The organism is Halomonas shantousis, from assembly GCF_054654615.1.
On record NZ_BAAIER010000002.1, the window covers coordinates 2,736,149 to 2,851,491 of the forward strand.

Annotated in this window: 103 protein-coding genes and 1 tRNA gene (2 of these 104 running past the window's edge); 46 read left to right on the forward strand and 58 right to left on the reverse strand. The window is 61.7% G+C overall.

Annotation, left to right across the window (positions count from 1 at the left end; all coding sequences use genetic code 11):
- Nucleotides 1–613 carry the 5' portion of an NUDIX domain-containing protein gene (locus ACYQ12_RS13125; protein ID WP_459872496.1) on the reverse strand. It extends 17 nt beyond the left edge of the window, so the window shows 613 of its 630 coding nt (coding positions 1–613); the start codon lies at nt 611–613; its stop codon lies beyond the left edge, outside the window.
- Nucleotides 614–725: 112 nt separating this feature from the next.
- A complete protein-coding gene (locus tag ACYQ12_RS13130) occupies nt 726–1,355 on the reverse strand; it encodes a hypothetical protein (RefSeq protein WP_459872499.1) in 630 nt (209 codons plus the stop codon).
- A gap of 189 nt (nt 1,356–1,544) precedes the next feature.
- On the opposite strand from ACYQ12_RS13130, the gene greB reads away from it, so the two are divergent.
- The gene (gene greB / locus ACYQ12_RS13135; protein ID WP_459872502.1) at nt 1,545–2,075 is read left to right on the forward strand and encodes a transcription elongation factor GreB; all 531 of its coding nucleotides are present in this window, start codon (nt 1,545–1,547) and stop codon (nt 2,073–2,075) included.
- Nucleotides 2,076–2,083: 8 nt separating this feature from the next.
- Here greB and ACYQ12_RS13140 read toward each other — a convergent pair whose 3' ends face one another.
- A complete protein-coding gene (locus ACYQ12_RS13140; protein ID WP_459872504.1) occupies nt 2,084–3,073 on the reverse strand; it encodes a methyltransferase in 990 nt (329 codons plus the stop codon).
- Nucleotides 3,074–3,245: 172 nt separating this feature from the next.
- On the opposite strand from ACYQ12_RS13140, the gene ACYQ12_RS13145 reads away from it, so the two are divergent.
- Complete coding sequence (locus tag ACYQ12_RS13145) at nt 3,246–5,021, forward strand: putative bifunctional diguanylate cyclase/phosphodiesterase (protein ID WP_459872507.1); 1,776 nt, start codon at nt 3,246–3,248, stop codon at nt 5,019–5,021.
- A gap of 7 nt (nt 5,022–5,028) precedes the next feature.
- Here ACYQ12_RS13145 and ACYQ12_RS13150 read toward each other — a convergent pair whose 3' ends face one another.
- The gene (locus ACYQ12_RS13150) at nt 5,029–5,802 is read right to left on the reverse strand and encodes a methyltransferase domain-containing protein (RefSeq protein ID WP_459872510.1); all 774 of its coding nucleotides are present in this window, start codon (nt 5,800–5,802) and stop codon (nt 5,029–5,031) included.
- A 189-nt stretch (nt 5,803–5,991) separates the two neighbouring features.
- On the opposite strand from ACYQ12_RS13150, the gene ACYQ12_RS13155 reads away from it, so the two are divergent.
- The 10 genes from ACYQ12_RS13155 to ACYQ12_RS13200 all read left to right on the forward strand — a co-directional run bounded on the left by ACYQ12_RS13155 (nt 5,992) and on the right by ACYQ12_RS13200 (nt 17,583).
- Nucleotides 5,992–6,068, forward strand: a tRNA-Arg gene (locus tag ACYQ12_RS13155).
- A gap of 780 nt (nt 6,069–6,848) precedes the next feature.
- Nucleotides 6,849–8,636 (forward strand): hypothetical protein, encoded by a 1,788-nt coding sequence (locus ACYQ12_RS13160; protein WP_459872512.1) that lies wholly within the window; start codon nt 6,849–6,851, stop codon nt 8,634–8,636.
- Nucleotides 8,637–8,951: 315 nt separating this feature from the next.
- Nucleotides 8,952–9,272 carry a toprim domain-containing protein gene (locus tag ACYQ12_RS13165; RefSeq protein WP_459872515.1) on the forward strand — a complete coding sequence of 107 codons (321 nt, stop codon included), beginning with the start codon at nt 8,952–8,954 and terminating at the stop codon, nt 9,270–9,272.
- A 169-nt stretch (nt 9,273–9,441) separates the two neighbouring features.
- A complete protein-coding gene (locus tag ACYQ12_RS13170; RefSeq protein ID WP_459872518.1) occupies nt 9,442–10,134 on the forward strand; it encodes a hypothetical protein in 693 nt (230 codons plus the stop codon).
- Nucleotides 10,135–11,138: 1,004 nt separating this feature from the next.
- Nucleotides 11,139–11,540 (forward strand): antitoxin Xre/MbcA/ParS toxin-binding domain-containing protein, encoded by a 402-nt coding sequence (locus tag ACYQ12_RS13175; protein ID WP_459872521.1) that lies wholly within the window; start codon nt 11,139–11,141, stop codon nt 11,538–11,540.
- Complete coding sequence (locus ACYQ12_RS13180) at nt 11,537–12,214, forward strand: RES family NAD+ phosphorylase (RefSeq protein ID WP_459872524.1); 678 nt, start codon at nt 11,537–11,539, stop codon at nt 12,212–12,214. Before ACYQ12_RS13175 ends, ACYQ12_RS13180 begins: the two co-directional genes overlap by 4 nt.
- Nucleotides 12,215–13,198: 984 nt before the next feature.
- Nucleotides 13,199–13,867, forward strand: coding sequence for a hypothetical protein (locus ACYQ12_RS13185; protein ID WP_459872527.1), 669 nt, complete (start codon nt 13,199–13,201; stop codon nt 13,865–13,867).
- Between the two features lie 182 nt (nt 13,868–14,049).
- Nucleotides 14,050–15,114, forward strand: coding sequence for a hypothetical protein (locus ACYQ12_RS13190; protein WP_459872529.1), 1,065 nt, complete (start codon nt 14,050–14,052; stop codon nt 15,112–15,114).
- Between the two features lie 175 nt (nt 15,115–15,289).
- A complete protein-coding gene (locus ACYQ12_RS13195; RefSeq protein ID WP_459872532.1) occupies nt 15,290–16,084 on the forward strand; it encodes a hypothetical protein in 795 nt (264 codons plus the stop codon).
- A 638-nt stretch (nt 16,085–16,722) separates the two neighbouring features.
- Entirely contained in the window at nt 16,723–17,583 is an 861-nt protein-coding gene (locus ACYQ12_RS13200) for an alpha/beta fold hydrolase (RefSeq protein WP_459872535.1), read from the forward strand.
- Nucleotides 17,584–17,672: 89 nt separating this feature from the next.
- Here the strand turns inward: ACYQ12_RS13200 and ACYQ12_RS13205 are convergent, their stop codons facing one another.
- From ACYQ12_RS13205 to ACYQ12_RS13225, 5 genes are all read right to left on the reverse strand, one after another.
- The gene (locus tag ACYQ12_RS13205; RefSeq protein WP_459874526.1) at nt 17,673–19,226 is read right to left on the reverse strand and encodes a diguanylate cyclase; all 1,554 of its coding nucleotides are present in this window, start codon (nt 19,224–19,226) and stop codon (nt 17,673–17,675) included.
- On the reverse strand, nt 19,187–21,076 hold the full coding sequence (locus tag ACYQ12_RS13210) for a heavy metal translocating P-type ATPase (protein WP_459872538.1): 1,890 nt from the start codon (nt 21,074–21,076) through the stop codon (nt 19,187–19,189). The genes ACYQ12_RS13205 and ACYQ12_RS13210 overlap by 40 nt, the downstream gene beginning before the upstream one ends.
- 132 nt (nt 21,077–21,208) lie before the next feature.
- The gene (locus ACYQ12_RS13215) at nt 21,209–22,318 is read right to left on the reverse strand and encodes a histone deacetylase family protein (RefSeq protein ID WP_459872541.1); all 1,110 of its coding nucleotides are present in this window, start codon (nt 22,316–22,318) and stop codon (nt 21,209–21,211) included.
- Between the two features lie 267 nt (nt 22,319–22,585).
- Nucleotides 22,586–23,542: a c-type cytochrome gene (locus ACYQ12_RS13220; RefSeq protein WP_459872544.1), complete on the reverse strand. Its 957-nt coding sequence runs from the start codon at nt 23,540–23,542 to the stop codon at nt 22,586–22,588.
- On the reverse strand, nt 23,542–24,234 hold the full coding sequence (locus tag ACYQ12_RS13225; protein ID WP_459872547.1) for a c-type cytochrome: 693 nt from the start codon (nt 24,232–24,234) through the stop codon (nt 23,542–23,544). The genes ACYQ12_RS13220 and ACYQ12_RS13225 overlap by 1 nt, the downstream gene beginning before the upstream one ends.
- 85 nt (nt 24,235–24,319) lie before the next feature.
- Here ACYQ12_RS13225 and ACYQ12_RS13230 point away from each other — a divergent pair, with 85 nt between their 5' ends.
- Nucleotides 24,320–24,667 (forward strand): hypothetical protein, encoded by a 348-nt coding sequence (locus tag ACYQ12_RS13230; protein ID WP_459872550.1) that lies wholly within the window; start codon nt 24,320–24,322, stop codon nt 24,665–24,667.
- Nucleotides 24,668–24,720: 53 nt separating this feature from the next.
- Here ACYQ12_RS13230 and ACYQ12_RS13235 read toward each other — a convergent pair whose 3' ends face one another.
- The 4 genes from ACYQ12_RS13235 to ACYQ12_RS13250 all read right to left on the reverse strand — a co-directional run bounded on the left by ACYQ12_RS13235 (nt 24,721) and on the right by ACYQ12_RS13250 (nt 28,654).
- Nucleotides 24,721–25,395: a Spy/CpxP family protein refolding chaperone gene (locus ACYQ12_RS13235; RefSeq protein WP_459872553.1), complete on the reverse strand. Its 675-nt coding sequence runs from the start codon at nt 25,393–25,395 to the stop codon at nt 24,721–24,723.
- A gap of 94 nt (nt 25,396–25,489) precedes the next feature.
- Complete coding sequence (locus ACYQ12_RS13240; RefSeq protein WP_459872556.1) at nt 25,490–25,933, reverse strand: protein tyrosine phosphatase family protein; 444 nt, start codon at nt 25,931–25,933, stop codon at nt 25,490–25,492.
- 53 nt (nt 25,934–25,986) lie between these two features.
- Nucleotides 25,987–26,886: an MBL fold metallo-hydrolase gene (locus ACYQ12_RS13245; RefSeq protein WP_459872560.1), complete on the reverse strand. Its 900-nt coding sequence runs from the start codon at nt 26,884–26,886 to the stop codon at nt 25,987–25,989.
- 295 nt (nt 26,887–27,181) lie between these two features.
- A complete protein-coding gene (locus ACYQ12_RS13250; RefSeq protein ID WP_459872562.1) occupies nt 27,182–28,654 on the reverse strand; it encodes a carbon starvation CstA family protein in 1,473 nt (490 codons plus the stop codon).
- 394 nt (nt 28,655–29,048) lie between these two features.
- Here ACYQ12_RS13250 and ACYQ12_RS13255 point away from each other — a divergent pair, with 394 nt between their 5' ends.
- The 3 genes from ACYQ12_RS13255 to ACYQ12_RS13265 all read left to right on the forward strand — a co-directional run bounded on the left by ACYQ12_RS13255 (nt 29,049) and on the right by ACYQ12_RS13265 (nt 31,336).
- Nucleotides 29,049–29,723: a DUF1007 family protein gene (locus ACYQ12_RS13255; RefSeq protein WP_459872565.1), complete on the forward strand. Its 675-nt coding sequence runs from the start codon at nt 29,049–29,051 to the stop codon at nt 29,721–29,723.
- The gene (locus tag ACYQ12_RS13260) at nt 29,708–30,763 is read left to right on the forward strand and encodes a nickel/cobalt transporter (protein ID WP_459872568.1); all 1,056 of its coding nucleotides are present in this window, start codon (nt 29,708–29,710) and stop codon (nt 30,761–30,763) included. The genes ACYQ12_RS13255 and ACYQ12_RS13260 overlap by 16 nt, the downstream gene beginning before the upstream one ends.
- A 114-nt stretch (nt 30,764–30,877) precedes the next feature.
- On the forward strand, nt 30,878–31,336 hold the full coding sequence (locus ACYQ12_RS13265) for a hypothetical protein (RefSeq protein ID WP_459872571.1): 459 nt from the start codon (nt 30,878–30,880) through the stop codon (nt 31,334–31,336).
- Between the two features lie 32 nt (nt 31,337–31,368).
- On the opposite strand, the gene ACYQ12_RS13270 is transcribed toward ACYQ12_RS13265, so the two are convergent.
- On the reverse strand, nt 31,369–32,268 hold the full coding sequence (locus ACYQ12_RS13270; protein WP_459872574.1) for a LysR substrate-binding domain-containing protein: 900 nt from the start codon (nt 32,266–32,268) through the stop codon (nt 31,369–31,371).
- Between the two features lie 152 nt (nt 32,269–32,420).
- On the opposite strand from ACYQ12_RS13270, the gene ACYQ12_RS13275 reads away from it, so the two are divergent.
- The 5 genes from ACYQ12_RS13275 to ACYQ12_RS13295 all read left to right on the forward strand — a co-directional run bounded on the left by ACYQ12_RS13275 (nt 32,421) and on the right by ACYQ12_RS13295 (nt 35,612).
- Complete coding sequence (locus tag ACYQ12_RS13275; protein WP_459872577.1) at nt 32,421–32,771, forward strand: hypothetical protein; 351 nt, start codon at nt 32,421–32,423, stop codon at nt 32,769–32,771.
- The gene (locus ACYQ12_RS13280) at nt 32,768–33,943 is read left to right on the forward strand and encodes an MFS transporter (protein WP_459872580.1); all 1,176 of its coding nucleotides are present in this window, start codon (nt 32,768–32,770) and stop codon (nt 33,941–33,943) included. The genes ACYQ12_RS13275 and ACYQ12_RS13280 overlap by 4 nt, the downstream gene beginning before the upstream one ends.
- Before the next feature lie 105 nt (nt 33,944–34,048).
- Nucleotides 34,049–34,591, forward strand: coding sequence for a helix-turn-helix domain-containing protein (locus ACYQ12_RS13285; RefSeq protein ID WP_459872582.1), 543 nt, complete (start codon nt 34,049–34,051; stop codon nt 34,589–34,591).
- Entirely contained in the window at nt 34,588–35,289 is a 702-nt protein-coding gene (locus ACYQ12_RS13290) for an AzlC family ABC transporter permease (protein WP_459872585.1), read from the forward strand. The genes ACYQ12_RS13285 and ACYQ12_RS13290 overlap by 4 nt, the downstream gene beginning before the upstream one ends.
- Entirely contained in the window at nt 35,286–35,612 is a 327-nt protein-coding gene (locus ACYQ12_RS13295) for an AzlD domain-containing protein (RefSeq protein WP_459872588.1), read from the forward strand. The genes ACYQ12_RS13290 and ACYQ12_RS13295 overlap by 4 nt, the downstream gene beginning before the upstream one ends.
- A 35-nt stretch (nt 35,613–35,647) precedes the next feature.
- Here the strand turns inward: ACYQ12_RS13295 and ACYQ12_RS13300 are convergent, their stop codons facing one another.
- The 5 genes from ACYQ12_RS13300 to ACYQ12_RS13320 all read right to left on the reverse strand — a co-directional run bounded on the left by ACYQ12_RS13300 (nt 35,648) and on the right by ACYQ12_RS13320 (nt 40,826).
- The gene (locus ACYQ12_RS13300; RefSeq protein WP_459872591.1) at nt 35,648–36,556 is read right to left on the reverse strand and encodes an oxidoreductase; all 909 of its coding nucleotides are present in this window, start codon (nt 36,554–36,556) and stop codon (nt 35,648–35,650) included.
- Nucleotides 36,549–36,872, reverse strand: a complete 324-nt coding sequence (hmuQ, locus tag ACYQ12_RS13305; RefSeq protein ID WP_459872594.1) for a heme-degrading protein HmuQ — start codon at nt 36,870–36,872, stop codon at nt 36,549–36,551. Before hmuQ ends, ACYQ12_RS13300 begins: the two co-directional genes overlap by 8 nt.
- Before the next feature lie 347 nt (nt 36,873–37,219).
- The gene (locus ACYQ12_RS13310; protein WP_459872597.1) at nt 37,220–37,852 is read right to left on the reverse strand and encodes an MAE_28990/MAE_18760 family HEPN-like nuclease; all 633 of its coding nucleotides are present in this window, start codon (nt 37,850–37,852) and stop codon (nt 37,220–37,222) included.
- Between the two features lies 1 nt (nt 37,853).
- Entirely contained in the window at nt 37,854–38,948 is a 1,095-nt protein-coding gene (locus ACYQ12_RS13315; protein WP_459872600.1) for a GmrSD restriction endonuclease domain-containing protein, read from the reverse strand.
- Nucleotides 38,949–39,383: 435 nt separating this feature from the next.
- A complete protein-coding gene (locus ACYQ12_RS13320; RefSeq protein ID WP_459872603.1) occupies nt 39,384–40,826 on the reverse strand; it encodes an aminotransferase-like domain-containing protein in 1,443 nt (480 codons plus the stop codon).
- Nucleotides 40,827–40,992: 166 nt separating this feature from the next.
- On the opposite strand from ACYQ12_RS13320, the gene ACYQ12_RS13325 reads away from it, so the two are divergent.
- Entirely contained in the window at nt 40,993–41,160 is a 168-nt protein-coding gene (locus ACYQ12_RS13325; protein ID WP_459872606.1) for a DUF1127 domain-containing protein, read from the forward strand.
- A 37-nt stretch (nt 41,161–41,197) separates the two neighbouring features.
- On the opposite strand, the gene ACYQ12_RS13330 is transcribed toward ACYQ12_RS13325, so the two are convergent.
- A complete protein-coding gene (locus tag ACYQ12_RS13330) occupies nt 41,198–42,130 on the reverse strand; it encodes a LysR substrate-binding domain-containing protein (RefSeq protein WP_459872609.1) in 933 nt (310 codons plus the stop codon).
- Nucleotides 42,131–42,226: 96 nt separating this feature from the next.
- On the opposite strand from ACYQ12_RS13330, the gene ACYQ12_RS13335 reads away from it, so the two are divergent.
- The 4 genes from ACYQ12_RS13335 (at nt 42,227) to ACYQ12_RS13350 (ending at nt 46,202) form a co-directional block, all read left to right on the forward strand.
- Nucleotides 42,227–43,162 carry a DMT family transporter gene (locus tag ACYQ12_RS13335; protein ID WP_459872612.1) on the forward strand — a complete coding sequence of 312 codons (936 nt, stop codon included), beginning with the start codon at nt 42,227–42,229 and terminating at the stop codon, nt 43,160–43,162.
- Nucleotides 43,163–43,372: 210 nt separating this feature from the next.
- Nucleotides 43,373–44,596, forward strand: coding sequence for a DUF1835 domain-containing protein (locus tag ACYQ12_RS13340; RefSeq protein WP_459872615.1), 1,224 nt, complete (start codon nt 43,373–43,375; stop codon nt 44,594–44,596).
- A 148-nt stretch (nt 44,597–44,744) separates the two neighbouring features.
- Entirely contained in the window at nt 44,745–45,578 is an 834-nt protein-coding gene (locus tag ACYQ12_RS13345; RefSeq protein WP_459872617.1) for an AraC family transcriptional regulator, read from the forward strand.
- Nucleotides 45,579–45,593: 15 nt separating this feature from the next.
- Nucleotides 45,594–46,202, forward strand: coding sequence for a LysE family translocator (locus tag ACYQ12_RS13350; RefSeq protein WP_459872619.1), 609 nt, complete (start codon nt 45,594–45,596; stop codon nt 46,200–46,202).
- A 173-nt stretch (nt 46,203–46,375) separates the two neighbouring features.
- On the opposite strand, the gene ACYQ12_RS13355 is transcribed toward ACYQ12_RS13350, so the two are convergent.
- Complete coding sequence (locus tag ACYQ12_RS13355; protein WP_459872621.1) at nt 46,376–48,082, reverse strand: methyl-accepting chemotaxis protein; 1,707 nt, start codon at nt 48,080–48,082, stop codon at nt 46,376–46,378.
- 328 nt (nt 48,083–48,410) lie between these two features.
- On the opposite strand from ACYQ12_RS13355, the gene ACYQ12_RS13360 reads away from it, so the two are divergent.
- Both ACYQ12_RS13360 and ACYQ12_RS13365 read left to right on the forward strand, forming a co-directional pair.
- A complete protein-coding gene (locus tag ACYQ12_RS13360; protein WP_459872623.1) occupies nt 48,411–48,614 on the forward strand; it encodes a hypothetical protein in 204 nt (67 codons plus the stop codon).
- 460 nt (nt 48,615–49,074) lie between these two features.
- A complete protein-coding gene (locus tag ACYQ12_RS13365) occupies nt 49,075–49,374 on the forward strand; it encodes a carboxymuconolactone decarboxylase family protein (protein ID WP_459872625.1) in 300 nt (99 codons plus the stop codon).
- 100 nt (nt 49,375–49,474) lie between these two features.
- Here ACYQ12_RS13365 and gfa read toward each other — a convergent pair whose 3' ends face one another.
- From gfa to pqqA, 9 genes are all read right to left on the reverse strand, one after another.
- Complete coding sequence (gfa, locus tag ACYQ12_RS13370; protein ID WP_459872627.1) at nt 49,475–50,137, reverse strand: S-(hydroxymethyl)glutathione synthase; 663 nt, start codon at nt 50,135–50,137, stop codon at nt 49,475–49,477.
- A gap of 12 nt (nt 50,138–50,149) precedes the next feature.
- Nucleotides 50,150–51,259, reverse strand: coding sequence for an S-(hydroxymethyl)glutathione dehydrogenase/class III alcohol dehydrogenase (locus ACYQ12_RS13375; RefSeq protein ID WP_459872629.1), 1,110 nt, complete (start codon nt 51,257–51,259; stop codon nt 50,150–50,152).
- Nucleotides 51,260–51,450: 191 nt separating this feature from the next.
- Nucleotides 51,451–54,018 carry an insulinase family protein gene (locus ACYQ12_RS13380; protein ID WP_459872631.1) on the reverse strand — a complete coding sequence of 856 codons (2,568 nt, stop codon included), beginning with the start codon at nt 54,016–54,018 and terminating at the stop codon, nt 51,451–51,453.
- A 47-nt stretch (nt 54,019–54,065) separates the two neighbouring features.
- Entirely contained in the window at nt 54,066–55,877 is a 1,812-nt protein-coding gene (locus tag ACYQ12_RS13385) for a S9 family peptidase (RefSeq protein WP_459872633.1), read from the reverse strand.
- A complete protein-coding gene (gene pqqE, locus ACYQ12_RS13390) occupies nt 55,870–57,018 on the reverse strand; it encodes a pyrroloquinoline quinone biosynthesis protein PqqE (RefSeq protein WP_459872635.1) in 1,149 nt (382 codons plus the stop codon). The genes ACYQ12_RS13385 and pqqE overlap by 8 nt, the downstream gene beginning before the upstream one ends.
- On the reverse strand, nt 57,011–57,280 hold the full coding sequence (gene pqqD / locus ACYQ12_RS13395; RefSeq protein WP_459872637.1) for a pyrroloquinoline quinone biosynthesis peptide chaperone PqqD: 270 nt from the start codon (nt 57,278–57,280) through the stop codon (nt 57,011–57,013). The genes pqqE and pqqD overlap by 8 nt, the downstream gene beginning before the upstream one ends.
- Nucleotides 57,277–58,077 carry a pyrroloquinoline-quinone synthase PqqC gene (gene pqqC, locus ACYQ12_RS13400; RefSeq protein WP_459872639.1) on the reverse strand — a complete coding sequence of 267 codons (801 nt, stop codon included), beginning with the start codon at nt 58,075–58,077 and terminating at the stop codon, nt 57,277–57,279. Before pqqC ends, pqqD begins: the two co-directional genes overlap by 4 nt.
- Nucleotides 58,078–58,163: 86 nt before the next feature.
- Nucleotides 58,164–59,090, reverse strand: coding sequence for a pyrroloquinoline quinone biosynthesis protein PqqB (pqqB, locus tag ACYQ12_RS13405; RefSeq protein WP_459872641.1), 927 nt, complete (start codon nt 59,088–59,090; stop codon nt 58,164–58,166).
- A gap of 119 nt (nt 59,091–59,209) precedes the next feature.
- Nucleotides 59,210–59,281, reverse strand: coding sequence for a pyrroloquinoline quinone precursor peptide PqqA (gene pqqA / locus ACYQ12_RS13410; protein ID WP_092569372.1), 72 nt, complete (start codon nt 59,279–59,281; stop codon nt 59,210–59,212).
- 270 nt (nt 59,282–59,551) lie between these two features.
- On the opposite strand from pqqA, the gene ACYQ12_RS13415 reads away from it, so the two are divergent.
- From ACYQ12_RS13415 to ACYQ12_RS13440, 6 genes are all read left to right on the forward strand, one after another.
- Nucleotides 59,552–59,923: a hypothetical protein gene (locus ACYQ12_RS13415; RefSeq protein ID WP_459872643.1), complete on the forward strand. Its 372-nt coding sequence runs from the start codon at nt 59,552–59,554 to the stop codon at nt 59,921–59,923.
- A gap of 551 nt (nt 59,924–60,474) precedes the next feature.
- Complete coding sequence (locus ACYQ12_RS13420) at nt 60,475–62,361, forward strand: methanol/ethanol family PQQ-dependent dehydrogenase (protein ID WP_459872645.1); 1,887 nt, start codon at nt 60,475–60,477, stop codon at nt 62,359–62,361.
- A 122-nt stretch (nt 62,362–62,483) separates the two neighbouring features.
- Nucleotides 62,484–63,158, forward strand: a complete 675-nt coding sequence (locus ACYQ12_RS13425) for a c-type cytochrome (RefSeq protein ID WP_459872647.1) — start codon at nt 62,484–62,486, stop codon at nt 63,156–63,158.
- A 211-nt stretch (nt 63,159–63,369) separates the two neighbouring features.
- Nucleotides 63,370–64,269 carry a quinoprotein dehydrogenase-associated putative ABC transporter substrate-binding protein gene (locus ACYQ12_RS13430; protein WP_459872649.1) on the forward strand — a complete coding sequence of 300 codons (900 nt, stop codon included), beginning with the start codon at nt 63,370–63,372 and terminating at the stop codon, nt 64,267–64,269.
- Nucleotides 64,262–65,011 (forward strand): hypothetical protein, encoded by a 750-nt coding sequence (locus ACYQ12_RS13435; protein WP_459872651.1) that lies wholly within the window; start codon nt 64,262–64,264, stop codon nt 65,009–65,011. Before ACYQ12_RS13430 ends, ACYQ12_RS13435 begins: the two co-directional genes overlap by 8 nt.
- 29 nt (nt 65,012–65,040) lie before the next feature.
- Nucleotides 65,041–65,673 carry a DUF3280 domain-containing protein gene (locus ACYQ12_RS13440; RefSeq protein ID WP_459872653.1) on the forward strand — a complete coding sequence of 211 codons (633 nt, stop codon included), beginning with the start codon at nt 65,041–65,043 and terminating at the stop codon, nt 65,671–65,673.
- A gap of 32 nt (nt 65,674–65,705) precedes the next feature.
- Here ACYQ12_RS13440 and ACYQ12_RS13445 read toward each other — a convergent pair whose 3' ends face one another.
- The 8 genes from ACYQ12_RS13445 to ACYQ12_RS13480 form a co-directional block, all read right to left on the reverse strand.
- Nucleotides 65,706–66,512, reverse strand: a complete 807-nt coding sequence (locus ACYQ12_RS13445) for an ABC transporter permease (RefSeq protein WP_459872655.1) — start codon at nt 66,510–66,512, stop codon at nt 65,706–65,708.
- Between the two features lie 15 nt (nt 66,513–66,527).
- Nucleotides 66,528–67,721 (reverse strand): ABC transporter substrate-binding protein, encoded by a 1,194-nt coding sequence (locus ACYQ12_RS13450; protein WP_459872657.1) that lies wholly within the window; start codon nt 67,719–67,721, stop codon nt 66,528–66,530.
- A gap of 2 nt (nt 67,722–67,723) precedes the next feature.
- On the reverse strand, nt 67,724–68,710 hold the full coding sequence (locus ACYQ12_RS13455) for a PQQ-dependent catabolism-associated beta-propeller protein (protein ID WP_459872659.1): 987 nt from the start codon (nt 68,708–68,710) through the stop codon (nt 67,724–67,726).
- A gap of 38 nt (nt 68,711–68,748) precedes the next feature.
- Nucleotides 68,749–69,501 carry an ABC transporter ATP-binding protein gene (locus ACYQ12_RS13460; RefSeq protein WP_459872661.1) on the reverse strand — a complete coding sequence of 251 codons (753 nt, stop codon included), beginning with the start codon at nt 69,499–69,501 and terminating at the stop codon, nt 68,749–68,751.
- 4 nt (nt 69,502–69,505) lie between these two features.
- The gene (locus ACYQ12_RS13465; RefSeq protein ID WP_459872663.1) at nt 69,506–70,279 is read right to left on the reverse strand and encodes an ABC transporter ATP-binding protein; all 774 of its coding nucleotides are present in this window, start codon (nt 70,277–70,279) and stop codon (nt 69,506–69,508) included.
- On the reverse strand, nt 70,276–71,022 hold the full coding sequence (locus ACYQ12_RS13470; protein ID WP_459872665.1) for an ABC transporter permease: 747 nt from the start codon (nt 71,020–71,022) through the stop codon (nt 70,276–70,278). The genes ACYQ12_RS13465 and ACYQ12_RS13470 overlap by 4 nt, the downstream gene beginning before the upstream one ends.
- Entirely contained in the window at nt 71,019–72,107 is a 1,089-nt protein-coding gene (locus ACYQ12_RS13475) for an ABC transporter substrate-binding protein (RefSeq protein WP_459872667.1), read from the reverse strand. Before ACYQ12_RS13475 ends, ACYQ12_RS13470 begins: the two co-directional genes overlap by 4 nt.
- 219 nt (nt 72,108–72,326) lie before the next feature.
- A complete protein-coding gene (locus ACYQ12_RS13480) occupies nt 72,327–73,418 on the reverse strand; it encodes a substrate-binding domain-containing protein (protein WP_459872669.1) in 1,092 nt (363 codons plus the stop codon).
- Nucleotides 73,419–73,526: 108 nt separating this feature from the next.
- On the opposite strand from ACYQ12_RS13480, the gene ACYQ12_RS13485 reads away from it, so the two are divergent.
- From ACYQ12_RS13485 to ACYQ12_RS13500, 4 genes are read left to right on the forward strand one after another with little or no spacing between them, the layout of a single operon-like run.
- Nucleotides 73,527–73,979 (forward strand): NAD(P)H-dependent oxidoreductase subunit E, encoded by a 453-nt coding sequence (locus ACYQ12_RS13485; protein WP_459872671.1) that lies wholly within the window; start codon nt 73,527–73,529, stop codon nt 73,977–73,979.
- Entirely contained in the window at nt 73,976–75,550 is a 1,575-nt protein-coding gene (locus ACYQ12_RS13490; protein WP_459872673.1) for a formate dehydrogenase beta subunit, read from the forward strand. Before ACYQ12_RS13485 ends, ACYQ12_RS13490 begins: the two co-directional genes overlap by 4 nt.
- Nucleotides 75,551–75,563: 13 nt before the next feature.
- Complete coding sequence (fdhF, locus tag ACYQ12_RS13495) at nt 75,564–78,431, forward strand: formate dehydrogenase subunit alpha (RefSeq protein ID WP_459872675.1); 2,868 nt, start codon at nt 75,564–75,566, stop codon at nt 78,429–78,431.
- Nucleotides 78,428–78,730: a formate dehydrogenase subunit delta gene (locus ACYQ12_RS13500; RefSeq protein ID WP_459872677.1), complete on the forward strand. Its 303-nt coding sequence runs from the start codon at nt 78,428–78,430 to the stop codon at nt 78,728–78,730. Before fdhF ends, ACYQ12_RS13500 begins: the two co-directional genes overlap by 4 nt.
- A gap of 76 nt (nt 78,731–78,806) precedes the next feature.
- On the opposite strand, the gene ACYQ12_RS13505 is transcribed toward ACYQ12_RS13500, so the two are convergent.
- The 6 genes from ACYQ12_RS13505 to ACYQ12_RS13530 all read right to left on the reverse strand — a co-directional run bounded on the left by ACYQ12_RS13505 (nt 78,807) and on the right by ACYQ12_RS13530 (nt 88,961).
- Nucleotides 78,807–79,730 (reverse strand): bestrophin family protein, encoded by a 924-nt coding sequence (locus ACYQ12_RS13505; RefSeq protein WP_459872679.1) that lies wholly within the window; start codon nt 79,728–79,730, stop codon nt 78,807–78,809.
- Between the two features lie 3 nt (nt 79,731–79,733).
- The gene (locus tag ACYQ12_RS13510; RefSeq protein WP_459872681.1) at nt 79,734–80,291 is read right to left on the reverse strand and encodes a YqhA family protein; all 558 of its coding nucleotides are present in this window, start codon (nt 80,289–80,291) and stop codon (nt 79,734–79,736) included.
- A 430-nt stretch (nt 80,292–80,721) separates the two neighbouring features.
- A complete protein-coding gene (locus ACYQ12_RS13515; RefSeq protein ID WP_459872683.1) occupies nt 80,722–81,999 on the reverse strand; it encodes a GGDEF domain-containing protein in 1,278 nt (425 codons plus the stop codon).
- A 55-nt stretch (nt 82,000–82,054) separates the two neighbouring features.
- Nucleotides 82,055–82,951 (reverse strand): transglutaminase family protein, encoded by an 897-nt coding sequence (locus ACYQ12_RS13520; protein WP_459872685.1) that lies wholly within the window; start codon nt 82,949–82,951, stop codon nt 82,055–82,057.
- The gene (locus tag ACYQ12_RS13525) at nt 82,948–85,506 is read right to left on the reverse strand and encodes a circularly permuted type 2 ATP-grasp protein (protein ID WP_459872687.1); all 2,559 of its coding nucleotides are present in this window, start codon (nt 85,504–85,506) and stop codon (nt 82,948–82,950) included. Before ACYQ12_RS13525 ends, ACYQ12_RS13520 begins: the two co-directional genes overlap by 4 nt.
- Before the next feature lie 170 nt (nt 85,507–85,676).
- Nucleotides 85,677–88,961 (reverse strand): transglutaminase family protein, encoded by a 3,285-nt coding sequence (locus ACYQ12_RS13530; protein ID WP_459872689.1) that lies wholly within the window; start codon nt 88,959–88,961, stop codon nt 85,677–85,679.
- A 209-nt stretch (nt 88,962–89,170) separates the two neighbouring features.
- On the opposite strand from ACYQ12_RS13530, the gene ACYQ12_RS13535 reads away from it, so the two are divergent.
- Entirely contained in the window at nt 89,171–90,625 is a 1,455-nt protein-coding gene (locus ACYQ12_RS13535; protein ID WP_459872691.1) for a circularly permuted type 2 ATP-grasp protein, read from the forward strand.
- Nucleotides 90,626–90,629: 4 nt separating this feature from the next.
- Nucleotides 90,630–91,625, forward strand: coding sequence for an alpha-E domain-containing protein (locus ACYQ12_RS13540; RefSeq protein ID WP_459872693.1), 996 nt, complete (start codon nt 90,630–90,632; stop codon nt 91,623–91,625).
- A 79-nt stretch (nt 91,626–91,704) separates the two neighbouring features.
- Here the strand turns inward: ACYQ12_RS13540 and ACYQ12_RS13545 are convergent, their stop codons facing one another.
- The 3 genes from ACYQ12_RS13545 to ACYQ12_RS13555 all read right to left on the reverse strand — a co-directional run bounded on the left by ACYQ12_RS13545 (nt 91,705) and on the right by ACYQ12_RS13555 (nt 94,427).
- Complete coding sequence (locus ACYQ12_RS13545) at nt 91,705–92,766, reverse strand: zinc-binding metallopeptidase family protein (RefSeq protein WP_459872695.1); 1,062 nt, start codon at nt 92,764–92,766, stop codon at nt 91,705–91,707.
- Nucleotides 92,767–92,970: 204 nt separating this feature from the next.
- Entirely contained in the window at nt 92,971–93,774 is an 804-nt protein-coding gene (locus ACYQ12_RS13550; RefSeq protein WP_459872697.1) for an SHOCT domain-containing protein, read from the reverse strand.
- 140 nt (nt 93,775–93,914) lie between these two features.
- On the reverse strand, nt 93,915–94,427 hold the full coding sequence (locus ACYQ12_RS13555; RefSeq protein WP_459872699.1) for a ferritin-like domain-containing protein: 513 nt from the start codon (nt 94,425–94,427) through the stop codon (nt 93,915–93,917).
- Nucleotides 94,428–94,943: 516 nt separating this feature from the next.
- Between ACYQ12_RS13555 and ACYQ12_RS13560 the strand changes: the two genes are divergently transcribed.
- The gene (locus tag ACYQ12_RS13560) at nt 94,944–96,416 is read left to right on the forward strand and encodes a catalase (protein ID WP_459872701.1); all 1,473 of its coding nucleotides are present in this window, start codon (nt 94,944–94,946) and stop codon (nt 96,414–96,416) included.
- A 1,002-nt stretch (nt 96,417–97,418) separates the two neighbouring features.
- Here ACYQ12_RS13560 and ACYQ12_RS13565 read toward each other — a convergent pair.
- The 6 genes from ACYQ12_RS13565 to lgt form a co-directional block, all read right to left on the reverse strand.
- Nucleotides 97,419–97,556 carry a hypothetical protein gene (locus ACYQ12_RS13565; RefSeq protein WP_459872703.1) on the reverse strand — a complete coding sequence of 46 codons (138 nt, stop codon included), beginning with the start codon at nt 97,554–97,556 and terminating at the stop codon, nt 97,419–97,421.
- 426 nt (nt 97,557–97,982) lie between these two features.
- Nucleotides 97,983–99,131 carry a porin gene (locus ACYQ12_RS13570; protein WP_459872705.1) on the reverse strand — a complete coding sequence of 383 codons (1,149 nt, stop codon included), beginning with the start codon at nt 99,129–99,131 and terminating at the stop codon, nt 97,983–97,985.
- A 476-nt stretch (nt 99,132–99,607) separates the two neighbouring features.
- The gene (locus ACYQ12_RS13575; protein WP_459872707.1) at nt 99,608–100,369 is read right to left on the reverse strand and encodes a ProQ/FINO family protein; all 762 of its coding nucleotides are present in this window, start codon (nt 100,367–100,369) and stop codon (nt 99,608–99,610) included.
- A 56-nt stretch (nt 100,370–100,425) separates the two neighbouring features.
- Complete coding sequence (locus tag ACYQ12_RS13580) at nt 100,426–101,004, reverse strand: dihydrofolate reductase (RefSeq protein ID WP_459872709.1); 579 nt, start codon at nt 101,002–101,004, stop codon at nt 100,426–100,428.
- Nucleotides 101,001–101,795 carry a thymidylate synthase gene (locus tag ACYQ12_RS13585; protein WP_459872711.1) on the reverse strand — a complete coding sequence of 265 codons (795 nt, stop codon included), beginning with the start codon at nt 101,793–101,795 and terminating at the stop codon, nt 101,001–101,003. Before ACYQ12_RS13585 ends, ACYQ12_RS13580 begins: the two co-directional genes overlap by 4 nt.
- A gap of 59 nt (nt 101,796–101,854) precedes the next feature.
- A complete protein-coding gene (gene lgt, locus ACYQ12_RS13590) occupies nt 101,855–102,658 on the reverse strand; it encodes a prolipoprotein diacylglyceryl transferase (RefSeq protein ID WP_459872713.1) in 804 nt (267 codons plus the stop codon).
- A 212-nt stretch (nt 102,659–102,870) separates the two neighbouring features.
- On the opposite strand from lgt, the gene ACYQ12_RS13595 reads away from it, so the two are divergent.
- Nucleotides 102,871–103,635, forward strand: a complete 765-nt coding sequence (locus tag ACYQ12_RS13595; RefSeq protein ID WP_459872715.1) for an NRDE family protein — start codon at nt 102,871–102,873, stop codon at nt 103,633–103,635.
- Nucleotides 103,636–103,680: 45 nt separating this feature from the next.
- On the opposite strand, the gene ptsP is transcribed toward ACYQ12_RS13595, so the two are convergent.
- Nucleotides 103,681–105,942 carry a phosphoenolpyruvate--protein phosphotransferase gene (gene ptsP, locus ACYQ12_RS13600; protein WP_459872717.1) on the reverse strand — a complete coding sequence of 754 codons (2,262 nt, stop codon included), beginning with the start codon at nt 105,940–105,942 and terminating at the stop codon, nt 103,681–103,683.
- A gap of 84 nt (nt 105,943–106,026) precedes the next feature.
- Complete coding sequence (locus ACYQ12_RS13605; protein WP_459872719.1) at nt 106,027–106,521, reverse strand: RNA pyrophosphohydrolase; 495 nt, start codon at nt 106,519–106,521, stop codon at nt 106,027–106,029.
- A 212-nt stretch (nt 106,522–106,733) separates the two neighbouring features.
- On the opposite strand from ACYQ12_RS13605, the gene ACYQ12_RS13610 reads away from it, so the two are divergent.
- The 4 genes from ACYQ12_RS13610 to ACYQ12_RS13625 all read left to right on the forward strand — a co-directional run bounded on the left by ACYQ12_RS13610 (nt 106,734) and on the right by ACYQ12_RS13625 (nt 113,865).
- Nucleotides 106,734–107,390, forward strand: a complete 657-nt coding sequence (locus ACYQ12_RS13610) for a histidinol-phosphatase (protein ID WP_459872721.1) — start codon at nt 106,734–106,736, stop codon at nt 107,388–107,390.
- A 527-nt stretch (nt 107,391–107,917) separates the two neighbouring features.
- Nucleotides 107,918–109,411: a malate dehydrogenase (quinone) gene (gene mqo, locus ACYQ12_RS13615; protein ID WP_459872723.1), complete on the forward strand. Its 1,494-nt coding sequence runs from the start codon at nt 107,918–107,920 to the stop codon at nt 109,409–109,411.
- 204 nt (nt 109,412–109,615) lie between these two features.
- Nucleotides 109,616–110,785, forward strand: a complete 1,170-nt coding sequence (locus ACYQ12_RS13620; RefSeq protein WP_459872725.1) for an efflux RND transporter periplasmic adaptor subunit — start codon at nt 109,616–109,618, stop codon at nt 110,783–110,785.
- The gene (locus ACYQ12_RS13625) at nt 110,785–113,865 is read left to right on the forward strand and encodes an efflux RND transporter permease subunit (RefSeq protein WP_459872727.1); all 3,081 of its coding nucleotides are present in this window, start codon (nt 110,785–110,787) and stop codon (nt 113,863–113,865) included. The genes ACYQ12_RS13620 and ACYQ12_RS13625 overlap by 1 nt, the downstream gene beginning before the upstream one ends.
- A gap of 72 nt (nt 113,866–113,937) precedes the next feature.
- Here the strand turns inward: ACYQ12_RS13625 and rsd are convergent, their stop codons facing one another.
- The 3 genes from rsd to gshA form a co-directional block, all read right to left on the reverse strand.
- The gene (gene rsd / locus ACYQ12_RS13630) at nt 113,938–114,450 is read right to left on the reverse strand and encodes a sigma D regulator (RefSeq protein ID WP_459872729.1); all 513 of its coding nucleotides are present in this window, start codon (nt 114,448–114,450) and stop codon (nt 113,938–113,940) included.
- Nucleotides 114,451–114,548: 98 nt separating this feature from the next.
- The gene (locus ACYQ12_RS13635; RefSeq protein ID WP_459872731.1) at nt 114,549–115,067 is read right to left on the reverse strand and encodes a disulfide bond formation protein B; all 519 of its coding nucleotides are present in this window, start codon (nt 115,065–115,067) and stop codon (nt 114,549–114,551) included.
- Between the two features lie 58 nt (nt 115,068–115,125).
- Nucleotides 115,126–115,343, reverse strand: the 3' portion of a protein-coding gene (gene gshA / locus ACYQ12_RS13640) for a glutamate--cysteine ligase (RefSeq protein ID WP_459872733.1). 1,378 nt of this gene lie beyond the right edge of the window; 218 of the gene's 1,596 nt are visible here — the last part of the coding sequence; its start codon lies off the right edge, out of view — the gene reads right to left on this strand; it ends in the stop codon at nt 115,126–115,128.

Consider the following 115,343-nt stretch of genomic DNA (forward strand, 5'->3'; position numbering starts at 1 on the left):
GTGAGGCCCGTTCACGGGCCAGCCAAAGAAACCCGATCAGGGCCATGGCATTGTCGAGTCTCCCTGCTTCCAGGAGTTCCCAGGCGGCATGATACGGCATGACATGTACCAGGATGTCTTCCTGTTCCTCTTCCACCCCGTACACGCCACCCAGCCCCCGACTGTCGATCAGTCCGCAGAACAGCGTGACCTGCTCGTCGCAGGCGCCGGGGCTGGGGTAGTAACGATGCAGCTCGATCAACTCGTGAATCTTGCAACCTGCCTCCTCCATGGCCTCGCGATGCGCCACGTCGGCAGGCGATTCACCCGGCTCGATCAACCCGGCCACCAGCTCCAGCTTCCAAGGCCCGCGCGGATCGTCGAGCGCACCGGCGCGGATCTGCTCGATCAATACCACCGCGTCCCGCTCGGGGTCGTAAAGCAGTACGCCCACGGCATCGTGACGCACATGCACCTCGCGCACCAGCGGCTCGCTCCAGCCACCGTTGAACAGGCGATGGCGCAGGTGACGCTTCTCCAGGCGGAAAAATCCCGTGTAAGGTGTCTCGGTCTCGAGGCGCTCGATATCCTTCACCCCAAAACGGGGCTGATGAGGCGCGCTATCCTGATCCATGGAGCCTCCTGATCGGTCCGGTTCGACAACACGATACGTCCTATTATCCCGGCACCGACGGGTAATTCCAACCGCAGCCCGACAGCAGCTCCGGCTGGATCGCTCCCTGGGGTTACTGCAGCTCGCCGAGCAGTGCGCGCGCCTGTTCGCGCAGCGCTTCATCGGAGCGACGCCCGGGACGCGCCGTCCCGTTCACGGCCTGTTGCGCATGCTGGCGTGCCTCATCGGTGCGCCCTTCGGATTCCAGATAAGTGGCATAATAGTAGTTGGTATCGATCCCGTCGGGACGAATCGCCATCGCCTGACGGAACAGTTCACCGGCCTTGTCATCATCGCCAAAGCCCACCGGCCATCCCGGTGCGCGGTCATAAAGCGCCGCCAGGGTCACATAGGCCGACCCGTTGTCGCCCTGAGGATCGAGCTCGATGGCATGCTCCAGCGCATCTCGGGCCTGCTTGGCGAGATCGAGTGCCCCCAGCCCGCCCTTGGCCTTGGCATAGGAGGCCAGCACGACGCCCTCCGCGGTCAGTGCCTGGGCATTGTCGGGGTAGGTCGCAGCCAATTGCCTGGCTTCCTCGGCCAGACTGGCGAAGGCCTTCTCCTGGGCGTCGCCCTGCATCTGATATTCGACGTTGCCCCAGCGCTGCATCAGCGGATAGACCTCGTCCTGTGCCGATTGGGCCAGGACGGAACTGCTCAATGCCAGGCTGAGCCCGGCGACCAGCAAGGTACGACGGAACATTTCGATCTCCTTGACGCTTGTCGTTTACTCGCGGCAGTGCCGCACCTGCCAGAATGTAACGAACGTTTGAATCATTCTCCATGTGGCTTTCGGCGAAGAGCGGAGCGCCGCCGTCTTGGCGACAAGCTCCCGCTTGCGTAGGGTATCGCCATGATCAATCGCCATGACCGTGCGCGACAGGAGATTCACATGAAAGGCCGCAACATGACCCGCTGGCGCGACCCGGCCAAGGATCCGCGCCAGGAAAAGAAGAGCCATCTGATCACACCCGAGGGCTACGCCCGGCTCAAGGGCATTCACGACCACCTGGCGCGCGTGCGTCGTCCGGAACTTTCGGCCAAGGTCGGCGAAGCTGCCGCCCTGGGCGATCGCAGCGAGAATGCCGACTACACCTACAACAAGAAGGAGCTCAACCGGGTCATCGCGCGTATCCGCTACCTGGGCAAGCGCCTCGACGAACTGCAGGTCGTCGATCGCCTGCCGGCGGATCGGGATCGGGTCTACTTCGGCGCCTTCGTGACACTCGAAGACGAGAACGGCGAAGAGATGGCCATCCGTATCGTCGGCCACGACGAAACCGATACCGCCAAGCGCTGGATCAGCGTCGACGCTCCGCTGGCCCGCGCCCTGCTGGGCAAGGCGCTCGACGACGATGTCACCGTCTCCGCCCCCGGCGGCGAGACAAGCTATATCATCACCGAGATCGCTTACCGCGACTGAGGCCGGTCTCAGCGCTTGACGGCATGATAGACCCGGAAGCGACGATTGTCGGCGAGGATGCGAAACCCGCCGAAAGCCGCCTCGAGCAGGTCGGGATAGGGCAGGAAGGCGTTGGCAACCAGCGTCAGGCTGCCGCCGGACTCGAGATGTGCCGGCGCCTCACGGATCAGGCGTCCCGCCGGGCCATAATCGATGGCCCGCTCCTGATGAAACGGCGGGTTGCTGACGATGGCATCGAAGACAGCGGACGTGGCGGAGTAGACGTCCCCCTGGCAGACCGTTCCCGCCAGCCCATTGAGCGCCAGGCTGCGCCGGGTGGCTTCGCAGGCGAAGGCGCTGACGTCGGTGGCGGTCATCTGCTGACCGCGCAGCGCCAGATTCACGCTGATGACACCATCGCCGCAGCCCACGTCGAGCACCGACCTCGGCGCTCCCCCCAACACGTCCGGCAACTGCTCGAGCAGCAGTCGTGTGCCTTCATCGAGCTTACCGTGTCCGAACACACCGGGATGGCTGGCGAGCGTCACGCCCGCGGCCTCGAAATGCGTCCAGGATGACTCCGGCTGTGTCGCTACCGGCCGGGTCCGGGTCTCGAATAGCGTGCAGCGCCGGGCACTGTCGAGCTTGCAAGCCTCGAGCCCCAATGATGCCAGGGTCTTCGGCGCCCGCTTGATGCCGCCCTGATTCTCGCCCACCACCTGCAGCCGGGTCCCCTCGGGAAGATGGGTACATAGCGCCAGTAACCACCACTCGCCCAGGGCGTGACTCTTGGGCCAGAACAGCACGGCACCTGGCGGTGCGCCCAACTCGGGAGCCAGTGAACCATGCACCGGCTGATTGCGTAGCCGCCAGGCCTCGCATACGCCAAAGTCGGCACTCCACACGCGCCCCTGCGCGGATTCCAGCCAGGCATCGCGCGGCGGCGCGACCCATAGCCAGTCGCGATAGTCCGCAGCCTGGCGTTCGAGCAACTGACAAGGGGGCGTGACGGTGGTCATGATAAAACTCTCGCAACCTATGTTAATAGCGGATGATACAGGTCAAACTCCCCGGACCCATCGGGGATAACATTGTTGGTTACCCTCTGACAGGCGATGACTCCCGTTCGGAAAAAGCAGCAGCCAAGACAATAATTTCAACGCCCTCAGACAGCGCGCAAGGAATTCCACAGTGACCACGCCTCCTCCCTCGCCTCCCGATCTGATGGAGGACATCTTCCGCAGTGGCGCCGAGCTCACCGACCTGCAGCGTTACTGGCTGGCCCGTTCGGTCTTCGAGCACTGCCAGGAGGGTATTCTGATCACCAATGTCGACAAGGTGATCATCGACATCAACCCCGCCTTCACCGGTATCACCGGCTATTGCCGCGAGGAAGTGCTGGGCAAGAAGCCGTACATCCTCTCCTCCGGCAAGCACGGGTCACAATTCTATCAGCACATGTTCGCCGACATCGCCGAAACGGGATACTGGACCGGCAACATCAAGAACCGCCACAAGCAGGGGCGGAAGTACGTCAGCCAGACCTCCATTACCGCGGTTCACGACGCGCACGGCACGCTCACCCATTACATCGCCATCTTCCGCGACGTGACCCAATCGCGTCTCACCCAGGCGCGGCTGGAACGTCTGGCGATCTACGATCCCCTCACCCGACTGTTCAATCGGGAGCACTTCGGCAACGCTCTGGACAACCTGCTCGAGGGGCTCAAGTACACCGAGTCCGGGCTCGCCCTGCTGTTTCTGGATCTCGACGACTTCAAGCCGATCAACGACAGCTTCGGCCATGCCGCCGGGGATGAGCTGCTCATCGAGATCAGCCGGCGCTTGAGACGCCTGATGCGTCATACCGACATGATCGCCCGCTTCGGTGGCGACGAATTCATGGTGGCCCTGCCCGGCATGGCCCATCCCGACATGGCGGGCCTGGTCGCCGACAAGGTGCTCAGGGAGACCGTACGCCCCTTCACGCTGAGCAATGGCCAGGGTGTCCGGGTCTCGGCATCGATCGGCATCGCCTTCACTGCCAGTCACAAGAATACCGCCGAGTCGCTGATCGACACCGCGGATAGCGCCATGTACGAGGCCAAACAGGCCGGCAAGAACCGTATCGTCACCGCCCGAGCGACGCCGGTGCAACACCGAGACGATGTCTTTACCCGGATCCGTCACGCCTTCGATAACGGCGAACTCGAACTCTTCTATCAGCCGATCATCAGTCTGGCGGACCTGACCACCGTAGGGTTCGAGGCTCTGGCCCGCTGGCGTCACCCGCAACGCGGCGTGCTTGGCCCTCAGCACTTCATCGACATGGTCACCGGCTCGTCGCTCAGTCTTCCCTTCGGCTGCTGGCTGATCCATGAAGCCGGACGTGTCGTGAAGCAACTGCAGGATCAGGGCACCACGGCCACAGTCAGCATCAACCTGACGCAGGAGCAGATCGAGGCCGGCGGATTCCTGCAGACCCTGGCTGAAACTCGCGACAAGCTGGGCCTGGTGACGCCCTTTTTGACCATCGAGATTCTCGAATCGAGCCACTTCCATGACGTCGAGCTCGTCAGCAGCCAGCTTCAGGAAGCCCATCAGTTGGGCGCCATGGTGGCTCTCGATGACTTCGGTGCCGGCATCTCCTCGGTGACCTACGTTACCGCACTGCCCATCGATACGCTCAAGATCGACCGCAGCATGATCAAGCGGATTGCCGACCGGAACGATCAGCGCGAACTCGTGAGAGGCGTCACGCTGATGGCGCAAGCCACGCATCGGCAGGTGCTGGCGGAAGGCGTCGAGAGCGAAGCGCAGTTTCAGCTGATCCGCGAGATCGGCTGCGACCTGGCGCAAGGCTATTATCTCGGTTACCCCATGCCGGAACACGAACTCTACGAGCGTTACCTGACGCCCCTCACTTGCCCCACCTATCCGCTCAGGCGTCGCGAGGCGAGTCTCTGACGGATCGTCACCGGGGCTTATGAACGCTGTAGAGCAGGTAACGGCCCAGACGCCAGTGCGGGTCGACGTCGCAATAGCGCCGCTCCAGTTCGAAAAGCCGACTCATCGTCTCCCCTTCCGGTTCGCGTTCACGCAGATAGTCGTGAAAGACGCGGATACCCGCGACATGCTCGATACGCAGCCCCTCCTCACGCAGCCAGTCACTTATCTGCCCATGAGTCAGCGGCGAGATCGGCGTCAGGCGCTGGCGCTTGCCGGTGCCTTCGAGACGGTCATCGAGCGCCTTGTTCAGGTTGCCCTTGACGACGTTGGAAAAGCGCAGGGCATCGCGATTGAACACCATCAGCGATAAATGACCGCCGGGCGCCAGCAGCGACGCCAGTACGGAGACGGCTGCACGCGGATCGGCCAGCCACTCGAGCACGGCGTGGCAGACGATCAACGGCCAGGGGCCCGGCGCACATTCGGGCAGCGCCTGCAGCGGCGACTGCAAAAAACGCACCCTGCTCTCCAGCGACTCCTTGGCCAGGGCCTCGCGGGCGCGCGTCAGCATGTCGCCGGAAGGCTCGGCCAGCGTCACCTCATGGCCGCGCCCCGCCAGCCAGGCGCTCATCTGCCCCAGGCCTCCGCCCACGTCGAGAGCCGGCTGCCCGGCAAGCGGCAGCGTGCGCGGCAGGAGATGCTCCAGCAGCGCCAGACGCAGCTCGCCCCGGGAAGCCCCGTACAGACTGGCCGCGAACTTCTCCGCCAGCCCATCGAAGACGCGATCGGGATGATTCAAGGCACCGCCTCCCACCGACAAAGCGTGCCAGTCTAGCGCCCTCCTCCCCGCCACTCCAGCCTGGCAGGGCCGACGCCAGCCACACACCACTGCCCGTGGGCGCAGAACGGCTCCCCACATGCAATGCACCCTGCCGTACGGGTTTATCTTGATGCATCAGCGCTTTATACTGTCCGCCATCCGCTACAAGCCCCCATAGCTCAGCTGGATAGAGCGGCCCCCTCCTAAGGGGCAGGTCTCAGGTTCGAATCCTGATGGGGGCACCAATAAAATCAATATGTTACGATTAACAATAAAGCCCTGATTTGCAAGAAACTCCGGCTCGCCCCCACATCCGCCCCCACACTCGACATACTATAGCCTGACCCCACCGGTACCAACCGATATCTGGTAACACTCTAGATGCAAGCTGATTCACTGCGTCTTCTCCGGTCTAACGCTTATAGGAGGCATGGCTTTCCCAAAGCCCGCCCCTTCCTCTAGACGAAAGGTTCCGTCCCAGTCCGGACCCGATTTATTGATCCCCTCTGTCTCAAATCACCATATTCGGGCAATTAGGGCACTTCCTCACGTTGGCAGGAAGGCTACGCTAGCCCTACCAAATGAATGATGGAGACGCGCTTCATGTTCCTGAAAGATGTACAAGTGGCAAAACGCTATGGCGTGTCGAGGCCAACTATGTGGCGCTGGGCCTCAACCAGAAAGATCCCTCAGCCGATACGTTTCAGCCGAGGGTGCACATGCTGGCGAATGGATCAACTGGAGGCATTTGAAGCGAAGATGATGGAAGAAGCTAAAGTAAACTGAAGCAGAGCTAGTTGATGCTCGGCAAATTCCGCTGCGCCCTTTAGTCAAAAAAAGTTAAAAAAATAGATTCTATATTACCAAATATAACAAAAATATCATAATTTAAAATTTAGCTTGTTACGCTTCTCCATTCTCCTCAACTTGATCTATAGTCATTTAATGTAAGAAAAACGAAGCCAAGCCATTTGTGAAAACCAAAGACAACAAGACCGCGCTTAAGGTTTAGCTTGGAGGTAGTTATGGCTAACTACAAAGCAGACATCAGTATTGAAAGTTATAATTCGCAAGGAACCATAGCTTTCAAAATCAAAACTGGTAAGTGCGCTGATAGCGCCGGCGAGTTTGAATTCGATTTTATTTATAGCGACAGTCAGGGGATTAATTACAGAGACAGGAAGTCAGAAGTGTGGATAAGGACCCATGGAAAAAAAGCATTTATTATATATTACGACCTGCTCTTGCCAAATGACCTTGAATTACTTGATGTAACGGTAGACAAAAGCACCATTCGTTGCAAGTGTTACGATGGGACTGCTAACAGCCATGAACACCCCCCCTTGAGCGCTGCAAAAATAATTAGTTATCGAGAAGGGTCGCTACATGATGAAGAAATAGAGAGCAACTCCATAGAGTTTGATAGTAAAACCGAGGAGTGGTATAGAAGCCCATTTTTTTTCTATGATGATGGAGCACCTATAGTAGAAGATTTTGGCAGCCTGGGATTCGGCTCTCTATCCATCACTGGGGAAAGGATGGCTGAGGGGGTGGAACGTAGGGAAATGGCAAATGTTTCTGAAAAAGGAACTTTGGCTGATATTAGTTTAATAGAAAGCGAAAAAGATTTATACAATAAACTTAGAGTGGACATTAAAGCTAGTTTTTCAGGCTTTGTAGGCGAGGCGTCTGCAAAATATCAGTTTGCAAGAGAAATAAGCTATAACTCATACAACTCTTATATGATGGTACGAGTGCATCATGAGCTTAGAAAGCTTAGCTTGATTAATCCAGCGTTAACCACCAACGCACAAGAGTTACTAGAAGGGAAGCATTACAAGCAGTTTTTACAAACTTACGGGGATATGTTTTGCAAAGAGGTTACTTTCGGTGGCGACCTTTTCGCTGTGGCTGAATTCTCGTCAATAAACCGAGAGGAAAGAGAATACGTAAGCGCACAGATAAAGGCTATATCCGGACCTGCGAGCTTGGAATCAAATTTTGAAGAAAAAATTAATAGCATTAGCAGAAACTCAACCTTAGTTATTAGGATCTATCGATCAGGATCATCCGGAACATTACCAGACCACCAGGACCTTATACAGTACGCAAAAGCTTTTCCCAATGAAATAAAGGAGAGTGGTGGAAGCGAGATACATAGACTTTATAGTTCCTACTTGCGCGTTCCACGCCCCCCTAATATAAATGTGCCGACTCTTCAGACTCAGATTATGGCTCTGCAAGAGCTTGCAGAGCATAAAGCTGATGCAGTGAGCTTACTTGAAAAGTGGCTTTTTGCTAAAAGCCATCCTGAGGATTTTTTCATTCCCAACGCTCATATTACTTCGCACAGCTTTGGATTCCGAAAAGAACCGAATACCAGCTTGATAAAAGAAGCAGAGCATCATTGTGAAGAGCTTGAAAAAATTATTTTGAATTTAGCGAATATAGCCGCTTCTATTCAGCGCGATTTCTATGAATCGCCCCCCACAGTTACGCCTCATGATTTATCCCCTCACATGAATTCGCCTATCTTTATAAACCGCCCCTTACCTTTAAATATTATATTGAGAAGTGCTGGAAGAATAGTCGTGGGGGATGAGGGAGAAAGGGTTCGCCTGCCAAGCGGGTGGACGTTGCATAGCATACAAGCACAAGCTGATAGACCTTTTCCTGACTTAAAAATTGAGTATCAAATAAATTATTTGAAAGTGTATTCAGGCGGAGGGTTTCAACCTCCCCCCAAGGTAGACATACAAACTGGATGCAAGCTAACGATGGCGGAAGATATGGTAATGGAATTAAAGGCATAAGATTTCGTCTTTCAGGAACAAGAGCAAACTCCTATGATATAAAATATTATGCTTACGTAGGCGATAAAGAATATGAAGGAAAGAATGGCGCATGGGCCGGTTTCGGGGATATAGGCCACTCTAACAGCCATACCCTTATTAACGGAATAAGGGTAGAAGTCGTGCCTAGATAGTGGAGCGGCTCGCCGCCGAGAAGAAGATCGCTCGCCAGGAAGCGGCGGCCCGGGCCCGGTCGGTATAGGACGCCGCCAGGGCGGCCAGCGCTACCCATCCTTACCTGATGAGTCGGGGTGTCTCGGCCTATGGCCTGCGCCAGTGTCAGCGGGGCTGGCTGCCGGTCCCCTTTACGCCGGTGGCGAGCTGGTCAATCTGCAATGGATCCTGCCCAACGGCAAAAAGCGCTTTCTCAAGGGCGGCCAAGTCCAGGGCGCCTATTCGCCCCTGGGCGAACCCGTTGCCGAGGGGCGACTGTTCGTCTGCGAAGGCTGGGCTACCGGAGCGACGCTTTACCGGCTTACCGGCGAGCCGGTGGTGTGCGCCATGCATGCCGACAACCTGCGCGCCGTCGCGGAAACCATGCGAGCCAGCCTGAACGGTTCGCTGGATCTGGTGATTGCCGGCGACGATGACCGCTAAGCGACGGGCAATCCGGGGCGGCAGGCAGCCAACGGTGCCGCCCAGGCCGTGGGCGCGATGGTGCTCTATCCCAAGTGGCCCGAGGGCTGCCCGGACGACCTCACTGACTTCAACGACCTGTGCCGTTGGCACCGGTCGAGATTCGAGGCCGAACAGGCGCGAGGTAGCCATGAGTGAATCGCAGCCCCACCTGACCGTGGTCGGCGAGCCGGTCGCGCCGAAACGCCTAAACATCGACCGGCCGGGCTACGAGGTCTACGCCAGCCCTGCCCTGGTGGAAGCGCTACTCAAGGCTGAGATCGCCGATGGCCTGACATGGCGCTTCGGCGAGATCCGCAAGGCATTCAACGTCTCGAGCTCCCAGGCCGGGCGCGTGGCGGATCGCTTCGCTGTGATGGCGCTTGCCGGAGAGTTGGCCAGCGAACGGGGCATCCTGCCTTGGTCGGCGGGCGCCACCACCCAGGCGTGCCGGACGCTGTTTGCTGATTGGCTGGCCACCATCGGTGACGGCAACGCCGAGGATCGGCAGATCCTTACTGCCCTGTCCGACTTCATCGCCCTGCACGGCGATAGCCGGTTCTCGAGCATTCATGCCCAGCTTGCCGACACCACCGTTCGCCAACGTGCCGGCTATTTCGAGATCGAGGGTGACAAGCGCCTGTACCTGTTCAACCGCGCCGCGCTCACCGAGGCGGCCGAGGGCTACAGCCGCGCCCGCATCCTGCGCACGCTGGGTATGCACGACGTGCTGGCCAAGATGGACGAGGGACGCAAGCAGAAAAAGTATCGCCTGCCAGGGGGCGGCATGGGGCGCTTCTTCGTCGTCGATCCCGACCGGCTCGACCCGGAGGGAGGCACCTGATGCGACCCGAACAGACCACATACGCCCACGATGCGCACCACTCGACAGACCCGAGCCAACCACGACCGGGCGGCAACCCCGCCGCCCGGCCAATCGCAACCGCCATGCCCCGGAGCCAACCCGCATGACCACGCCAACCGAGAACCGTCAGGACACTACCTTACAGACCGGAGAGACCGACGCCATGACGACAACCGAGCAAACTCCGCACGCCACCCAGGAAACCAAGACCTGCGAGAGTCCGTCTGAGTGCAACACAATGGGTCGAACTCGAAGGCGAAGTGCACAAGCGCTACTGCGCCGCGCTCGGCGAGATGGTGTTAGGTGCTATTCCCAAAGGCATTAAGCCGGCACGCATTGAGTCTCTGGAAAGCATCGAGCCGTTGCCATGCGAGGATGGCTGCAATGTATACAGTGGCCAACTGGGACGGGCCAGGAGAGTCAAGAAGCTACAGGCGCAGCTTGGCATTGCCGAGCACTGATATCCGCTTGCTCACGAGGAAGGACGGCCCCGCCCAGCGCGGGGCCGTTTCCGTGCGTGTCTATCGGCCACCGAAGGAACCGGCGAGGCCGCGCCGTTCCACCCCACCCCCAATCGCTCGCCAGGAGAGAATGGATTTGCCTAATCCTATGATCGCTGTAGATCGACACGCTCAAGGGTAAATTCAGGAATAGACAAGCAATGTCTCACGTAAACCTGAAAAATAGTGGGAACATCGGGAACAGTGGGAACAGTGGGAACAGTGGGAACAGTGGGAACACCGCGCTGTAACCCGCATGGTTGAGCCTTGTTCCCGGTGTTCCCACTGTTCTCACTCAAAATCACGTGTGTAATAACGCATTTGATAGATGAGAAAAGTTATCAATTCTCACACATCGCCGATTTGCCCAATCGAGCGCCGATCAATCCCCCCCTGGCGAGCGAAAGGGGTTTATCCAGCAAGTGACAAGACCAACCATTTGGCGGATAATTTCAATAAACCGCCATCTGGCCGGGAGGTAATATGACTATCGCCACGATGTCACACGATCAGCGTCAGGATATGAGCGCCGCTGCCATGCGCTCCTACCCCAACATTGCCAGAGACTGGCAGTTGAAGGAGCAGGAAGCCGCCCTACTCCTCGGCGTGCCCGGCTCCACCTATCGCCGTTGGCAGAAGAATCCCGACAAGGCCGTGCTGGATATCAACCAGTTGGAGCGCATGTCCTTGATCTTGGGGATCTACAAGGCGTTGCAGATACTGTTACCGCGCAGTGATGCGGCGGACAGTTGGTTGCGCCGGCCAAACCGCAACCCCTTGTTCTCAGGGCAAGCGCCTCTGGAGCGGCTGCGTAGCGGGCTGGTTTCCGATCTTTATGTGGTACGCCAGTACCTCGATGCCGCCCGGGGCGGCGGCCACGCGTGACCTTCCCGCTTTCGCCCGTCCAGTGGCGGCCCAGCTATCGGGTCGTGCCCTCCCGGTTTCCGCCCATTGACCTGTTCGAACGGGTAGCCACGTCCAACGATTGGGATCTTCTCAACCAGCTCGAGGGCGAGACTTCCGCCCGCCTGCGCGAAGAGGCCGGTGCCATCCACATGGTCAGGGAAGAGGATCGCCGCTACGGTCCCGGCTGGACACCCGTCATGGCGGCCTTCTGCCATTTCAACGGCCAGGGCTCGCGCTTCAGTGATGGTACCTTCGGGGTCTACTACTGCGCCTTGAATGAGGCCACGGCCATTGCCGAAACGTGCTATCACGCCGAGAGATTCATGCGCGACTCCAGCGAGCCGCCCATGCAGCTACAGCAGCGCGTTTACCTGTCCGATCTGGCCGGTGACCTGCTCGACCTACGGGATAACCCTGACGCCGCTCCGCTGTTGTTTCCCGACGACTGGAAGGCTGGGCAGGCGTTTGGTCGGCAAGCCCGGGACTCCCTCTCAGACGGCATCGTCTACCCCAGCGTGAGGGATCCTGATGGTGAGTGCGCGGCGGTACTGCGCCCGCCGGTAATGTCCGCTACCCGGCAGGGCCGCCACCTGGGCTATGACTGGGATGGCGAGCGAATCCGCCACGTCCTCGAACTTAGTCTGGTGCTCTAAGCCCCTGCCCCGTTACAGCTCGCTGCTGCTGGCAACGCCATTGGCTAGCTTGGAGCGTTCGAATGCTCCAAGGAAGGTACCGAGTGAGCGGCTGTGGCCACTTCAGCGCAACGCCCCCGCCCGGCTGCGGCCAACACCCCCGGCGCGCTGTCGACACCCCGCCCCGCCCGCGCACTAAATGGGTCGGTTTTTAGGCACTCATGCACCGGGCTCCAGGCCGCGCCACTACTGGGCGCGAGCGGGCTTTTCAGGTTGCAAAACTTCATGCGGAATCATGCAGTTTTATGCGCTCTCGACCGGCCGATCAGGCGAGAAAAGTTCAAGCGAGACCATGCCCGAGCCGATAGACGAATTAGGCATTCCTGAATGATCCGGTATGGTCCAGAGTGTTCTCGAAGGCATCAAACAGGGGTGGCTGTGGCCGCTCCTGGGGCCGAAACGCCCCGGCTACGCCCTTGGGCGCCGGCGCGCTGTCGACTCCCCGCCCCGCCTGCGGGCTAAAGGGGTCGGTTTTGATGCAACGTTGCAGGGGATGCCAGGGCCCGCCGTTGCTGGGCTGCGGAGCGGTTCAGGGGGCAGAAAAATGATGCGGAATGATGCGTTTTGCTGCCCCCGACAAAAGACGCGGGGGCTGTATAGAGCCACGAGGTGGGGGCGGCAAGTCGATGCACAAGATTTTCCGGCAGGCTTTGAAAAAGCTGAGCGCTCCCGACCCAGGGCGGATAGTCCGAGGACAGGCGCATGCGCGTTCAAGAGTGTTATGCAGCAAGCACTGTTATTGGTGTTATGTTGCCGAGCCATAATTAATGACGAGCAATTTCAAAAAATTAATGTCCAGTCACTATGCGCAATGACATTGTTGAACGCGCGTGCGCGTTCAAGTAAATAAACGAGCGCGCTGTCTAATACCTGTTATGCGTATTCAAATTGATCTCCCGTGAATAGAAAAGCTCGAGGCCGGAATTGTTAATCGAGGAGAACCCCTTGGAATTGGCTGCCACTGTAAGTTTGGCGAAAGATGTGGTGTTGGCTGCTGCAGCGATTGCTGGAATGTCCATCGCAATATTTGGGATTAATGCATGGCATCGCGAATTAGAAGGTAAGAATCGCTACGATCTGGCTAAGCGCTTGCTTCAAAATACTTACAAATATCAGGATGCCATGGATAATCTATATAGAGAAGCAACGGTTCTAGACCTTGAGGAAAGTATATTCAAGTTTTTCATCTTGCCTTACGAAAAACGCAAAGAACTCGGAGTTTACTCGAATACCAAATCCTATGAAGAACATCGAGAGTTTGCCTCAATTTATGAAAGTCGCTGGGTTGAAGTGCGGAGGATCAAGTCTGAGCTATATTCAGATATTGTTGAAGCTAAAATCCATTTTAGCGATTCCGCTCAGGAATTGTTTGATAAGCTCTTTTCCCATGAAATTGCCTGCTCTTTGTATGTCAATGACCACATTAAGATTTCATATCTCCATTCGTTGAGTGACGAGATGCTCCAGGAAGCAGAACAGCGAGAGCTAACAGTGTTGTATGAAAAGGCGAAAAGAGATATTGAGGCATTTCCAGTAGAAATGCATAAGAATTCTTTGAGAGAAGATGTTGAGAATGTCGTGAGTTTTTTGAAACCTAAATTAAAACGTAGTTGAGCTAATGGTAAATGGAGCGAGTATCTCGTTAGGGATGTGTCGTGCGCATAACAATCGCAAGCACAGGGACAATTTTCCGTTACGTTTTTTGGCATGGCTCCGCCATCTTATGCCAAAAATCTCCACTACAAATTGCCCGTGTTGCGGGCGTTAGCCATACGAGATGGAACTGATCTAACACAATGAAAAAACTAAAAAGGAACGCCGAAAAATTTGATGTTCTGGAGCTGTTTGCAGATATGGCTACGGAACATGGGTATGATCTCAACGATCCTCTTGACCAAGAAGATTTTGTAATCCGTGTTAGATCTTCCATTGAAGAAAGTAAAAAAAGTAAAAACGCAATATTTGGCAAAAGAATTGAATCTTTATTTGCTTATGTTGCTGGTGCTCTTGGCAAGGTAATACTTTTAAAGCAAGAAGATTCTGGTGACATTTATTTCTCCGGAGAGGAGATGCTAGCACCGGACTACCGGATTACTTTCCATGACAACGAGCAGCTTTTGGTAGAGGTTAAAAACTGCCACCATAAAAATCCTGCCAACAAGTATTCCATCAAGAAAGATTATTTTAATAAGTTAAAAAAATATGCAGATTTAAACGGGCTGGACCTTAAGCTTGCCATTTATTTTTCTTCATGGAATTTTTGGGCATTGCTAAGTATTGAATCGTTTGAGGAGAATAAAAATTCATACACGATTGACCTTGCTCGAGCGATGGCATGCTCAGAAATGGCTCACTTAGGTGATTGTATGGTTGGGACAGCGCCTGACCTTGAGCTACACCTACTAGCCGATGCTGCAGAGGCTGCAGAGGCTGGTGAAATTGATGATTCTGGACGGGCTCTATTTATTACTCGAGATGTAAAAATATATTGTACGGGCAATGAAGTTACCGATGAAGAAGAAAAGAAAATTGCATTTTACCTAATTCGATTCGGTACGTGGTTAGAGAGCGAGACAGAAGCAATTGTAAGTGACAACAAACTTTTAGGCATTAAGTTCGTGTATTCACCTGAAAGTCAAGAGGAGTCTAACTTTGCTATTATTGGGCATCTCAGTACGATGATCACAAATGGATTTAGAAATCACACGGTTAAGAATGGTGATGTTTTTGCTCTGAAGCTTGGATTGGACCCGTCGGTATTTAAGGTTCTAATACCCCAAGAGTACAAAGGGAAAAACCTCCCCTTGTGGCGCTTTGTCATTCAATCTAACCCAGATTTCAAAGGGTTAGTTGGTGCATAAAATGACTAACAAGGCGCTGTTGTCGGAAAAATCTACGCTGCGCTCCAAATTTGCCACAGAGCGCGGCGTTAGCTGTTGAGCAAAAGGAAACTCTGTGCATAGAAAATCGTTGTTCTTTGGGCTACACGGCCTCCAGCTACCCGAGTCGAGCCTTGAGCTGGGGAAGGGAATTGTGGTGCGTGAAACTTATGCACACATCTTTGCCCCCTTTATGGTAGCATTTGCCCCGCCCGACACGCCTACCAAACACCATCCAGGTCCTTGGTCTGCTGCGTCAGGTGGCATATCGTACGATATTTCAGCAGAACTAGTTGTCCCAATTGAGAACGAGGGTGGAACGGAAAAGACCCTTCAAACAGCGCGTGTAATACTTTTTTTACTTCGACTTGGTGTTAACCCTGCCATTACGCTACCAGTCTTCTCGAATTTAGCTTTCTCCCAAGAAAATGCCAACGGAAAACATCAGACCCTCCATCTGCTTGAGATTCAAAACCGTTCCTTTGCCCTTGCAGTAGACGAAGAGAGCGCCAGCGTTGATTCTCTCAAGTGGGTGCGAGACCACTGGCAGGTTACTGAAAAGTTGGTGAATGGCAGTTCAGAGTTCACGCTCGCTACAGAAGCAATTGATCAGGGGCAATTCATCCATAACACAGCACTGACACTCGTATCTTTGTGGGGTGCTCTGGAAGCATTATTTTCACCGAGCACTTCAGAGTTGAGGTTTAGAGTTTCCGCATTGGTTGCCTCTTTTTTGGAAGTACCGGGGCCAAGCCGACGAGAACGGCAAAAGAAAATCGCAAAACTCTATGACAAGCGGTCTGCTGCGGCGCATGGAAGACCCAAACACGACCAACAGCACTTGCTGGACACTTTCAATCTACTCAGAGAGGTACTGATGAAGATTATTGAGAATGGCTCTGTGCCCAGCAGCGACCAGTTAGATTCCATGTTGTTTGGTGTAGATGCATAGCTATAAGCTAACAAGGCCAGGCACGGCGAGTCGACTACATTGCGGCTTCGCCTCCATTCCGTAGCCGCGCGTGCTGAGCAGCTTTATATCTACTCTGGCTTAATGTCTGCTCCTCGCCGTAAGCGGCCAGCCCCTTGAGCTGTCATATTTCGGGTCGCCCCATGAAAAGCTCATTAGGTTTCATGGTATATCGATTGGTATAAGCAGCCTCATATTCCATATATTACCTTTTAAAAATCAACGACTTACCTTGAATAAGAGAATCCTGATGGCACCAGATGAAGCCATTCTAGAGCCTCTCAAGCTTTTCCGACCTTCGCCTCGCCTCAACTCGAAACCCCACCTATTCGTTCGCCAAGAGACAAGGAACTTGCCTGCTCCTAAGAGAGATGGCGATTCTGTTCCCAAAAGCCAAAACGATGTACCCACGCTGTAACCCGCATGGTTGAGCCTTGTTCCCGGTGTCCCACTAAAAAATCACGTGTGTAATAACGCATTGGATAGATGAGAACAATTTTCGACTCTCACACGGCACCAATTTGCGCAACCACATGACAATCACCCATCCCCTGGCGAGCGGATGGGTTTCGGGGCGTGTACTCTGAGTTCAGTCAGCTACGAGAACGAGGGGGGCATCGATGTTCGACGGATTCCGGTTGGAAATGATTGCACTTTCGGAAGCAACGTTAAGGGTACGGCACGGCGGGTCCGGTCCACCTGTCCTTCTATTGCATGGTCATCCCCGAACTCACACGACGTGGCACCGCGTCGCACCGATCCTGGCCATTCATCACACCGTGGTGTGCCCCGACCTGAGAGGCTTCGGGGAATCTTCCAAGCCTGTCGACACACCCGATCACAACGGATCGTCCAAACGTGCCAAGGCTCAGGATTGTGTCGAGCTGATGCACTACCTCGGTTTCGACCGCTTCATCGTTGTCGGTCATGACCGAGGCAGCTACACCGCTTTCCGAATGGCGATGGATCACCCCCAAGCCGTCGAACGGGCCGTCATGCTCGATGGTGTGCCGATTCTCGAGGCGCTGGAACGCTGCGATGCACGCTTTGCCACCGAGTGGTGGCACTGGTTTTTCTTTGCGCAGCCTGAGAAGCCAGAACGTGCCATCTTGGCCGATCCCGATGCCTGGTACGGTGGCGATGTCGAAGCGATTGGAGAGGCATCGTTTGCTGACTTCCGGCGCGCGATTCACGACCCGGCGACTGTACACGGCATGGTCGAAGACTACCGCGCCGGCCTAAGCATTGATCATCTCCACGACAGAGAAGACCGCAAGCATGGCAGGCGAATTCAGTGCCCGGCCATGGTGCTATGGTCATTGAGGGATGATCTAGAACGGCTGTATGGCGACGTGCTGGAGGTCTGGCGTCCATGGACGACGACGTTGGAAGGGTACGGTCTCGACTGTGGTCATCATATGGCAGAGGAAGCGCCAGAGACGCTGGCGAGTACACTTCTCGATTTCTTCTCTAAGCAGTAACACCCTTCTCGTGCTCTTTGCACCCAGGGTGACGACACAGTCACGTGGAACAGGCTAGCTCGCGCTGACATCGTTATGGCCGCTCCCGGTCATGCCTCTTCCACTCCCTCACGACACATCACTACCCGGTTCCGGCCATCGCGTTTGCCAACGTAAAGCGCCCGATCCGCGCGCGCGATCAGGGACTCGAGGTCGACCTCTTCAATGTGCGCAACAGCGATACCAACGGTGACGCTCAGGCACAACTCGCTCATTTCTTCCTTTAACGGCAGCTCGGCTACCTTCTTCTTCAAGCGCTCAGCCAAGATTCGAGCGTCGTCGGGGCTGGTATCCGGTAGGGCCACCATGAACTCTTCACCTCCGAAACGCCCTGTCACATCCGTGGGGCGAAGAGACTGCACACAAGCCTCCGCGACTTTGGTCAGAACCCAATCGCCGTGACTGTGGCCCCAGGTATCGTTGATGCTCTTGAAATGATCCACATCGATCATGAAAAGGCTGAACGGCATCTTTTCCAATCGCGAGCGCTGCAGTAGTGCCTTGGCCCGCTTCATGAAATGACTACGACTATTGAGTCCCGTCAGAGCATCCCGCTCGGCGATCATGCGCAACTGTGCTTCCAGTGATTTTCGGTGAGCGATTTCCTTGAGCAATTGGCGATTGTGATCGCGCTCTTCGTGAAGCAGCGCGAATTGCTTGCGTTGCAGACTCTCCAAACGCAACAAGGCACAGAAGCCCACGACATTGGTCATGATTAACAACAGCGCTATGCGAAGCGTCACCACCAGTGCGATATCTGCAAACAGCACTGCAGCGGCCAGAAAGCCAACACTCAAATAGAGACTGGCAAACGTTACCACTGTCAGCAGGTTAGGGATCAGGAGATAGAACGCCATGGTGGCTACTACCACCGCTGTTATCTGAGAGGAGAGGCTCTCGGGGCGCAAGGGAACGATCAAAATGATTCCCGTCGCCAGTATCCAGAGCGGCAAAGCGTGCAGCCAGACTTTACGGGAATAGCTGCCCCAGCGTCCGATAATGAATGCCAAGAGAAGACAGAGACTAACCACTACAATACGTATGGTGATCAGCAAATAATACTCTCTGCTCAAGCCGAGCAGGTAATAGTCCGTAATGGCAAACATGCCAAAGACCAAGGCTGCCAGAGTCAAAGACAGACAGGACTCAAACCGCAACCTCGTCTTGACGAAGCTGCGATACATCGCTTCCCTGCTATCTTCGCAAAACTGCCCCGTCAACCAGTGCACCTGATATTGTGTTTTTAGTGATGACAAAGCCCCACACTCCCTACAGGAAAAACCCACGAGTACCGCCAGCGTTCGGTAAACAGCCACCATGGTGCCGTCATCAGGATGGCCAAAGGCTTCTCCAATTTTCTCACGCTTCGCTGTTATAGGCTTGTCCACCATGATATACGACCGTTGCCGTGGGCCATCCTCTGAAGCAGTTAGTTTCACATCCAGACGGACCAAAGGCACATCGACCAGCGTGCAGGATAACAGGAGTACCGTGACAGCAGCGGTTCCGGCAGACTGATCTGACTGGATGACAAGAGCCTGACGCAGCTTCCCGGAATCCTCCGCTAACCCAATGCATAGTCGGAAAGCTGACGAGGCGTGAATGCGGCCCTCAAGGCATTCATTACCGCCAGCACATCGATGACTTCCTGGAGAATCGCCCCATTGACGGGAGGGAGGTAGCCCATGGCGGCTATGCCGACCGCCACCAGACTCAGGCCCATGCCACCGATGGCACTCTGCAGTGCGATGGTCCGCATGCGTCGTCCGATATGCAGTAGTTCGTCGACACGGCCCAGGGTGCTGTCGAGCACGACGGCGTCGGCGGCTTCCGAGGCGACTTCACTCCCTTGACCGAAAGCGACCCCGACAGTGGCTGCCGTGAGCGCAGGTGCATCGTTGGTACCGTCGCCCATGAACAGGGTCGATGCCTGCCGAGTCGCCTCGCGTACGAGATCGAGCTTCTGTTCCGGGCTCTGGCCGGCGTGGATCTCATGGATGCCGATCCTGTCGGCCAGGTAACGCACCTCGCTCTCGCGATCGCCCGAGACGATCATCACCCGCTCGAAGCCGTGCAAGGGCGACAGATGGTGGATGAAGTCACGTCCTTCCAGGCGCGGTTCGTCACGCAACCGGAACAAGGCCGCGTAGGCGTCGTCCACCAGGACGATACATTCCAGCCCACCGCCAGGCGGAGGCAGGCGTGACGCCATGTCAGGCTGGCGGGCCAGAAGCTTGCTACGTCCCGTGACCTCGATGCGTTTTCCCGCCACCCTGCCCTGTAATCCCTCTCCGGGACGTTCGCTGACTTCATCGGCATCGCGCAGCAGCAGGTTTTCCTCTCGGGCCGCTGCTAGAATCGCGGACGCCAGGGGATGTCGGGAATATCGCTCGAGACTGGCGACCCAGGCCAGGACCTCATCACGCATCATGCCGGGCGCCGTCAGGATGTCCGTGACGGTCGGGCGACCATACGTCAACGTGCCGGTCTTATCGAAGATCGCCACCCGACAGGTGGCGATCTGCTCGAGCACGCCGGGATTACGAATGATGATCCCGCGGCGTGCCGCCAGCGAGACCGAGCCAATCACTGCTACCGGAATGGCGAGCAGCAACGGGCAAGGCGTTGCCACCACGAGAACGCTCAAGAAACGTATGGACTCGCCGCTGATCGCCCAGGCCAGCAGGGCGATGCCCAGTGCCAGCGGCGTGTACAAGGCACCGATACGATCGCCGAGCCGACGAAGCCGGGGCCGCCGTTGCTCCGACTCGCGCATGACTTGCATGATCTTGGCATAGCGCGAGTCGACGGCACGCGATGTCGCCTGGATCGTCAGCTTACCTTCCCCATTGATCGCACCGGAGATCACGGCTGCGCCGACGGCCTTGGGCAGCAGATAGGGCTCCCCCGTCAGATAGGCTTCGTTCATGGTGCTCTGCCCCTCGAGAACGACACCGTCGACGGGGCATGTCTCGTGCGGATAGACCGAGACCGTGTCACCGACGGCGATTACCTCCAGAGCGACATCCTCGATCCGTCCATCCCGGTAACGATGCGCCACGCTGGGCATGCGACTCGCCAGTGCCTCGAGCGCGAACGAGGCCCGGCGTACCGCCCAACCTTCGAGCGCCTGCCCTCCCGACAGCATCAGCACGATCAGTGCTCCTGCCAGATACTCTTCGAGCAGCACGGCGGTAAGGATCGACAGCCCGGCCAGCAGGTCGGCACCAAACTCGCGTTGTGCCAGCTTCTTCGCCAAGTCGACCAAAAGGGGAACGCCGGCAGCCAGGGCCACCAGCAGGGGAAGATCGGCTATGCCGACGCCAGGTTGCTCGACCCGAACCCCGAGCGCGAAGCGCAACATCAGATGGGTGACGATGGCCAGCAGGGCCACCAGAGCAATCAAGGACTCCCGGTTGCCGACAAGCCGGCCAAGCCAAGGAGGAATATGCATTATCGCGACCTCATGACTGGCGGGGAAACGGTTCAGCGTACCTAAGTTCTATCTGAAAGATGCCTGCGCTCGCTCGCCGATTTTTCAGGCAGAACGTAGCGTTATGCGTCGTGTTCAGGAAGGCCGGGGCGTTCAGCCGTTGTCTTCCGGCGGCGTGAATGCATCCCGATGGAAGGCGATGGCATTGTCGACTTCCTTGAGGCCGATGACTCCCGGTACGGGTGGCTCGCCTCCCGCCAGTACCTCGAGCACGCTTCTGACCCCTTGCGCCAGGGACGTGAGGTTGTATCCGCCTTCCAGCACGAAGGCTAGGCGTCCGTCGCAGTGACGTCGGGCCAGCTCCTGTAGAATGCCGGCCATGGCGCCGAAGCCTTCATAGGAGACGCTGAGTGCCAGGTCGTTCCAGTGCGGATCGAATCCCGCCGAGACGAGAATCAGATCGGGCTGGAACCACTCGGCGGCGGGAACGAGGATCTCATGGAAGGCCTTGAGGTAAGCCGTGTCTCCGGCACCGGCCGGCATCGGCACGTTGACCGTCATGCCCTCCCCCAGACCGCCTCCGATGTCCTCCAGGTTGCCCGAGCCGGGGAAGAACGGAGAGGCCCGATGAATGTCGACAAACAGTACATTGGGGTCGGCCCAGAATATCTCCTGCGTCCCGTTGCCATGATGAGCGTCCCAGTCGACGATCATCACGCGAGCGCAGCCCAGCACGGCCCTCGCATGCGCAGCCGCCACGGCCACGTTGTTGAACAGACAGAAGCCCCGGGCACGCACCGACTCGGCATGGTGTCCCGGTGGACGCACCAGAGCAAAAGCCGACTCCGCCCGTCCGGACATGACCGCTTCCACCGCAGCCATGGCGGTGCCGGCGGCCACTTCTGCCGCCTCGACACTGCCGGGCGATACGGCAGTCGTGTCGACATCCAGCCAGGCCTTCTGGCCACGTAGCTGGTAGATGGACTCCAGGTAACCCGTCGTATGCACCCGGCTCAACTGCTCGTGGGTGGCCTGAGTTCCCGCTTCGAAGCGCACGCCGGCGACAGGCTCACGCTCGAGCAGTTCCACGATCGCGGTGAGGCGGCCGGGATGCTCCGGGTATTTCCAGGCCACTCCCAGCCCTGCCAGGATCTCGCTCAGGTGCTTGTCCATGCGACGGGAAAGAAAGGCACCGTGGCTGTCAGGCTGATGCGCCAGGACACGGTCATCGTAAAGAACCAGGACACTGTTCCTGTCAGCCACTTCGCCTCCTTGGAGAGCTTGCTCCCGCCGAACCCACGTTTACGAATTCCACGCCACGTTAATAGTTTAGCCAACGAGCCCAACCTGGCGTTTCGAAAAAGCAAATAGCGTTGCCTTTTCCCGAGGCCTGAATGTCGGCGAGCGATGGCAGGACCGGGGCACGGGGCCAAGCTCAACCCCATGGAAGCACGGACCGGGCTCGCCGACATCTGACCGATGACAGGCAGCCGGACGCCTGCCCGGCTGCCAATGCACGAAGGTTGCTGGCTATTCACCCGGTCCCGGATTGGCACCGTAGTTGTCATGGTCGCCAAGGCGCTGGCCGTCGACGACATCGCCGTAATAGCCGGAGTGCTGGTGAAAGGTGCGGTCGGTGGCTTCCAGAGATTCCATGTCACGACGGCGGGGATCCTGAGGACGTTCGTGACTGTTGATGAAGGCGGCGACATCCCAGGCGTCCTCGTCGCTCAGCGAGTAGGGCTTGCTCAAGGGCATGTTGGCCTTGATGAAGGCAGCCGCCGTATTGACTCGGTGCATACCGGCGCCCCAGTTATAGGCACCATCGCCCCACAGCGGCGGGAATACCTGACGGTCGCCAACCTTCTGTCCGGCGCCGTCGGGACCGTGACAGATGGCGCATTGTTCAGCATAGATCCGGGCACCTCGCTGCGGGTCGTAGCCGCCCTGGGGAGTTTCCAGCTTGGCATAGCCGCGGCCGGGCATGGCCTGGTTGACGGGAGCGCCGGTGGCCAGCCAGTGAAAATAGGTTTCCAGCGCCACCAGGGGCTCACTGCCGGTCTCGGGAGGAATGCCGTTCATGGAGTAGGTGAAACACCCCTGGATACGCTCAGCCAGAGTATTCACCTTGTCGTTCTTGCCTCGGTAGGCCGGATACATGCCGAAGGCGGCCCACATGGGCGCCGAGTGGGCAAGACGCCCGGCGTCCAGATGGCAATTGCTGCAATTCTGGTCATTGAAGACGTACGTGCCCCGCAATTGCTGGGTATCGACGAAGAGATCGCGCCCCTTGCGCACCATGTCGCCATATTGGTTGTCGGGTATCGCCCGCTCCAACGGCGGTTGAAAGACGGCGTCACCGGCCGGAGCAGGCGGAAGCGGAACCTGGAAGTCCCGTTCGGGCTGCGTGTCCTGGGCTATCGCTGCCAGTGTGACGCTGGCCAATACGAGACTTGTGGCCAGTCGGCAAAAATTGGGCACGTTCATTAGGGTGCCTCCTTCTGACCGGCGGCGGTCTGCATAGGCAGATGCTCGGGCAATGTCGCGTAATAGGCAGCAATCAGCTCTATCTGTTTCTCACTGAGACGTTCGGCGATACCTTGCATCAGGCCATTGGGGTCATTGCGTCGGGTACCGTTGCGCCAGGCATTGAGCTGGGACGCCAGATAACTGGCATGCTGGCCGGCCAAAGGAGGGAAGTTATTGCCTACGCCTTGCCCGTTGGGGCCATGGCACTGGTTGCAAGCGGGAATGGTGTTCCCCCAGCCGCCACGCTCGGCTAGCCACTCGGCCGCATCTTCGGGGTCAGCCGCATGATAGGCCGTCGGCAGGTTCGGCCCTTCCAGACTGGCGTAGTAAGCGGACACTGACTGAATATCCTCGTCACTCAGTGCCAGGGCGAACGGTTGCATGATCGGGCTCTGACGCGTGCCGTCACGGTAGCTGCGTAGCTGATGGCCAAGATAGTCGGCCGGCAGCCCCGCCAGCCGAGGAAACCCGCCGGCGGCGTTGCCTTCGCCCCGTGGACCATGACAACTCATGCAGGCAACCGCCCCCTGGCCATTGCCCTGTTGTGTAATGGTTTCGCCTTGTTGAAGGCTGTCTGCCCAAGAGAGGGGCATGCCACACCCTCCCCACAATGCGAGCAGACCGGCAACCTGTCTTGTCATGTTGTTCATCGCCATGCTCCGGTCATTGCCCCGTCGTACTGCCTCTGCAGTCTGGGACGTTATTGTTGTCGTTGGATGTTGTCATTGATGGAGGATGACTACCTCCGTATATCTCTTTCCCCTTTCAAGGTGGAACCTGGGCGCCCCATTAATGAGGGTGGGCGGCACACACCAGAAAAAGCGGATAGTGACGGACGCTACCATCATCGCCCTGCTTTTCCATGACGTCCGGCGTGGTGAAACGTACATACTCGTGGCTGGCGTCCTGCAGTCGATGCTCCAGTTCGCTGTGCTCGATACCATGGTGGGCAACATCGGGCTTGTCGCCATAAAACGAGCCATCTTCATGTTATCGAGGGTTCTCAAGATTCTTGCGCATCTGCACATAGACAGCCTTGCCGATTTCGCCTTGGATGTAGCGCTGGCTTTCCTGTACACGTGATGCCGCGTCCCGCCCTTCTGAGCCCCCGCCTGACAGCGGGGGCTCATGATGGATCATTCCTGCGGATTGACTACTTGTTGCATCCGTTCCTGCGCTTCGCGCATGTTACGTGCCATTTGCTGACGCAATTCGAATAGCTGGGCGTACTTGTCGCCAACTGCCTCCGCGTCAGCATCCGGCTGGGCAGTGAGATTGTTGAATTCCCACATGTACTGATGCATCTGTTGCATCAGCGGCCATTGCTGCTGGCGAAGCTGGTCATGGATCTGAGTCAGCTGTTGGCGCTGCTGCTCGTCAAGATCGCTAAACGGACCGTTACCCGGACCGCAGTTATAGTCACCCATCATGCCCGGGCCACCACCCATCATGCCTTGACCGCCACCCATCATGCCTTGACCGCCACCCATCATGCCTTGACCACCACCCATCATGCCTTGGCCGCCGCCCATCATGCCTTGGCCGCCGCCCATCATGCCCGGGCCGCCACCCATCATGCCTGGGCCGCCACCCATCATGCCTTGGCCGCCACCCATCATGCCTTGGCCGCCACCCATCATGCCTTGGCCGCCACCCATCATGCCTTGGCCGCCACCCATCATCGGCTGGTGCGCCTGGGCGGTACTGACAGCGAGGCCAAGAGAAGAAGCGAGTAGCAGCGAACGCCATAGGATATTCATGATCTGCCTCCGTCCATTTCGAGATATTGAGTCAGGCAACGGTTCTGTCATGCAGGTAATGCCTTTCTCAAGCTAGGACCGCTACGAGATGCTCGCCGTGATCCATGTCAGGCGAGCGCCGTTTGAATGTTGCGGACCATGCCGCTTACCGCTCTCGATCACCTGCCCGACCTGCCATCTGCTCGAGACGCTCGTGCAAGGGCTCCAGGTCATATCCGGCCGACCGGGCCGTCTCTTCGAGTTCCGATACTGGGCGATAAGGGGCTTGCGACAAGGCCCAGAGATGCGTGACGCGCTTGCCCGTGCGGCAGAATGCGAGAACGGGACCAGGTGACATGTTCAGGATGCGGACAAAGTCGTCGATATCCGCCTGGGAATATTCTCCCGGCTTGACCGGAACCTCGTGCCAGGCCATGCCCAGGGATTCCGCCTTGTCTTTCATGGCATTATGATCCGGCTGATCCTCGCTTTCGCCCCGGGGACGATTGGAAAGCAGGGTTCTGAAGCCCTGTTCGGCAAGCTGATCAAGCTCTTCGAGCCGGGGCTGGGCGGTGACATGCAGACACTCATCAAGGGGACGGATATCCATACGGCTCTCTTCCTCCTGTTCAGTTGGCGTTCTCATCTCGTTCAGTTACGTGCTCAATCCCAGGCGGCCCCGGGCAGTGCGTCGAGAGGGATCTTGAGATAGCGCCGGCCATTTGCCTCCGGCTCCGGAAGAGCCCCGCCTCGAATATTGATCTGCAGGGAAGGCAGGAGCAGCTTCGGCATGGACAGTCCGGCATCCCGATCGTTGCGCATGGCGACATAGTCTTCGAGGGTCTGTCCGTTACGCAGATGGATGTTCTCTTCGCGCTGGCGCTGTACCGTGCTTTCCCACTCCGGTTCCCGGTCACCGGGCATGTAGTCATGTCCGGTAAAGAGCCGGGTATCATCCGGCAGCGTCAGGATGGCCTGGATGGATTCCCAGAGCTGATGGGCACTGCCTCCGGGAAAGTCGGCACGCGCCGTTCCGCCATCGGGCTGGAACAGCGTGTCGTGAACGAAGGCCGCGTCACCAATGACATAGGTGACCGAGGCTGGCGTATGCCCCGGCGACCACATGACACGGCCTGCAATTTCACCGACCCGGAACGTGTCCCCAGCGCTGAACAGGCGATCCCACTGACGGCCATCGGCAGGAAAGTCGGGCCAGTGGTAGATATCCCGCCATAACGCTTGAACCTGCGTGACATGGCTGCCGATGGCCTTCGGTGCCCCGGTTTTCTCCTTGAGATACTGGGCTGCCGAAAAATGGTCGGCATGAGGATGAGTATCGAGGATCCACTCCACCTCGAGTCCTTGATCCGCGACGTACTCGATGAGCTTGTCGGCATGGTCCGTCGCGGTGGCCCCGGATTTTTCATCGAAGTCCAACACCGGATCGATGATCGCACAGCGTCGAGACATCGGATCACTCACCACGTATTGAACGCTGGATGTCCTGGAATCATAGAAGCCAGCCACCTCTGGCCTGCCGGCTGAAAGCTGAAAGGTCCTCATGGTCTTCCTCGGCAACCTGATATTTGGTTACCAGAATAGTTCAAAAACGAATAAGGTGAAGCATATCATCGTCAGGGAAAACGGTTTGACCACCGCGACAATGGCCTCGCCTCGAGGCCCTGGCGTCCTGATGGACTGTCTTTTCTGGACACGAGCGTGAACCGACCACCAAGACACCCATGCCGGGTTTGCGGGTACCAAACGCAAACTGCCCACCAGGCACCTGGTGGGCAGCGGGTCAGTCAAGATGTGGAACACGGCCTGATGACAGGGCGCCATCAAGCGTAGTGTGCGCTCACCCCATCGCGACAGCGTCCTCGTCTCGCTGCGTCGTGCTTACCGGCACGGCAGGCTCGTCGACGGCGAACAGTCCGCCCGAAAGCCGGCGGACACGCTTCATGAACAGCGCGATGCATACCAGCGTTGCCAGCACGGCGACGACATAGCTCATCTGCAGCGACAGGCCGAAACCGATCGGCGCGTAGGCCAGGTAGGTGAAGGTCGCCAGAGTCATGAACACCGCCGGGATCGACGTGATCCAGTACGGCTTGCGCGCCAGCACCAGATACATGGTGGCAACCCACAGTGCGATGACCGCAGTGGTCTGGTTGGCCCAGGAGAAGTAGCGCCACAGCAGAGTGAAGTCGATCTTGGTCAGCGCGAACGAAGCCACGAACAGCGGCGCGGCGATGTACAGACGCTTGCTGAGCGCCTTCTGGTCGATCTTCAGATAGTCGGCGATGATCATGCGCGCGCTGCGGAAGGCGGTATCGCCGGAAGTGATCGGCAGCACGATGACCCCAAGCACCGCCAGCGTGCCGCCGATGGCACCGAGCATCTGCGTGGACACGGCGCTGACCACCGCGGCCGGGCCGCCCTCGGCGAGCACGGCGGACAGGCTGTTGTCGCCATGGAACAGACTCATGGCGGCCGCCGCCCAGACCATCGCGATCACACCCTCGGCAATCATCATGCCGTAGAAGATCTGGCGCCCGTTGGTCTCGTTCTCGGTGGTCCGCGAGATGATCGGCGTCTGGGTGGCGTGGAAACCCGACAGCGCGCCACAGGAAATGGTCAGGAACAGCAGCGGGAAGATCGGCGCCCCCTGGGGATGCATGTTCTCGAACGACAGTTCAGGAATCGGCGCGCCGGTCACCACCAGGCCGATGCCGATGCCCGCCGCACTGAACAGCAGCAGCGCACCGAAATAGGGATAGATGCGTCCGATGATCTTGTCGATCGGCAATAGCGTCGCCAGCAGATAGTAAGCGAAGATCGCGGTAATGATCAGCGTCATCGAGAACGGCGAGATGTTGGCCAGCAGCGTCGCCGGGGAGGTCACGAATACCGTGCCGACCAGCAGCAGCAACAGGATCGCGAAACCGTTGACCACGTGCTTCATGGTCTTGCCCAGAAACTTGCCCGCCAGTTGCGGCAGGTGAGCGCCATGGTTGCGGATCGAGATCATGCCGGTGAGGTAGTCGTGCACGGCACCGGCGAAGATGCAGCCGATGACGATCCACAAGAAGGCCACCGGGCCGTACAGGGCACCGAGGATGGGTCCGAAGATCGGCCCGACACCGGCGATGTTGAGCAATTGAATCAATGAATTGCGGCGCGTGTTCATCGGCACGTAGTCGATGTCGTCACGCATCGTGAACGCTGGCGTACGCCGCTTGCGATCGGTGACGAACACGCGTTCCACGAACTTGCCGTAGGTGAAGTACCCCACCACCAACAGCGCGATAGCAGCGATAAAGGTGAACATCGAAATCCTCTGGAGTCGTTTGAAGCTGCGACCGGCATCGGGTCGGCGCGATCTCGTGCCGACGGGCACCGGTAAGGGAAAGCCAACAACGGAAAGCCGCCCCATGGGGCGACCGGGTGGACGACATTCTAAGAACCGAGCCGCGTCACGCCATTACGACTTTAGTGGCAACATGCGTAAATTTACCGGCGTACTCCAGGGAAGTGAGCGTTTCCCTCACCGGTTCGCCGCGACGATGCTTGCCTGGCTCGTTATCCGACGTCATACCGTAAGCGTTTTAAGCACTTACGACCGTAGCCTTGCCAACACGATTGAAGGCATAGTATTGCCCTGTCCTGGCCCAACTCCATGCGTCGTTCCATGATTCTCGATCTCCCGCTCCCGAGGAAGTCCCATGCTGTCTCGCCTCTTCCAGCGCCGTCATGTCATCCGTGGCGGACTTTGTCTCCTGACGGCCCTTTTCTTCACCACGTCGGCCCTGGCGCATCCCCATGGCTGGGTGGATTATCGCGTGACGCTGCACTTCGATGACCAGGCACGCCTGGTTGCCCTGGAGCAGGACTGGAAGATGGATCCCTTCTACAGCCTGACCCTCACGGAGGAACTGGCCCGGGCCGAAGGCGAGGAAAGCATGGAAGAGCGCCTGGATCTGCTCGGTGGAGAGATCGCCGCCAACCTGCGCCGCGAGCATTACCTGACCCACGTGTTCCATGATGGCCACGAGGTCGCCCTGGGCGAACTGAGCGATTACACCACACGACTGAACGATCAGCGCCTGGAGTATGCTTTCAGGGTCTCGCTGGCCGAACCGCTGGCACTCGATGACACGCCCGTCACGTGGAAGATCTATGACGACACCTACTATGTGGAATTTCTGTACGATACGGACATTGACGAGCCGATTGCCTTGCGCAACGCTCCCGACGGCTGCACGAGCCGCGTCATCAAGGCCCACCCCGACCCGCAGAAAGTGGTCGAAGCCTCCGCACTGGACAGCAATGGCGACGCCCCGGTCGGCCTGGGGCGATTCTTCGCCGAGACGGGAGAAGTGACATGTCCCGAACGCTAGGATTACTGACCGCCCTGTTGCCCCTGCTGGGGCTTTCCCTGCTCGCCATGACCGATTGGGGTCAGTCCATAGCGCAATCCCTCATGGCCCAGACGCATGACTGGCAGCGCTCCCTGCAGCGCGGCCTGACCCTGTCGACGATGGCTCTGTCACGTCAGCCCACGCTGGATAACAGCCTGCAGTTGATGGTCTTGAGCCTCGGCTACGGCATCTTTCACGCCCTGGGGCCGGGGCACGGCAAGGCCGTCATCTCCGCCTATCTGCTGTCACACCCCACCGCCTTGCGCCGGGGGCTCTTGCTGACCGTCGCCGCCGCCCTGCTCCAGGGCATGGTCGCCATTCTTCTCGTGGGCGGGCTCGTATGGGGGATGGGCCTGCTGACACGCGACGCCATGGCACAGACGGGATATCTCGAGCGGCTCAGCTTTCTCGTCCTCGCCGGGCTCGGCGGCTGGTTGACCCTGCGCGCGCTGAATCGGATCCGCCGGAGCCTGAACCGGATACCCCGCCAGGCCGTCGCCACCGAGGCCAGCACGCCCTTCGCCTTCACCCCCATGGCCTTCGACGCCTCAGCGAGTCGGCAGGCCATGTCGACGCTTTCACCGCCGCCCACGGCGGGACTCGTCGGTGCACGCACCGACACGGCATGCGACTGTTGCGGAGGCCAGCATCATATCGCTCCCGGTACTGATACCCGGGAAAGCCTGGGCGCAGTGCTGGCGATCGGTTTGCGCCCCTGCAGCGGCGCCGTCATGGTGTTGGGAGTCGCCAGCTTGCTGGGCTACTGGTGGGCCGGTGTACTGGCGGTATTGGCCATGTCTGTCGGCACGGCAATCACCACCTCCTGCCTGGCCATCTTCGCCGTTTTCGCCCGGCAACGCGCCATGCACCTGATGTCGCGCAACACGCCTCACTGGCGACAGCTGGCCGCTCACGGCCTGGCCCTTTGTGGCGGCGTACTGATTCTGGCGCTGGGGATCGGAATGCTGATCGGCACACCCGTCACCCCCGACTTGCCCCTTATGGGCCCGCTGCGCTGATCACGATGCCAATCCTTGGGCCTCGGGCCGACATGGTCTGAAACGGCGTTGCCGGCGCCATGCATTGCCATGTATCCGAGGGGCCGGCAGCCGAGCAGGGAAACCTCACCCATCATGCCCTATGCTGAAACAGGGGAGTTCCCGGGGCCTGCCATCATGACGAGTCACAAGACAACGATAAGCCTCAACCTCGAATATCAGGAGACACTTGCCACGCTCCGCCATTACAGCAACTTCCGCCTGGCGGCATTCACCCTCTTTTTCACTGCAACGGCCGGGCTCGTCACACTGGTCTTTCAGAACGCGATGGTCAGTAATTCTGCGTTTCTGGGAACAATGTTCAGCTTCTTCGGCGCCGTACTGGCAATGGCATTCAGTTACATCGAATGGCTCAATGCGAAGTACCTCAATATATTGGCCTTGCATCTCGAGCAAAACTACGAAAGCCACTACACCCGGCTCGGCAGTACGCAACGCCGCCATGCCTCGATAATCTTCATGCTGATATACGGCGTTATCGCTTTCGCCTGGGTCGCCATCGCCGGTTATCTGAACGCTCGGCAATGCGGATGAATGCCCCCTGCCCGACCGTGCCGTCGTGGAGCCTAGCGCAACTCCCGGAATGCCGCCTTGACGTGCTCGGCCAGTGTCTCGGTCGCCGCCCCGGCGCCGGGCCGGCAGATCATCGTGACCTGAGAATTGCCGAGCGGGGGTAGCCCTGTCTCGTTGTCCAGCCGGTGCAGCGGCGGGCGTATCATGCTCTGCGGCAGGGGCGCCACGGCGAGGTCCGCCTGCAGCGCCGCTTCCTGGCCGCCGCAGCTTTCGCTGGTATAGGCAATGCGGTACGCCAGGCCCAGATGATCCAACGCGGAAAGCGCCATCCCGCGCCAAGGGCAGCCGTGACTCGCCAAAGCCAGTGGCAACGGTGAGCGCCGCGCGGCGACGCCGCCCTCCAGTCCTGCCCAGACCAGCGGTTCCGTATACACGATCTCGCCGAGTTCCTTGGCCGGCCCATCGCTACCGGTGGTCGTCAGGATCAGGTCGAGTTCCTCCCGTTCGAGGCGTTCGCGCATCTCCACGCTGCGCCCGACGACGACATCGACACGCACGCCCGGATGCGACCGGGCGAAGTGCGCGAGCACACGCGGCAGGATGCGCGACCCCACGTCGTCGGACGTCCCGAAGCACACCGTGCCATCCAGGGCGGGCGCCAGGAAATGCGTCACCGCCTCCTCGTTGAGGCGGAGCAGACGGCGACCGTACCCCAGCAGCACCTCGCCTTCCGGCGTCAACCTGACCCGCCTGGCCTCGCGCACGAACAGCGCCTGCCCGAGCGTCTCCTCCAGGCGCTTGACCTGCATGCTCAATGCCGAGGGCGTGCGAAATACCTGCCTGGCGGCCTGAGTGAAACTGCCGCTTTCGGCAATCGCCACGAACATGCGCAATACGTCGGCATCCAGTAGCGGCAGGGAACTGCGTTCGAGCGTCGGAGGTGTCGAAGTCATGGCCATACTTTTCAGAATTCCTTAAAGCGAAGTGTAGTTCTTTTTGTTTGATTGAATACAGGACGCCCACCATCCTGTCGATGAGGTCGCGACCCTCAACGGTTCCTGAGTCTTGCCAATCCCTGATCTGGCTATTGCCGGGAGGTATCGTCATGTCCGATCTCGAACACGTCCGCCGTGCCCTAGACAAGTTGCCGCGCCCCTGCCCTCCGTTCCAACCGGAGTTCTTCATGCCGGCCATGCCCCCGTTGGGGCTGATCGCGGCGCTCGAAAACCATTGGTATGCCTGGCGACGACGGTGCCTTTTCCGCCGCTACCTGCTGCCCCTGCTGGCCCATGACGACCGCATCCTCGAAGACATGGGCCATCGGCGCAGCGATATCGTATGGGCTTCCCGCCTGCCGCTGCGTGAGGATGCCCTCGCGGCGCTGGAACAGCGACGACGTCAGCGAAACGCCAATCATGTCAGGGCCAATCATGTCAGCGAGGGCGGCCGGCAATGAACAAAACTGCATCACCCAAGCTTGGCATCGTGCTTCCCGGCCTGGTGCTGACCGGTGTCTGCTACGGCCTGGCCCGCTTCGCCTACGGCCTGTTTCTGCCCGGCATGCGCGACACGGTCGGCATGACGCCGACCATCGCCGGCGTGGTCGGCAGTGGCTCTTACCTGGGCTATTGCCTCGCGATCATACTCAGCATGCTGCTGGTCGAGCGTCTGGGGGCCCGCCGGGTAGCGCTGCTCGCCGGTCTCGTGGCCTCGCTGGGCATGGCCATGATCGCCGTCAGCCCCTCGCCCTGGGTGCTCGCCTTCGCCGTGCTGTTTGCCGGCATGAGCACGGGCCTGGCCTCGCCGCCGATGGCGGATGCCGTGGCCCGCACGATTTCTCCTCGGGGCCAGGCGCGGGCCAACACGCTGATCAGCAGCGGCACCAGCGTAGGCATCGCCTTCTCGGGCGCGATTGCCCTGGTGGCCAGAGATCATTGGCGCAGCGCCTATCTCCTGTTCACCGTGCTGGCCGTGGCCACGACACTCTGGCTGGCACGCACCATGCCCCGGGTGCACGGCAGGAATCGTTCCTCCACGGCCCCCTCGAAAACGCCGGGACACGGTCTGTACCGCCGTGACGCACTGCCCTTGATCTACGCCGCGACCGGCATGGGCTTTGCCAGTACCGCCTGCTGGGTGTTTGCCGGCGAGGTCGTGGTCGAGGTCGGCGGCCTGTCCAAGGGCAGCGTCAGCCTGGTATGGGTCGCCATGGGCGCGGCGGGGTTGCTGGGTGGGGCCGCCGGGGACCTGATTCGCCATCTTGGCGTGACCGTCGTCCACCGCTTCTTTCTCGTCATGCTGGCAGCCGCCACGCTGGGCCTGGCCCTGTTTCCCGCCTCGCTGGCCATGGTCCTGATCTCGGCCGCGCTGCTGGGCGTTGCCTACATGATGCTGGCGGGGACATACCTGGTCTGGGGCGTGAACGTCTACGCGGACAGGCCCGCCGTCGGACTCGGTCTGCCGTTTCTGATGATCGCGGTCGGCCAGGTCATCGGCGCACCTGTCGCCGGTGCACTCATGGGATCGACGTCTTCCCTCTTCACCTTCGCCGTCTTCGCCTGCATGGCCCTCGTGACCATGGCAGCGACATATCGTCCCGGGCCGGAGCGTGAACTGCAGACAGCCTGAGAGGTCAGGCGCATGCCGTTCAATATGACATGGATTCCATTGCGTCTACCCGGCAATGTTCGTTATAAAGAACAAAATATGTTTTTTATAACGAACACCTCGACCATGCATCTCACTCAAAACATCGGTAATCGCCTCAAGCAGTTGCGCCTCGCCCACGGCTGGTCGATAAACGCCCTGGCTCAGCACACCGGTATCGCCAAGTCGACGCTGTCGACCTTGGAGGCAGGCAAGGGCAATCCAACCATCGAGACCTTGTGGACCCTGGCCAATGCGCTTGGCGTCAGGTTCAGCGACCTTGCCGTCAACCCCGACCATGAGCCGAGCCCGACCCTCGTCGAACCCGGCGGCGCCCGGGTTCGGCTCGTGGAGCGTTCGGCAGGCGAGCCGCGCATCGAGGTGTATGTCATGTCCCTGGCCGGGATGGAGATGAAGCGCTCCCGCGCCCATCCGCCGGGCGTGATCGAACGGGTCCTGGTGGTATCGGGCGTGGTGCACCTGGGTCGTGAAGACGACTTGGCGGTATGTCGCCCAGGCGAGCATCACATGTTCGCCGCGGACGTCGCCCACCGCTACGAAGCGCTCGTGGGCGAGGCGAAACTGATCGTGATGGTTCACTATCCCCAGCACACGGGAAAACTTCCATGAATGGCGCCCTCTCCTCCTGGGCGGCGGGACTGCGTGCCAGCGTGTCGTTGATGGTCGGCTACGCCCCCATCGCGTTCTCGTTCGGGGTCATCGGGGTGCAATCGGGATTCTCTCCCTGCCAGACCCTGGCCATCTCGGCGGGAATCTTTGCCGGCGCCAGTCAGTTTCTCATGGTCGCCATGCTGGCGGCCGGCAGTGGCACGCTGGCGGTGCTCTCGACGGTGTTGCTGATGAACCTGCGCCATGTGTTCTATGGTCCCGCCCTGATGGCCCGCCTGCAAAAACCGCCCCGCCGGCTGCGCCCCTGGCTGGCCTTCGGCCTGACCGACGAGGTGTTCGCCACCGCCATGGCACATGCCGCGCGCCAGCCGCTCGACGGCGCCTGGTGTCTGGGACTCGCCACGGGCGCCTATGCAGCCTGGGTAGCGGGAACCGGGCTCGGCGCCGGATTCGGTGGGCAATGGCAGACAGGAGACGGCGTGATCTCCCGGGCGATGGCCTTCGTGCTCCCCGCCCTGTTCCTGGCCTTGTCGATGCAGGCCTACCAGCGCCGCGACTGGCCGATCGTGCTGTCGGCGCTCGTCACGACCGTCATTGGCCTGGCATGGCTCCCGGCGCACTGGGCCCTGCTGCTGGGCATGCTGAGCGGTGCCCTTGCCGGGACGATGATGCCACGCTCGAATCGGGAGGCTGCATGACGTTCTGGTGGCTCGTGCTGGCAACGGGACTGGGAACCTTCCTCATTCGCTACCTGCCGCTTCGCCACGGACAGCGGCTGATCCACGCGGGAAGCCGGCTGGAACGCTTCTTCACCGCGCTGGGCGTGGCGGCCCTCACCGCCCTGATCGTCCTGTCAGCCGGTGAGGTATGGTGGGCTGCCGAGGATATGGCCATCGCTTCGGTCGCGATCGTGGCCGGCACGCTGGGTGTCTTCGTGACGTTGCGCAAGACCGGCAACATCGGCCTGGCCACGTTGGCCGGCGCTCTGATCTATGGCCTCGCCAGCCAGGGAGGGCTGTAGCCAAGACCGGATGAAGCGTCACTCCTACTGGCAACTCATGCCCCGCCCCACGTCGCCCCGGTCAGCGCGCAGGAGACTTGCCACAAGCGCTCGGCAACGGCCGGATCCCGGGCGTTCGTGCCGATGTGGGCGCGCCTGGGCGCACCGCGCGTCTCACCCAGGCCGGCGGGACCGATATAGTCGCCGGGGCGAATGTCGCCGGCGGTGGCGGCATGAAGCACGGGGCGTGCACCCTCGGCGGCGGTCTGGCTGATGAACGGCATCGTCAGTCTGAAGAGACGTCCCGTCATGCCGCGGCTGGTGACGCCATGCTCGAACAGCGCCGTGCGCGAGAGGCCGGGATGCGCCGCCACGCTGAGCAGTCCCCAGCCCTGGTCATCGCTGTGGTGCTGCAGTGCCTGGCTGAACAGCAGCATGGCCAGCTTGGATTGACGATAGGCGCGCCAGGGATCATAGCGGCGCTCGCCGTGCAGATCGTCGAAATCGATGCGCCCGCCACGGTGCGCCAGACTCGACAATTGCACGACGCGGGGCGCCGGTGCCGCCCGCAGCAGTGGTAGCAGCAGGCCGGTCAGCAGGAAGTGGCCCAGGTAATTGACGCCGAGCTGGCGCTCGAAGCCGTCCCGGGTCGATTCCCGCGTCGGCAACGCCATGATGCCGGCGTTGTTGACCAGCAGATCCAGCGTCGTCTCGCGGGTGCGCAGCCTGGCGGCGAAGTCGCGCACCGAGTCGAGGTCGTCGAGGTCGAGCGGCTCGAAACGCGCCTCCGCCCCCGGGCAGTGATTGCGTAACGCCTCTACCGCCGCATGGCCCTTGCCCGGGTTGCGCGCCGCCACGACGACGCGGTAATGCTGCTGTAACAGCCCTTTGGCGGTCTCGAAGCCCAGCCCGGTATTAGCGCCGGTGACGACCGCCAATCTCCCTTCGCTACCGGGATCAGTCATTGCCGACCGTCTGGATCACCTCGAAGCCCTCGAACTTCGGCGGGCCCAGATAAAGTCCCTCACGGCGCGTCTGGCCGGCGTTGGCATGGGCGGCGCGGAACGCCTCGGAGTGCGTCCACGCCTCGAAATCCTCGCGGGAGCGCCAGAGGGTGTGCGAGGCGTAGAGGACGTGATCCTCCTCCTCGGGGCCGCGCAGCATATGAAACTCGACGAAACCGGGCAGGCCCTGCAGGTGGGTCTCCCGCTCCAGCCAGATCTGCTCGAACTCTTCCGTTCTCTCGGGATTGACCCGGAAACGATTCATGGCGATGAACATGGTGAGGCTCCTTGCGACCAGTGGATGGAAACTGTCGGATGACGATGGCAGCTTCTTCGGTGAGGGGCAAGATGAAGCATGGCGCCACGACCTTTCTTCTCAGCCATTCACGGCGGAGGGAGCAATGGGGCACAACTGCACGCCATCGGAAACTCTGCGGGTTGAGGAAGAAGTCCGCTTCCTGTCAGGAGCGCACGTTCAGGTGGCTAATATAACGCGCCAGCTCAGCCGCGACGGAGCCATCGGTTGTAGCGCCTCGTTAAGCTATTGTTTCTTCTGCCCAAGGACATAGTTTTCCTTATAACTTTCTCCTATCGAGCGGCCCGTTTTCCTCGCTCCTGGAAGATTTAATCAATCGCATATGATCGATTCTCTATTGAGTCGATCATCGTCAACGCTATATCGTGCATCACAACTAGTGCTGCGTTCTCGTACCTCACAAATTCGTCTATGTCCTTAATGGTCAACCTTTCTCCGTGCGCGATACCATTTCGCTTGCCGACTAAGCTTCTCAATGACGTAGAGTACTTTTCAAGCTCTTCGGAAACGAGCCCCATACACTTAAGATTATCCCCCAATAGATTGGGCCACAGGTTAGAATCTGTTTCAGGACGGATATGAAACCTTGGCTGCAATCCCAGCTTGGCCGGCAACGACGCATGAGCGAGTGACCATAGCGCCTCATCAGAAAGATTCCCACGGGCCTCTTTAAACAACTTCCTTAGAGCCAAAAGCACCAAGTCGGGAACCATTTTCTCTACGACCAAAGAGGCGTCCTGTTCGATCTCGTCAAGGTAAGTCTCCCAAGAGAATTTACAGAACCCTTCGTAATGCGCATAAATAAAAGCAGTGCATGCTCTAAGCATTGCGCTGCGTGTGCGGGAGTTCTCCTTAGTTTTTACCAATAAGGCTTTCATCGCCGCGATCTCCGCTTCACGCCAAAGGAGATCCTGCGTCAACTCAGATTCAAACCTACTCATTTTACTGACCAAAAATAGCTTCGGAAACTAAAGCTATCCTTCTTTCCAGTTTCGGCTTGGAATTTGCGCCGGGGCCCGTCTGGCTCTTAAAATCATCAGACTGAACACAGGAAATAACCCGTTCTTTAATGTGTTCAGGCGCTAGGGTTTCCGCATTGTGAATATTTAGTGTAATCCCACCTGCGACTGCCTCAAAATAAGCTGGCGCCAATGCTCCAATTGGCGACCCTTCACGGTGCTTCACAAAAGCTTGAGCCCCTAACGAGCGTGCAATAATTTCGAATGTTCTAGCAAAATATGTTCTCTCCATTTCGTAATCGAATGGTTCTCTCTCAAGAATGACATCTTCCATATATGCATCGAGCCAATCCCGAACGCTTCCCCTAAATTTATTCTGAGCGTTCTTTACCGCAAAAAAGCGTAGAACCAGCTCTTCTATTCCCATTTTTTCAGCTTCTGCAGAAGAGATAGTCTGGGTGCATGCCGCATAGGCTGGCAACTCAGCACACTCTCTTAGGAATATATAAAATGCTTTCCCTTTCTCGCCAAGCATGCGCGCAGAGCAGTTGCGGATTTCTTGTGGCGCTAATTCAGCGCCGCCGGTATTAAGCCGTTTAAACATCTCGTATCGGAGAAAAGATTCGCTTTGCCTCTTAATAATAATTACTCGGACGGAGGACCTCTTGATCCGCAGCCTGAGCGTTAGCGGCAGATCGCTAAAGGCATTCCCATTCAATGATGGAACTAAGTCGCACCCCTGCAAGACCAGAGGCTCTAAGTTTAGTGACTCTGAGTCCATAAACTGAAAAACACTGCTAACGCGCTGAAGCCCATCTATAAGCTCAAGCACTCCGTTCTCATTTTCAATCATAAATATCTGAGGAATCGGAAGCTCAAGAATGACCGACTCAATTAACCGCGATCTCTGCTCCGTCGACCATCTAAATAGTCTCTGATACTCAGGAGCAATTACCAACTCGCGCTGTTCGGAAGAATGAAGGCTAACGAGTTCGCCAAAGCTCATATCAAGCCCTTCGAAACGTACCTCTCCCACCTTCTGATCGATTTCTTCGATTAATCCCGTGGATGCTGACAATGAGAACTCCCCCAGTTCGTTATTGCAGTTTACGTGGGACGATACACTCCGTCGCACAATCGACTAAAATGGCATCAGACTGCCAACCTTATAATTACATGAACGTTCCAGCCCGTTCATTCGTGTTTTTCACATGCCGCCTCCTAACAAACTTAAAATACAAATTCTAGTCAAAGCTTCGCTACATAATACTAAGCATCGTGACGGCTATCCAACACCGACGAGAGTACCTACTGCTCTTGATATCATGACCACTTTGGGTCGCAAGCTGCCTTAATGCCTTACCAAGCATTAATTCCCTTCGCCTCTCGCGGCCCCGCCCCATCCCGCATTCCACTAATGTAAACCAAACATTACCAGACGTAACGTCCAGGTAGACCAATTCTCTACTCAAAACGCGCCAGATGGTGGCAGCGCGTTAACGCCCGATACCGCTCAGCCTCCGGCTGTCTGCAGTGTGCGAACTTCTTCCGTCATTATCGTTACCGTTTCGCCGATGGTGCGGATGGCCTGGTGCACGGCGGGCGACAGGGTCGATGCGTAGTTGAGACGCAGGCAGTGGCGGTACTTGCCCGAGGCGGAGAACAAGGCGCCGGGAGCGATGTGGATGTGCGACTCGGCCAGACGTTCGTTGAGCTTTATGCAGTCGATGCCCGCCGCCAGTTCCAGCCACAGCAGGAAACCGCCCTGCGGATAACTGACACCGGTACCGGCGGGAAAATAGCGTTCGACCCAGCCCAGCAGGATGTCGCGGTGGCGTTGATACTGGCGGGTCATCTCGCGCAGGTGGCGCTCGTAATGCCCCTTGGCGATGAAGTCGGCCACCGCCAGTTGCGGCAGGGTCGCCGAGGCGCCGGTGGAGACGTACTTCATGTGCATGACCTGGTCGCGGTAGCGGCCCGGGGCGATCCAGCCGACCCGCAGCCCGGGGCTCAATGTCTTGGAGAAGCCGCTGCACAGCAGCACCCGGCCATCGTCGTCGAGCGCCTTGAGCGTCTTCGGGCGCGGCGTGGTGAAGGCGAGATCGCCGTAGATGTCGTCCTCGATGATCGCCACGTCGAAGCGCTGGGCCAGTGCCATCAGGGCCCGCTTGCGCGGTTCGGGCATGGTGTAGCCCAGCGGATTGTTGCAGGTCGGCGTGATCTGGATGGCGCAGATCGGCCACTGTTCCAGAGCCATCTCCAGCGCCTCGAGACTGATGCCGGTCTGCGCATCGGTGGGAATCTCCAGCGCCTTCAGGCCATTGGCCTTGAGAATTTGCATGGTGCCGTAGAAGCTCGGCGAGTCGACGGCCACCACGTCGCCCGGCGCGGTCAGCGTGCGGATGGCGATCGACAGCGCTTCCTGACAGCCGGTGGTGATCAGCACGTCGTCGGGATGCAGCAGGCAGCCCGAGCCCGTCGCCAGGCGCGCGATCTGGCGGCGCAGCTCCAGGCTGCCGGAGAGCCGGTCGTAGCTCAGGCCATCCGCATCACCCCGCCGGTGCCGGCCGGCGAGCAGACGCGACAGGGGCCTGAGCGTGGCGCTTTCGAGATCGGGCACGCCCTGCCCCAGCATCAACATGTCCTCATCGCCCCGCATTTCCACCAGCGCCAGCACGTGCTCCCACTGCGAGACGTCCAGCGGGCGCTGAGCCGGCCGCGTCATCGCCGGCAGCACGGCGGGTACCTGCCGCGGCAACACGTAATAGCCGGATCTGGGGCGGGTCTCGATCAGTGCCGTGTCCTCCAGGCGCCGATAGGCCTCCTGTGCCGTGGAGACGCTGATATCGAGCTCGCGGCACAACGCCCGTATCGACGGCAATCGATCACCGACGCGGTAAAGGCCATGCTCGATGCGTTGGCGCAGCAGCGAAGCCACCTGCTCGTAGCGTTTCATGACAGTGCTCCCAGGCTGAAGTTTTACCGGTACAGATCCCGTCATATGGCCCGGTACAGTAGGCGCTAACGGCAATCTGTATCGTGGCAATCCAACAATACTGAATCTGTATCGCAAAAAGTACCCGCCGTAGCCTGTGAGTCCGCCACCCAACGGGAGAACTCTCATGCGCCTAGTACCGCTCGACTCGCTGCTGGCCAGACTCCGCCTCTATCGGCAGCGACACTGCTCGAGACGGCAATTGCTGAGCCTCGACGTCCGCCAGCTCAAGGACATCGGCCTGTCGCGGTTCGATGCCGAACAGGAAGGTCGCAAGCCGTTCTGGAAGGCATGAACCGACGGTATGGCTCGCTGCCTCTTTCAGACAGAACTCAGGCGCCGTCCTGGAAGCGCCGGGCCTCGGCGACCAGCCACTCGATGAAGTGCCGGGCGACGGGCGGGGCCTGGCCGGTGGCCGGCAGGATCAGGTCGTAGGTGAAGGGGGAAGCCAGGCCATGCCGGTTGCCGAAGGGGCGCGTCAGCACGCCGCTGGCCAACCGGTCGGCCACGACGGGATAACTGGCCAGCACGACGCCCCGCCCCGCGATGGCCTGATCCAGCGCCAGTCCGAACAGTGAATAGCGATGCAGGGTCGTCACCGAGGCGTCCGCCACTCCCATGGCCTCGAACCAGGCTTGCCAGCCGGGAAATGACGCGCCCTGCCGGGAGTCCCAGGTCACGTCCAGTAGAGGCTGTCGGGCGAGATCGGCCGGTTCCTTCACGAGCGCCCGCTCCAGCAGGGCCGGCGCGCAGACGGGAAACAGCGCGTCGTCGAACAGCCGCCGGCTCTTCACGCCCGGCCATGGGCCACGGCCATAGCGTATCGCGAGACAGGCGCCCTCTTCCTGCCAGCTCGGCGCGATGAAGGCCTGGCTGGCATCGAGCGTGATTTCGACAGGACCCTGCGCCGCTTCGAAATCGGCCAGGCGAGGCAGCAACCAGAGCTGCGTGAAGCTCGGCGGCGCGCTGAGCGTCAGTCTCGTCCCACGGGTGGCGTGCTCCGTCACTGCCCTGACCCCCGAGGCGATGCGCTCAAGACCCGCTTCGACCTCCTCGGCCAGCCGGCGGCCAGCATCATTCACCTGGATACCGTTCGGGGAACGCTCGAAAAGCGTCACGCCGAGCCTGCCTTCGAGCTGTTTCACCTGTCGACTGACGGCGCCGGGCGTCACGCCCAGGCGACTGGCCGCCGTCTTGAAGCTGCCGGTACGCACCGCCTCCGCAAAGGCCCGCAGCGCATTGAGAGGCAACCGTTCGATTTTCATGGGTGAGTTTTCCTGAGTCTAGGCAGACGCAATATCGTTTGGCCACAACCGCCATGGTTGCTTCACTGCTTGTCTGACCAGCATGGAGTCATAAGCATGAATTTTCCTAGGCCACTCACGCAATCTAGCGTCTCCCGTGCTTCCGGCCAATCGCGACGTCGCCCCATCGACATGCCGGCAGGCCTGCTGATGACGCTGTTCTGCCTGGCGCTGGGCTTGCAGCAAGTGGCGATCAAGGCGGTGGCCAGCGACATCTCGCCCTTGAGTCAGGTAGCCATCCGCTCCTCGCTGGCCGCCGTGCTCGTGTTGATACTGGCGCGGTCGCGCGGTATCGGCATGCAGGATTTCCGGACCCATCTCGTGCCGGGCGTATTTGTGGGGCTGGGGTTCACCGGCGAGTTCGTCTTCGTGGCCATGGGGCTGAACCATACGCTGGCCTCGCACATGTCCGTCTTCCTCTACACGGCGCCGGTCTTTGCCGCCCTGGGGCTTCACTTTCTCGTGCCGGGCGAACAACTGCGTCCGCGACAATGGGCCGGTGTCGCCCTGGCCTTCAGCGGCATGATCCTCGCCATGGCGCCGACGGCACATGACGCCGATACCGCGGAACTGCTGCTGGGCGACATGCTCGGCTTGCTGGGCGGCCTGTCGTGGGCGGCCACCACGCTCATCCTGCGCAGCACCTCGCTATCGGAAGCGCCTCCCGTCCAGAGCCTGAGCTACCAGTTGGTCACCGCGGGGCTGCTGCTGTTGCCCGCTTCCGCCATGCTGGGCGAACTCGGCGCGCTCGAGATCAACGAGGCCGTGATCGCGAGCCTGACCTTCCAGACGCTGGTGATCTCGTTCGGCGCCCTGCTGCTCTGGTTCGCGCTGCTGCGCCGTTATCTCGCCTCGCAACTGGGCATATTCTCGTTTCTCTCGCCCGTGTTCGGTGTCGTCTTCGGTGCCGCGCTGCTGGGCGAACCGTTGACGCTCAACTTCGTGGCGGGCGGCATCGCCATACTGGTCGGCATCGTTCTGGTCAGCCGCTGAATGCCGGATCGTTGCAGGCAGGAGCGCCCTCATCGATCCGCCCGCTCCGATCGTGGGGCGCTCGGATTGACATCCCCCGGCCTTTGGATACCCTAGAAAAACGCCGCACAGGCGTCCCCGTCCGCGGAAAGGGCTGCGCCCATCGCTTCGATTGCCGACATCCATACGATTCCAGCCTGGCTGGCGGACACAGGCGCATGGGGAAATCGTATGACGACGCACTTCCGGCGCGATGCCATCTCTCACGGCCGGCTCAATCTCGAACAGCAGCGCAAGCGCGCCAAGGAACTGCTCAAGGCCGCGCGCGCCCATGAGCCGGCTGCGCTGGCCCGCGTGACTCGCCATCTTCCACTGCGTGAATCCTCCCTAAGACTTGCCGATGCTCAGCTCGTGATTGGCCGCGAGTGCGGCTTTGCCAGCTGGCCCCGGCTGAAGGCCCATATCGAGGCACTGGATACCTCGCTAAGACTCACCCGCGAACATGGCGACCGGGACCTGGCCACACTGCACATCCGTTGTGGCAACGATATCCAGCACACGCTGCGCACGGCGGGGTTCGTCGGGGATTTTCTCGAGTTTTCCGACCCTTTCTGCCTCGGCCCGCTTGCCGACCTGCCGCCGGACGCCCTGATGCGCCTGCGCGCCCGGTTTCTGGCCAGCGCCTTCGACATGGCCGAGCCGGATGCCCTGGGTCGCCTGCGCAGAAGCTACGAATGCCTGGAAAGGCTCGATGACTACCAGCGGATCGTGCTGTGGTTCGAACACGACAGCTACGATCAGCTACTGCTCGCCTATCTCCTGCATCGGCTGCACCGCAACCCGTCCAGGGCCAGGATCGAGCTGATCGCGGTGGAGAGCGTTCCCGGCGTGGATCGCTTCATCGGCATCGGCCAGCTCGCGCCCGATCTGCTGGCCTGGCTATGGCGGCAGCGCCGGCCGGTGGAGACGCCATTGCTGGAACTCGGCAGCCAGGCCTGGAAAGCGTTGACCGCCAGTCGCGCCGAGCCACTGGAGGCTCTGATCGCCACGGGGACGCCGGCACTGGCGATGATGTGTCGCGGGCTCGAACGGCACCGGCAGGAATTGCCTGATCCACATACCGGCCTCGGGCTGACCGAGCGGCTCACGCTCGAGATCGTCCGCGACCATGGTCCGCTGACGGTCGGCCAGGCATTCGCGTATCTGATGCGCGAATACGAACCGCTGCCCTACCTGGGCGATTTGATGTTCTGGTGGCTCATCCAGCCACTGATCACGGCTCCGGAGCCTGCGATGGACATATCCGACACGCACCAGGAATGGCCACAGCGGCGTCTTGCCCTGACCGAACTGGGCCGGGATGTGCTCGCAGGGCGGCGCAACTGGCTCGATTACGTGCCGGGCGAACGCTGGGTGGGGGGAATACGGATCGTGCCGCGACGCGGCAATGGCTGAACGCCCCGGCGCTGGCCGACCATGCCGATGCCCGCATCGACGCTCTTGTGAGCGTTTCGGCTTCCCCCGCGCTTTGCGCAATAATGTCCAAGCGGTGGACGCGGCGGTCGGCCTAAGCTAGGCCAGGTCAGCGTTCAGGAGATGGATCATGGCGAAATCAACCAGTCAGTTCCGGTTCTTCAAGAGTCGGCATGTTCCCGCGCTTACCGTGCTGGAAGCAGCGATGAGCGATTTCAGTTACGACCGCCATGCCCACGAGGAATATGCCTTCGGTGTCACCCTCGCCGGCCGCCAGGACTTCTTCAGCAACGGCCAGTTTCATCGCAGTCCGCCCGGCAACGTCATCCAGTTCAATCCCGAGGAAGTGCACGACGGGCAGTCGGGCGGCGAAAGCGCGCTGGGCTACGTGATGGCCTATGTGCCTTCCGCTCAGCTCGAGGCACTGTTTGCCGACGCGGCGGGGCACGCGAGCGCCGGTCGCTTCAGAAGCACGGAGACGCTGATACCGGACCCGGCACTACGTGGCGCCATTCTGGAGCTGGTGCGCCTGGTGACCCGTCAGGTCGGCAGCCGCATCGACCAGGAACATGCCCTCTACCAGGTGGCGGCACGCCTCGTTCAGCGCGCCGGCAGGTTTCAGCCGGAAGGCACGGCCAGCCGGCCCGATGCTCTGCTGAGGCGAGCCCGGGAGTACATCCTCGCGCACCTCGAGGAGGATATGTCGCTGGACGACATCAGCCAGGCCGCACATCTCTCGAAATACCACTTCCTGCGGCTGTTCCGTCAGCAGGTCGGCATGACGCCGCACCAGTACGTGCTCAACTGCCGCATCAATGCCGCGCGTCATGCGCTGGCCACCGGCGCCGGGCCCAGTGACGTCGCCTTCCGTTACGGCTTTGCGGATCTCAGCCACTTCAACCGCCGATTCAAGCGCATCTACGGCATGACGCCGTATCGGTATCAGCGCAGTCTCGCCAACTGACTCGGAACTCCTGCCATGCTGGAAATCATCGCCTATGCCCTGGGCGTCATGTACACGCCTGGGCCAGTGAATCTGCTCGGCCTGAATGCCGGGCTCCACGGGCAGGCCAAGGCCTCGCTGGGGTTCTACCTCGGCGTGGGGCTGGCCATGCTCATGTTGTTCGTGCTGTTCGGCCTGGCCGGCGCCGCCTGGGTGCAGGGCGACATGCTCGCGGTGGTGGGCGCACTGGGCTGCGGGTACATCTTCTATCTTGCCGTCAAGATCGCCAGGTCGAGCATCGATCTGGGCGCCGTGCGCCAGGCGCCGCGGGTGATGAGTTTTCGTGACGGGCTGATCATGCAGCTCTGCAATCCCAAGGGCGTGGTGGCGACCCTGCCGATCGCGACGATCCAGTTTCCTGCCGTGGGCATTCACGGTGCGAGCCTGATCGCCTGGTCGCTCGGCCTGGCCGCGCTGGCAGTCGGCGCTCCCAGCAGTTATGCACTGATCGGCGCCGTGCTGGGCAGGCGGGTCGAGAATCCCGCCATCCTCAAGGGCTTCAGCCTCGCCATGGCGGCGCTGCTGGCCGGCGTCGCTCTGTCGATCGGCTACGAGCATGTGTGGCGGCCCCTCTCGTCAGGATAAGCCGGCGATCAGCGGACATGACGGCGCGAGTCGCGCCGTCGGCCCCAACGGCTCGGGGAAAACGACGCTGTGCGAAGCATCAGCGGCTGGCTGTCCCCGACGAGGCCGCTCTTGGCGGCCTCGATTCGGACAAGATGGCGAAGGAAGGATATCCCCGCCTGAACGCTTGCTGCCTAGAATTCAGCCCAATCCTCTGTCTCGACTTTGGCACGGCCAGAGTTTCCTGATCGGGATGCGGCCGGCAAGGCAGGCCTGCCAGAAGCAGTTTTGGACTCGCTTCGCCCAGTCAAGAGGTGAGTACTCGATGATGCACTTCTCGTAACGGTATTTCCCTGTCCTTTGATCTGGAACTGGGCAATCAACTGCGCCAACTGCTTGGCTTGCTCCTCCAAGGAAGTGGCAGCGGCGCTTGTCTGCTCGACAAGCGAGGCATTCTGCTGAGTCACGGAATCCATCTGATTCACCGCAGCATTGATCTGCTCGATTCCGCTATTTTGCTCCCGTGTCGCCGAGGACACTTCACCCATCAGTTGGGAAACCTGTCGGATGGCGCCCACGGTTTCACTGATGGACTTCCCGCTTCGCTCCGCCTGCTCAGCACCATTGATGATTTTTGAAGTGGTCTCTTCAATCATGGCCCGAATCTGTTTGGCGGATTCCGCACTACGACTCGCAAGTGAACGCACTTCACTCGCAACAACAGCGAATCCTCGGCCCTGCTCTCCCGCACGCGCTGCCTCGACCGAGGCGTTGAGTGCCAGAATGTTGGTTTGAAAGGCAATGGAGTCAATAACTTCGATAATGTTCTGGATCTTGCGTGAGCTATCCGCGATATCTCTCATGAGCTGAGCGGTGCGCTGCACATCCTGCCCACCCGCCTCAGCGGCCTGGGAAGCCCTCGAGGCCAACTGATCGGCTTCGGCGGTCGTTTCGGTATTCTGGCGTACGGTAGAAGCCATCTGCTCCATGCTGGAAGCCGTCTCCTGCAAGGCAGCGGCTTGTTGCTCGGTTCGCGTCGAGAGGTCCTGACTACCCGCAGCGATTTCGCCAGCCCCCGTAAACACGTTCTCGCTATTGCTTCGCAGAGACAGAACGAGCTCGCTTAGCTTTCCCTGCATGTTCTTCAACGCATTGAAGAGTTGGCCGATCTCGTTGTTGCCTCGGTCCTGGATGTTTGCCGTCAGATCACCCTGAGCGATACGGTCAAAATGTTCGATGGCCTCTTGAAGAGGCGCTACAACGATACGAACCATCCCGGCACGCACTATCAACGCGGCAAATGCTGCCAACACGAGAAGCGCAATAGCGACGATCTCGACAAGGCGGCTCGAATCGCTATCCTCGGCAATAAGCTCATCGCCACGCTTTTCCACGTAACGAATGAAATCGCGCACCGCAATATCCAAACCTTTTAGCAACTCATCTATACGCTTATCCTGGTTCTGAATCTCATCGGGATTACCGTTCTCGAGAAGCGGCACCAGAGTATTCGTCACAAGTTCGTTATATAAACCACTAATTTTCGAAACATAAGGACCGCGCAGGCTGTCTTCCGACATGGGAATATTCTGGAATTCCGCAAAACGCTGGCGCGCTAACTCCAGCGCCTCCTCGGCAGATTGTTTAACTTCTCTGGCACTATCGTAGTTGGCCTGGCGGCTCAAGAGTACATACTTGTCAAGCATCCGCTGCGCACGCAGCAGATTAACCTGCGTCCGATTAATGGTATTGGTCTGCGTTACGTTTATTTCCGAAAGCTCATTTATTGATTTCGCACTGACATGGTTAGAGTAGAACCCCAACGCACTGATCGCGACAATCATTAGCAACAAAACAGATAACGCTATTAGCAATATCTTTTTGATCGATAAGTTTTGCATAACCTGATGATGACCTGCGCCGTTGAGTGTCGGGCCATGTATGCCGCGCCCACGGCATCCCCGAGTTACTCATATCGGCTAACAGCGGAAAAACTGAGCCGCGCCCAACCAAAGTATAAACCCGGTTTCGCAGCGATCTGCTCCAAGTACCGGAACAACATCTAAAGAAGCGATTTCGCATATAACGAAAGGGGCAGCGTCACCTACTGCCCCGCGGCGGCAGCAGGAAAAATATCAGAATAGCCATGCTCCGCGATTAAAAAAATCAATCATCACGACACTATGCGTCTTTATAATTGACCAGCCATTCAATAAAAGAGATCTCATTGTGCCTGCCTATCGACCAGCCGCAATCAAGCGCCAAGCCTGTCTTGCCAACATGCCGGATTATTGGGCTGTCATCGAGGATCGCCACGGCCAACCCCCCGTGGTCGTGGAGCGATTCAATACCTATCGCGAGGCCCAGGTACGAGCCGAACAGCTGACGCGAGAACGTGCCATCACTCGCCTTTCACCACATCGCTGTGTGTGATCACGATGAGTGGGATTTGCTCAGCCTTGCGAGCAAAGTGTCTTGATACGGCCTGAAAAGCGCCGGCACTTGCTCATGCCGTGCAAGAGATCAACTCAAACAGTTATTTCACCGCGTGGGTTCGTGTACAAGCCCAGTCCGCTCTTCAAATATTTCTGTCTTGCCTGAGCATCGCTCATCGGCTTTTCAGACGGGACCAGGCAGGTTCCAGGGATTTTTCATAAGCAAGACTGCAGCGGCTCTAATCCCAAGCATTGTCCCGCCAGCGGGTCACCCGCTATCGCTTTCATGCCGTATCGGCTTGCACATGGCACAACCCATAAGGCTCCACTACATTGAAATAGTGTGTAGAACCACGCCATGCAGCACAATATTCAGGCGTTAACCGTTGCGTATTTTCCACACAGCATGTCATGAATGATGGTCCGCCATCGATAACAAAAACCACACAGGTGACGTAATGTACGATTCAAAGAATCTGCAAAAGATCGGAATACTCGAAGACAATGCAAAACAGGGCATGGAAGCCTTCTGGGCGTTCGACAAGGCAGCCTTCGCCGAAGGGGCTCTGGATGGCAAGACCAAGCAATTGCTGGCTCTGGCTGTCGCCATGACTACCCAATGCCCTTACTGTATCGAACTACACACCAAGGCGGCCCGGGATGCCGGAGCAGGAGATGCCGAACTGAGTGAGACGGCTCTAGTGGCGGCTGCCATCCGCGCCGGGGGCGCGATCACTCACGCCACGCACATGTTTTAAGATGCGTATACTTGATATGCGTACAGGTAAATAGCCGAGACTGCTGCCGGAAAATTCCCGGCAGCAGTGCGTTAGAAAGCAGAGATAAGGCCGCAAGCGGCTAGGCAGCGCCTTTCGTCACTCCGCTCGTCTTGGCATTGTGGGCCGCAATGGCATCCATCAGCGCAGGCGACAAGCAGTCATAAGGCTCCAGCCCCAGCTCCTTGAGTCGCGCCCTTACTTCTCCCATCTTGTCCGGATCGGCCCCCGACTCGATGATCGATGATGTAAAAGCCGCGAACTCCGGCCCTGCCCAGCCTTTATCGTCCGAAAGCTCGACATGGATGAAATCGAGTCCATAAAACGGATGGTCTTTATTCTCGATACGCCCGTACATGTGCACGCCACATGCCTGACAGGCATGGCGCTGAATGACGGCTGACGGATCGACGACCTTGAGCTTTTCCTCGTGGGCCGTGACGCTCACGCTATCTCGCGGCACGACCGCTACCAGGGAGAAAAGCGCGCCTTCGGGCTTCCAGCATTTGGTACAACCGCATACGTGGTTGTGGGCGCATTGGGCCTTGACCGTGACTTCGACCTTGTCATGATCACAGTGGCAATGCAGCGTTCCCCCATCGAACCCCGTACTGGCCGTGTGGGTGCCATTGTCGACCATGGGATGGATGTGAATGTTGCTCATTTTTTGTTGTCCTTGTTGTTCGTTCGCGTGGGGGCTTTTATCGTTACGCAAACCAGACATGACGTTGGATAGCCACGACATACTCCACCTCCCTCAGTAGTGCAGCACAGAGCGGATGCTCTTGCCTTCATGCAGCAGCTCGAAGGCCTCGTTGATCTGCTCGAAGGGCAGATCGTGCGTGACGAACTCGTCGATCTTCAGCTCGCCCTTCATGTAGCGGTCGACATAACCCGGCAGCTCGCTGCGCCCCTTGACCCCGCCGAAGGCGGAGCCCTTCCATACCCGACCGGTCACCAGCTGGAACGGCCGCGTGGAGATCTCCTCGCCGGCGCCGGCCACGCCGATGATGATCGACTCGCCCCAGCCCTTGTGGCAGCACTCCAGCGCCGAGCGCATGACATTGACGTTGCCGATGCACTCGAAGGAGTAGTCCACGCCGCCGTCGGTCATGTCGACGATGACCTGCTGGATGGGATCGCTGTAATCCTTGGGATTGACGAACTCGGTGGCGCCGAACTGGCGCGCCATCTCGAACTTGTCGGGGTTGACGTCGATGGCGATGATGCGGCTGGCCTTGGCCATCTGCGCCCCCTGAATGACGGCGAGCCCGATGCCGCCCAGGCCGAATACCGCCACGGTGGAGCCCGGCTCGACCTTGGCGGTGTTGAGCACTGCGCCGATGCCGGTGGTCACGCCGCAGCCGAGCAGGCAGATCTTGTCCAGCGGCGCTTCCTTCGACACCTTGGCCAGGGAGACTTCCGGCAGTACGGTGTACTCGGAGAAGGTCGAGGTGCCCATGTAGTGGTGGATCATCTTGCCGTCGATCGAGAAGCGCGAGGTGCCGTCGGGCATCACGCCCTTGCCCTGGGTGGCGCGCACCGCGCTGCACAGGTTGGTCTTGCCCGACAGGCAGAACTTGCACTTGCCGCACTCGGCGGTGTACAGCGGAATGACGTGGTCGCCGGGCTGCACGCTGGTCACGCCCGGGCCGACTTCCTCGACCACGCCGGCGCCTTCATGGCCGAGAATCGACGGGAACAGCCCCTCCGGGTCGGCGCCGGAGAGCGTAAAGGCATCGGTATGACAGACACCGGTGGCGGCGATGCGTACCAGCACCTCGCCCTCCTTGGGCCCCTCGACGTCGATTTCGGCGATTTCCAGCGGCTTGCCGGCTTCCCAGGCGATGGCGGCACGTGACTTCATCAAGACATACTCCTTGTTATTATCGTTATCGTGATGCTGCATTCCTCCTCAGGAGGAACCGAAGCATAGCTAGAGTCTAGGTGAAACTTGGCGAGATGATTAACGAAGCTGGACGCATAACACCGTTGCCAGGGAGCAATAATGGCGAGGCAGGCAGACACGACGGCAAGCCGGATTCGCAAATCGCATGCTCAGGCTCGCCTCGGCGCGTGAGCCCACCACTGCCAGCGCAGCTCACCGTTGGTCAGCGCTTCAGCGTGGGCCGTCAGGTGTTCGATAGTCAATGTTTCCAATGCCGTCGCAGCGATGACCCAGGGGGGCGGCTCGAAAGGGTTTATCGTTGCGGCGTCCCTGCCATGCGAGGCACGCAGTGCCTGCCAGTACCCCACAAGGGTAGCGTCCAGGGTTTCCGGAGTCTCCAGCGTGGCACGCAGACCGACACATCGTCGCCGTAGCGTCGCTACGTCCAGACGCGCCAGTGCGACCGCCCGCTCGACAATGAAATCGGTAATGGCCTGTTTCAGCTCGTCGATGCCGGCATGCGGCGACTGGATGACATAGCCCAGCCGAGGCCAGCCGCCCGCTTCGCGATAGCGTACGGCGGCCACATAGCCCAGCCGACGTTTCTCGCGCATCTCGTTGAAGAACGCTGCGTCATGGCATCCGCCGAGCAGCTGCATCAGCACCCGGCTCATCGGGCTGTCATCCGCCGCATCGACCTGCAGCATCAGCGCATGATCGTCTGCCTGAGGCGCAAGCCAGTGCAGGGAGGACACCGCCGCTGCCGACTGGTCCTGCTCCTCTTCGGCCCAGCCCGCCAGGGCCGCCAGTTGCGGCTTCAGGCACCGGCAGCCGGCACGCGCCTCGCTCACGCCGAGGCCCCCGCTGATCCAGGCCAATGCCCGTGGCTTGCGTGTCGCTTGCGTCACGTGACGCGACGGCCGCTCCAGATACGTCAGCAGGCGTTGTGCCAGAAGCCCTGCCCCATCTCGAGACGGCCCGGTATCCGCGGCGAGCTTCGCGGCCTCGGGCCAGGCGGCCAGTACCTGCTCGATGGCGGACGCCAGACGCTCCGCCGGGCCTCTCGCCATTAGCCAGTCGCCCCGGGCATCGCCCTCCAGCCACAGCAACACGCCCTGCGCCTGACATGCCTGACGCAGGGCCAGTGCATGCCGGCGCCAGGCAGCCAGGCGCTCGGGCTGACGAGACACTGACGCCGGCCAGCCAAGACACCAGCTGGCGCCCGGCTGCTCGGGGCCATTCCCCCACCAGAGGGCGATCGGATCATTCTCGACCAGTCCGGGCGCACGTGACGCTGCATCGACGATAGGCGTCTGGACGGCGAGAACTGGCGCCGAGCGCAGTGGCAGAGGCCTGCCCTGCATGAAGGGGCTGGCACCGGAGGTGTCGGCCTTTTTGCGAAATGCCGTCAGCGTCTGCGGCACATACCGAACGCGGGCCATGAACGGGGCCTCGGAATCCACCGTCAGCGAAGCGCGCTCCTCCAGCACTCGGCATTGCGAGGGCGCAAGCCATTCACGCAGCGTTTCGTCACTCGTTGGCGTCGCATTGACGTGACGTCCAGGCAGCAGCCCGCGTGCCAGCCGGCGGGCCTGGACAAGCGGCCAGGCGTCGAGGGCCTGCGGCGCGATAACGCCGCCAGGGTGGCGCTTCGAGGGACGCAAGACACGCTCGACCTGCTCGCGCACCGCAGCCCGGCAAGTCGCCAGCAGCGTCTCGACGCATCGCGATCCCGCCTCGGTCATCGACAGCGAAAGCGAAAGCGAAAGCGCCGTATCGGTGGCGGGTGCCGCCAGACTGACGCTCAGATCGGCAATAGCGCCTTCATGCTGCAACGTCTGCGCCAGCGTGCCATCGCCGAGCCCCGCCGTCAGACGCTCGAGCGAGGCGCGCCGTGTCGTCATCAGATCGGGGGGAAACGGCCAGAGCATTTCCAGCGTCGCTGCACGTGTCGGCAGCGTTTCCGGCAGGCACCATTGCAGGTGCGCAGGTGCCTTCCAGCGCCATCGGCGTGGCGGCAATGCACCGGCTCCGGCCGGAATTTCCGCACCCGCCTGGACCAGCCAGGTCATCTGCTCCTCCAGCGGCATTGGCCCGAGCATGACCAGACTCATGCGCTCGGCGCGGTAGTGCGCAGAATGGAATTCAGCCATCTGGGCACACAGCCCCAGGGCATCGCTGCCCAGGCTGGCCCGATTGCCCGCATGACACGCATGTGCGGGATGCATGTCCCGGCAGAGCCGGGACAGCACGGCCTGACGGTGCAGCGCCGGGTCCGCCAGGCGCGCCTGGAACTCCGCATCGAGCACGTCGACCTCGCGTGCGACGGCCCCTTCATCCAGACACGGATACAGCAGCAACTCGACCAGACGCGTCAGTCCCGCTCGAGCGGCATCGAGCGGCAGCGTCAGGTGAACGTCAGTGACGTACTCATCGGTACGCGCGTTGTAGCGCCCGCCCCGCTCGCCGATCCAGGCGGCAAAGGCGCCGGGTGCCGGTGCGTTTCGCGATCCCAGAAACAAGGCGTGTTCGAGCAGATGGGCCAGCCCGGGCAAGGCCTCGGGCTCATCGAGGTAGCCGGTACCGACCGCCCCTACCAGACGGACCTGTCGGGCCGAGGGGACCTCGGCGGCCAGCAGTTGCAGGCCATTGTCCAGACACTGCACGGCGACGCGACTGCCGGCAGGCAGTTCGGGAAAGGAGATTGTCGAGGATATGCGGGCACGTGATGTCGTCATGGCGGTATGCGTCCGAGTCATCCCAGGCGGCGTCATCCCAGGCGGCGTCATTCGAGGTGCGTCTTCCAGGACGCTGACGCCGCCCGGTAGAACGCCAGTTCCTTCTCGATCATGCACTGGCGATGCTGGGGATGGCGGATGCCATGCCCCTCGCCCTCGAACAACACCACTTCAGCCACAAGACCACGCGCCTGAAGCGTCTCGGCCATGATCAACGTCTGCTCGGGCACGACGACCGGATCCTGCTCCCCCTGGAAAAAGATGACCGGGGCCTGGATGTCTGCCGCCCGGTAACGCGGACTGCGACAGCGCTGGGTCTCGGCATCGCCCAACAGCCAGTCGAGATAGCCCGACTCGAAACGATGAGTCAGTTCCGCCAGACGCGGCGCATCGGTAACGCCGTACAGGCTGGCGCCGGCGCGAAAACGAGATGTCGAGGCCAGGACGTTGAGCACCGTGAACCCACCGGCGCTCTGCCCCCGAATAAAGAGCCGTTCGGGGTCGGCGATGCCCCGCACCGTCAGCGCCTCGGCCAGCGCGATCACATCCTCGACGTCCAACCGTCCCCATTCGCCGGCCAGGCGCTCGCGAAAGGCCCGCCCCCGGTTACCGCTTCCCCGTGGATTGATGTCGGCCACGGCAAATCCCTGGTGCGTCCACCAGCGAACGAGCGGATCGTAGACCGGATAGCTCGCCGACGTGGGCCCGCCATGGACACGCACGATCAACGGCGCGGGCCGCTCACTTGCCGCCTCGGGACGATAGACGAAGGCCGAGACCCGCTCACCGTCGCCCACCGCCACCTCGATCGTGTCAGGCTCGGGCACGTCCACCGGAGTCTCCAGCGCCGCCAGGCACTGCACTTCTCCGCTGCGCAGATGTACCCGCTCCAGGCGCGCAGCATGCCGGGGCCCCTGGGTGATGGCATAGAGCCAGCCCATGGCGTAGGCCAGACCGCTGACACGCGTCGCCCCGGGCAACAGCGCAACGCTGGTCTGTTCCCGGGCATCGAACTGCAGCACATGGGCCGCTCCCTCGCGGAAGCGCGTCACGATCCCGGTCAGTACGCTTTCACCGGGCCAGAGGTGATGACACTCGCCCAACTGCCACGGGGTGGGGATGTGATCCGCCGGGCAGTCGCTCATCCGCTGGGCCGTCTCCCCGGCCAGACGATACGGTTGCCACCAGCCGCCGTGATCGCTCATGACGAACAGCGTCCCGTCAGGGGCGAACTGCGGCTGCGCGACTGCCGCTCCGCCATCCCAGGTCGCGACATGCATGCACTGCCCCTCGACGTCGAGCCGGGCGATGCGAAGGCGCGAGCGCTGCCACGGCATGTGAGGCAGATCCCACTCCACCCAGGCGAGTCGCCGGCCGTCGGCCGAGAGCGCCGGGGCGCCATAGAAGTCCGCCCCGGTCGCCATGACGGTGCGGGCGCCGTCGCCGATCGCCACCAGGTGCTGGGTGCCTCGACGACCGTCGCCCTGCTCTTCCACGGCCAGGAGGCGGCGCCGCTGCGGGTCGGCCAGCAGGCCGCCGTAGCGCGTTTCGGGGCATGCCCACCATGGACGAGGACTACGGCCATCGAGCGGCTGGTAAAGCAGCGCCTGGCTCGGCCGGTCGACCCAGATCACGCCATCGTCGAGGCAGGCATGCGCCCTGCCGCCGTAGCCGTTGACGCGGCTGCCGACATCGCGATCGACGGGCGAGAGCGGACGAGCCTCCCCGTGATACCAGTGGCAGAGCGTTCGCCGGCCGCTCTCGGGATCGGTCGCCAGCCAGAACGCGCCTTGCGCCGTGACGTTCAGCTCGCTCAGGCCATCCGCCGGACGCGCCGCCTCCTGCAACGGCTCACGCACGACAGAAGACTTGCGATTCGTGCACGTTGCGCGGCGTCAGTTGCGTTATCGCGCGTGAATCCTGTGCAGCCTCGTCGCGTGCCGCCTCGATCACACCGTGAGCGGGAGACAGGGCGCACACCGGGTCGGTGGCGGCAGGATCGCCGGTCAGCAGGAAAGCCTGGCAGCGACATCCTCCATGGTCCTGATGGCGTTCGTCGCAATCGCGGCAGGGGGCCGGCATCCAGGCATCGCCACGAAAGCGATTGAAGGCGAAGCTGTCGTACCAGATGCTCGTCAACGACTGCTCGCGCACCGAGGGAAATGCCATGGGCAGCTCCCGGGCACTATGACACGGCAATACCGTGCCATCCGGTGCCACGGTCATGAAGATCGCGCCCCACCCGCCCATGCAGGCCTTGGGGCGCTCGGCGTAGTAATCGGGCACCACGAACAGAAGACGCATCTCGTTGCCTTCGGTGGCCAGCCGCTCGCGCCAGCGGGCAGTCGTCGCCTCGGCTGTTACCAGCTGGGATTCGCTGGGCAGCAGGCCGGCCCGGTTGAGATGGGCCCAGCCATAGTGCTGGCAGTTGGCCAGCTCCACGGCATCGGCTCCCAGCTCGACGCACAACTCGATGATGCGGTCGATCTGCTCGATGTTGTGACGGTGCAGCACGACATTGAGCACCATCGGATAGCCGGCCGCCTTGACCGCACGGGCCATGGCCAGTTTTTTGGCATGAGCCTTCCTCGACCCGGCCAGGGCACCGGCCATGTCGTCATCCGCTGCCTGCAGGCTGATCTGGATATGGTCCAGCCCCGCATCGCGAAGCGCCATGATGCGCGCCTCGTCCAGTCCCAGGCCCGAAGTGATCAGATTGGTATAGAAGCCCAGCCCGCGCGCCTCGGCCACCAGCGCCTCGAGATCGTGACGGGTCAACGGCTCGCCGCCCGAAAAACCCATCTGCACGGCGCCCATGGCGCGTGCCTGGCGCAGCACGTCGCGCCACTCGTCGGTGGAGAGTTCGTCGCGGCGTGCCGCGAAGTCCAGCGGGTTGGAACAATAAGGACACTGCAGCGGACAGCGATAGGTGAGCTCGGCCAGCAGCCAGAGCGGTGCACCGGCGCTGAGCTCGGCATGGGAGCGCAGTTGATCAGTCATGGCGTATCCATCCCTGTTGGGCTGCATCGAGCAGAAACTCCTGGACATCCTGCTCGAGGGAAGAGGCGTCGGGATAGCGCTGCTGCAGTTCGGCCACCAGATCCGCCACGTCACGCTGCCCGTCGAGCAGTGTCAGCACCGCTCCGGCACTGTCGTTGAGCTGGACCATGCCCTCCGGATAGAGCAGGACATGACGTTGCTGGGCGGGCTCCCACTGCAGCCGCCAGCCAGGCCGCAAGCGATAGACGTCATGCATGTTCATGCCAGCCCCCGATGGTAGACCCGCTCAGGGGTCACCGTGTGATACGGTGCGCGGTCCAGCTGGTAGGCCAGGGTCATGGCATCGAGCATGCTCCACAGCACGTCCAGCTTGAACTGCAGGATTTCCAGCGCGCGCTGCTGGCTTGCAGGGGTCGTGCATACCGACAGGGCCACCTCGAGGCCATGATCGACATCGCGCCGGGCCTCGCCCAGCCGCTTGCGGAAATAGGCGTAGCCGTCGGGCTCGATCCACGGATAATGCTTTGGCCAGGTATCCAGGCGATTCTGGTGAATCGCCGGAGCGAACAGTTCGGTGAGCGAGGAGATTGCCGCCTCGCGCCAGTCGGCACGGCGCACGAAATTGACGTAGGCATCCACGGCGAAGCGCACGCCGGGTAGCACATACTCCTGCGACCACAGCGCCTCCCGACTCAGCCCTACCGCTTCACCCAGCACCAGCCAGGCCTCGATCCCGCCGGCATCCGCGTCGTGGCCGTCGTGATCCAGCAGCCGCTGAATCCAGCGCCGACGGGTGTCGGCATCGGGACAGTTGGCCAGCAGCGCGGCATCCTTCTGCGGAATGTTGATCTGATAGTAGAAGCGGTTGGCGACCCAGCCACGAATCTGCTCGGGCGTGGCGCGTCCTTCGGCCATGTCCATCTGATAGGGATGATGAATATGGTAATAGTCGCCCTTGGCCATCAGAGCGGCACGAAACGCTTCCTGATCGAGCGCGGTGGACGGATCGCTGCTCGAGTCGGCAGCCGGAGTGACGAATGGGGATGCGATCGACGTCATGGCGGCTCCTTGTTTATCTATCCTGTTATCTCATTATCCTGCCGTGACGACGGCATGAGCGACTCAACACGAGACGCATTGACGGGCTACAGCGCAAGACGCATTCCGTCATGGGCCACCTCGATGCCATGGGCTTCCAGCACTGCCCGTTCGGCCGAAGTGTCGTCAAGAATCGGATTGGTATTGTTGATGTGAATCAGAATGCGCCGCGTGGCCGCCGGAAGTCTGTCGAGCTCGCTGATCAGCCCCTGCTCTCCCGCTAGGGCCAGATGGCCCATGTCGACTCCCGTCGCCCGGCCCACCCCGAGGCGCTGCATCTCGTCGTCGTGCCACAATGTGCCATCGACCAGAACGCAGTCGGCACGCTGCAGCCAGGCGCGCACACCTTCGTTCAACCGGCCCAGCCCCGGCGCATAGAACAGCCCGGCGCCGCTGCTGGAATCCTCGATGAACAGGCCCAGATTGTCGCCCGCCGTCGGCGCCCCACGCCGGGGAGAATAGGGTGGCGCGTTGCTGTCCAGCGCAATTGCCGTAAAGTTCAGTCCCGGGCAGCAATCGATCTCGAAGCGAACTTCGTGCCGGCTTGCATTGATATCGATGGAGCGCCAGCGCAACCCGCCCTGCCAATGCTCCAGCATGGGAAACAGCGGGAACCCGGTGCTCAGATCCTGATGCACATTAGGCGTACACCACACGTCCAGAGGGCAGCCCTCCCGCAGGGACAGCAGCCCCGTCACATGGTCGATCTGGGCATCGACGAGCAGTACGCCGGCGAGCCCCGTGCCACGCAGCTGGTGCCGGGGATGGAACTCAGGGTTATGCGCCATCTGCGCCCGAATATCCGGCGAGGCGTTACACAGCAGCCAGCGCTCCCCGTCGCTGCTTATGGCTATCGAGGACTGAGTGCGCGAAGGCGTGATGCTACCGTTACGCGCGCCCCGGCAGTTGGCGCAGTTGCAGTTCCACTGGGGAAAACCACCGCCCGCTGCCGACCCCAATACCAGAACATGCATAACGTTTCCTCACCCGGTTAACGCAAGACGCTCCATTGGTTTAATGGAGCGTCTTGCGTGTTGCGGCTATCGATATCCAATATCAGCTCACAATATCCAGTATCGACTCATATCCCGTATCAACGGTTGGCAATGTAGAGCGTGACTTCAAAGCCAAGGCGCAGATCGGTGTAAGCGGGTTTCGTCCACATGGAGGTCTCTCCCTAACGATAATTTTTTGGCCACTGCCAAAAGCAGTAAAGCACTATTGCTTCGAAATAGATCCCATACTTTGGGAGGAATTGCACTCTTGCCCTCGAAAGGGAATGCTAATCTTCCGATACATACGCAACGCAACTAACGAGCCATTTTCGTAACCCTATAAAGATAAAACAGAAAATCGCTTCCGGATGATGAACACCAGGACAGGACAAGGCGGAAATGGAGCATTTCGACACCGATTACTTACAATGGAGAACAAAATGAAACCCGCTTATGCCATTCTATTAATTTCATCCTTATGGTCAGTCAATAGTCTCGCCAATGATTCGCCCCAACACGACTACCCCACCCAGGCTCGCGTGGAGTATGTCTTTGGTTGCATGCAGCAATTGGGAGGCGAGAATTACGACAACCTTTACAAGTGTTCCTGCAGCATCGACCGAATCGCGGATCAGGTGTCCTATGAAGACTTTGTCGCCATGGATACCTTCGCTCGCGGGCAACGGGCCGGCGGGGAGCGTCCAGAGGTGTTGCGCGAAGGTCGCCAGGCGGAGTCGAGCCGCTCGACGTTTGCCAAGGTAAAGCACCGCGCCGCCACGCAATGCCTGATCGACGATACCGACCACAGCTAGTCGCAACGCGATCTACGCCGCCTCACGGCGCAAGTCCAGATCCGGAGTTGCATGCAAAGCCATGTCATGACCATGCAGGCAGGCATGGCGCCCCCCCTGCCGTATCGTTGATTTTCCGTCCCTGGCAGCGCATGGCCACGCAATTGCTCGGAGTTGCCAACAAGGCCTTCCAGATACGCCTCTTTAGCCCCTGCTTTACTTGTTGCAGCGCCGCTCGCAAGCCTCACTTATCATCTGGAAAAACCCGCTACTCACTCACACTTACCCACCATTTTTCTTGTTCCATCCCCACATTCATATCCATTACCCGCTTATTAACTGAATAATGAAACCATGCTTGAGCATGGTTTCATTATTGCCGTACGGCAACAGTATTGTGCCCCACAACACGTAAACAAGTTACGGCTTTCTCTAACTTATTCGCCTTTATGTGTAGGCACAAAATTAGTAATTGACGGTGCTGCCGGGCCTACCATAATCGTGTTTAACGGGCTCGGATTCGCTAACCGCCCCGGATTGAGAATAAATATAAGATTGCTACGGAGAACGTCATGAAAGGAAAGAGTTTGAACGGGGATGCCAAGCGGCTTTTCACTGCCAAACGGCTTTTCACTGGCAGCCTTACCGCCCTGGCAATGGCTGTCTCCGGCGCAGCCGTCGCCAACCAGGAATTGCTCGAGCTTCAGCAGGATCCCGATCAATGGGTCATGTGGGGAGGTCAGTACAACGGCCAGCGCTACAGCGAACTGGATCAGATCAACAAGTCCAACGTCAACCAGTTGCAACCGGCGTGGACCTTCTCCACCGGCGTTCTGCGCGGCCATGAAGGGGGCCCGCTGGTCCTCGGCAACACGATGTACATTCAGTCGCCCTTCCCCAACAAGGTCCTCGCCATCGACCTGGACACCCATGCCATCAAGTGGAAATACGAGCCCACCCAGAATCCGCAGGTCATAGGGGTGATGTGCTGCGATACGGTCAACCGCGGCCTGGCCTACGCCGATGGCAAGATTTTCCTGCAGCAGGCCGACACCACGCTGGTCGCGCTCGACGCCAACACCGGCGAAGTGGTGTGGCAGAGCATCAACGGTGATCCCTCCAGGGGCCAGACCGCCACCAATGCTCCCCTGGTTGTGAAGGACAAGGTGATCACCGGCATCTCGGGAGGCGAATTCGGGGTCCGCGGCTATCTGACCGCGTACAACATCGCCGACGGCAAGCTGGCCTGGCGAGCCTACAGTACCGGCCCCGACGATTCGATGCTGATCGACCCGCAGAACACCATCGACGGCGCCACCGGCCAACCGGTGGGGCAGGACTCCAGTCTGAAAACCTGGGAAGGCGACCAGTGGAAGATCGGCGGCGGCACCACCTGGGGCTGGTTCACCTACGATCCCGAGCTGGACCTGTTGTATTACGGCACCGGCAACCCGGGGACCTGGAACCCGACCCAGCGTCCGGGCGACAACAAGTGGTCCATGTCGCTGTTCGCGCGGGATCCGGATACCGGTGAAGCGAAGTGGGTCTTCCAGATGACCCCCCACGACCAGTGGGACTACGACGGTGTCAACGAAAAGATCCTGGTCGATCAGGAGATCGACGGCCAGCCACGCAAGCTGGTGGTGCACTTCGATCGTAATGGCTTCGCCTACACCCAGGATCGCGAAACCGGCGAACTGCTGCTGGCCAAGAAATACGATCCGGCGGTGAACTGGGCCTCTAGCGTCGACATGGAGACCGGCCGGCCGCAGGTGAACGAGCAGTACGCCACCGCAGGCAAGGAAAACGTCAACGTGGAGAACATCTGCCCGTCGGCACTGGGTACCAAGGATCAGCAACCTTCCTCCTTCTCGCCCAAGACCGGCCTGTTCTACGTCCCCACCAACCACGTCTGCATGAACTACGAGCCGTACCAGGTCGACTATACCGCCGGCCAGCCCTATGTCGGCGCCACGCTGTCGATGTTCCCCGGCCCGGATGACATCACCAACCCGGTCAAGGAGCTGGATGCGGACCGCATGGGCACCTTCATCGCCTGGGATGCCACCAAGGGCGAGATCAAGTGGTCGATTCCGGAGCGCTTCTCGGTATGGAGCGGGGCATTGGCCACCGCCGGTGACGTAGTGTTCTACGGTACGCTCGAAGGCTATCTCAAGGCAGTGGATGCCAATACCGGTGAAGAACTCTACAGCTTCAAGACGCCCTCCGGCATCATCGGCAACGTCAACACCTGGCGTCATGACGGCAAGCAGTATATCGGCGTCCTGTCGGGCATCGGCGGCTGGGCCGGCATCGGCATGGCAGCGGGCCTGACCGACCCCAACGAGGGACTCGGCGCCGTCGGGGGCTACAAGGATCTGTCCAACTACACCCAACTGGGCGGTGTGTTGACGGTCTTCACCCTGCCCGACACGGCGGTGGATGTCGCCGCAAACTGAGCGACGGCAAGCGCAGAACCCTTATCTCGAGTCAGCGAAGCTAACCCTTATCCCGGTCCTCAGGGCCGGGTAAGGGTTACTCCTGGCCCGCCATGTCCAGCTTCTCGATATAAGTGCATGCCATGACATATAAATTATTCCCCCTCGCCTATGCCCTGACACTTTTGCTGGCTCCCCTGTCCGTCTCGTCGGCTTTCGCCAACAACGGCGATCCCGTGACCCACGACTACAGCGATTACGGCGCCGCGGAGTACACCGGCCCGAAGGAGGAGCCTTCCAGTACCGACAATGCCTCGCAGGCCTCCGATGGCCCCATCGTCAACAACTACAGCGACTACGGGGCAGCGGAATACGGAAGCTCAGCCGAGTCCGGCGGATCCGCTGCATCAGGCGATAATGCAGGCAATGGCGACAATGCGCTGGCCAGCGGCGATGCGCAAAGCGACGGCAAGCCCTATCAGGTCGACTGCAGTGGCAACACCTGCAAGGCCAACCAACCCGTGGTCGTGGGATACGAGAAATTCGTCGGCCACTGCTCGCAGTGCCACGGCGAAACGGCCGAAGGCAGCACATTCGCGCCCAGCCTCGTGCAGCGCCTGCAAGGGATGGACAAGGCCCACTTTCTCCAGGTCGTGACCAACGGCAAGACCACGCAGGACCCCGGCACCGGCACATATGCGGTCATGCCTCCCTGGGGTGGCAACAAATCCGTGATGAGCAATATCGATAATATCTGGGCATTCCTCAAGGCCCGTTCCGACGGCGCACTCAAGGCGGGACGCCCTGAACCGATGTAGACGACCGGCGTAGCCCAACGCGTCGTTCGAGTTGTGCACGCTAAAGGCTGGTTTGTCGGCACTGGCGGTCCGGTATTGGCCGCCCTCTTCCGCCCGCCTTGGTCACTGAACCGTTTGCGCGCACAAATCGCATGAGACATGCCATGACATCCTGCGCTCCCTGCCGAGCGCCCAACAGCAAAAGGAACCGGACCCACGTTCGGCTCGAGCCATGAATAGACTCTTCTCTGCTTTTCGTCGCTGGCGTACCCGGGGATGCCTGGGCTGCCTAGGAGTAGCCCTGACGCTCCATACCGCCGTTGCTGCACCCCCTCCGGCTGACGAAGCGCTACGCGTTTGCGCGGATCCCAGCAACATGCCCTTTTCCAATGAACAACGCGAAGGTTTCGAGAATCAGATCGCCGCGCTGTTCGGCAGAGAGCTGAACGTCCCGGTGGAGTACGACTGGCTTCCCGAGCAGATGGGCTTTGCACGCAACACCCTGAAGCGTTGGCTGCCCGAGGAGCAGCGCTATGCCTGCGATCTGATTCTCAGTGTCGGCAGCGCTTTCGAGGTGGGCAAGACGACGCAACCCTACTATCGCTCCACCTATGTCCTGGCCTACGTCAAGGGGCGTGGCCTGGATGACATCACCTCGCCTGCCGATCTGGCCGCCCTGCCCGAGGAAAGAAAGCGCGAGCTACGCATCGGTGCCTTTACCGGTTCGCCGACCGTCGACTGGATGCTCGAGCACGGCCTGATCGGCCAACTGGTCAGTTATCGCGCCCAGTCGGGCAGTTGGGATGAGGATCCCAGCGACATGGTGACCCGGGATCTGGTCAATGGCGATATCGACATCGCCATGATCTGGGGGCCCATCGGCGGCTACTACGCCAAGTCACTCGATGACGTGGATATCGAAGTCGTGCCCTTCCAGCGCGACGACGGCAGGTTCGACTTCCCGGTCTCGATGGGGGTGCGCTACGGCAATGACGAGTGGCTGGCCACCGTACAGCAACTCATCGAGGACAATCGGGAGGAGATTCGACAGATCCTGCAGGACTACAACGTGCCGCTGGTTGCTCTGCAGCCGGAGGACCTCGAGCCACGCGAGGACGACGACGATGACTGAGTCTCTTTTCCCGCCGACACCCGGACCCGCCCGGCACGCCTTGCGCCGGAGACCGGTCATCGGTGGCTTTCTTGCCGCCGGCGTCATCGCTCTCGCGCTGTCTGTACAGAGTGCCGTCGCTGCCGATCCACCCGGCGAGGAGAGCTTTTCTCAGGCCAACCGGCTGCTGTTCATGCAGGATCATCTTACCGGTGTCGATTACCCTGCCCGCTATCGTTATCGCTTCTCTAAAAGCGGTACATTGAACGACTTCGACGACGAGATCGTCATGGAAGCACGCGATAGTGACGGTAGCGGCCAGGCCAAGCAGGTTCACTTGGAATATTTCAGCGGTGAACGCCAGAAGCATGTGCCCGATATCGACAGCGCCCGGGGCAATCCCGTCATCATGATGTTCCTGCAACGCGACGTGGCGGAGATGTCCGAGCTGACAGGGGGCAACTGGCGCTACTTTCAGCGCCAGATCAAGCTGGCGCTGGAAAACGCGGCCGATGTCGAAGCCGTCACGCTGGACTACGAGGGTCACCCGGTCGCAGGTCAGCGCATCACGCTTCAGCCATTCAGCGATGAACGGGAGCACCGCCGCGAACTGGCCGACTATCTCGACAAGACCTACCGCTTCACACTCTCCGATGCCGTGCCAGGCAGTGTCTATGAGCTGGAAACCTCCACTCCCCAGACCAGTGATGTCCCGATCGTGGAACAACTGGTGCTGGAAGACATCGAGCGATTGAGCGAATAGACGCGCCATGCACGGAGGAAGCGGACCCGATGAGAGAGCGAACGGCCCCCAGGCAATGGAGAGCGTCATGGCTGCGACACACCCTCTGGTCAGCCTGCACCTGCTGTCTGCTGGCCTGGGGATCGCCGCTTCTTGGCGCCGAGACACCGGCGCCCTCTCCTAGAACGATCGTCGTTCTGCCCTTCGACCTGATCGACACCAGCCCGCTCGGCGAACTCAATCACGGGCCCCAGGCTGCGGACCTGGCCCGGCTAGAACGGACCCAGCAGACGATACGCCAGGTGATCGCCACACGCGCGGAATTCACGCTACTCGACAATGCAGCGGCCAAGGCATTGACCGACAATGCCCAAGGCCGCTATCGCTACCTGCACAGCTGCAACGGATGCGAGCGCGACATTGCCCGCTCCCTGGGCGCCGAGCTGGTCATGGTGGGCTGGGTGCAGAAGGTCAGCAACCTCATTCTCAACATGAATGCCGTCATTCGCGAAGCGGATAGCGGACGCGACCTGGCAGGCGCCTCGGTCGACATGCGGGGCAACACCGACGAATCCTGGACCCGCGCCGCCGAATACCTGCTGAACCGCGAACTGATGCGCAGCTATCAGGCCACCCAGCGCAAGCTGCAACGTTCACCCCAACGGCAACAGCCACCAGAGTAGCGCGCCACTTGCCGCCCCCTGCCGACGCGGTCCTAGCCTTTCCGGCGCACCAGCCCTCGTTGAGGATCGTAGCCCCACGCGGCAATCAGGAAGAATACCAGCAGGCTGGCGAACACTACCGCACATGACAGCGCATTGAACTGGCCGTACATGGCAAAGCGGATCAGCTCGACGCCATGAGTGAAGGGATTGAGCAGAGACAGCTGATAGATGACCTGCGCGCCGGATTCGCGCAGCTTCCATAGCGGATAGAGGGCCGGCGAGAGAAAGAACATCGGAAAGATCACGAAGTTCATGGTCCCGGCGAAATTCTCCAACTGCTTGATGTAGACCGAGAGCAGCAGGCCGATGGCGCCCAGCATCATGCCCGTGAGCGCCATGGCCGGCAGGGCATAGAGCAGCCCCGGCCACCAGGGCAAATTGACGTCGAACAAGGCGCAGACGATCAGAAAGGCATACGCCTGCAGGATCGACAGGAAGGTCCCCGCCAGCAGCTTGCAGAACAGCAGATAGCTGCGCGGCAGCGGTGCCGTCAACAGCAGGCGCATGATGCCCATCTCGCGATCATAGACCATGGCCAAGGAAGACTGCATGCCGTTGAACAGCAGCACCATGCCGATCAACCCCGGCACCACGTAGACCTGATATTCGATGTAGCTCTCGTAAGGGGGCAACACCGCCACGCCGAAGACGCTCTTGAAACCGGCCGCGAAGATGACCAGCCATAGACTGGGGCGCACCACCGCGGACAGCAGCCGCCCGCGCTGATGCAGGAACTTGACCGTCTCCCGGGAAGCCACGGCAAGCAGGGCCTGCATGGCATGACTGGCGTCACTCATTGCCTGGCGTCTCCATCAATTGGCGAGCTTGCATGCGCTTTCGCGTGGATCGAATCCCAGCGTATCGAGGGCATTGGTTTCATGAAGGAACCCCTCGAAGGGCGCGCGCGCCACGACCCAGTTACCCGTCCCCAGCAGTATCGGCTGACGTAGCTGCCGGTCCCAGGCGCGAAAGCCCATGCGGTACCCCTTGAAGCCATCCAGCACAATCTCGTCGCCGAGCAGATAGTCCCGCAGCGCGGCAAATTCGGTGGTCCGGGTTCGCAGCAACGCCTCGACCACCCCCTTCACGGCGATCCAGGCCGCCCAGTCATAAGCCGTCATGTGACGCCCGGCCAGTTTCTCCAGACGGTTGTTGAGCTGGGGCGCTCCATGCCGGTTCCAAGCCCAATGCCAGGCCTGGGGGACCAGCCCGCCACTGCCGACCACCGGGCGCGGCAGTTGAGTCTGGTACGGCAATTCCCGCGCGAACTCGCCCTGCGCATCGGCGACATACACCACGTCGTAGCTGCTCCCCGAGGTCAGCAGCCGCGGATTGTTGCGCTCGCGCTCGCGGGGATTGTTGCCCAACAAGAACGCCCGCTCATCGACGATCTTCAGCCCGAAGCGTTTGGCGGAGCGGGAAAACGACGCTGCCAGCTCGCGGTCGGCGGCGTCCGGCCCCACCAGCACCAGCACATTGCTCCATTGGCGCGACAGCAGGTATTGCGCCAGCGCATCATTGCGCATGGCATGGCTGGGAATGGTGTGAAGGAGGTTCGCCTGGCAATCCTGGCCACGCAGCCGATCCTCCCGCGCGGAGACGTTGAACAGCACCACGTCTTCATCGGCAAGGGCGCTCGCCACTTCCGTCACCATCGCGGCCGGCAAGTCCAGCAGCACGAAGTGCCGGCCCGCCGCCTGCATCCGGGCGACGCTCTCGACCGCCTCACGGGCGTCGGCCACCTCCTGTTCGTCCAGCGCGAACTCGACGCCGGCCGCCATGCCCGGGAAGCGCGACTCCGCCAGCGCCACCTCGGCGCCCGCCACCGGCCGCCCCCAGGGTTCGCCCTGAAACTCGCTCTCCAGGCGTGCCTCGGCGTAGCGCGGATCGTCAGCCAGCCCCACATAGCCGAACACGAAAGGCTCGCGCTCGGTTTGCGCCCGGGCCAGGGGCATCAGCAGCAGGATGAGCAGCACGCCGGACAGCACCATGCCGACACGGCGCATGGTCAGCCCCCCGCCGTGTCGATGACGACGCTGTGCGGTACGCGTCCCACCGGCACCGACCGCAACTGCTCGCGCGCCTCGGTATCCACCACCGACAGATCGTCCGACAGGCCATTGGTGACATACAGGCGCTTGCCGTCTGCGGACAGTGCCAGTCCCCAGGCGCGGCTGCCCACGAGAACGTAGTCCTCGATGTCATGCGACTGGGTGTCGACCACGGCGACATGGTTGGCCCGGCCCAGCGTCACGTAGGCGGTGCTGCCGTCCGGGGTGAGCAGGATGCCCACCGGCGTGACGTCTTCCGGGCGGAAGCCCTCGGGCTGGAACTTGATCTCGTCCACCACCTGGTTACTGTCGGTGTCGATGATGCTGACCGATCCGGACAGCTCGTTGGAGACCCAGAGTTGCTTGCCGTCGGGCGACAGCGCGAACCGGCGTGGGCGGTTCCCCACCACGATATTGGCGGTGAGCTCGTGGGTTTCCAGGTCGATCCGGTGCACCATGTTGGCCACCTCGGACGTCACGTAGGCGGTCTTGCCATCCGGCGAGACCAGCACCCCCTCGGGCTCCTCCCCCACGTCGATCCGCTCGATGGCCTCCTTGGAGGCGATGTCGTAGATCGAGAACTGGGCATCGTCCTCGTTGGAGATGTACAGCCGTTCGCCCTTCGGCCCCAGCGCAAAGATCTCGGGATCGTCGATATCGGTGAGACGATCGACCACCTCCATGCGCTCGACATCGATGATGTCGATGGAATCACTGTCACTGCAGGCGACATACAGCCGCGTATGATCCGGCGAGAACGCCAGCCAGCGCGGACGCTCCGAAACGTCGATGGCCTTGATCTTCTCCAGGCTGCGACCGTCCAGCACCGTGACGACATCGTCGTCCTCGCTGGAGACGAACAGATTGCCGGTACCGGCAGCGAGCGCCGAGGAGGTCATGCCGGCCCAGAGCAGGCAGGCGAGCGCTTTCGAGGCGTGCTTCATGCGAATTCCCCTTCTATTGTCGTTGTGGCAAGGAATCATCAGACGGTTTCCTCCCGAGAGCGAGGAGGCTCGCCGGTCAGAGCCAGAAAGGCCCCACCCAGACTGGCCCTGCCCGCCTGTTCACACAGGGCCCCGGGGGTGGACGCGGCGATACGCTGCCCCTTGTGCAGCACGATCACGCGATCCGCGCCCTCGACTTCATCGACCAGGTGCGTCGCCCACAGTACCCCCAGGCCACGCCCCGCACAGAGCTCATGTACGTACGCCAGCAGTGACTGGCGCGATGCCGGGTCGAGCCCCACGGTGGGCTCGTCCAGCAGCAGCAGCGCCGGCTCATGCACCAGGGCGCGGGCCAGTTCCACCTTGCGCCGATTGCCGCCGGACAGGGCGCGCACCTTGTCGTCGGCCCGCTCGGCCAGGCCGATACGGACAAGCTCGGCATCGATACGCTCACCGGCGCGACGTCCCATCCCGTGCAACCGGGCATGGAAACGCAGATTGGCGCGTACGCTCAGGTCCAGGTCCAGCGTCGGCTGCTGGAAGACGACGCCCAGCGACGCCAGCGCCCGCCGCCCATGCCGACGCAAATCGTGACCAGCAATGGCGATCGTGCCGGCGTCGGGTACGAACAGCCCGCTCAGCAGCTGGAACAGCGTACTCTTGCCTGCGCCGTTGGGCCCCAGCAACGCCACGAACTCACCGCGCCCGACCTCCAGCGACACCTCATCCAGTGCCTTGAGCGCGCCATAGGACTTGCTGACCGCATCGACATGCAACATGCCAGGGATCATCGGCTCAGGCCTCCTGCGCCGGGTTCGAGAGCGCCAGCATGCCCGAGAGCAGATCGGGATGCTGCGCAAACAGCGCCTCCTGCAGGCGGGCGACGTCGGGGCCCTCCAGGCGCCTCGGCCGCGAAAGCTCCACGGTGTAATCCAGCATGACCCGGGTCGGGGCATGCGACAGAAACAGCACCCGATCGGCCAGGGCCAAGGCCTCGCGCAGATCGTGCGTGACGAACAGCACCAGGGGTCGCTCACGCCGCCATAGCGCGAGCAGCAGATCACGCAGTCGGTTGCCGGTGGGCATGTCCAGCGACACGAACGGCTCGTCCATCAGCAACAGCCGGGGCGCGACCACGAAGGCCCTGGCCAGCGCCGTGCGCCGCTGCATGCCGCCGGACAGCTGACCGGGCCAGGCGCTCAGGGCATCTCCCAGCCCCACCTCATGCAGCAACTCCACGGCCCGTGACGTCTCCTTTGCGGGATCGGCAAGGACCAGGCGCACGTTATCCAGCGTGCTGAGCCACGGCATCAGACGCGGCTCCTGAAACATCATGCCCAGCCGCTCCGGCGACTGGCCGGCCGTGTACAACGGCCGGTCATCCCACTGCACCGAGCCCTCGAAATCGGTATCCAGACCGCTGAGGATATTCAGCAGAGTGCTCTTTCCGGCCCCCGAAGGGCCGACCAGGGCGATGAACTCCCCCTGTCGGGCGGCAAACGCCAGGTCGCGCAGCACCACGGCGCTGCCGAAACGCTTTTCCTCGATCCGCACGTTCAGCCCGTTCATTGGCGCCACCTCGTCAGGTGCCTTTCCAGCGGGCGCAGGATCAGCGCCTCGATCAGCAGCACGACGCCGGCGAAGGCCAGGGTGTAGGCCAGGATGCTGGTGATGTCGAAGAACTGGAAATAGACGTGCAGCTGAAAGCCGACACCGTTGCTGCGGCCGAGCAGCTCCACCACCAGCACGATCTTCCAGATCAGCGCCAGCCCGCCGCGGGCCGCCGCCATCAGGTAGGGATACAATTGCGGCAGATAGACATGGCGCAGCGCGCGCAGGTGAGGCAGGCGGTACGCCTGTGCCACTGCCAGCAGGTGCGTGTCCACCGCCCGGGCGCCTTCGCGAACCGTCACGATCACGGTGGGAATCTTGTTGAGCGCTACCGCCACGACCGCCGCCACATCCGTCAGGCCGAACCAGATGTAGCAGAGAATGATCGTCACCAGCGCCGGAATGTTCAGGCCCAGCACCAGCGCGCCATCCAGCAGGATGTCCCACTGCCGATAGCGCCCCATGACGATACCGATCAGTGTCCCCACGCACATCGCCAATACGAAGCTCGCCAGCACGCGCAACAGCGTGATGCCCAGATGGTAGGGCAACTCCCCCGACTGGACGTGTCGCCACAAGCTCGTCATGACCTGCCATGGCGAAGGCAGCATGAAGGAGTCGACGATCCACGCCGCTCCGGCCCACAGCGTTACCAGAACCGCCAGAGAGCCCAGGCGCCATAATCCCTGCCTCACTATCATGGCAGACGAAATCCATCCCAGAAGACCTCCTTGTCCAGCGCTGGCATCCCCCCGGTGAGGTCGTCTCCGCTCTCCCGGGCCAGGATGGTGAACAGCGTCTCGGCCGCGGCGATCTCGGCGCTGCCGTAACGGCGGGGAATACCGCGGCGATACCCCCGCTTGATGGCGGTGAACACGGCCTCGCTTTCGGGCCTGACGAGATCGCGCACGCCTTCCCAGGCCTGATCGGAGTCGGCGAGAATCTGCTTGGCTTCGTAGGTGGCCTGCAGGAAACGCTGCAGCGCCTCACGATGCTCCGTCGCCCACTCCTCGGCAAAGACCCAGCCCAGCAGCGGCGGCACGGTGTCGATTCCCAGGCCGGCCAGCATCTGCTCGACCGTCAGTAGCGGTCGCATGCCCGCAGCGGATAGCTGTGCGTTGTAGTGCCAGAAATTGATGGCGGCCGGCAGCCCCCCGTCCAGCATCAACCGGTTGATCATGGGCGGCGCGGCGTAGGTGGGCTCGACCCGCGTGTCGAGATCGAGATTCGCGGTCTGCCGGGCATAGGCCCGCAGCAGCAGCCAGGTCTTGTCGAGCGGCCCGCCGGCGATGCCGAGCTTGTGTCCCACGAGATCTTCCAGGCGCGCGATGCCGGCATCGGGCGCCACCATGACCGCGCCCACCGACAGCGAATAAGGCGCGAACTGATAGTCACGCCCGGCCTGACGCTGATGGGCGGCCCATAGCCAGTCGGAGACCACGAGATCGACACGCCCGCCCTGCAGGGCCACGGCTAGCGCGTTTTCGGATGCCAGGGGCACGATGTCGAGGCGAATGCCATACCGTTCGGCCAGGTGGTACTCCTGTACCACCTGTAACTCCCAGTTGACGGTGCCGAACTTGAGCACGCCGACACGCAGCACCGAAGGAGAGGCCTGGGACACGGCTTCAGGCTCGGCTTGAGCTACCGCCTGGGACATGAAGGAAACGGTAGCGACCCACACCGCCACGAACGCCACGAGAAGAGCGATAGGCCAGCCCCCCCCATCTCTCCGCCAGCGGGGAATCCATGTACCGCAATATCGCGAAAGACAGGCGTTATCCATGAGAACCGGGTCTCTTACTTGGCTGGCCAGTGCCTAGCCAACCTCATTATTGTTATGGCCTTGCAATGTGAGGTGAAGCTGCTCCGTTATGAAGTCACTGTGGCGGGTAAGTCGCGATGACGAACAGACAACTTTAGTCTCGATTCTTCCTGCCGGACGATCGCCCCGATTCGCCCCGTGAAGCTCTCCCGAGCCGACCGGCCGAGAAGCGTGAACGTTTCAGCTCGCATGGCGCTGCCACATCTCGACGGCCTGGGGCATTTCCCATATCTCGCCGGCGTGAAAGCAGCGATAGCCCGCGATGGCATCGATTTCGTGCTGGAATGCCGGATCGGCCAGCAGGTTCACCAGCATACGAACGGGCACGGTTTCCAGTAGCTCACGTCGGCAGATCAGCGAATAGAACTCCTCGGCCAGAGGCACGAAAGCGAGCCCGAACTGACGCGCCGCCGCCTCGACGCCGAATCCCACGTCCGCCATGCCGCTGGCGACGAAAGCCGCCACGGCGGAATGGGTGAACTCCTCGTGGCGATAGCCGCTCAAGTGCATGGCATCGATGCCGTGACGTCGCAACAACTGATCGAGAAGCTCCCGCGTCCCCGACCCCGGCTGGCGATTCACGAAGCGCAGCCCCGTACGGGCAAGATCGGTGATGGCGGCAAGACCGCCAGGATTGCCCGCCGGCAGGATCAATCCCTGGCGACGAATGACGAAAGGCAGCACACATTGCGTGTCATCGAACCAGGGGCGAAAGCGCTCGATGGCCTGGCTGCCGAGCGTATCGCAGGGCAGGTGGAAACCGGCGACTTCGCAGTTGCGTTCGGCCAGGGCTGCCAGCGCATCGAGTCCGCCACGAAACTGGAATTCCCAGCGCAGCTCCTGGCACTGCTCCAGGCGTTCGCGCAGCTTCGCCACGGCAAAACCGTGACTGGCGTGGATACGCAGTAGCGGCACCGGCCCCTGCAGGGTCCGATTGATCTCCGTCTCGGTCTCTGCCGCGAGGCTCATGAGCTGGGGTTCGAGACGCGCATGAATGCGCCGCTCGGCATTGACCAGGCACTTTCCCAAACGTGACAGCCTGGCGCCACGTCCCCGCTCGAGCTCGACCAGCGCCTGCCCGAACAGCGCCTCCCAGCGCTTCAGCAGGTTCCAGGCATGACGATAGGAGAGCCCCAGACTCTGCGCAGCATGCGTCAGCCGACCGCTTTCGTCGATGGCGATCAGCAGCGGAAGACAATGCGGACCCAGCGACTCTTCGCCATGGCTGATGAGATCCCACTGCGGCCGGATATGGACCCTGACAATAGGCATGAAATTTCATATTCCTCTGCGGATAGTCACGGTGCTAGGTTTCATCAAAGGGTACCTGCAGCCCAGACATTATGCACAACAATACCTATTTGCAGAGGAGATATGGCCATGTCGAACCTTGTGGGGCACGCCGCGTCGCCTATCGCCACGCTCATGGAGCGCCACCGGCACACACCCGGCGCCCTGTTGCCGGCGTTGCACGAGATCCAGGATGCCTTCGGCTACATCCCCCGGGAGGCCGTGGGACAGATCGCCGAAGCGCTCAACCTTTCCCGTGCCGAGGTCCATGGCGTCATCAGCTTCTATCACGATTTTCGCTACGAGCCCGGGCCGCAGGTGCGCATCTGCATGGGCGAGGCGTGCCAGGCCATGGGTTCGTCGGCACTGCTGGAAGCCGCCACGGTCCTGGCGAAGACCGGGGTCGAGCCCGTCTATTGCATCGGCAATTGCGCCTGCGCGCCCAATGTCGAAATCGGCCACCGCTATCACGGCCGGGTGAACGAAGCGCGGCTGCGGACGCTGCTCGACGCATTGCACGATCGCGGGGAGGCCCCGGCATGAGCATTACCGTCTATGTGCCCCAGGATTCCGGCGCGCTCGCCGTCGGTGCCGAAGGTGTCGCCGATACGATTGCCGCCCAGGCCCATGCACGCGGTATCGAGCTTCGACTGGTACGCAACGGCTCGCGAGGGCTGTACTGGCTGGAGCCGCTGGTGGAGGTCGAGACGCCACAGGGCCGGATGGCCTACGGCCCGGTCACGCTCGCCGATGTCCCCGGGCTGTTCGAAGCCGGCTTTCTTCACACCGGGCTCCATGGCGGCCAGCATCCGCTTGCTCTCGGCCCGACCGAGGAGATCCCCTACCTCAAGGCCCAGCAGCGCCTGACCTTCCAGCGTGTCGGTGTCATCGATCCGCTGCGTCTCGAGGAGTATCGCGCCCATGGGGGCTATCGGGGGCTGACGCGGGCGCTTGCCATGTCCCCGGCGGAGATCGTCGAGACGGTGACCGCCTCGGGACTGCGCGGTCGCGGTGGTGCGGCCTTTCCCACCGGTATCAAGTGGCAGACCGTGCTCGACGCCCCGGGGCCGACCAAGTACATCGTCTGCAACGCCGACGAGGGCGATTCCGGCACCTTCTCCGATCGCATGGTCATGGAGGGCGATCCCTTCCTGCTGATCGAGGGCATGACCATCGCCGGTCTGGCCGTGGGTGCCGAACAGGGCTACATCTACCTGCGCTCGGAATATCCCCATGCCGAGCGTGTTCTTGCCCAGGCCATCGCCACGGCCGAGGCAGCCGGCTATCTGGGCAACGACATCCAGGGCAGCGACAAGCGCTTTCACCTCGAGGTGCGCCGTGCCGCCGGAGCCTACGTGTGCGGCGAGGAGACGGCGCTGCTGGAAAGTCTGGAAGGCCGGCGCGGTCAGGTCCGCGCCAAGCCGCCGCTACCGGCGCTGCAGGGGCTGTTCAACCGGCCGACCGTGGTCAACAACGTCATCTCGCTGGCGAGCATCCCGACCATCCTCGACCGGGGCGCGGAGTTCTATCGCGATTTCGGCATGGGGCGTTCACGCGGCACGCTGCCCATCCAGCTGGCCGGCAACATCCGTCGCGGCGGACTGATCGAGCTCGGCTTCGGCATCACGCTCCGGGAACTCATCTTCGACTACGGTGGCGGCACCGCCACCGGCCGGCCGGTCAAGGCCGTACAGGTCGGCGGTCCGCTCGGCGCCTACATTCCGGCTGCCCAACTCGACATGCCGCTGGATTATGAAACGTTCATCGCCGCTCAGGGCACCGTCGGCCACGGCGGTATCGTGGTCTTCGATGACAGCGCCGACATGGCCCGCATGGCGCTTCATGCCATGGCCTTCTGCGCCTTCGAGTCCTGCGGCAAGTGTACCCCCTGCCGTATCGGCTCGACGCGCGGTGCCGAACTGATGGAACGCATCATCGCCGAGCGCGACCGGGGAACCGATCCCGCCCATCTGGCCCTGCTGCGCGAACTCTGCGACACCCTGCTGTACGGCTCGCTCTGCGCCCTGGGCGGCATGACCCCCTTCCCCGTGCTCAGTGCGCTCGAACACTTTCCTGCAGACTTCGGCCTGGTGGCCGAAACCGCCGAAGCCTGACGGAGGCTTGATCATGACGACAACGATACGTGAAACCGACCTCGGCACGCCCGCCCGCCACGGCACTCTCGTCACACTCGAGATCGACGGCATGGCGGTCACCGCCCCGGCAGGCACCTCGGTGATGCGCGCCGCTGCCGAGGCCGGCCTGTCCATTCCCAAGCTCTGCGCCACCGACACGCTCGAGGCCTTCGGCTCCTGCCGCCTGTGCCTCGTCGAAATCGAAGGGCGCCGCGGCTACCCCGCCTCCTGCACGACGCCGGTTGCCGAGGGCATGGTGGTACATACGCAGAACAACAAGCTCGCCACGCTACGCCGCAACGTCATGGAGCTCTACATCTCCGATCATCCGCTGGACTGTCTGACCTGCTCGGCCAACGGCAACTGCGAGCTGCAGGACATGGCCGGCGCAGTCGGCCTGCGCGAGGTGCGCTACGCGCCCGGCGCCAACCACCTTGCCGCCGAGGTCGACACCTCCAACCCCTACTTCCAGTTCGATCCGTCGAAGTGCATCGTGTGCAGCCGATGCGTGCGCGCCTGCGACGAGGTCCAGGGAACGCTGGCGCTGACCCTCGATGGCCGCGGCTTCGCTTCTCAGGTCTCGCCCAGCGCCCTCGAGCCTTTCGCCGACTCGGAGTGCGTCTCCTGCGGCGCCTGTGTCCAGGCCTGCCCGACGGCGACGCTGATGGAAAAATCGGTCGTCGAGCGGGGCCAGCCCGAGCGTGCCGTCATCACCACCTGCGCCTACTGCGGCGTCGGCTGCAGTTTCCGTGCCGAGATGAAAGGCGAGGAAGTGATTCGCATGGTGCCGCACAAGGACGGCAAGGCCAACCACGGCCACTCCTGCGTCAAGGGACGCTTCGCCTGGGGCTATGCCACGCACCCCGACCGCATCACCACCCCCATGATCCGTCACTCCATCGACGCCGCGTGGCAGCCGGTCAGCTGGGAGGAGGCGCTGCGCCACGCCGCCAGTGAACTTCGCCGCGCCCAGGCCGAGCATGGCCGGGAATCGATCGGTGCGCTGACCTCCTCGCGCTGCACCAACGAGGAAACCTATCTGGTGCAGAAGCTGGTGCGCACCGCCTTCGCCAACAACAACGTCGATACCTGCGCCCGCGTCTGCCACTCCCCCACCGGCTATGGCCTGAAAGCCACCTTGGGCGAGTCCGCCGGCACCCAGGATTTCGATTCGGTGCGCCACACCGACGTGATCTTCGTCATCGGCGCCAACCCCACCGATGCCCACCCCGTGTTCGGCTCCGCCATGAAGCAGCGCCTGCGCGAAGGGGCGAAGCTGATCGTCGCCGATCCCCGCCGTATCGACCTGGTGCGCTCGCCGCACGTCGAAGCCGCGCATCATCTCAAACTCAAGCCCGGAACCAACGTGGCGCTGCTGAACGCCCTGGCGCATGTCATCGTCACCGAGGGACTGGTCGACGAGGCCTTCGTGGCCGCGCGTTGCGAGACGGACAGCTTCGCGAACTGGCGCGACGACGTCGCCAGGCCCGAGAACTCGCCCGAGCGGTTGAGCGACGAGCTGGGCATCCCCGCCGAGGAGATCCGTGCCGCGGCGCGGCTCTACGCCACCGGCGGTAACGCCGCCATCTACTACGGGCTGGGCGTGACCGAACACAGCCAGGGCTCGACGACGGTGATGGCCATCGCCAACCTTGCCATGGCCACCGGCAACCTCGGGCGCGCCGGTGTCGGCGTCAATCCGCTGCGCGGGCAGAACAACGTGCAGGGCTCCTGCGACATGGGCTCCTTCCCGCACGAATTGCCGGGCTATCGCCACGTCTCGGACGCCGTGACACGGGAGCTGTTCGAACGGGACTGGGGCGTGACGCTCGATCCCGAGCCGGGACTGCGCGTGCCCAACATGCTCGATGCGGCGCTGACCGGCCAGTTCCATGGCATCTACATCCAGGGTGAGGACCCGGTGCAGTCCGATCCCAACACGCAGCATGTCCAGGCGGCGCTCAAGGCCATGCAGTGCGTGATCGTGCAGGACCTGTTCCTCAATGAGACGGCGAAGTACGCCCACGTCTTCCTGCCGGGCGCCTCCTTCCTCGAGAAGGACGGCACCTTCACCAATGCCGAGCGGCGCATCTCGCGGGTCCGGCGGGTCACGCGGCCGCTGTCGGGCAAGGCCGACTGGGAAGTGACGGCCGCTCTCTCCGAGGCGCTGGGCTACCCGATGGGCTACACGCACCCTGCCGAGATCATGGACGAGATCGCCCGTCTCACGCCGACCTTCGCCGGGGTCAGCTACGCCCGGCTCGATGCGCTGGGCAGCATTCAGTGGCCCTGCAACGCCGCCACGCCCGACGGGACCCCGGTGATGCACCTCGAGCAGTTCGTCCGCGGACAGGGCCGCTTCATGCTCACCGCCTACGTACCCACGGCGGAGCGTACCAGCCGCAAGCGCCCGCTGCTGCTGACCACCGGCCGCATCCTGTCGCAGTACAACGTCGGCGCCCAGACACGCCGCACCGGCAACGTCCACTGGCATGCCGAGGACCGGCTCGAGATCCACCCCAGCGATGCCGAAAACCGCGGCATCCGCGACGGCGACTGGGTTGCCGTCACCAGCCGCAGCGGCGAAACCACCCTGCGCGCCTGGGTCACCGAGCGCGTGCAGCCAGGCGTGGTCTATACCACCTTCCATCACCCCGAATCCGGCGCGAATGTCATCACCACGGACAACTCGGACTGGGCGACCAACTGTCCCGAATACAAGGTCACCAGCGTCGAGGTCCAGCGCGTGATGCAGCCCTCCGAGTGGCAACGCGAACATCACGCCTTCACTGCCCGGCAACACACCCTGCTGCCGACGGCGAAGGCCGCTCCCGCTCTGGAGCAGGAGAAGCGCTCATGACGCCCGAAAAGCTCATCGCCATGGCCAACCAGATCGGCATGCACTTCATGGCCGACCCGGACCCTCGCCACGCCCGTCAGCAGATCGCGGATCACATGCAGCGCTTCTGGGCGCCCATGATGCGCCGCAACCTGATCGAGCATGTCGACGATCATGAAGGCGCCAGCGAGCCACACTTGTGCGAGATCGTCGTGCAGGCCATCGCCGAGCATCGCGAACGCTTGCTGGGGGGAGCCCGAGGGCCGGCCCCGGCAACGCCCGAGAGCGCTTCGGCCGGGGCGATGCATCACGACGACTGATGAGATGCGGGAGGCTCCCGGCGCGGCATGGTGCCGGTAGCCACCCCACAACGCCGACGCGCAGAGGAGAAGCGTCTCAGAGGAGAATATGCGCCTGCGGCAGCAATGGCGGAGGCGCGGGTTCATCCAGCGCTTCCCGCACATCGATCTCGACCGTGCGCGTCATGGCATCGAGCGGCAGGCTATTGGCATCCAGCCCGAACGGTGTACCCAGCTCCTCGGAGAGCCGGTCCAGGCCGAAGAAGGTATAGGCGATGATGCCGCAGATGATCGGCGTGGCGAGCCCCAACGATCCCACCAGCCCCCACGGCAGCAGGAAGCAGTAGAGATAGGCCGTGCGGTGCAGCAACAGCATGTAGGCAAACGGCAAGGGGGTGGCGTGGATACGTTCGCAACTGCCTAGAATTTGCGACATGGAACTCAATGTGCGGTCCAGATCACCGAGCAGCATGTCCGAGACCCGGCCTTCCCGCCGGCAGCGGCCCAGCGCCTGGCCGAGCAGTTGCAATATGCCCGCCGCTAGATTCGAATGCCCCTGGAGCCGGTGCCGTTCATCCTCGCAGAGGTGCGGGGCGATATCCGGCCAGGCATCGGTTTCGCGCAGCCGATGGCGCAAGGCGTGGGCAAAGGCGATGACGAGATGCCCGACCCGCTGTCTGACGGCCCGTTCCTGCGGTGCATTCGTATCGAGGAAGGTGTCGACCTGACGCATCAACGAGCGGCTATCGTTTATCAACTGCCCCCAGTGGCGACGCGCTTCCCACCAGCGGTCGTAGCAGGCATTGTTGCGAAAGCCCAGAAACAGCGACAGCGAGATCCCCAGCAGGGTGAACGGTGCCGTGGTGTAATCGGGAAACAGGCGCGGGAAATGGCGGTGCAGCTCGGCCACCAGAATGCCGATCGCCATGATGGCCAGAATCTGCGGTACGACCCGGGGCAGCGTCGACCCCCGCATCGCCAGGAACAGCTTGAAGAAACCGGGGTTGTCACGCACGACCATCGGCTATTCGCTCTTGTGGGCCAGGCTCATGAGATAAAGTGCCGCCGCCAGTGCCAGCACCGAAAGGGCCAGATAGATGGCGTCAAGAGGACTGCGGAACTGGATGCCGACAACCGCCCGGAAGAATTCGATGACCACCGCCAGGATCACGACCCGGGCGATCTTGTTCTTGAGTTGGTCCAGAGAATGCACGTCGAAAGGATGCGCGGGTGTGCGCGCTTCCGCCTGTTCGATGCGCGAGACGAACAGCTTGTAGGTGCCCAGACCGAAGATCATCAGCACGAGAGCGATCAGGTAGATATCCACCGCTGCGATGATGTTGGTCACCACCGTATCGTGGATGTCCTGGCCGCTGTCCTGGACGTAATACGCCCAGCTATCGACCATCACCTGAAAGATGTCCAGGCTGGCGATGATGAACAGGACGATGGCACCAAACAGGCTGGGCAACACGGCCAGCAACACCAGATAGCGGGCGCTCCACAACACCTGTTCGAAACCACGCTCCAGCCTGCCTTGCCTGGATGAGGATGAATTGTCCTGCCGTTGCGTCTCCTGCATGCCGCTCCCCGCATTGGTTGCCGTCCGCTCTGGCGCTTACTGTAACGGAACCTCCCGGCAACCGCGAGATCATGCTGCGTCGCAGACGATACGGCTATGCTGCGTCTTTATCAGCGGCGTCCTCATCCGCTCCCTGGTGTCGCGTGTCACTGCGCTGCCTTGTCTGGGACGTGAGTGGATCGCTATTCGTGTACCGGACTTCGCTCCCGCTGTGGTTGACGCGCCTGTCTACATGACCCAGCAACAGCAATTGCGCCACCAGAAACATCATGCAGAACAGAATGCCCTTGAGCATGTCACTTCTCCATAGGCCTCGACCGGCCTGATGGCGCATCTGAGCATGCCGCGGAACACCCGGCAACCGCTTTATGGTCGTATGTTCATCCGGCGAGGACCGGGCGAATCGGCCGGCACCCCGCCATGAGAACGCTCACCCCGTCACGACTTGCCCGCGCCCTGCCCGCTTCCCCTGATACAGCGCTCGATCCGCCGCCTCGATCAGCCCTTCCGCGGTATTCACGTCGGCGCCGGTGGTCGCCACGCCGACGGTGATCGACGCTCTTCTGGGATCGTTGCCGGCCTCCTGCGCCGCATTTTCGCACAGGCGCTGTGCGATCCGCTTGGCCTCCGCGTGCGGTGTCCCCGGCAGGACCGCCAGAAATTCGTCTCCCGCGTAGCGTCCCAGGATGTCCTCGGCACGCAACAATTGTCGCATGGTCTCTGCCAGCCCTGTCAGCGCCTGGTCTCCCACGGCGTGACCGAAGCGGTCGTTGATCTGCTTGAAGTGGTCGACATCGATCATCAGCACGCTGACCTGCGCCCCCTGCCGGTGATACAGCGCCAGCGCCGCATCGAGAGCGGCCAGCGTTGCACGGCGATTGGGCAATCGTGTCAGCGAGTCCTGGTGGGCCTCGTCCTCCAGCATGCGCTTCCAGAGCGCGAAGCGATTGGCCATGTCGTTCAGATGGCGAGCGATCATGCCCAGCTCGTCGTCGGCACGGCTATCCACGCGCACGGACAGATCGCCGTTACCCAGCTGCTGGACGGCGCGACCAATGTCCCGAGCCGGCTTGACGATGGTGTAGACGATGGCGGCAAACACCATGAAGGCGGCAACGAGCGTGGCCACCCAGGCCCATACCAGCACCCGCAGCTGATACCGCTGGGCGGCGCTCGCCTCTGCCGCGTGGTGCCTGATCGCCGTGGCCAGATGCACATGCACCTCCTGAAGATCCTCGATGGCCGTGGTCAGTTGTTCACGCATGTGGATGGCATCGGAAGCCTGGTCGTTCAAATGCCATGGCCGGGCCTGCAGGACCAGCTCCTCGATGGAAGGCCGGGCCATCCGCCATGCCCGCTGGGCATCGACAATCGTCTGCATTTCCACGTCGCGATCCGGCTGCGTGGAAAGCAGTTCCGTGAACAGGCGATCGATGGAGAGGGTCAAGCCGCCGTATTCGGGGACCGACTGGCCCGTTTCGGCGGACAACGCATCGGTCAGGGCACGCTGCAGGTCGTACTCCAGCGTGGCCAGCGGCAGCAGCAGCGTCACCGCCTGGTCGATGGTATGTTGCAGCGCGTTTTCCTGACGCTGCAGTACCGTCGCACTGACGGCGATGAGTACGCTCATCGGCAGCACCAGCGACAGGATGGCCATCGCCATCCGCTTGCCTACCGACAAGCGACGTAATGCAAGTTCGAAACTCATAAACACTCTGGGCGAATCGTTGGGCCGGGTTGGAACACGTTTGAGGACGACTTCGTCAGGCGACGTCCCGCTCAGGAATCACGTCCACTGCCACCTCGAGAGTATGTTCCCCCCCACCGCTCATGACACCGGTCAGCGGCGGCACGTCGGCATAGTCGCGCCCCCAGGCGACGACGATATGCTGCTCGCCGGGCAGGCTGCCGTTGGTGGGATCGAACTCCAGCCACCCCCATCCGGGCAGGAATACCGCCACCCAGGCATGCGAGGCGTCGGCGCCGACCAGCCTGGGCTGTCCCGGCGGCGGCAGCGTCTCAAGGTAACCACTCACATAGCGCGCCGCCAGCCCCATCGACCGTAGACAGCCGATGGCCAGATGGGCGAAGTCCTGACATACGCCGCGGCGTTTCTCCAGTACCTCCATCAGCGGCGTGGCCAGCGTGGTGAAGCTCGGGTCGTAGACAAAATCGGCGTGGATGCGCGCATTGAGCTCCTGTACCCCCTCGATCAGGGATCGGCCGGGCGCGAAGCTGGGAGCGGCATACTCGGCCAGCCTCGCGTCGCCATGCACGAATGGCGAGTCCAGACGAAACAGCCTGGCGTGCAGGCAGGCACGCTCGGCGGCACCGGCGAGAATATCGCGACATGCCCGCCAGTCACCGCTGGACAGGCTCGACATGGCGCCCGGCAGCGGCGGTCGCGGCCGGGTCTCGAGCCGGGTGCGGATGGTCACGTCGAGTACCTGATGAATATCCTGAATCGCCAGGTAGAGCACCCGGTTGCCAAAGAAGTCCAGACGCTCGCTCTGCACGGCCGGTGCCGGCGCAATGGCGATCTGCGAGGGCTCGCAATGCTGCCAGGCGAGTTCGCGGGGCAACATGCGCGCCTCATTGTGGCAGAGCGCCACCGGCGCGCTGTATGCGTAGCGAGTCGTATGACGAAGCTGATAGATCACGACGGCGCCTGCATCCTGAGCAGCTGCCGGGGCGTTTCGGCATGGCTGAAATGGGTATGGTGAATGGCGTCAGACAACTGCTCCAGCGGTTCGTGCAGCGCCTCGAACAACGAGGCCAGCGCCTCGCGCGCCGTCTCGGAGGCATGCACGTCGGCGAGCAGGGCGACATCGGCCAGTTGCAGCGTGCTGGACGCCTGCAGGATCAGGCGCTGCTCGCGGGAGCGGTACGGCGTACCGTTGGGTTGCGGCAGGTGTTCTATCTGTCGGCCGAGACGTTTGAGCATATAGCCCACCGAGCGCGGATTGCCCTCGTCGAACAGCAGCAGATCGAGAATCGCCGTGGGGTGCAGCTCGCTGCGGTAACGCCGCCGGTAGGCCGTGAAGTTGTCGGTGGTGGCCAGCACCACCTCCCAGAGCGCCACGCCCGGCTCGCGGGCTTCGAGCAGCGCCAGGCGCAGCAGTTCGAGCGTACGCTGGGCGCGTTCGATGAAGCGTCCAATATCCATGAAACGCCAGCCGTAATGGTGCGGCATGGTCTCGTTGCACAAGCCGAAGAAGGCGGCCAGTTGGGTGACGGTTTCCTCGCAGGCACGCCGGCCGGCACTCGCCGAGGGTAGCTTGGGCAGCACGCTGATGTGACGGCGCAGGTGATTGAGCACCCGCCAGGAATCGTCCCCCAGATGATCGCGTACCGCCCGGCAATTGCGTAGCATCTGCTGGAAGCATCCGGGCAGGCTGCCTGGCGTCTCGTCCTCGAACAGCCTCAACAGCGCGGAACGCAGGTCGCTGAAACGTCCCTGACTGGCCTTCAGTACCGGCATCTCGAGTTCCAGCGCCTCGAACAGGTCGGTCAGGGTCGCATCGGTGAACTCATCCTGATCCTGCTCGAGCAGGCGCATCAATCCCTCGCGCAGCAGGCGTGAGCGCACGTCGAGCCGCTCCCCGTAGCGTCCCAGCCAGAACAGGCTATCGGCGACGCGACTGGGCAGATCGCTACCATCGCGGGTGACCACGATCGGCCCGGTGGCCTGACGCAACAGGCTGACATGCGGCTGCGGCGTCTCGGCCAGCACCCAGACATCCTTGACCACCTCGCTGCACAGCGACGGTGTCCCCGGCGCGCCGACCCACGCCAGCCCGCCGGGCATGGCGCGATAGCCCCACTCACCCGCGCTGCGATCCCGCGCTTCCAGGGTAACGAAGGCACGCAGATTCAACGGTCGCGGCACGAATGTCCGGTTTTCGTCGTCATAGACCGGCGCCGTGGCCGGGACAATGGGCCGCTGCGCCACGTAGCGTTCGGGATTCGCCGTCACTCTGTCGCGCCATTCGCGCACCTGAGAGTCACTCAACGCCGCCATGTCTACCGGCAAGGCACCGGGATCGACGGAGCGCAGCAGCAGTTTCTCGAACTCCGCCAGTACCCGATCCAGCGCTGCGGCCTCACCGCACCACCAGCTTTCCGGTGCCTGGAGCTGCAGGGGCTCGCCGAGTAGACGCTGGCAGAGCGTCGGCAGATACGGCGCCAGGCCGGGGTGCTCGAGCACGCCCACTCCCAGGGGATTGGCCAGCGCCACTCCGCCGCTGCGGGCCGCCTGTACCAGGCCGGGCACGCCGATCAGCGAATCGCCCCGCAGTTCGAGCGGATCGCACCAGGCGTCCTCGAGGCGGCGCATGATCACGTCCACCGGCTTCAACCCGCCCAAGGTGCGCATCCACACACGTCCGTCCCGCACCACCAGATCGAGACTTTCGACCAGCGACAGGTTCATGTAGTTGGCGAGATAGGCATGTTCGAAGTAGCCGTCGCTGCCCGGCCCCGGCGTCAGCAGCACGACGTTGGCCTGCTCGCGATGCAGTGCCGCCAGGGCCGACAGCGCGTGATGCTCGGCCTCGAGAAAACCCGCCAGCCGGCGCAGTGGAGCCTCCCGGTACAGCGTGGGCATGGCGCGGGCCAGGATGATACGGTTCTCCAGCGCGTAGCCCGCCCCCGCAGGCGCCTGCAGCCGGTCGCCGACGACCCGCCACCGCCCCTGATCGTCACGCACCAGATCGATGCCGTGGAACGTCACGTTGGGGCGCGCCTCGGCGAGACTCCTGTCGCACGCCAGCAGAAATCCGGGATGGCCATAGATGAGCTCGGGGGGCAGATAGCCCTCATCGATCAGCCGCCGCGGACCGTAGAGATCCGCGAGCAGTGCATCGAGCAAGCGGCTGCGCTGGATCAGTCCCGCCTCGAGTTCCTGCCACTCCGACGTGGAGATGGCCAGCGGCAGGGGGTCGACTCGCCAGGTACGCGGCCGCCCACGCATATCGTCGTGTACATTGAAGGTGACGCCGTTCTCGTAGAGCAGCCGCTGCGCCTCGTCGGCACGTTCGGCCAGCCCCCGCTCGCCCAGCGCCGCCAGTCCGGCTAGCAGGTCGCTCCAGTGGCCTCGCACCTGCCCATCGGCGGTCAAGAGCGCATCGAAACCCTGCCCGGGTGCATAGTCTTGCAGCGGCGCGAAGTCCACACGCCCCTCTCCCGCTGCAGCGACACCTACCGACTTGTACACTTCAACACCCCGCATCGACGCACGCTGGCATCCACCGAAAGTCGACCGGGACGCGCAGCGCGGCTACGCATCCCGGTCCTTTAGACTCAGTTCCGACCACGATACACGGCAGGCCCGTTCAGGGAAGGTTCGAACACCGTCTGTTCGCCCGGCTACCTTGACGCTTCATGTCAGACTGGACGTCGCAGATCCAGGGTCAGCGGCAATTCCAGGCTTGGTGCTTCCGGCGGTACCGCAACCTGCCCCTGAGTATGGCCATGGGCCCAGAAGCGCGCCAGACGACGCGCTTCCGCCTCGTTGGCATTGACCGGGAAGGTGTCGTAATGGTGTCCCGCCGGGTGCGCCACGTGATAGGTACATCCGCCCAGCGAGCGCTGATTCCAGGTATCGACGATATCGAATACCAGCGGCGCATGAACCGGAATGTAGGGATGCAGCGCGGACGGCGGCTGCCAGGCCCTATAGCGCACGCCGGCCACTGCCTCGCCGCCCCGACCGGTGGCGGCGAGCGGTACCCGGCGGCCATTGCAGGTCACCACGAAGCGATCGCCGCTCATGCCGTTGACCTTGACCTGCAGCCGCTCCATCGAAGAGTCGACGTAACGCGCCGTGCCGCCGCCGACATTCTCCTCCCCCAGCACATGCCAGGGCTCGATGGCCTGACGCAGCTCGAGCTGCACATCGCGATAGGCAACCCGCCCGTGCACCGGGAAGCGGAACTCGACAAACGGCGCGAACCATTCTAACGCGAAATCGAAACCGTGCTCACGCAGATCGTCAACCACATCGGCCAGATCGGCCCAGAGATAGTGCGGCAACAGCCAGCGGTCGTGCAGCGCGGTGCCCCAGCGCACCAGCTTGCCGCGGTAAGGCTTTTCCCAGCAGCGTGCCACCAGTGCGCGGATCAACAGCATCTGGATCAGGCTCATGCGGGCATGAGGCGGCATCTCGAAGGCACGCAGCTCGAGCAGCCCCAGCCGGCCCGTATCGCTGTCCGGTGGATAGAGCCTGTCGATGCAGAACTCGGCGCGATGGGTGTTGCCGGTGATGTCGGTGAGCAGATGCCGTAATAGCTGATCGATCAGCCACGGCTGGGGCACCTCACCCTCCGGGATCTGGGAGAGCGCGATCTCCAGCTCGTAGAGCGACTCATGACGCGCCTCGTCGACACGCGGCGCCTGACTGGCCGGCCCCAGAAACAGCCCGGCGAACAGATACGACAGGCTGGGGTGATGCTGCCAGTAGGTCAGCAGGCTGCCCAGTAGGTCCGGGCGGCGCAGAAACGGCGAATCCATCGGCGTCGCCCCGCCCAGGGTCACGTGATTGCCGCCTCCGGTACCGGTGTGACGACCGTCGAGCATGAACTTTTCGGTCGCGAGCCGGGCCTGACGCGCTTCCTCGTAAAGGACCGTGGTGTGGTCGACCAGCGCTGGCCAGCTCTCCGCCGGCATGATATTGACTTCGATCACGCCGAGGCCGGGAGTGATCATGAACGTCTGCAGGCGCGGATCGGCGGGCGGCGGGTAGCCCTCCACCACCACCGGCGTGGTCAGTTCAGCGGCGGTGTCCTCGACGCTGGCCACCAGATCGAGATAGTGCTCGAGACGGGTCAGCGGAGGCAGGAACACATGCAGGCGACCGTCACGCGGCTCGACGCACAGGCTGGTGTGAACGGGAGCGTCGCCTCCAGCATCAGCATGTGGCGGTTCCCGCCGTTCCTGGCCGGGCGCCTCGTGATGGTCCGCGCCACGCTCTTTCGGCCCCATGCGGAACTCGAACAGCGACCGGGGGTGTGCCGTGTCGGGACGCTCGTGCCAGGGCAGCGCGGCCAATGGCAGACGCAACCCCATGGGCGAGTCGCCGGGAATCAGGTAGAGCTGATCGCGCCTGAGCGGCCATGCGCCGCTCTGCCAAGCAGGCTTGCGCGACGGGGAGGCATGCTCTTGGGGCAGCGAGTGGCGCAGCGGCAGCACAAAGCCGGCGATCTCGCCCAAGCCACGCTCAAGCAGTTGCCCCAGCCGGCGGCGCTCCTCATCGTCGTCGAGATCGTACTGGCGCGGGTCGACATTGACCGGCAACGTGCGTTCGCGCCACAGGTAATAGCCGGCGTCCTCGTAGCCGGGAATCAACCGCTCGGCGCTCACCCCCAGGCGCCGGGTCAGCGCCTCGGCAAAGCGCCGTGCGTCGTCGACCCCAAACTCGCCTCTCTGACAGCCGTCGGCAAGCAGCGCGGCGTCGCGCCATAGCGGCACCCCATCCTTGCGCCAGTAGCAGGCCAGCGCCCAACGCGGCAGTGGCTCACCGGGATACCCCTTGCCCTGATGCATATGCAGTAACCCGCCCGGCGCGAAACGTCGGCGCAGCCGCTTGAGCAGATCGCCGGCCAAGACACGCTTGGTCGGCCCCATGGCGGCGGTCGTCCACTCCTCCCCTTCCACGTCATCGACCGACACGAAGGTCGGCTCGCCCCCCAGGGTCAGGCGCACGTCGCCAGCCTCCAGCCGGGCATCGACCTGCTGGCCCAGCGCCATGATGCGTTCCCACTGTGCCTCACTGTAGGGGCGCGTCACCCGAGGATCCTCGTGGATGCGCATCACACGCATGGCAACGTCGAACGCCACCTCGCATTCACCGGTGAATCCGCTGATCGGCGCTGCACTGGTGGGCTCCGGCGTCGCCGCCAGCGGAATGTGGCCCTCGCCAGCCAGGAGACCGGATGTCGGGTCCAGCCCGATCCAGCCACCGCCGGGAATGAACACTTCGGCCCAGGCGTGCAGATCGGTGAAATCCACCTCGGTGCCCGACGGACCATCGAGCGCCTTGAGGTCGGAAGCGAGCTGCACCAGATAGCCCGACACGAAACGTGCTGCGAGGCCCAGGTGGCGCAGAATCTGCACCAGGAGCCAGGCACTGTCGCGACACGAGCCGCAGGCCTTCTCCAGGGTATGCTCGCAACTCTGGATACCCGGCTCCATGCGCACCTGGTAACCGATGTCCTGCTGCAGACGCTGATTGAGTTCGACCAGAAAGCCCACCGCCGGCTGCGCTTCACGGCTGACCCGGCTGAGCCAGTCATTCAGCAGGGGTCCCTCTTCACGTATTTCGAGATAGGGGGCGAGTTCCTTCTGCAATGTTTCCGGATAAGCGAAGGGAAAGTTGTCGGCATACTCATCGAGGAAGAAGTCGAACGGGTTGACCACCGTCATCGGCGCAATCAGTTCGACGCTGACCGTCAACTCGGTGAGCTGTTCGGGAAACACCACCCGAGCGATGAAGTTGCCGAACGGATCCTGCTGCCAGTGGAGGAAATGCTCACCGCTGATATCGAGAGAATAGGCCTCGATCGGCGTGCGGCAATGCGGCGCCGGCCGTAGCCGGACCAAGTGTGGAGACAGGCTGACCGGGCGATCGAACCGGTAGTGAGTGCGGTGTTGCAGGGCAACGCGAATCGTCATTGCGAACTCCACGGCGGCATGCCGGCTGACAGCGATCATGTGCTTCACTATCAGCCGGACCCGCACTCAGCACAATGACTGAATTCAACGGCACCTACCTGTCAGGCGGGCCGAAACTGGTATAGCCTGCTGGTATAAGAGCAATAACGAGCACGCTTGGCGGACTGCAAGCTAGCGGCCCGACCGGCCGTATCAGGCGAGGAATGCCGATGAGTCACATCGACTGGAAGACCTACGATAGCAAGGGTTTCTACGACGAACTGCTGGAAGCCCCCGGCCGACCTCGACAGGCTTCCCAGCAACTCTGCGACATCCTGGCCAGCTTCGATCCCCACGAACTGGCCGAGCGCAAGGCCGCGGCGGAAATCGCCATTCGCACCATGGGCATTACCTTCACGGTCTATTCCGAAGGCAGCATGATCGACCGCGCCTGGCCCTTCGACATCGTGCCGCGCATCATTCCCGCCGCCGAATGGCGCCATGCCGAGGCAGGCCTCAAGCAACGCGTCGAGGCGCTCAATCTGTTCATCGACGATCTCTACCACGACCAGCGCATCGTCAAGGACGGCATATTGCCCGCCGAGGTGCTGGCCCAGTCGGTGAACTTCCGTCCCCAATGCATCGGCATCGACCCGCCCCACCGGGTCTGGGCGCACATCTGCGGCTCGGATCTGGTGCGCGACGGCGACGGCACGCTGTATGTGCTCGAGGATAACCTGCGCGTTCCCTCGGGCGTGTCGTACATGCTCGAAAACCGTAACGTCACCAAGCGCATACTGCCGGAAGTCTTCGCCACCGGACGCATCCTCCCGGTCGACGACTACACCGCTCAGCTCTACGACATGCTGGCCAGCCTGTCGCCGCGGCCTCATGACGAACCGCAGGTGGTGGTGCTGACGCCCGGCATCTACAACTCGGCCTACTACGAACACGCCTACCTTGCCCAACAGATGGGGGTGGAACTGGTGCAGGGGTCCGACCTGGTGGTCGACGACGATGACGTCGTCTACATGCGCACCGTCGAGGGCCTGACGCGGGTCGACGTGATCTACCGGCGCATCGACGATCTGTTTCTCGATCCCGAGGCGTTCGATCCCGAGTCCATGCTCGGCGTACCCGGCCTGCTACGTGCCTGGCGTGCGGGCAAGGTGGCGCTAGCCAACGCCCCGGGGGCAGGCGTGGCCGACGACAAGGTCGTCTACGCCTTTGTGCCCAAGATCATCGAATACTATCTCGATCAGGAACCGATCCTGCCCAACGTGCCCAGTTATCTCTGCATGTTCGAGGACGATCGCCGTTACGTGCTCGAGCATCTCGACGAACTGGTGGTCAAGCCGGCCAACGAATCGGGCGGCTACGGCATGCTGATCGGCCCGCGGGCCACACCCGCCGAGCGTGCCGAATTCGCCGAGCGCATCCAGGCCAACCCGCGCAACTACATGGCCCAACCGACTCTGGCGCTGTCCACGGCGCCGACGTTGTGCGACAGCACTGCCGAAGCTCGCCACGTCGATCTGAGACCCTTCATTTTATCGGGCACTGACATCCAGGTGACCACCGGCGGGCTGACCCGGGTCGCACTGGTCAAGGATTCGCTGGTGGTGAACTCTTCGCAAGGCGGAGGCAGCAAGGACACCTGGATCGTGGACACGGACGAGGAGTGACGCCATGCTGTCGAGAGTCGCCGAAAATCTCTACTGGATGGCGCGCTACATCGAGCGGGCCGAAGATACCGCCCGTCTGGTCAGCGTCAACAGCCACCTGCTGCTGGATCTGCCACATCACACCGCGCTGGGCTGGTCGACGCTGATCGATATCACCGGCAGCGAAGCGCTTTTCGACCAACGCTTCGAACGCCGCAACGAAAAGAACGTGCTGCAGTTCCTCTGCGTCGAGCGCGACAATCCCGGCTCGATCCTGTCATCGCTGGCCGGCGCTCGTGAGAACCTGCGCACTACCCGGGATGTGGTGTCGCGGGAAATCTGGGAGCAGATCAACGAACTCTACCTGGAGGTGCGAGACCAGGGCGAGAGCGGCCTGACCCCGCGGCGCCGTGACGCCTTCCTCAAGCGCGTGATCCGCGGCTGCCAGACCGTGACCGGGCTGATCGAGGGCACACTGAGCTTCACCTCGGCACGCTGTTTCATCGACCTGGGCCGCCATCTTGAGCGCGCCGACATGACCACCCGCATTCTCGACGTGCGCTCGGGCAATCTACTGCCCAAGGACCCCGAAGAACTGCGCCCGTTCGAGAATCTGCAATGGATGAGCGTGCTCAAGTCGCTGACCGCCTACCAGATGTACCGACAGCAAATCCGGCTACGCGTGCGCGGTCCCGACGTACTGCGCTTTTTGCTGCAGGACCAGCATTTCCCGCGTGCCGTGGCGCGCAGCCTCGAGGCCTTCTCCTGGGAACTGCAATCGCTGCCACGCCACGATCGCGCACTGGCGGCCGCGGCCCTGGTACGTGCCGACGTACTCGAGGCCGACGTGCAATCGCTGGCGCGTTCACCCGACGACCTGCACGCCTTCATAGACGAGCTGCAGATCGGCTTCAACAACCTCCACGAAGCCATCGCCGCGGCCTACTTCGCCCGTCTCGAGGACGCCCCTCACGCTATGCGCCAGTCGCAGAGCCATGACGACGAGGAGCCTGACGACTAGGGTCTGTTGACGTTTTCCTCATGGGCCGCGATGCCGGCCCGTTGGGCCCAGAACAGGGCGCAAGAAGCGGCAGCAGGCCCTAGGGTGTGTTCTCGACGAGCGGAGACCTTACCAGCCAATGGACGTAGCCGAGCTTGTGGCGAATCGCCGGCGTGATCACCTCCGGCATCAGATCGGTCAAACCCATGTCGCGGTTGAGCTCGTTGACCCCGAGCCCGACCTGATGAAAGGCGGCCAGCAGCGAATCCAGGCTATCGTCGTGCTCGACGCGCGACAGCCCCAGATGGTGCGCCGTGTCGAGTACCGAAACGATATCGAGGTAAAAAGCGAAGGTTTCGGCAAAGTCCTCCCAGGGGTGCATGGTGGCGTAGGCGGAGACGAAGTTATCGGGCCAGTCGGCTGGCGGCCCCTGGTCGTAGTAGCGCTCGAGCGCTTCGGCGTAGGTGGGGTTGTCGTGATCGCCGAAGACCTGACGGCTGCTCTCCTCGTCCCGCCCCTTGACCAGCAGCTCCCAGTAGTAGTGCCCGATCTCGTGGCGGAAATGGCCGATCAACGTGCGATGGGACTCGTTCATGTCGACACGCAGTCGTTCGCGCTCGACGTCATCGGCCTCCTTGACGTTGATGGTGATAAGCCCCTCGGCGTGACCGGTATAGACCTTCTGGGTTCCGGCGGTATTCCGCCACAGCCCCTTATCGGGCATGGCATCGGCCATGAACGAGAAGGACAACGGAGGTGCGAAGCCCTCCGCAGCGGTACCATGCGGCAGCCCCAGCAGGTCGAGGGTATAGATCAGTCTCCGTTTGGCGGCTTCCAGCGCCGCCCAGCGTTCCAGATGGCCGGGAATCGAGAGATCGGGAATCACCTTATTGTACCGGCAGCAGTCGCATAGCCCTTCCGCTTTACCGTGGGCATCGACTTCGACCATGCGATTGCACACCTGATATTCGCGATAGTTGAGACATTTCAGTAGTGTCGCTCCGCAACCGGCATGCATACAACGGTAACCGCCCTCATACAGCGGCTCGAGAGCCGAAATACAGGTACACTCCGGACACCAGCCCACTTCCCGTCCGCAGTTGAGACACTGGCTGTTGTCATAGAACAACCGGCTGCCACAGACACATTCATAAGTTCTCATGACATGATTCCTAAGTTCTGTCTTAAAAATCGGCGAGCGATACTCAGGCAAGGCAAAAATTAGCGATAAAGCGGAGTTTACGCAGTGTAAATGAGCTTTTTGAGCTGATTTTTAACGCTGCCTGAATGAGCGCAGGCATTTTTCATACAGAGCGTAGGGCCTGTTGGCGCTCGATATATCCTGCCCGGATCGAACAGCCCGACATCATAACCTTCCCAGCAGCTCGGCCTTCTTCGCTGCGAACTCCTCGTCGCTCAGAATACCCTTGGCCCTGAGATCGCCGAGGCGCTCGATGGCGCTGAAAATGCTCTCCTCCAGCTGGTTGCTGTCGGAAGGCGTGCTACCGGGGGAGCGGGCAGGTTGCGGTACCGGCTGGTCATTGCGACATACCACCGGCAGGCTGGCCAGATCCACGTTGCCGTATTGGCTGGAGAAGGTGATCGAACCGCCCGCACCCTGCTGCTGGGAAAAGCCGCCGATACGATGATCCAGCGTGTCGTAGATCCACACCTTGCCGTCGGTCTGTACGGCGAGTCTGCGGGCATCGCCGAAGTAGGCATAGCACACGTCGTTCTGAGCGCCCGTGGCATTCGGCACGCCCAGCTCGGCGGGCCACCATTGACTGCCGGAGCCGGACGCGAAAAGGCTGGAATGCCCGGCGACTGCGCTCTCGCTCTGCGGCTGGCCCGCGCTGCTCTGGTTTTGGCTTTGGCTCTGGAAACCGCCGCTACGCAACAGTCCCGGCTGGCTGGCGAAAATATCGGCAATCTCGTGACACACGGCATCGACACGCTCCTTCAGAGCGTGGTTGAACATGTCGCTCAGCATCAGCATGCCACCTCGCATCCACTGTCCGGAGCCGCCGAATTCGGGATGGGAAAACTGCGCCATGCCACCATTGCCGTTGAATACGGCAAACATCATGTGCGTGACCGCGTCTACACTGAAACCGTGACGCCGGGCGAGATCCTCGGCGATGGCCTGTCCTTGGGGGGTGAGTCGTTGCATGACGAAGGCTCCGTATTCGACCTCCCTAGTCTAGCCGAGAAATAGCCATCCAAGGCCCCAGCAGCATTTCGCCCCGATGACCGGGGCGAAATGCGTTCAGCACGAGACGTTATTCGATTCTAGCCGCTGCTTGGCCTCTATCAGCGCTTGGCGGTGACGCCTTCGGCTTCCTCGCGCTTGAGATAGAGATGCACGGTCTCAGGCAGGTGCTGCGCAAGCCATGCCGCCATGGCTTCTTCTTCCTTGAGAATGCCCTCGCAGATCCGCTTGGTTTCCTGATCGCCCGCTTCTTCCGCTGCTGCGATCAAGGCCTTGTAGGAGGCCATCTCAAAATGCTCGAAGGCATAGCTGGCGATGCCCCCCTTGACGATTTCATCATCGGCGGCCGAGCCGCTCATGGCCTGTCCGAAGGCCGCCACCTTGCCTCCCATGTCCTTCATGCCGGAAGGGCTGGCATCATGACGAGCGATACAGCTTTCGATGAGCTCGGCTTGATGCACCGTTTCCTCGATATGCTGCTCGATGCGCTGCTTGAGGTCAGGATAGTGTTCGATACGGCTGGCCTGGCCCTTCAACATTTTTTCAGCTTGCTGCTCCATGGCATGAGCATCACGCAGCCACTCCACCAGTCTTTTCTCAGCAACTGTCGCCATCATTCACTCCTTAGCTATTGTCTCGGGGGACTCCGGGCAGATGAAGGCAGTCCATGAATCACTATTTACTGCACTGAACTGCTCACTCATACCGCCGCCAAGAATCCGTTCAAAGAAATGCTGCATATTCAGAGTGTCGGCCTTTGATTTGTAAGCCGATAACAGGCGAGTAATGGCATAGGAGGCGTATCCTTACGCCCTTAACTCCCTCCTCTGGTATTGCTCAGTTCAGTCAACGGTGGAGTTTTTATCAAGTAAGCCTGTGTACAGAAATGTTATGCATCGCGCCCCCTTCCACCAGCCTCCTTCCCTGCCATTACTCACCTCCTGCCTCCCCGTTGCGTCTCTGCGAGCCGCCTACCGCCTCATGCCTCCCCGTTGCGTATCTGCGAGCCGCCTATCGCCTCATGCCTATCATCTGAATAGCTAAAGGTGATTGTAACTAAAAACCCAATAGCCATAACCTAACAGCCAAGCGGAACGAAACCGTGGTTATCAGATCAGAGGATAATGTCCATGACCGACCGTAAGACACTGACGACTTCAGCCGGCGCCCCGATCGCCGACAATCAGAACAGCCTCAGCGCCGGACCACGTGGGCCGTTGCTTCTGGAAGATTATCAGCTGATCGAGAAGCTCACGCACCAGAACCGCGAACGCATTCCCGAACGCGCCGTTCATGCCAAGGGCTGGGGAGCGCATGGGACCTTTACCGTCACCCAGGACATCACTCGCTATACACGTGCCAAGCTGTTCTCCGAAGTCGGCAAGCAGACCCCCGTGCTGGCACGCTTCTCCACCGTGGCCGGGGAAGCGGGTGCTGCCGATGCCGAGCGTGACGTGCGCGGCTTCTCGCTGAAGTTCTACACCGAGGAGGGCAATTGGGACATCGTCGGCAACAACACGCCGGTATTCTTCGTGCGCGATCCGTACAAGTTCCCCGATTTCATCCATACCCAGAAGCGCCATCCGCGCACCAACCTGCGCTCCTCTACCGCGATGTGGGATTTCTGGTCGCTGTCACCGGAGTCGCTGCATCAGATCACCATTCTGATGTCGGATCGCGGCCTGCCGCAGACCGTGCGCCACATGAACGGCTATGGCTCGCACACTTACTCGCTGATCAACGACGCCGGCGAGCGGGTCTGGGTCAAGTTCCACTTCAAGTCGCTGCAGGGCCACCGCCACTGGACCAACGAGGAAGCCGCCGAGGTCGTCGGCCGGACTCGGGAATCCACCCAGGAGGATCTCTACTCCAGCATCGACAAGGGCGACTACCCCAAGTGGCGCTTCTGCATTCAGGTGATGACCGAAGACCAGGCCCGTCAGGTGCCCTACAACCCATTCGACCTTACCAAGGTCTGGCCGCATGCTGACTTCCCGTTGATCGAGGTCGGCATCCTGGAACTGAACCGTAACCCCGAGAACTATTTCGCCGAGGTCGAACAGGCCGCCTTCAGTCCGTCGAACAAGATTCCGGGAGTCGGTTTCTCGCCCGACAAGATGCTCCAGGCGCGCGTCTTTTCCTATGCCGACGCCCACCGCTATCGCCTGGGCACGCATTACGAGGCCCTGCCGGTCAATCAGCCGAAATGTCCGGTGCATCATTACCACAAGGATGGTCCGATGCGCTTCTTCACCAACAACCCGGATCCGGACGCCTATTACGAGCCCAACTCCTTCGGTGGCCCGGTAGAGCGCCCCGATGTCGCCGAACCGCCGTTGCCGCTGGAGGGCGACGCGAGCCGCTACGACCATCGCGAAGGCAACGATGATTACAGTCAGCCCCGCGCCCTGTTCACGCTGTTCGATGCAGGTCAGCGTGAGCGCCTGTTCTCGAACATCGCCGCCGCGATGGAAGGTGCTCCGCACTTCATCATCGAACGACAGCTTGCCCACTTCGACCAGGTTCATCCGGACTATGGCCAAGGCGTACGTGCCGCACTGAAGCGCAACGTGAAGGAGACGCTGCAGGAAGGCCTCGCCTGATTCTAAACCGAGCCGCAAAACATCGCCCGCGTCCATGACGCGGGCGATTTCGTTGCATGGCGGCCATGGACGACAAACCCCCTTGCAGAAAGACTCTCAGATCGAATCCTGCGTGACTCCGACAATGACTGACGGCTTCTGAGCTGGCGGATAACGCTCAGCAGCCACACACTGGCGAAGCATTTTTGAACGGTTATTTAATAACGCCAATGAATGCAAAAATGCACCATTACCAAACCGCGAATAATAATTAGGCTAATGAAGGGTTGCGTAACGCCTGATCCGGTGCCATTGTTACTGCCGAGCGAAGCAGAACAGCAGCGCTCGGCCAGCGCCTCAGGATGAGCGCGCACGGGAACGGCCAGGAAGGCCAGCGCGACCGGTACCTCCCAGGGAAGGGAATGGACATGTAGGAGGCATACGGTACCGGTCGCGGTGTTCTCAAGGAAGAAAGCCGGCATGGATTCGCTGGTTCGTCTTTACCCCAGGATGGGGAAGTCTTTCGGATGAAAGGCTCGCGCCGAGGATCGGCACGAAGACGCTCCCCGAAGACGACCGATGGTTGTCACCTTGGCCCGCCTCCGGGCCTGTTCAGGGAAGAAGCGCGAAGGCACCCGCGCACTTGGCCATGGAAGGCCTACGCTCTGTTGTGAAGTATCGGACAGGCTTCGATGGAGCGGCGAACAGCGACATGCCGATAAGAATCAGCCATCGCGAATCCGCATGGCGCCCAAGGAAGGGATAAAAAAAGGCAATGATGACACTGCCCCTAGAACTGCAATGCGACGTCTGTCTGGGCCAGCTCTTTCGCGTCCCCCAACAAACGACATCGCAACAGGACATCTATTGCGCTGATTGCGGTACCTTTATCTGCAAGGCTACCGCACTCGAAGCGCGCATGGCGGCCTACTTTACACGAAAAAGCCAAGCCGGCAGCCCACCACGCCCCCAGACGAGCCGGTCTGGCGAGTCGAGCGCCATCGCCATAAACCTTCAGCAGGCTCAACCTGACGCACCGACAGGTGGCAATGCCACCGGTGGTCCGCTGCGCTCGCGGGCATATCGCTTTTCTTCTTCCCAGATGACAGAAAGCGCCTCAAGACCGGGACGGTGGCAATAGCGCCAGGAGCCGTTTTTCATGGATCGTCTCCGGCTCTTCCAAGACAGCCTCTGCCAAGACAGATCCCAAGCCCGATTAGACTAAGAAATCCGCACGCCAAACACGATGCAGCCGACCGGGAAACACTGCCTCACTCGCAGTGACTCAGGCTGCCTGGATCAAAAACCCTGCGTTGGCCCGCCATACTTCTGGCGGGCATTTTTTTTGCATGGCCGATGATGCACAACCGCCGATGGCGAAGGCGTCCTCGCCTGGACCGGAACCTTGACCGGAACCTTGCAAAGCAAAGCTGGGAAGCCTCAGGCAAATAGCGAGAATTAGAGGCTTGGAACTACAAGGCACCGGGAACTGAAATCCCATGCCTAAACGAAAAAGCCGGCCCAAGGGCCGGCTTCTATCTCTTTTCATGCTGCGATCAGGAGGCGATCGCCTGGAGCATCACACGCTTAGAAAGCGTAGACGGCACCCACGGCAACACCGTCACCTTCATCGCTATCGCGATCGTACCAGGCACCTTCGATGAAGGTGTACATGGCCGGAGAGATGTTGTAGGTCGCACCCAGCACGACTTCGTTACGATTGTCGTCGTCGTCGTAGTCGCTGCGCGTGGGGTTGTTGTTCAGGCTCCAGTCGCCGATATCGCCGCCTACGTCAACGTACTGGTAAGCACCGTAGATATCGCCGTAGCCGTAGCCGTAACGGGCACCCAGCGCGTAGCGGTTTTCATCAGGCAGGTCGCTCTTGGAATCGTAACGCTCGTACTTCAGCGCAACGCGCAGAGTTTCCATGGTGTACTGGAAAGTCACACCGTACTGATTGCCAGCGTCGAACTCTTCGCCGGTCTCGATCACGGTGTTACCAGTCACGTCGCCGTCGTAGTTGTCGAGGTTGTCGTAAACCGCTGCGACGGAGAAGGCACCGGTGGTGTACTTCACACCGCCATAGAAGGAAGCGTTACCGGAGCTATCAACGTTTTCATAGTGCATTTTGCCATCACTATCGAAACCGCCTTCAGCATCGCCCTTGTACTGGCTACCTACAGCGAACTGGAAGCCACTGAAGAGCGGAGACAGGTACTGCAGCTTGTCGCCTTCGCGGTCAACACTATTCTGCGTGTTGTAACCATCGTCCCCAGCAACTGGGCTATCGGTGAGATCGAAGAATTCGTTGTTGGAGATCGGATCCTCGACCCAGTCGTCGATCAGCGCATCCCAGGAACCCAGGCGAACGTCACCGAAGTTGCCCTGCAGACCCAGGTAGGACTGGTCACCGCGGTTGATACCGCCGTTGCTCTTCTCTTCGTCGGCGTTGTGCTCCCACTCGGCCTTGAAGTAGCCGGTCAGGCCTGGGTTGATCACGTGCTGACCGGAAATGCCGATAGTGGAACCGTTATCGAAGACCTCGTCCTGAGTTTCGATACCAGCTACGTTACCATTCTGATCGTATTCAGCGCTCTTGATGGACTTGTAGGCAATCTGGATGTTGCCGTAGATGTCGAGCTGAGTGCCGTCCTGGTTGTAGACAGTCGCAGCCTGTGCAGCGGCAGAAGCGCCCAGGGCACCAGCAATAGCAGTCGCTAACAGCGTCTTTTTCATCGCGATAAGTTCCTTAACTAGCTTACTGTTCTGTTCGATCGTGTCTGCAGATGCAGTCGGCTCTCGACTCGCATGACGGCCTTTCTTCCTACAACACCGGCTGCCAAGTACAAAAGCCTTATAATTATCCAATGCTCGCCCAGCAACCTTATACCGGTCCCAGCGGGAACGCAACAAGAAAAAAACACTGTTTTCATATTCCGTTCCTGACCCTTTATTCCACCCCGGCGGCTGGGCAAGCCCGTTGAGGTCGGGAGCCGACGATAGATCATCCAAATGACATTTCGATGAATTCACGGCAGGCGCATCTTCACGGCCGTGACAGTGGACGGCAAATGACGATTTTCAACGGCAAGCCTTACGGCAAGTCAGAATTCCTACCTACCTACCTACCGCAAGAGCCGTAAGGAGTGGGTGGATACAGCCTGGTCCGCCGACCAGGGCATGACGAACAGCAGCCGTGACGCCCTGGCGTCTCAATGCCCATGCTTGGCGAGCAGTTCGCTCAGCTTGCGATCGAGACGCTGCTCCGATTTCTTGCGCTCGCGCTCCTGCTGCTGCTGCTGCAGGGACTCCAGTTGCTTACGCGCATGGAGCGCCTCCTCCTCGCTGACCACACCGGCATCGGCCCCATCGAGATCCACCCGCACGGCGCCGGCACGCACCGCCTTCAGATAACGGGGCAGATGCACGTAGCACGCCAACGTGCGGCGTACCAGCTTCTCCGGCCAGGGCTCACGTTCGGCAAGCTCAAGGTGAATCCCGGTTTTGAGCGGCTTCGTATGCCCCTTGAAGAAGGTCTTCGGGTAGCGCTGATACCATTGCTTCAGCAGCGCCTGAGGGGCAGGCGCGTCACGGCCCGCATCATGGCGCTGTGCTGCCGGCTCGGAAGACGACGGCGGGGCCGCCCCGGCAGCAGCGGATATTGGCTGCCGGGCCATGGCATCGTGCCGCGCATCCGCCTCCGAGTTAGCCGGCATGCTCTCCGAGGTCTGCTCGAGTGGCGCGGGCTCCGCCACCGCCGCGCCCTGCTCTGCCGGGTCCGACGGCACGGCCGAGGCGGATTCGGCGCCGCGGGTCATGTTCATCTGAGCGGAAAGCGCCGCGAGTTCCTTGCGCAGGGCAAGGTTCTCCGCTTCCAGTGCCTGCGCCCTGGCGCGTGCCGCATCCAGTTGGGCCAGGCTGGCCTCTGCCCGTTTCTCCAGTGCATCCAGCAGTGTTCTGGCACGTTCCGACATCAGGGCTCGGTCTCCATGAGCGTCAAGGCAAGACGGTTTGCGTTTCTTGATGCTTCCTAGTCTGTGTCAGCTTCGCCGGGCTGGCAACTCTCGTCGGCGTCGCTGCGGCGCTCGTAGCGCACGAAATGGTAGACAGGGCGCCCTTCGCCGCCCTGTCCCGGCACACGCTGAGCCTCCACCCACTCCCCGCGCGGGATTTCCGGAAAATAGGCATCTCCCTCGATATCGACATCCACTTCGGTGAGATAGAGTCGCGTGGCGCTGGGCAGAGCCTGGTCGAATATCTGTCCACCGCCGATGACGCTGATCTCCTCGGCGCCATCGATGATCGCCTGCTGGTCGGCCAGCTCCAGAGCGCTGGGCAGATCATGACAGACGCGCACCCCCTCGTGAGCGAACGCCGGGTCCCGTGTCACCACGATATTCAGCCGCCCCGGCAGCGGCCTGCCGATGGAGGCGAAGGTCTTGCGCCCCATGACCAGCGGCTTGCCCATGGTCACGGACTTGAAGAACTTGAGATCCTCGGGCAGATACCAGGGCAACTGGTTATCGATACCGATGACGCGATTACGCGACAACGCCGCCACCAGAGCGACCGGCACCAGGGTCTCGATGCAATTCTCGCGCATGCTCATACCGCCACCTCCGCCTTGATATGGGGATGCGGATCATAGCCATCGATGGCGATATCCTCGAAGCGGAACGCAAACAGATCCTTGATTTCCGGATTGAGCACCAGCCGAGGCCTGGGTCGCGGCTCACGCGTCAGCTGCAGTTCGGCCTGCTCGAGATGATTGAGATAGAGATGCGCATCGCCCAGCGTATGGATGAATTCACCGGGCAGCAGATCGCAGACCTGCGCCACCATGTGTGTCAGCAGAGCATAGCTGGCGATGTTGAACGGCACGCCGAGGAAGATATCGGCGCTGCGCTGGTAGAGCTGGCAGGAGAGCCGCCCCTCGGCCACGTAGAACTGGAACAGCGCGTGACAGGGAGGCAGCGCCATCTCATCTACCAGCGCCGGGTTCCAGGCCGAAACGATCAGGCGCCGGGAATCCGGGTTGCGGCGAATCTGCTCGACCACATTGGCGATCTGATCGACATGGCCACCGTCCGGGTGCGGCCAACTGCGCCACTGATAGCCGTAGACCGGCCCCAGCTCTCCGTTTTCGTCGGCCCACTCGTCCCAGATGCGCACGCCATGCTCCTGGAGGTAGGCGATGTTGGTATCCCCGCGCAGAAACCACAGCAGTTCATGAATGATCGAGCGCAGATGAAGTTTCTTGGTGGTCACGAGGGGAAACCCCTCGGCCAGATCGAAACGCATCTGATGGCCGAAGACACTGCGGGTTCCGACACCGGTTCGGTCCGATTTTTCGGTGCCGGATTCAAGCACCCGGCGCATCAGGTCAAGGTAGGGCTGCATGGCAAGGCCTGTCAGAATGAATGAAACATGTTGCGAAGCCGTTCGCGAACGTGACGAATTCAGGTAGCGGAAGCGGTGCGTGCATCATCGACCGGCTGGCGACGCGACCAGGCCATCAGAGCCAGCCCGGCAAGCACCATGGGCAGACTCAACAGTTGTCCCATGGTCAGCCAACCGAAAGCGATGAAGCCAAGCTGGGGATCGGGCAGGCGCACGAACTCCACGCAGAAGCGGAACGAGCCGTAGAGCACCAGGAAAAGGCCGGACACCATGCCGCGCCGGCGCGGGCGGCTCGAGAACCACCACAGGACGGCGAACATGACCACCCCTTCCAGCGCGAACTCGTAGAGTGGCGAGGGATGGCGCGGCTGCGGCCCCATGCCGGGATAGACCATCGCCCAGGGCAGGTCGCTGATGCGCCCCGGCAATTCCTGATTGATGAAATTGCCGATGCGCCCCGCCCCCAGACCGATGGGCACCAGTGGAGCGATGAAATCGGTGAGCTGAAAGAAGGCCAGGCCGTGCTTGCGGGCGAACAGCAGGGCCGCAATCAGCACGCCCACCAGGCCGCCATGGAAGCTCATGCCGCCATCCCAGACCTGGAATAGCCACAGCGGATTGTCCAGCAAGCGATCGAAGCCATAGAACAGCACGTAACCGAGACGTCCTCCCAGTACCACGCCCAAGGCACCGTAGAACAGCATGTCGCCGATATCGTCTTGCGTCAGCCCTATCCGGTCAGCACGCCGGCGTCCCAGCCACCAGGCCCCGAGGAAGCCGACCACGTACATCAGACCGTACCAGTGGACCTTGAGCGGCCCGAGAGCCACCGCGACGGGATCGAACTGGGGGTACGTCAACATGCCTTCTCCTTAACTGCTTCCTGGCATCAGAGCCAACGGCCATGCCGCTATGAGACGACACCAAGCCAGAGGCATCGGGTACCGTCAGCGGCGCTGCGCCGAGTTTACGCGTTCGCCGTAGGGCTTGCCATCGCGGAACACTGGCCGCCTCGGCGTGCAGGCGCTAGGCTGAGCGTCCGTTAAGTCCCATATCGATTACCAGGCGAACCTGCATGTGTCTGATCGTTTTTGACTGGCGCCCCGGGAGTGCAGTGCCGCTCCGCCTGGCCGCCAACCGTGACGAGGTCCACGCTCGGCCCAGCCAGGCATTGAACACCTGGCAGGATGCTCCGCATATTCTCGGCGGGCGGGATCTCCGCGCCGGTGGAACCTGGCTGGCGGCGTCCCGACAGAAGCGCCTCGTGGCCGTGACCAATGTCCGTGCCCCGCAGCACCCGGCGCCGGAGGCCGGCCCAAGCCGCGGAGCGCTGGTGCACGAGGCGCTGGAGTGTGCGTCGCTGGAAGGCTGGCTCCACGACCTGCAACGGGAAGATGCCCACGCCTATGCCGGATTCAACCTGCTGGCATGTGACGGCATGCGGATGTGGCATCTGCACCATGGCCCGACGGCTACCACGCTCACCGAAATCCCCGCCGGTGTACATGGCCTGTCCAACGCGACACTGGATACGCCTTGGCCGAAGCTGACGCGGGCGTGCCGCGAATTCCATCAGGCGCTGGCCGCTCCCGACTGGACACGGCGGAGCTGGGAACTGATGCATGACACCTGGTGCCCCGCCGACGAGCAACTCCCCGAGACCGGCGTAAGCCGGGACATGGAGCGCTTCCTGTCACCTATCTTCATCGTGGGTGAAACCTACGGAACACGCGCCACCACGCTGGTGGAGTGGCAGGCCGACGGGACACTGACACTGCAGGAGCGCCGCTTCGGGCCCCACGGCCAGCCGCTGGGGCATGAAGTGATCGCTCAAGCTTGAACGCACCAGCCCGCACCGGCGCCCTGCCGATTTTTCAGACAGAACCTAGTCCCGTGGCGGCAGCAGGTGGGCAAGCTGCCACTCTTCCAGGCGCTGGCGCAGATGACCACGAATCGCCGAGGTGGTCGGTAGTGCCAACGTTTCCCTGACCAGATTCTGGGCACTGGCCAGAGGCACCCGGCGTATCGCGGCACGTACCCGTGGCAGGCTCGGGGCGTTCATCGACAGCGCATCGAAGCCCATGCCCATCAGCAGCAAGGCTCCGGCCGGATCACCGGCCAGTTCGCCGCATACCGAGGTGGTGATCTTCAGCCGCGCCGACTCATCGGCCAGGCGCGCCAGTGCCGTCAATACCGCCGGATGGCAGGCATCGTACAGGCTTGCCACCCGCGGATTGTTGCGATCCACCGCCAGCAGGTACTGGGTCAGGTCGTTACTGCCCACCGAGAAGAAATCGATACGCGACGCCAGCAATTCCAGCTGGTACAGCGCCGCTGGCACCTCGATCATCACCCCGATCTTGGGCCGCACCAGTTCCAGGCCGTCATCGCTGAGCTCCTTGCGGGCTCGTTCGATCAAGCGCAGAGCGGCATCGACCTCCTCCACGCCGGAGATCATCGGCAGCAGGATGCCCAGATTGTCCAGGTCCTGGGAGGCCCGCAGCATGGCGCGCAACTGCACCATCAGCACCTCGGGATGATCCAGCGTGACCCGAATGCCGCGCCAGCCGAGAAAGGGATTCGCCTCATTGATGGGGAAATAGGGCAAGTCCTTGTCGCCGCCGATATCGAGCGTGCGCATGATCACCGGCAGCGGCGCGAAACTGGCCAACTGATCGCGATACATGCGCGTCTGCTCCTGCTCACTGGGGAAGCGCTCGTTCATCATGAACGGCACCTCCGTACGATACAGGCCGACCCCGCTGATCCGCGGCTTGAGCGATGCGACGGCATCCACAGCCAGCCCGGTATTGACCATCAGTGGCATGACATGCCCATCGGGCGTCTCGCTGGGCAGATGCTGCTCGTGTTCGAGCACCTCGGCCAGCGCCTGCTCCTCGGCGATCAGGCTCCGGTAATGGCTTTCCAACTCCTTGGTAGGCCGCACGAACAGGCGTCCGCGATGGCCATCCAGCACGACCCGTGTGCCGTTGAGGCGCGGCAGCGGCAGGTCGACCATGCCCAGGATGGTGGGGATGCCCATCGCCCGGGCCAGTATCGCCACGTGCGAGGTGCTGGACCCCTTTACCGACACCAGCCCCGCCAGCTTTTCGCGAGGCACCTCGCCCAGCATCGCGGCACTGATCTCGTCACCTACCAGAATCGTGTGATCGGGAAAGGTCTCGGGCGTCTGCGGATTGTCCTCCTGCAGATAGGAAAGTACGCGTCGCCCCAGATCGCGGACGTCCGCGGCCCGCTCGCGCAGATAATTATCGTCGACGCGCTCGAGATACTGAACATGGCGACGTACCACGTCGGCCAGCGCACCAGGGGCCCACTGACCTTCGCGGATGCGCTTCTCGACTTCCTGCCCCAGGGCGGCATCTGCCAGCATCTGCTGGTAGACATCGAACAGCGCCACTTCCTGCACCGAGATGCGACTTGCCAGCCGCGCCCCAGCCTTCTGGATCTGATGGCGCACCCGCTCAATCGCCTCTCGCAACCGTGCGATCTCGAATTCGATATCCGTGGGGATCAGATCCGGCACGCTGTCCAGATCGGCGGGCGGCGCAATGACTACCGCCTCGCCGATGACCATGCCCGGAGAGGCGGGAATCCCGGCGAACACTGCCTGCCCTTCGGGATGGGCCCGGCGTGTCAGCGTCCCGGTCGCCAGCGCGTGAGCCAGCACGCCTGCAAGCTGCGCCGCCATGGTCACCAGAAACGCTTCATCCCCCTCATCGAAGCGCCGCTTGTCCTGCTGCTGCACGACCAGCACGCCGAGCATGCGACGCTGGTGAATGATCGGCACGCCCAGAAAGCTGGAGAAGCGCTCTTCGCCGGTTTCAGCGAAATAGCGGAATTGGGGATGCGCGGGAGCATCCTCCAGATTGAGAGGCTCCTCACGCTCGCCGACGAGGCCTACCAGGCCCTCGCCCAGTTGCAGCGTGACATGGCCGACGGCCTGCGTATGCAGGCCGATGGTATCCATCAGCACCAGTCGTTCCCGCTCGGAATCGTACAGGTAGACGGAGCAGACATCGGTATGCATCGCCTTGCGGATGCGACGCACCATGGTGGCCAGCGCGGCCTCCAGGCTACGTGCTCCGTTAACCTCCTGGACAATGCGGCGGAGGGTATCGAGCATGGGCATTCTTCTTGTAGTCGTGACTCACGTCATACGACAGATGAACGGATAACAAGCCAGTGACCCTGGCCAGCCCGGGCAGGGCTAGCGCAGGTCGTCACCGGCCAACCGGTGCACACGAGGTGCCAGTTCGCGCAACGCGCGACGGTAGACCTCCCGCTTGAAAGGCACAACCTGTCCCAGTGGATACCAGTAACTCACCCAGCGCCAGCCATCGAACTCCGGCTTGGGTGTCGTATCCACACAGATCCGGCTGTCCTGACAGCGAATCTTCAATAGAAACCACTTCTGCTTCTGGCCAATGCAGACCGGCCAGGAGTGCGTTCTAACCATGCGTCGCGGGAGACGATAGCGCAGCCATCCACGGGTACAGGCAAGGACCTCGACATCCTCCGGGGAGAGTCCGATCTCCTCCTTGAGTTCCCGGTACAGGGCCTGTTGCGGTGTTTCGTGCGCCTTGATACCTCCTTGTGGAAATTGCCAAGCATTCTGTCCCACCCGACGCGCCCAGAGCAGCTGGCCATGAGGGTTGGCAATGATGATGCCAACGTTCGGCCGAAAGCCGTCAGCGTCGATCACGGACGTCACCTTATAGAACCATGTTGCGTCCATTCTTCCATAAAGCCGGAAAGCCCTTCAATAAGCGAAAAGGCGGCATTTTACGACGCTCACTCAGTGGGCAACCCTCGCCGGTTCTGCAATAATTTTCGCGCTTCGACAGGCGTTTTGCTGCCTGCCTGGCGTACCTCATCGAATAACCGACACAATACGCATACGCAAGGGGAACATTCTTGAGTCTGGCCATCTTCGATCTCGACAACACATTGCTGTCCTGCGACAGCGACCACGCCTGGGGAGAGTTCCTCATCGAACAGGGTGCGGTCGATCCGGTAACGTACCGCGAAGCCAACGAAGGGTTTCTGCGCGACTACCGGAACGGCACGCTGGATATCCAGGCCTACCTGGCCCTGGCGCTCAAGCCGCTCGCCGACAACTCTTCCGAACAACTGGCCGCCTGGCATCAGCAGTTCATGGCCAGCAAGATCGAGCCGCATATTCTGGTCAAGGCCGAGGAGCTCCTGGCCCGTCATCGGGCGCGTGGCGACACACTGCTGATCATTACCGCCACCAACCGCTTCATCACCGGCCCCATCGCCGAGCGCCTGGGCGTCGAACACCTCATCGCCGTGGAGCCGGAAATGATCGACGGCCGTTATACCAGCAAGGTCCAGGGCACACCGAGCTATCGCGAAGGTAAAGTGACCCGCCTGGAGCAGTGGTTGACTTCGCAGGACATCACGCTCGACGACGCCTGGTTCTACAGCGATTCGCATAACGACATCCCCCTGCTGGAGCGCATCGACAATCCGGTTGCGGTCGACCCGGACGAGATCCTGCGTGATACCGCCCTGGCTCGTGGCTGGCGCATTCTCAGCCTGCGCGAATGAGCCTTGCCAGCCGCCATTATCGGCATGGTCGTGAACGATGAACCTCGGCGCGAGGCCCGGTGTGTCGGCGGGATATGTTAGACTCGAAGGCTTTGACGAGAACCGGCCAGCGTGACGCAAGCGTTGGAAGCACCATGACAACGACACCCCGGGACGGCTATACACCGGCCTTATCCGTATCGCTAAGAGCTAATTGCTGCGGATACGATATATTGGGCCCCGTTTCCGATAACGCTATTCATCATGGCCGCGCATAAGGGCATGCATGCACGAGCTGACTGAAGCCACAATACACGATGCCATCCTGTCGCACCTCGACACTTTCACCCTGGCATCCTCGGCCTATGCCGCACACATCGCTCACGGCATGCGGGCCCCCGGGGCATTTCCCTCCGTGCTTCAGTACAGATCGTCAGATACTCGTAGTCTCCCTTGCAGCAAACATCGATCTCGTCGGCCCGCGATGCCGTTCGCCTGGATGACCGACGCACCCTCTTTGATGATCACATTAACGGTTGGCAAACATTATGGATGAGGCAGTAGACATCGTACTCGTAGGAGCGGGAGTGATGAGCGCAACGCTTGCGACACTCCTTAACGAGCTGGAGCCGGAATCGCGTATCGAGATCATCGAGCGACTCGAGACTCCTGCCAGCGAGAGTTCCTTTGCCTGGAACAATGCCGGTACCGGTCACGCGGGCTTGTGCGAGCTCAACTATACGCCGCAGGCAGCCGATGGCTCGGTGAACATCGACAAGGCCATCCAGATCAACACCATGTTCGAGGAGTCCAAGCAGCTCTGGAGCTACCTGGTGGAACATGGCGACCTCGGCGATCCCGCCCGCTTCGTCCACCCCGTCCCGCACATGAGCTTCGTGCGTGGCGAGCGGGACGTGGAGTTTCTGCGCGCACGCTTCGATGCCATGCGCCAGCACCCCTGCTTCGACGCCATGCTGTACACCGAGGATCCCGACGTCATCACCAAGTGGGCCCCGCTGCTGCTCGACGGCCGCGAAACGGACGAGAAGCTTGCCGCGACCTGGAGCGAAGCCGGCACCGACGTCGATTTCGGAGCGCTGACACGCCAGCTGCTCAAGCGTCTCGAGGCCCTGCCGAATGAACAGGTGAGTGTCAGCACCGGGCAGTCGATCCGTGATCTCGAGCGCACCCGTGACGGACGCTGGTCGCTCAAGGTCGATGTCAACGGCGGCAAGCAGCGTGTGCTGAACGCGCGCTTCGTGTTTCTCGGTGCCGGAGGGGCTTCGTTGCATCTGCTGCAGAAGAGCGGCATTCCCGAGTCCAAGGGCTACGCGGGCTTCCCCGTCAGCGGTCAGTGGCTACGCTGCGACAAGCCCGAGATCGTCTCCCAGCATCACGCCAAGGTCTACAGCAAGGCGGCCATCGGCGCCCCGCCGATGTCGATTCCTCACCTGGACACACGTAACGTCGACGGCACCCCCTCCCTGCTGTTCGGGCCCTTCGCCGGCTTCACCACCAAGTTCCTGAAGACCGGCTCGATCTTCGACCTGGTCAGGTCGGTGCGCTCTTCGAACCTGGCGCCGATGCTGGCGGTGGCCCGCGACAACTTCAGTCTGGTCAAGTACCTTCTCGAACAGGTCCGGTTGTCCCACGGTCAGCGTGTCGAGGAACTGCAAGCCTTCTACCCCAACGCCAAGGCCGACGACTGGCGTCTCGAAGTGGCCGGACAACGCGTCCAGATCATCAAGCAGGATCCCCAGAAGGGCGGCCTGCTGCAGTTCGGCACCGAGATCGTCGCGGCAGGCGACGGCTCCCTCGCCGCCCTGCTGGGCGCCTCCCCCGGCGCTTCGACCGCCACGTCCATCATGTTCGACCTGATGGAGCGCTGCTTTCCCGAGAAGTTCGCCTCCCCTGTCTGGCAGGAACGCCTGCAGCAGATCGTCCCCGCCCGCGCCGGCGAACTGGCCAATGACGGTGCGCTGCTGCGCGAAGTGCGCCACCGCACGCACAAGACGCTCAAGCTGGCCGCGCCTGCCGGCTGAGACCGTCCGTGCCCTTACCCGGACGCCGTCGCCGGGTAAGGGCTGGCGAGCCACTCCGCCCGCAGCATTCGATGAATGGGCATCTTTCAGCTCCGACAGACCATGCCTCTCCCTGACGATCGCAACCCGGCGATGGCGCGTCACGGTACAGCCGGTCAGGTTCCGCTGTTATTCTCTGGCCTCCCTGCGTAATTGGAGCACCCGATGCGTGTCCCCTTGAAGTACGGCTCGCTGCTGCTGGCCGCCCTGCTGGCTATCCTGCTGATCGTCTGGATGAGTCTCGGTGACATGTACGTCGCCCGTGATCAGGCCCCCGCCGACATCGCTCCCCCCGCCGCCGATAATGCGGTGTTTCGCGTCGAGACACGCTTGTCGCAGAGCGAACCCTACGTGCCGCATGTGGTGATCCAGGGGCAGTTGATCCCCAAGCGTCAGGTCGCGTTACGTGCCCAGACCGCCGGGCGGGTCACGGCATTGCCGGTGGAACAGGGCGAGCGGGTCGAGGCCGGCGAACAATTGCTGCGCATGGCACCTGAGGATCTACCGGCCAGGCTGGCCCAGGCCGAAGCGGAGGTGGCCCTGCAGGAGGCCGAGCTGCGCGGCGCCAAGCAGCTGCGCAGCAAGAATCTGACCTCAGAGAACGATCTGCTGCGTCTGCAAAGTGAACTCGCCCAGGCCAGGGCCGAGCGCGAAGCGCTGCAGGCCACCCTGGAGCACATGCAGCCGACGGCCCCTTTTACCGGCATATTCGATCAGCGCAACGTGGAACTCGGCGATACACTGCAGATCGGCGAGACCTACGCCACGCTGGTCGACCTGACTCAGCTCAAGGGCATCGGCCAGGTTCCGCAGCGCGAGGCTTTCGGCCTGTCGCCCGGTCTACCGGTCACCGCCACCCTGCTCGACGGACGCACCCTGCAAGGTACGCTCACCTACATCGCCAGCGTGGCCGACGAGGCGACCCGCAGCTATGCGGTGGAGGCACTGCTCGACAATCCCGATCAACTGCGCATCGCCGGCGCCAGTGCCAGAATCGACGTTGCTCTGCCCGAGCGTCAGGCGCACCGGTTGTCTCCCGCATTGCTGGCGCTGGACGAACAGGGACGACTCGGCGTCAAGCACGTCGATGCGCAGGACCGCGTACGCTTTACCCCAGTCGAACTGCTGAGTGCCGACGCTTCACGCGCCTGGGTCGACGGTCTGCCGGAACAGCTGCGTCTGATCACCTTGGGAGGCGGGTTCGTCACGCCCGGCCAGCAGGTCGAAACCGCCGAGCAACCGGCATCGCCCGCTCCCGTGGGGGCCATCACCGAGGACGAAGCTGTCACTGCTGCCAGGGAGTCCCGGCATGAAGCTTCCGAGGTAGCCAACTGATGCGGACCCTGATCCACGCCGCGCTGGACCGTGCCCGGACCACGCTACTCCTGCTGCTGTTCCTGCTGGTGGCGGGGCTCGTCGCCTACCAGGCCATTCCCAAGGAATCCAATCCCGACGTCACCATCCCCATGATCTACGTGATGATGTCGCTCGAGGGGATCAGCCCCGAGGATGCCGAACGGCTGCTGGCGCGTCCCATGGAGCAGGAGCTGCGCGCCATCGAAGGCGTGAAGAAGATGACCTCGCAAGCCACTGAAGGCCATGCCTCGATCAATCTGGAGTTCGATGCCGGCTTCGATCCACGCCAGGCGCTGGACGACGTGCGCGAGAAAGTCGACACGGCGCGTGCCGAGCTGCCTACGGAAGCCGACGAACCGCGGGTCATGGAAGTCAACGTGGCCCTGTTTCCGGTGCTGTCGGTCGGCCTGTCGGGTCAGGTGGACGAGAACATCCTGATGGAGACTGCCCGTGAGCTGCAGCAGGAGATCGAAGGCATCCCCGAAGTGCTGGAAGTGGACATCGGGGGTGAGCGCGAGGATCTGCTGGAGATCGTCGTCGACCCGCTGGTGCTCGACAGCTACGGTCTCGATTTCGATACCCTGCTCAACCTCATTTCACGCAACAACCGGCTGGTAGCCGCGGGCAGCCTGGATACCGGCGCCGGCCGGCTGAGCATGAAGGTGCCCGGTGTCATCGAGAACCTCGAGGATGTCCTGGCCATGCCGGTCAAGGTCGAGGGCGACACCGTCGTCACCTTCGGCGACGTGGCGCAGATCCGCCGGACCTTCAAGGACCCGGCCGGTTTCGCCCGCATCAATGGCCAGCCGGCCGTGGTATTGGAAGTCTCCAAGCGGGCCGGCGCCAACATCATCGCCACCATCGACCAGGTCAAGGCATTGCTCGACGAGGCAGCGCCGCTACTGCCCGCCGGGCTCGACACCAGCATCATCATGGACCAGTCCACCCAAGTGCAGAGCATGCTCTCGGAACTGCTCAACAATGTACTGACGGCGGTGGTCCTGGTACTCATCGTGATCATCGCCACCATGGGGCTGCGCTCCGCCCTGCTGGTAGGGCTGACGATTCCCGGCGCCTTCCTGACCGGCATCCTGCTGATCTGGTCGATCGGCTTCACCATGAACATCGTGGTGCTGTTCGCCCTGATCCTGGTCGCCGGCATGCTGGTCGACGGCGCCATCGTGGTCAGCGAACTGGCCGACCGCCACCTCGGTGAAGGCCAGTCCCCCCGCGAGGCCTGGACCAATGCCGCCAGCCGCATGGCCTGGCCGGTGATCGCCTCGACCGCCACCACCCTGGCGGTCTTTGCGCCGCTGCTGTTCTGGCCCGGCGTGGTGGGGGAGTTCATGAAATATCTGCCCGCCACGGTCATTCTCTGTCTGCTGGCGTCGCTGGCCATGGCGCTGATCTTCCTGCCGACGCTCGGCAGTCTGGTCGGGGGAAACCGGCGCCCGGTCCAGACCTCGCTCAGTGCCGGCGGGCGCCTGTATCGTCGCGTTCTGGCCCGCCTGCTGCGTTTTCCCGGCCTGACCCTGACGCTCTCCCTGGCGTTGATCGTCGCCACCTACATCGGCTACGCACGCTTCAATCACGGGGTGGAATTCTTCCCCAGCGTGGAGCCCGATTCCGCTCAGGTCTGGGTACGGGCACGGGGCGACCTGTCGGTCGAAGAGAAGGATGCCGTGGTCCGCCGGGTCGAGCGACGCCTCGATGGCATGGCCGAGATCGAGGCGCTCTACGCCCGATCGTTCGCCACGCCGCCCCAGCGGCAGCAACAGGCCGCCGACGTGATCGGCGTGCTGCAGTTCCAGCTCATCGACTGGGAGCAGCGCCGTCCGGCATCCCGGATTCTCGCCGACATGCAACGCCGTACGGCCGATCTGCCCGGTATCGTGCTGGAATTGCGCGAGGAGGAGAACGGCCCCACTTCCGGCAAGCCGATCGAACTCGAAATCAGCGCGCGCGATCCGGCCCAGGCCATCGTGGCCACCGAAATGCTGCGTGACGCCATGGCGCGTCTGGGTGGCTTCCGTGACGTCGAGGACAACCGCAACCTGCCGGGGGTGGAATGGCGCTTCGTGGTCGATCGCGAGGCCGCAGCACGCTTCGGCGCGGACGTGACCAGCGTGGGCAGTGCCGTACAACTGGTCACCACCGGCGTGCAGGTCGCCGAGTATCGCCCCCAGGATGTCACCGACGAAGTGGACATCCGGGTCCGCTTCCCTCAGGCCTGGCGCACCCTGGATCAGCTGGAACGCGTCACCCTGACCACCTCGCGAGGCCAGGTCCCGCTGTCCCAGTTCGTGCGTCTGATACCGGCCGACCGGGTCGACACGCTGCACCGGGTCGATGGCCGGCGCACCCTGACGCTGCAGGCGGATGTCGCCTCGGGGTATCAGGTCACCGAGCGCCTCAACGCCCTGCAAGAAACGCTGAGTGAACTGCCCGAAGGCGTCAATGTGAATTTCGCCGGCGAACAGGAAGATCAGCAGGAAACCAGCCGCTTTCTGGGCATTGCCGCCTTCGTCGCGCTGTTCCTGATGGCGCTGATCCTGGTGACCCAGTTCAACAGCCTCTACCAGGCCGGGCTGGTACTTTCCGCCGTCGTGCTGTCGACCGCCGGCGTGCTGCTGGGGCTATTGATCACTGCCCAGCCCTTCGGCGTGGTCATGGTCGGGATGGGCATCATCGCCCTGGCGGGCATCGTGGTAAACAACAACATCGTTCTGATCGATGCCTACAACCAGCTGCGCGCCGAGGGACTCGCGCCGCTGGAAGCCGCCCTGGAAGCCGGCACCCTGCGTCTGCGTCCGGTGCTGCTGACCGCCGTTACCACCGTGCTCGGCCTGATGCCCATGGTAATGGGCGTCAACGTCAACCTGCTGGCTCCCAGCCTGGGCATCGGTGCTCCGTCCACCCAGTGGTGGACCCAGCTCTCCAGCGCCATCGCCGGCGGACTGACCTTCGCTACCGGTCTGACCCTGTTACTGACACCCTGCATGCTGGCGCTCGGCGCCAGATTCGGGCAACGCTGGGCGCGGCTGCGCGGCCGGGCCTGACGCCGGAGACGCAGAAGCCGCCCATCGGGGCGGCTTCTCGTTAGGTATGGCGCGTTAACCACGAAGGCCCGCTCAGGTTTCGGGAGGATGCACCCGAGCGGCGGCGGAGGCGGCAGGCGGCGGCGCATGAGCGGCATGCAGACGCCCGATCAACTGGTCCTCGAGCGCGAAGCGCTCGGTCAGCCCCTTGGACAATCGATCCAGCCAGGCCGGCAGCCGCGACAGATGCTGCTGGCAGCGAATCGGGCTGGAATAGTCCTTGTCGAACTCCAGCACCAATTGCGTGGACATGTCGAGACGCTGCAACAGCTTGTCGGCCAGTATCAGTGCCTCGGCATCCTGGAAGGTATTGGCTTCCTCGCGCAATTGCGGGTAGATCTCGAAATGCCCGGCGCTGATGTAGTCCATCAGCAACTCGCTGAAACGGTCGATGCGCACCTTGGGCACGGTATCGAGTTCGGCATCGCAGGCCTCGCGCAGATCCATGAACGCGACGAGCATTTCGCGACGCTCCTCCAGCCAGCGATCGATCAGTTCGTGAACGCCCCCCCAGCGTTCCAGAGCGGTTTTACAGTGTTCAAGCATGAGCGCCTCCGACGTTGCTTGGCCCGTCAAACGCGGGCCGGTTCATCCATGATATTGACGCATTGGCCGCGAGCCAGCGGCGAACCGGGAAAGACTCTCTACTCCCGCGTCCTCTTCAGCCGACTCGCGATCAGCCCCAGCGGCACCAGGGCCAGTACGGCGAAACCGATCAGCGTCCATTGCGGGATGGTCATCCCCAGCAGTCGGCCGGCAACCTCGGCACACTCCCCCGAGCCGGACAGCACACGCGCCAGGACGTCCCACAATGGCAGTATTTCCAGCATATAGTCCAGCCCCGGACCGCAACTGGGTACCTTTTCGGGGGGTAGCGACTGTAGCCAGACGTGTCGCCCGGCGACAATTATGCCGCCCAGCACGGCCAGCAACGCCAGAACGCCGTAGACGATACCGCCCCGTCGTCTGGGATTGTGCAGTGCGCCAACGGCAAATACCAGCGCTGCGGTCAGCACCGCCACACGCTGGAAGATACATAGCGGGCAGGGGGCGAGAGCGAAGACGTATTGCAGTATCAACGCCACCCCCATCATCAAGATGCACATCAACAGTCCCGCCAGACACCACTGGCGGGTACTTGCTTGAGCAAGCCTTGTCATCATCGAGCGCCAACTCCACGGGAAACGGCCGGGCCTGCCGAATGACAGGCCGTGATCTGTCTCAGGCAGCAGGACGAGATTCCCGCGCACGCCTGAAGTAGGCATCGAGGAATTCGGCGAACCCCTCCCGGTCGGCCTCCTCGATGTCGTTCTGCTGTTGATGCGAGGTCGCGTTCAACTCGGAGAACAGCGCCTCCCGGGCATCATCCATCGGCTCCTGGCGCAGCTGCGCAGCCTGGTCCCGCGCCAGCGCCAGGATGTAGTCGACAAACTCGGCAT

Bases quoted from the DNA above. Each gene is read 5' to 3' on its own strand.
- ACYQ12_RS13130 (WP_459872499.1), bottom strand. From the start codon at position 1,355: ATGTTCCGTCGTACCTTGCTGGTCGCCGGGCTCAGCCTGGCATTGAGC.
- greB (WP_459872502.1), top strand. From the start codon at position 1,545: ATGAAAGGCCGCAACATGACCCGCTGGCGCGACCCGGCCAAGGATCCG.
- ACYQ12_RS13140 (WP_459872504.1), bottom strand. From the start codon at position 3,073: ATGACCACCGTCACGCCCCCTTGTCAGTTGCTCGAACGCCAGGCTGCG.
- ACYQ12_RS13160 (WP_459872512.1), top strand. From the start codon at position 6,849: ATGGCTAACTACAAAGCAGACATCAGTATTGAAAGTTATAATTCGCAA.
- ACYQ12_RS13170 (WP_459872518.1), top strand. From the start codon at position 9,442: ATGAGTGAATCGCAGCCCCACCTGACCGTGGTCGGCGAGCCGGTCGCG.
- ACYQ12_RS13175 (WP_459872521.1), top strand. From the start codon at position 11,139: ATGACTATCGCCACGATGTCACACGATCAGCGTCAGGATATGAGCGCC.
- ACYQ12_RS13190 (WP_459872529.1), top strand. From the start codon at position 14,050: ATGAAAAAACTAAAAAGGAACGCCGAAAAATTTGATGTTCTGGAGCTG.
- ACYQ12_RS13200 (WP_459872535.1), top strand. From the start codon at position 16,723: ATGTTCGACGGATTCCGGTTGGAAATGATTGCACTTTCGGAAGCAACG.
- ACYQ12_RS13210 (WP_459872538.1), bottom strand. From the start codon at position 21,076: ATGCATATTCCTCCTTGGCTTGGCCGGCTTGTCGGCAACCGGGAGTCC.
- ACYQ12_RS13220 (WP_459872544.1), bottom strand. From the start codon at position 23,542: ATGAACGTGCCCAATTTTTGCCGACTGGCCACAAGTCTCGTATTGGCC.
- ACYQ12_RS13225 (WP_459872547.1), bottom strand. From the start codon at position 24,234: ATGAACAACATGACAAGACAGGTTGCCGGTCTGCTCGCATTGTGGGGA.
- ACYQ12_RS13230 (WP_459872550.1), top strand. From the start codon at position 24,320: ATGACTACCTCCGTATATCTCTTTCCCCTTTCAAGGTGGAACCTGGGC.
- ACYQ12_RS13235 (WP_459872553.1), bottom strand. From the start codon at position 25,395: ATGACAGAACCGTTGCCTGACTCAATATCTCGAAATGGACGGAGGCAG.
- ACYQ12_RS13240 (WP_459872556.1), bottom strand. From the start codon at position 25,933: ATGGATATCCGTCCCCTTGATGAGTGTCTGCATGTCACCGCCCAGCCC.
- ACYQ12_RS13245 (WP_459872560.1), bottom strand. From the start codon at position 26,886: ATGAGGACCTTTCAGCTTTCAGCCGGCAGGCCAGAGGTGGCTGGCTTC.
- ACYQ12_RS13250 (WP_459872562.1), bottom strand. From the start codon at position 28,654: ATGTTCACCTTTATCGCTGCTATCGCGCTGTTGGTGGTGGGGTACTTC.
- ACYQ12_RS13255 (WP_459872565.1), top strand. From the start codon at position 29,049: ATGCTGTCTCGCCTCTTCCAGCGCCGTCATGTCATCCGTGGCGGACTT.
- ACYQ12_RS13260 (WP_459872568.1), top strand. From the start codon at position 29,708: ATGTCCCGAACGCTAGGATTACTGACCGCCCTGTTGCCCCTGCTGGGG.
- ACYQ12_RS13265 (WP_459872571.1), top strand. From the start codon at position 30,878: ATGCCCTATGCTGAAACAGGGGAGTTCCCGGGGCCTGCCATCATGACG.
- ACYQ12_RS13270 (WP_459872574.1), bottom strand. From the start codon at position 32,268: ATGACTTCGACACCTCCGACGCTCGAACGCAGTTCCCTGCCGCTACTG.
- ACYQ12_RS13275 (WP_459872577.1), top strand. From the start codon at position 32,421: ATGTCCGATCTCGAACACGTCCGCCGTGCCCTAGACAAGTTGCCGCGC.
- ACYQ12_RS13280 (WP_459872580.1), top strand. From the start codon at position 32,768: ATGAACAAAACTGCATCACCCAAGCTTGGCATCGTGCTTCCCGGCCTG.
- ACYQ12_RS13285 (WP_459872582.1), top strand. From the start codon at position 34,049: ATGCATCTCACTCAAAACATCGGTAATCGCCTCAAGCAGTTGCGCCTC.
- ACYQ12_RS13290 (WP_459872585.1), top strand. From the start codon at position 34,588: ATGAATGGCGCCCTCTCCTCCTGGGCGGCGGGACTGCGTGCCAGCGTG.
- ACYQ12_RS13295 (WP_459872588.1), top strand. From the start codon at position 35,286: ATGACGTTCTGGTGGCTCGTGCTGGCAACGGGACTGGGAACCTTCCTC.
- ACYQ12_RS13300 (WP_459872591.1), bottom strand. From the start codon at position 36,556: ATGACTGATCCCGGTAGCGAAGGGAGATTGGCGGTCGTCACCGGCGCT.
- hmuQ (WP_459872594.1), bottom strand. From the start codon at position 36,872: ATGTTCATCGCCATGAATCGTTTCCGGGTCAATCCCGAGAGAACGGAA.
- ACYQ12_RS13310 (WP_459872597.1), bottom strand. From the start codon at position 37,852: ATGAGTAGGTTTGAATCTGAGTTGACGCAGGATCTCCTTTGGCGTGAA.
- ACYQ12_RS13320 (WP_459872603.1), bottom strand. From the start codon at position 40,826: ATGAAACGCTACGAGCAGGTGGCTTCGCTGCTGCGCCAACGCATCGAG.
- ACYQ12_RS13325 (WP_459872606.1), top strand. From the start codon at position 40,993: ATGCGCCTAGTACCGCTCGACTCGCTGCTGGCCAGACTCCGCCTCTAT.
- ACYQ12_RS13330 (WP_459872609.1), bottom strand. From the start codon at position 42,130: ATGAAAATCGAACGGTTGCCTCTCAATGCGCTGCGGGCCTTTGCGGAG.
- ACYQ12_RS13335 (WP_459872612.1), top strand. From the start codon at position 42,227: ATGAATTTTCCTAGGCCACTCACGCAATCTAGCGTCTCCCGTGCTTCC.
- ACYQ12_RS13340 (WP_459872615.1), top strand. From the start codon at position 43,373: ATGACGACGCACTTCCGGCGCGATGCCATCTCTCACGGCCGGCTCAAT.
- ACYQ12_RS13345 (WP_459872617.1), top strand. From the start codon at position 44,745: ATGGCGAAATCAACCAGTCAGTTCCGGTTCTTCAAGAGTCGGCATGTT.
- ACYQ12_RS13350 (WP_459872619.1), top strand. From the start codon at position 45,594: ATGCTGGAAATCATCGCCTATGCCCTGGGCGTCATGTACACGCCTGGG.
- ACYQ12_RS13355 (WP_459872621.1), bottom strand. From the start codon at position 48,082: ATGCAAAACTTATCGATCAAAAAGATATTGCTAATAGCGTTATCTGTT.
- ACYQ12_RS13365 (WP_459872625.1), top strand. From the start codon at position 49,075: ATGTACGATTCAAAGAATCTGCAAAAGATCGGAATACTCGAAGACAAT.
- gfa (WP_459872627.1), bottom strand. From the start codon at position 50,137: ATGTCGTGGCTATCCAACGTCATGTCTGGTTTGCGTAACGATAAAAGC.
- ACYQ12_RS13375 (WP_459872629.1), bottom strand. From the start codon at position 51,259: ATGAAGTCACGTGCCGCCATCGCCTGGGAAGCCGGCAAGCCGCTGGAA.
- ACYQ12_RS13380 (WP_459872631.1), bottom strand. From the start codon at position 54,018: ATGACGACATCACGTGCCCGCATATCCTCGACAATCTCCTTTCCCGAA.
- pqqE (WP_459872635.1), bottom strand. From the start codon at position 57,018: ATGACTGATCAACTGCGCTCCCATGCCGAGCTCAGCGCCGGTGCACCG.
- pqqD (WP_459872637.1), bottom strand. From the start codon at position 57,280: ATGAACATGCATGACGTCTATCGCTTGCGGCCTGGCTGGCGGCTGCAG.
- pqqC (WP_459872639.1), bottom strand. From the start codon at position 58,077: ATGACGTCGATCGCATCCCCATTCGTCACTCCGGCTGCCGACTCGAGC.
- pqqB (WP_459872641.1), bottom strand. From the start codon at position 59,090: ATGCATGTTCTGGTATTGGGGTCGGCAGCGGGCGGTGGTTTTCCCCAG.
- ACYQ12_RS13415 (WP_459872643.1), top strand. From the start codon at position 59,552: ATGAAACCCGCTTATGCCATTCTATTAATTTCATCCTTATGGTCAGTC.
- ACYQ12_RS13420 (WP_459872645.1), top strand. From the start codon at position 60,475: ATGAAAGGAAAGAGTTTGAACGGGGATGCCAAGCGGCTTTTCACTGCC.
- ACYQ12_RS13425 (WP_459872647.1), top strand. From the start codon at position 62,484: ATGACATATAAATTATTCCCCCTCGCCTATGCCCTGACACTTTTGCTG.
- ACYQ12_RS13430 (WP_459872649.1), top strand. From the start codon at position 63,370: ATGAATAGACTCTTCTCTGCTTTTCGTCGCTGGCGTACCCGGGGATGC.
- ACYQ12_RS13435 (WP_459872651.1), top strand. From the start codon at position 64,262: ATGACTGAGTCTCTTTTCCCGCCGACACCCGGACCCGCCCGGCACGCC.
- ACYQ12_RS13440 (WP_459872653.1), top strand. From the start codon at position 65,041: ATGAGAGAGCGAACGGCCCCCAGGCAATGGAGAGCGTCATGGCTGCGA.
- ACYQ12_RS13445 (WP_459872655.1), bottom strand. From the start codon at position 66,512: ATGAGTGACGCCAGTCATGCCATGCAGGCCCTGCTTGCCGTGGCTTCC.
- ACYQ12_RS13450 (WP_459872657.1), bottom strand. From the start codon at position 67,721: ATGCGCCGTGTCGGCATGGTGCTGTCCGGCGTGCTGCTCATCCTGCTG.
- ACYQ12_RS13455 (WP_459872659.1), bottom strand. From the start codon at position 68,710: ATGAAGCACGCCTCGAAAGCGCTCGCCTGCCTGCTCTGGGCCGGCATG.
- ACYQ12_RS13460 (WP_459872661.1), bottom strand. From the start codon at position 69,501: ATGATCCCTGGCATGTTGCATGTCGATGCGGTCAGCAAGTCCTATGGC.
- ACYQ12_RS13465 (WP_459872663.1), bottom strand. From the start codon at position 70,279: ATGAACGGGCTGAACGTGCGGATCGAGGAAAAGCGTTTCGGCAGCGCC.
- ACYQ12_RS13470 (WP_459872665.1), bottom strand. From the start codon at position 71,022: ATGATAGTGAGGCAGGGATTATGGCGCCTGGGCTCTCTGGCGGTTCTG.
- ACYQ12_RS13475 (WP_459872667.1), bottom strand. From the start codon at position 72,107: ATGGATAACGCCTGTCTTTCGCGATATTGCGGTACATGGATTCCCCGC.
- ACYQ12_RS13480 (WP_459872669.1), bottom strand. From the start codon at position 73,418: ATGCCTATTGTCAGGGTCCATATCCGGCCGCAGTGGGATCTCATCAGC.
- ACYQ12_RS13485 (WP_459872671.1), top strand. From the start codon at position 73,527: ATGTCGAACCTTGTGGGGCACGCCGCGTCGCCTATCGCCACGCTCATG.
- ACYQ12_RS13490 (WP_459872673.1), top strand. From the start codon at position 73,976: ATGAGCATTACCGTCTATGTGCCCCAGGATTCCGGCGCGCTCGCCGTC.
- fdhF (WP_459872675.1), top strand. From the start codon at position 75,564: ATGACGACAACGATACGTGAAACCGACCTCGGCACGCCCGCCCGCCAC.
- ACYQ12_RS13500 (WP_459872677.1), top strand. From the start codon at position 78,428: ATGACGCCCGAAAAGCTCATCGCCATGGCCAACCAGATCGGCATGCAC.
- ACYQ12_RS13505 (WP_459872679.1), bottom strand. From the start codon at position 79,730: ATGGTCGTGCGTGACAACCCCGGTTTCTTCAAGCTGTTCCTGGCGATG.
- ACYQ12_RS13510 (WP_459872681.1), bottom strand. From the start codon at position 80,291: ATGCAGGAGACGCAACGGCAGGACAATTCATCCTCATCCAGGCAAGGC.
- ACYQ12_RS13515 (WP_459872683.1), bottom strand. From the start codon at position 81,999: ATGAGTTTCGAACTTGCATTACGTCGCTTGTCGGTAGGCAAGCGGATG.
- ACYQ12_RS13530 (WP_459872689.1), bottom strand. From the start codon at position 88,961: ATGACGATTCGCGTTGCCCTGCAACACCGCACTCACTACCGGTTCGAT.
- ACYQ12_RS13535 (WP_459872691.1), top strand. From the start codon at position 89,171: ATGAGTCACATCGACTGGAAGACCTACGATAGCAAGGGTTTCTACGAC.
- ACYQ12_RS13540 (WP_459872693.1), top strand. From the start codon at position 90,630: ATGCTGTCGAGAGTCGCCGAAAATCTCTACTGGATGGCGCGCTACATC.
- ACYQ12_RS13545 (WP_459872695.1), bottom strand. From the start codon at position 92,766: ATGAGAACTTATGAATGTGTCTGTGGCAGCCGGTTGTTCTATGACAAC.
- ACYQ12_RS13550 (WP_459872697.1), bottom strand. From the start codon at position 93,774: ATGCAACGACTCACCCCCCAAGGACAGGCCATCGCCGAGGATCTCGCC.
- ACYQ12_RS13555 (WP_459872699.1), bottom strand. From the start codon at position 94,427: ATGGCGACAGTTGCTGAGAAAAGACTGGTGGAGTGGCTGCGTGATGCT.
- ACYQ12_RS13560 (WP_459872701.1), top strand. From the start codon at position 94,944: ATGACCGACCGTAAGACACTGACGACTTCAGCCGGCGCCCCGATCGCC.
- ACYQ12_RS13565 (WP_459872703.1), bottom strand. From the start codon at position 97,556: ATGAAAAACGGCTCCTGGCGCTATTGCCACCGTCCCGGTCTTGAGGCG.
- ACYQ12_RS13570 (WP_459872705.1), bottom strand. From the start codon at position 99,131: ATGAAAAAGACGCTGTTAGCGACTGCTATTGCTGGTGCCCTGGGCGCT.
- ACYQ12_RS13575 (WP_459872707.1), bottom strand. From the start codon at position 100,369: ATGTCGGAACGTGCCAGAACACTGCTGGATGCACTGGAGAAACGGGCA.
- ACYQ12_RS13580 (WP_459872709.1), bottom strand. From the start codon at position 101,004: ATGAGCATGCGCGAGAATTGCATCGAGACCCTGGTGCCGGTCGCTCTG.
- ACYQ12_RS13585 (WP_459872711.1), bottom strand. From the start codon at position 101,795: ATGCAGCCCTACCTTGACCTGATGCGCCGGGTGCTTGAATCCGGCACC.
- lgt (WP_459872713.1), bottom strand. From the start codon at position 102,658: ATGTTGACGTACCCCCAGTTCGATCCCGTCGCGGTGGCTCTCGGGCCG.
- ACYQ12_RS13595 (WP_459872715.1), top strand. From the start codon at position 102,871: ATGTGTCTGATCGTTTTTGACTGGCGCCCCGGGAGTGCAGTGCCGCTC.
- ptsP (WP_459872717.1), bottom strand. From the start codon at position 105,942: ATGCTCGATACCCTCCGCCGCATTGTCCAGGAGGTTAACGGAGCACGT.
- mqo (WP_459872723.1), top strand. From the start codon at position 107,918: ATGGATGAGGCAGTAGACATCGTACTCGTAGGAGCGGGAGTGATGAGC.
- ACYQ12_RS13620 (WP_459872725.1), top strand. From the start codon at position 109,616: ATGCGTGTCCCCTTGAAGTACGGCTCGCTGCTGCTGGCCGCCCTGCTG.
- ACYQ12_RS13625 (WP_459872727.1), top strand. From the start codon at position 110,785: ATGCGGACCCTGATCCACGCCGCGCTGGACCGTGCCCGGACCACGCTA.
- rsd (WP_459872729.1), bottom strand. From the start codon at position 114,450: ATGCTTGAACACTGTAAAACCGCTCTGGAACGCTGGGGGGGCGTTCAC.
- ACYQ12_RS13635 (WP_459872731.1), bottom strand. From the start codon at position 115,067: ATGATGACAAGGCTTGCTCAAGCAAGTACCCGCCAGTGGTGTCTGGCG.